The organism is Scytonema sp. HK-05 (genome assembly GCF_963872035.1).
Lineage (GTDB): Bacteria > Cyanobacteriota > Cyanobacteriia > Cyanobacteriales > Nostocaceae > Kalymmatonema.
This window is the reverse complement of the sequence record NZ_CAWMYC010000001.1, coordinates 1-115,343: the sequence shown is the minus strand read 5'-3', so window position 1 is coordinate 115,343 and position 115,343 is coordinate 1. Positions and strand designations below refer to the sequence as shown.

Here is a 115,343-nt window from a genome sequence, read left to right as displayed (position 1 = left end):
GTATAAGGGGAACTGGCTCAGATGCAGCGACGTAAGAAAAATGATTATTGGCTAAGCTATCTTTTGCCAGGTCTTCATTGTCACTTTTGGGCGATCGCATTAAGGGAGCACCACTAGGCCAACGTCCAACAAGCAGTGTAGCGAAGCGTTCGGGGGATATATCGCTGAAAGGTGGTTTTTGCGAGAGTTCTGCTGCTTTAGTACGAACAAAGTTCCAGAAAGCTGGAACATCCTGACGCAACCGCCGCACAACCAAGTAAGAACCGTTCATCGCCCAAGCAGGGCAGGGTGTCGCTGGATCTTGGGGATCAATTGGCTCGTTGTCCTTTTGCCGCTTGTAGCCCAAGACAAATTGACCTGGCCAAACTAAAGGTTGACCAGGCTTAGCGAAGCGCTGAGATAGTTGATCTTGGGGATCAAGTAGTCGTGGGGTCAGGAAATCTTCTACTGAGTTGGAAACTAACCCCCGGATACCAGGGTGAGAAATTCCATCTTTGAATCCAAAATGCTCATGCCCTGGTTTGTCAGGTCGAGTCATGCCCTGCTGTTCGTAGATAATCTCTAGAGCACTTTTACCATCAACTTCGCCTGTAGGTTTCGCTAAAGCTTGAATATCTGCCTTGATGCGATTTAGTTCTGTATTGAGAGTACTGATATCGTCACTGGCAACTATGAGCAGAATGTCTGGGTATTTCTCTGGATTGTTGCCTCCTACCACCCAGTTGTTAGGATGCCCATCTGAGCTAATATCAGCTGGATCATCAAGCAATCCTGCTCGGCGGGGCATTCCTATCTTAAAGGGAGTATCTTGAAATTTATTTGCCTCCTCTTGTGATGTGAGTTTTTTGATTCCCTCGCTGGTGAAAGCGATGTTGATCCAAGTGGCTATCATCCCTCTTGGATCTTCCCCCCTGCGAGCACGCAAGGCACGAAACATTCTGTTAAATGCAAGCACTTCTGCAACACTAGCAATCGAGGGGATGATGGTGCGTAGCCAAGTTTTGGTGATATCTCGGTCGTGAATCTTAAGAAACAGGAAAGTTTGGAAGTCCTTGTTAAAGCCTGCCAGAATGTTTCCCTGAATATCGTTAACTGCAAGTACCTCTTCCTGCAGTGGTTGTGCCATAAATTATGTTCTCCTTTTTCAACCGACAAATGTAAAGATGGTGTGTTAGGTTTGTCGCTAACACACCCATCAACCATCTCAAAGAAGGTATATTCCAGCCATCACGCTTCACTGGCTACTTAAGAGCGATCGCTTCTTCAGGTTCTGGCGTTGCATCAGAAGGAGACAGACGCGTAGCTAATGGAGCGATTGCACCGAGAGCAGAGAATTGAAGGTTTGCCCCCTCGCACCCAAGGGGTTGATTCTGAATCTCACCCTTACGGCAAGCAATACCAGTGAGTTTCACCCTGATATGGTCTGCAATTTGTCCCCCGAACTCGATGGGTTCTCCACCAATCAGAATGTCGCTCACAGTGAATCCCTCTTCTGATGGAACCTCATAGACTGCACGCAGAATCCTGCCTGTGGAGCCGCGTAAAATCCGCCAGTAGCCAGGGTCAACAGGAGTGACTCCATCTGGCTTTGTCCAACCACTTGTATCTAAACTGTCTATATAAAGTCCAACTGGATTGGCAAGGGTAATCGAGTGTCCATCCCGTGCCAATGAATTGACAATTGCTCCAATGGTGGGATCGCTAGCTCTACCAGGTGCGCCAAAGCGGGCACAACGAATCAGTTCATCAGCGTCTGTCAATAGGCGTCCATTTTTCTGGCGCAAAATCGTAGCAAAGGCGGCAATGTTGATCTCAGCACTCAAGGTGTTATTGCCCTGATTCAGATGCATCGCTCCATGTGTTGTATTCCACTTATTGAGGGAGTTATACTGACCGTTTTCAAACAGGTCATCCAGCTCCACTTCAGGACTAATGTACTTTCTGTAAAGCTCAAGAAGCTTTTGCTTATCTCCTGTTGCACCCGCTGTTTTAGGACCGTTATAGCCGATGGGGTAACCATGCGCTAGTGCTTCCCAATATTCAGGACCTTCACAGGTAAAGGTGACGCGGACAATCTTACCTTGCTCACGGGTGACGTGCCATTCTAAGTATTCGTCCTGTGGACGCTCACCTCCAGGGAGAAGCGTGTCAGCTTCCTCCCAAGCCGCGCGATCGTCTCCTGGGTGCTTTCGTGAAATCAGTTTTGGAAACCCAACCCAGCTAATCTCTGCTTGTGCGAAAGGCTCAGTAGTTTCTGTTTGTGTGGGATTGTAAAATTGGCTCTTACCAGTGTTTACAACCGACTCTATAAACTGAATATTATCATCGAAGGTATTCGTAATGAACTCACTCCAAGCTTCTAGCTGCTTGGGAATTGAGTTAAAGTCATCAATATTGGCAGGGGGGTCAAAGCGTTCTAACTTCATAAAATTAAATACTTTTTTCTAAGTGTGTTCACGTACTGCTTCTGCTTGATACCACTCTATTCCGGAAATGCCCAAGCCTTTTTTTGGAAGATAATAAAACTTAGCCATTGACAGAATTGTGATTATGCATATGTACCTTTAGCTGTTGAGTGGACGAAAGTTAAGCTCTTTAAGGCAACTTTTCTACATTCTTAATAAATGAGAGCCAAATCTACTTATGCACCTAGTAGTTCGCCAACCCAAAAATGACGGGTAAGTGTAGTTTGTTGTTGGCGCTGTCTTGCCTGCGGCACGCAAGAGCGGCGAACGCTAAAGCGCTCACTACAAACCTAGCTGTGATAGATTACTAGGGGTAAAGAATGCACAAACAAAGCCCACTTCCAGGACATCAAGTTTTTTCGCTCATCAGATGAGCGCACAACCTGCGGCTTGACGCGCATGGTGTTAATTGATATAACAGCCTATTTGTAAACTGGGTAAGTCCTAGAAAAAATTAAATTCCTGATTGTTGAGGATTTGAATATTCGCGGCATGACAGCACGGTATAAGGTAAAGAAGTGTGAGAATTTCAATCAAGTTTCACAGAACTCGTACTTCATGCTAATGCAGGACAGGCAAGAGTTAATTTCACAAGTGGTAGTGACCGCACAGCAGATGCGTGATATTGAAGCGCGTATATTTGCAGCAGGAATGCCTGTAGCGGCTTTGATGGAAAAAGTGGCAGGACTCATTGCCCGTCGCATTCAGGATATCTACCCCCTTTTTTGGGGACAAGAGGGACAAGGTGACAAACGGAAAGCTTCCTTATCCTCCTCATTTCTTTCCCTGAAACAATGGGGATTTCGCGTAGGAATTCTCGTTGGTCCTGGTCATAATGGCGGTGATGCTTTGGTAGTAGCCCGAGAATTGCATTTTCGGGGCTATGAAGTTTTAATATATTGCCCTTTCTCTAAGCTTAAGGAATTAACTTCGCAGCACTTGCAGTATGCCAAGAGTTTGGGTTTACCGTGTTATGAGGCAATTGAGCCACTGCAAGATTGTGATTTGTTGATTGATGGGTTGTTTGGATTTGGCTTAGAAAGAACGCTCACAGATCCAGTTGCAACGGCTATCAATCAGCTCAATGAATGGAATAAACCAATTATTAGTATTGATTTGCCTTCGGGGTTGCACACAGATACAGGTGAGGTGTTGGGAACTGCGGTGCGTGCTACGCACACCTTATGCTTGGGTTTGTGGAAGCTTGGTTTATTGCAAGACCATGCTCTTGATTATGTCGGCAAAGCTGAGTTAGTTGATTTTGATATTCCCTTGGCTGATATACAGGCTGTACTAGGGAATTCACCAAGTATTAAACGTATCACAAAAACAACTGCACTCTCCACTCTGCCTCTACCTCGTCCGTTAGTTACCCACAAGTACAAGGAAGGACATTTACTGCTGATTTGTGGTTCGCGTCGCTATTCCGGAGGAGCAATATTAACCGGGTTGGGCGCGCGAGCAAGTGGTGTAGGAATGCTTTCCATTGCTGTGCCAGAATCACTGAAATCGATAATGGTGGCACAGTTGCCTGAAGCGCTGATTATCGGGTGTCCAGAAACAGATTCTGGGGCGATCGCCCAACTGCAACTTCCACCAAAAACAGATCTGAGTTCATTTAGTGCGATCGCCTGCGGTCCCGGTTTAACACAAGACGCCAGCCCGATTTTACAACAAGTGTTAGATAGCACCAACCCCTTAGTTCTGGATGCTGATGGTTTGAATATCCTAGCTCAAATGGGAACTATACCCACGTTACAAAAAAGACAAGGACAAACAGTACTTACCCCTCACACTGGTGAATTCAAACGGTTGTTTCCTGATATTCCTGATGCCAACAAGGACAGGGTAAAAGCAACGCGGGATGCTGCGGCGCAAAGTGGCGCAGTGGTGTTATTGAAAGGGGCAAGGACTGTTATTGCCAACTCCCAAGGTACCGTTTGGATTAATCCCGAAAGTACCCCAGCTTTGGCGCGTGGTGGTAGTGGAGATGTATTAACTGGGCTTATGGGTGGATTGTTGGCGCAAGCTTCTTCTAAAAAGATATCTGTAGAGGAAATTGTAGCTACTGCTGCTTGGTGGCACTCTCAAGCGGCGATTTTAGCGGCACAAGAGCGGACAGAGTTAGGAGTAGATGCACATACTTTGACAAATTATCTCATAGCTGTCTTATAGCCTGAATCCGCGCTTTATAAAAGCGCGGATTCAGGCTCAAGGCACGAATAAGTTACCTTTTTTAATCATTGAAAGTCCTGTAAATGAAGGCTTACATTTTTTAAAACAGGTAAGTTATTTCTGCGAATTAAAAATACTAAAAGAGTGTTTGTGTCAAGCCCATTTCTCAAAATCCTTAATTTTTTACTGGTTTGAGTTGATGACATACGCCTTCTCTAGGCAAAGCTTTAATTTCTCTGCCAGCACCCGTACATTGGGTTCATCGAGGAGGGAAATGTGAGAGCCGGGAAGATGATGAACATCTATTCCTCCAGCGACTAAGGAGCCCCAACCAAATAGCGGATCGTACTGCATACCTACACCGGTGTCGCGATTCTTATCGTCAGTCCGCAAAAGCGTCATTTGACCGGGATACAGTTGGAAGATATATTGGCTTTGAGCTTGGTCATTAGCGCCTATAATGTCTAAGTGCTTGTCACCCTCAGGGAACCGCTCCGATTCCAACAAACGCTTGTATTTCTCTCGGATCTGGTATGTCCCCCACTCACGCCAGCCCACAAGCTTTCGCTGAAGGTAGGCAGGTCCTTGTTGTCTAAAATTATTTATGTGCTCGAAAATTCGCATCAAGAAGGGCGATCGCTTCTCAGAACCTGGAACACAGGTATCAATCATAGCTAGAATAGCAACTTTTTCACCTTGCGAGTGAAGTTGCTGAGCTATCTCCAAGGCAACTATACCCCCAAACGAGTATCCTCCTATATAATAAGGACCATTGCGTTGAATGATTTGCATTGCTTGTATGTAATGGGCTGCCATGTCCTCAACCCGGGTTAAGGGAGGCTGTTTTCCATCTAGTCCTCGTGGTTGTAGCCCATAAATTGGTTGCTCTGGTCCCAAAAGCATAGCCAAGGGGCGGTAACACAGGATTTCTCCACCGAGGGGATGGACTAAGAATAAAGGTCGCTTGGAACCTTTGGGTTGAATTTTTACTAAGGATGACCAAGCATCTATTGATGTGTCCTCCCCAAGCGCCCCTCTCAAGACGTGATGATCAGTTGCTTTTTCTTCTGTAGAACGGAGCATCTGGGCAAGAGTTTCCACTGTACCTGAAGTGAAGAGTGTGGCTAGGGGAAGTTTTTTGCCGAATTTCTGCTCAATTTGCGCGAATAAATGTACGGCGATCAAGGAATGTCCCCCTATGTCAAAGAAGTTATCTTTGACGCCAATGGGTTGGAGCTGTAAAACTTCTTCCCAAATCTGCGAAAGCTTTTGTTCTAACTCATCGCGGGGAGCAACAAAAGTTGCTTCCTGATCTGATGCTAAGTCAGGTGCTGGAAGAGTGTTGCGGTTGACTTTGCCGGTAGGAGTAAGGGGCAGGGCTGACAACAACACGAAAGCTGAAGGGATCATGTACTCAGGTAGCTTTTCTCTAAGGAAGCGACGCAAGTCACTTATGATGGGTGCTGGTTCTTGATTGGGAACAACATAAGCTACTAAGCGTTTATCGCCCCTGACGTCTTCACGGGCAATGACTACAGTCTGGAGTACAAATGGGTGTTGGCTCAGGACAGCCTCTATCTCTCCCAATTCTATGCGGAAACCCCGTATTTGTACTTGGTAGTCGCTGCGTCCGATAAACTCAATGTTACCATCTTGCAGATAACGTGCTAAGTCCCCAGTCTTGTACAGGCGTGCCCCCTCTTCCTGGCTAAAGGGGTTGGGGATAAATTTCTCAGCAGTCAATTCTGGGCGGTTAAGGTAGCCTCCCGCCGGTCCTCCACCGCCAATGTGCAGTTCTCCAACCACACCAATGGGGACTGGTTGCAGATGCGAGTCAAGTAGATAAATTTGCGTATTCGCGATTGGGCGACCAAGAGGGACGATTTTTACCCGCTCATCCTGTTGGGCAGGAATGGGATAGACTGCAACAGTCCCAGAGGTTTCTGTTTGACCATACATATTGATTAATTGTGCGCCATGCTGGAAACCAAACGTCCACTGCGGGGGAATATCAGACAGCAGTGGTTCGCCCGTAGTCACAATCAAGCGCAATTTATTGTCTAATAGGGCTTGTCTCGTCTGTTGTTCTAAGCCACCTAGTGTGTGAATGCAGTTGCGCCAGTAGGAGGGGATGGTATCAACAACGGTGACATCGTATTTTTTAATTCCGGCAAACAGTGCTCTCGGGTCTTTTCTCTGTTCGGAAGTCGCAATTTTGACAGTAGCACCAGCAGCCAGAGGTACCATTAACTGCCTAACGGAAGATGAGAAAGCGATCGATGCTGTGTGCATATATACATCTTCTGCTGTGATACCGAGCGCTCGTCCCATTGCCTGCGCGTAGTGACACAAATTAGCGTGTGTAACTTGGACCGCCTTGGGCTTTCCGGTTGAGCCAGAGGTGTAAATCACGTAAGCTAAGTTGGCAGCTGTTGCCGTCTGGTTTAAGTTTTCTTCTGAGTGCTGGGTAATTGAATGCCAATCTCTATCGAAGCAAACGACTTGCGCTGTATGTTCGGGTAGTTCTGTTATCAGAAACTCCTGAGTCAACAACACCAAAGGTTGAGAGTTTTGCAACATGAACGCCAAGCGCTCTTTGGGATACGTTGGGTCTAAAGGCACGTAAGCTCCACCCGCTTTGAGAATCCCCAACAGTCCCACAACCATCTCTAGGGAGCGTTCCACAAAAATGCCAACTAGTACCTCTGGACCAACTCCCAAAGTCTTCAGGTAGTGCGCGAATTGATTAGCAAGGGCGTTCAACTCCTGGTAAGTGAGTTGCTGCTCTTCATACATCAGCGCCACAGCGTCCGGAGTGCGTACCAGTTGTTCAAACAACTCATGGATACACTTATCCTGGGGATAGTCGGCATCAGTATCATTCCACTCATACAGTAACTGGTGATGCTCGGCTGCTGTTAGCAGTGGCAATTCGCTAATGTGCTGTTCTGGGTTAGCAACAATCCCTTCGAGCAATGTCTGGAAATGCCCACTCATCCGGCTTATAGTGCAAGCATCAAACAGATCAGTGTTGTATTCCCACAACCCCTGCAGTCCCTGTTCTGTTTCCGAGATTGACAGTGTCAAATCAAACCTGGAGGTAACGTTATCCCAATCGTAGGGAGTTAAGGTCAGCCCTGGTAACTCGAATGTTTGTGGCGGTGTATTCTGCAAGACAAACATCACCTGGAACAGGGGGTGATAGGAGAGCGATCGCTCTGGTTGCAGTTCATCTATCAACTTGTCAATCGGTAAATCCTGGTAGGCGTAGGCGGACATTGCCACATTTCGCACCCTTTGCAACAATTCCCGAAAACTGGGGTTGCCTGCCATATCAGTACGTAGTACCAGGGTATTGACAAAAAATCCAATCAGATATTCTAGCTCAGACAAATTTCGACCTGCTATTGGAGAACCGACCAAAATGTCTTGTTGTCCAGTATATCGGTACAGTTGCGTCTGGAAGGCGGCTAGCAAGGTCATGTACAGTGTCACACCCTCTTGCTGTGACAGTTTAGACAGCGCTTGCGATAAACTTTCGCTTATGACAAAGGATTGCTTTGCACCCTGGTAAGTCTGCACTGGTGGGCGTGGTCTATCAGCAGGCAATTCCAATACTGGATTTGCACCCACCAGCTGCTGTTTCCAATATTTGAGTTGGTTTTCTAGTACCTCCCCAGAGAGCCATTGACGTTGCCAAACCGCAAAATCCGTATACTGGATGGGTTGTTCGGGTAGAGGATTCGGCTTTGCGTTCAAAAACGCTTGGTAGAGGGTTGCCAGCTGCTCAAATAAAATGCTCATCGACCAGCGATCACCGGCGATGTGATGCATGACCAACAGCAGGATGTGCTCTTGAGGCGACAGCACCAATAAGCTCCCGCGTAGCATCAAATCTGATGTTAAATTGAAGGGGCGTTGCGCCTCATGTTGTAAGGTCTGTTGTATTTGGGTGGTGCGTTGGTTTGGCGGACAATCCTTCAGGTCAATCACCTGTAGTTCGAGTGACCGAGGCTCACTAATTACCTGCACTCCTTTGCCATCGGGTGCAAGAAAGTTGGTTCGCAATGCTTCGTGGTGCGCAACAATGGCATCCAGAGACTGCTGTAGTACCGCCACATTCAAGTTGCCTTGCAACTGCAAAGTCTTAGTAATGTGATATGGTGAATTATTAGTATCCAACTGTGCTAAAAACCACAGTCGCTGCTGGGCAAAAGATAGGGGAGCAGATTCAGTCCTAATTTTTTTGGGAATAGTATGCTGTCTTTTGACATCAGCACTTTTGTTTTGAAGTTCTAGCTCTGGTAGTTCTCTTTTGATTGGTGAAACAGGGGCAATCTTTTTGCTGGTATCATCCATATATTCTCATCCTTGATTGCTATTACCTAGTCAACAGAACATAGCCACCCCTACATACATTTTTCCAGTCTTCAGCACCCAAGTATGCTAGTCAGAAAAGTTACTTTCACTACAGTGAAATGCTTTCTTTAATTCTCCTGACTGCCATAGGATAGCTCATGCCAAGTGATTGGCATTTCTATTGAATTGGTCATACGTGAGTGTTTCCGTCTTACTTTTGACGGCAATTAAGTTGGGATAGTTGTTGACTTGTTGTTCAAAACGACTGGTGATTGATTACTCAAGATCTTCTTTTTTGAATTCGATGAACCCGATGGGCAGACTCACAGAACGATTGTAAGTAGCCTGTCGTTGCCAAGAAAGCTCAGGGGTGGTATTCAAGGATTGTTCATTGATATCCCGAGAATCCTGAGTAATTCTTTTAGCTCGCTCTACAAGCGTAGCTGTTTAAATTAAAAAAGACAAAACACAATTTTAATTAACATCTATACAACCAATTGCTTCAGATTGAAGCCAAGAAAATAGAATTTTCTGTTAATTGCAAGAAGTTATTTTGCATGGTTACTGGTTTCTAATTATAATCCTACGATTATAAAATATGTTTGAGTTGACTAAACTGCCGCGATAATTCTAAATGCCTTCAATGTGGATTTAGTTTAGAAACGTAGAGCCACTGTCCGTTTTTGTTATTCTCTATCATACTTTGCCTTTTACAAGGTATTTTATCTTGTAACTACAAAATACTTTGTAACTGGTTTTTATGTAGATTATTTTAAAACTTATTAACTAAGCTGATTGCTATAAATTAGTACTTTTTATAAAATCTTTATCTTATCTTTAAAAAGATATATAGCGATTGTTAGTTACATAAAAGACACGCATACGCTAAGTGGAACGGCAGCAACGAGCAACACAGGCGGAGTTGTTGTTACAAAAACGTCAACAGGTTGAACAGTTGGCAGCTTATTTGCGTTCCATTGGCGCTTACCCTGCCTTTCTAGATAGAGATATAAACATAGTATAAAATCCCCCATGTCCTCAGATAATTTAGGTCTTGGGGGATTTTTGCTAAAATTGTTGTTTGGCTTTGATCACGTTATACCATATACCAAAATATGGCTCGAAAAAGTATCAAGTTGAAGCTATCCGACAAACATGAAAGTTAAGTTGCTTGAGGTATAGTTTGTGCTTGATTTTGTGCTTGATGCTGATCAGTTTGTCCGTTTTGTTGTCCGCTGATAGCTTGATTGCTTTGTCCACCGAGATTAATTGAGACTACTCTGTTTCTTTCTTCCTCAGCTTTAGGCAGAGTTAGGCACAGTACGCCGTTGTTAAATTCAGCTTGAACTTTATCGTTTTGAATCCGAGATGGCAAAGGAATAACGCGTTGGAATCTGCCATAGCGAAATTCCGAACGTCTCATACCTTTGTCTTCTTGCTTAGTCTCAGATTTACGTTCATCAGTGATAGCAACCGCTTCGGCGGTAACTTTTACATCTAAGTCTTTGGCTTCAATCCCAGGAACTTCGATTTTGAGCTTAATTTCTTCGGGAGTTTCGTGAATTTCTGCTGCTGGTATAAAAGAAGAACCAGCGATTTCCGTCTCGCCATCGCCACTAGTCGTCATGCGATCAAACAGGCGATTCATCTCGCGTTGCAATAGCGAAATTTCGCGGAAAGGATCGCCCCGGAAAGGATCGAAACGCATGATTGCCATATTTCCTACCTCCGATATATCTCTAATGCAAGATTTACAATCCTCTTGTTTTAACTTCAAGCTATCAAAGGCAAAAAATTTGCTCCTCAACCAACTGGATGAGTTTTTGTTTGTAATAAAATGTATATCCAATTACAAAAGTTTTGGAGTTATTTGTTACGTTTTACTAATAGTTATTACCTTAATTAGATAGTTTCTTCCTACATACATCCTCATCCAATCAGGGGAAATTACCCTGATTCTTTTGATAGAGGTAGCAAATGCATCCACTTGTCAAGATGTAAATGACCTTTAGAGGTGGGTCAACACCCCTGCCTAAAGACTAGGGGCGATCATCGCCTCAAACCTAAGCGGATTAGTTGACCCGACTCAGTACTTCGTGTACTACGTTAACGGTAAGCGTTTAAGTTCCTACCTACGGATGCTAACGCCCGTCTGTAGCTCTAGAAATCAAGGATTAAACAGGCTTAGAGGGTTAAGCCAGTGTCTTTGATATAGTACCGACCGTTAACAAAGTCTCGGCTAACTTTACTCCCTTCGGGGAAGGCTCAACGGAGCAAAACATTATGCGTACAGGGTGAAAGAGTTGAGATGGTGAGCCAGTACTGAAGGAGGGTCTCCCTCCTTGGAGGTACATGGCGAACCCGTAAGGGTAATTGTCCCATCTAAAGTACATTACAAAAGTACACCAAATCAAGTAACCCCAAGGCGGGAATGGTTCACAAAATGCAAAGCCGTCCTATAAGGACGGGGTTTCTACCCAAATTTTCGATGAAAATGGCTAAAGTCAATCCAATCCAACTGCAAAAACATCTGAAAGGTGTTGACTATCCAGCTAGTAAAGAACAATTGATTCAACACGCGCAAAAGCAAGGCGCTGACGATAATGCTATTTCAGCGTTGCAACAAATACCAGATCAGGAGTACGAGACTCCAACTGATGTCAGCGCCGCTGTAGGCGACATTGAGTAGGATACTACGTCAAACTCGCTGGGAATAATATACCGCACAGATATAAGTCACCCCTAGAGTGAAAGTTTAGGGGTGATTTGCTTTAAGCTATTTAAAAGTTACATGAACGTTGGCATTCTTGCCAGTGTGGTTGCAGTCTCGACCGTGACCACAATGCAGCGATAAATATAAAAAATAGAGCGGTAGGGCATTCCGTTCTTAAAACTAAGAGCCTCCGCGCGCAATAGCCGGATTGTCTTGGAAGCCTACACGAGCGTCCGAAGGACGAGTGTAGGAGCTTCTTTATTATCTTGTTTTGCGCGAGTGATATTACCCAAACTGAGCAAAGACAGCATGATATCATCTTTTGACTGTAATTTCTGAGCAATGCCTAAACTTTGCTTTACCGTTCTACTCTCCCATCGCCTAGTGCGCAGATGCTTAAGTAAGTTTTTAAACTGTGCGTGTGGACTTTGCAAGGCTCAGTATCTCCTTGCGACACCTGGAGTATGATACTAACTCAATCACCGAATCATTGCAATCGCTACTTTTGGCGTTGGTTGGTTCAAAGGTATGTAGGCGTACATAGCGGTTCTGGTGTTGAGTGCAATACATCAAGAAATAAAAACCACAGATGGACACAGATGGACACAGATAAATAATTACTTCATCCAAACCAGAAGCGCTATATCCCTCAGCAACGGTTATGACTCGACTTGGTAATCTCCAGATTTCCCGCCAGTTTTACTAACCAACCTAATCGATTCAATTTGAATCGACTTTTCCAAAGCTTTCGCCATATCGTACAACGTCAGGGCGGCAACAGAAACAGCGGTTAAGGCTTCCATTTCGACTCCAGTTTCAGCTTTGGTTCTGACTGTTGCTTGGATGTGATAACCAGGTAATTCTGGATCAGGTGTTACCTGTACTTCGATTTTTTGCAACGGTAAAGGATGACACAGAGGAATCAAAGAAGCTGTTTGTTTGGCTGCCATAATCCCAGCTATTCTTGCAGTTGCCAATACATCGCCTTTGGGAGCATTCCCTGCTTGAATGGCAGCGAGGGTTTCGCTTAGCATCCTGACTCTGGCTGCGGCTACTGCTTGGCGAACGGTGGGGGCTTTACCAGACACATCAACCATCTGAGCTTGACCCTGATTATCCAGATGGCTCAAGTTAGCAGATAAAATTTCAGAATTTTCTTGCATCTTTTGGAAAGAGTATGCTAATATTAAATTCTTGTAAGGGTGTGTAGCTCAGTGGACTAGAGCACGTGGCTACGGACCACGGTGTCGGGGGTTCGAATCCCTCCTCGCCCGTTATTGTAGAGACGCAAATTTTTGCGTCTCTACAATTTTAAGTATTTAGGTATCTTTCAAGGCATAAGCATCTTGACCTCGACCGAGAGCAAAGCGCAGTGAACTGGGTAAGTCTTTGCTGGACAGGGTCAGGAAGATGAGAATGCCTAAAAATGTTAAAAGGGCGCATAGACCAAACATATTTCTATAGCCAATATATTCGGCAACAGAACCAAAAGCTGGAGCTGCGATCGCAATCCCAACATCCATTCCCATCAGACATATAGCAAATATCTGCCCCCGTTCATAAGGCTGCGCGCGGTCTACCATCATAGCTGCAATCATGGGAATCAAAGTGCCAGAAGCAGCCCCCTCAATCATTGCTGCAAACAAGAAAGCTGTGGGACTATTGGCTAGCCACAAAATTGACATTGACAGGGTGTAAAAAACTAGACTGAGGGTAATAAACAAACCACGACCGAGGCGATCGCTTGCCTTTCCAGTGAATATTCGTATACCAAAGCTGGCAACTGCTCCTGCTGTATAAAACAAGCCTGGATTCAAATTTACCCCAGTTGATTTGATGAACAACGGGATAAAGGTGTGTAAAGCACCAAAAGCCAAACCAACGATCAACATGATTATGGCTGGAGTTCTCACCCTGGGGCTGCTCACAATTTGCCAAAATTGACTGTTTTTGGTGTCACCTTGTTGTTGTATTGCTACTGGTGGGTTAACGATTGCCAAGATTCCCAAAAAGGCAACAAAAGCCAATTCAGCGGTGATCAGAAATAAAATCTGGTCACCAATCCCAGCTTGCAAATATCCGCCTAAAGCTGGTCCAATTGCGACCCCAATTGGATTGACCAAACTCATGTTACCAATGATTTCACCCCGCTTTTCCACAGGAGCGATGTCCGCCACCAACGCATTGAAACCAGTAGTAAAAGCAGCGATACTGATGCCATGAAAGGCACGCAGTAGTATCAGCAGGGGAATAGATTTGATCGACAAGTAGCCAAGGGGTGCGATCGCAGCCACCAGCGTACCGATAAGCAACACAATTTTGCGACCCCGCCGATCCGCCAAGCGTCCCAACAAAGGGCGAAATAACAACAGTCCGATGGCAAAGCTGCCTAGCACAATCCCAATTTGCTGCTTTGTTGCCCCCACAGACTCAATATATAGTGGTAGCGTTGGCAGTAACGAAGCCAAGCTAGACCAGAATAATAAACCTGCCGCAAATAAAACCAGCAGGTTGTTCCGCAATTGGGTATCTATTGTGCGAGACATGTTCACAGCAGATGCAAGTTAATGTTAGCTTTGTTTAACCTTTTACCAGTAAATACAATTAAATACAATGATGGCTCTTTCTAAAATGATACCTAACTCAGTGGATTTAGAGGCATATTTGTGAAAAATAGTAAAAGATATTACTAAAACCTCTATGTACTGTAGTGTGAGAAACCGTTGTGTAACAGAGCAGTTGTATTTGATTTGTGAACTTGACTTGTGAACAACGAACCACAGAGGACACAGAGGAAAGAAACTCAGAAAATTTGACAACTCAATTAGGATTGCTATGTACGACCCTTAATGAACAGTTGAGGGTTAGATGTAGCATTTGTTATTTTCCTGGCGCTGGTAGCCCTATTTCAGGATGTTCCGGTAAATACCACTTGTGGGCGATCGCCGCTAGTTGATCTAACACTACGATTAGGTCTTGTGCTTTTTCGGTTAAACCGTAAGTCACTTGAGGTGGGATTGTTGGCTCATAATCGCGATAAATTATTTCTGCCTCCTCAAGCATTCGTAATCTCTCAGTGAGAACTTTTGACGAAATACCTTCTATCTGGCGTTTTAGCGCACCAAAGCGCGTGGGTCCTTGCTGGCGCAAAATCCAAAGAATGTAGAACGTCCAAGGTCCACCTAGTAGGTTTAATAACGTGCCCACAGGGCAACTGGCAGGTTCTTTAAACAGAGTCATAGTTTCTTGGTAGTGTCGTGGTTACTTGAAAGTACCTACTTTACATTTTTAACTAGTAACTTATAGTAACTAATAGAAGGATACAAGTCCTACACCTTGCTTTGTTGCCTGCAACATACCCTGATATTCTCGGTTAGAAGCTTGTGAGCCAAGGGAATCATAAGCTAAACACTGAATATCCAAAGCATTAAGATTTACCAAAAAATAAGCAAATTCACTAAAAACTCCACAGCGACAAGCTGAAGGAGTGGTTCGATTGCGCGTTGATCAGCACTGTTATGCCAGAGCGTGAAATTTACACAACTAGGAGTTCAAGACATGAAATTCGTAAAAAATTTGTCAATCGCTATTGTCAGTGCTGGATTCATGGTTTTGGCAGCCGCTGCTCAAGCCAAGTCGGTAAACTTAGAATATGATCGTAGTGTTGGCAGCCCTGGCACCGAACCTGGACAGATTCTTCTACCCCAAGGCATAGATGTGCAGGCAGGAACCGGGTATATTTTTATCAGTGATTCTGCTAACAATCGTGTTTCAGTATTCGACCAAAACAGTAACTTTGTTAAAACCATTGGCAGCTTAGGCACCGGAGCAGGACAGTTCAATGGGACAGCGGATCTTGCATTCGACAAGCTGACTGGGAACCTTTATGTGGATGATGTTTACAACAGTGAAATTGATGTTTTCGATGCTGATGGAAACTATCTGAAATCCTTTGGCTCATTTGGTCCTCAACTTGAGGGTAGACCGTTCTATGGACCAGGAGGCGTCGCATTCGATGCGGCAGGAAATTTTTACGTCGCAGATTATACTGCTGATGCTATCAAGGTATACGATAGAGACGGGAACCTGATCAAAACAATTGGTAGCTCTGGCACTGGATCGGGACAGTTTCAGGGACCGTCGGGTTTATCAATCTCTGAAAAATCTGGAAATATCTACGTAACCGATCAACTCAACAACCGCTTTCAAGTCTTAGATCCTCAAGGTAATCCTCTGTTGGTCGTTGGCGGCGAAGCGGGTAACGGACGCGGGCAGTTAAATGGACCAGTTGCGATAGAGGTGGACGACGAAGAGAATATCTATGTGGGTGACACTCTCAACAACCGTATCCAGGTATTCGATAAAAACGGTAATTATCTGACTGAATTTGGTACAAGTGTTCCCAACGCCCAGCCAGAACCGCTTGCACCAGGAGCATCGTTACCCGAACCAGGGCAGTTTAATTGGACTGTGGGCGCACACTACAATGATGGGAAACTTTATGTGAGTGACTTCTACAACAGTCGTGTCCAAGTGTTGAACGTCAAAGGCAGAACCTCAGTGCCTGAACCTACATCAGTGTTAGGTTTAGGGTTGTTCGGACTTGGGGTTGCTGTTCAATTACGGAAAAGGCAGCAAAAGGCAGCAGTGAGTTTAGATGAACTTGACAAGACTGCTGTTTAATGCTTTTTTAAACAGCAAGTTGACATTAGACCTCTTGCGCGAATCAAATTATAGCGGTTCTTAATTGAATTTATTTCAGTTCTAATTTTCTTGTGGGACAGGTGTCCTCACCTGTCCTCTAGATTAGGGCGGGCAAGATGCCACACGTGTCAACTTAAGGTGAAAACCAGTATAGAACAAGCTTTTAGAGATTGCCTCGTTCCCAGCCTCAGGCTGGGAATGCCTACTGGGAGGCTCTGCCGCAATTAAGGGAGGCAGAGCCGCTTCAAGGGCATTTCCTGCTTAGACCTGGAAACGAGATTTTAACGAGATTTTACGAGGGTTTTGGCTTAAGTTGACACCAATGGCAAGATGCCCACCCCACAAGAGCTATATTGCATACAACACCAGAACCGCTATATACTTAGCGCTATTCGTACAAGAAGTCTATTAGTTTACACTTTTTGTGACCACCTCACGGACACGATAAATAGGACGTCCTTGAGACTCATGGTAAGTACGCATTAGCAACTCAGCCAACAAACCGAAGCAAAACAGTTGCACTCCAGTGACTAGCAAAAGAACCGCCAAAATCAGCAGAGGGCGATCGCCAATATCTTCATGAAAAGCAAATTTGACAAAAGTCAACTAATTCCGCGAGATTCCCCATCCCTTTACAGGGTGGGTGAGGTTGCTAGGGAAAAGTTACTGGGTGGATGCCCCTAACTTTTCCAATCTCTTCTCCAATGAACGAACAAACTCTCTGAATACATCAGTCTGTGTTCTACCTGTTAGTTCACAGTACTTATGTACAATCTCCTTTTCTTGTTCAGTTATCCGAAAGTTCATCATTTCTTTACGTACAGCCATTATTATCTCCTGGTTATTGTGTAGCTATGTGCTATACAATATAGCAAAGGAGGTGATTGATTTGGCTGTTCAAACAATAACTGTCAGGAATAAGTTGATTTTGCAAAACAGCCAGCAACACGATGCAATTAACAAGACGCTCAAACAATTCGCTTTTGCTTGTAACCAGATGCTTGCAGTTGCCAAAGCCGAGAATTGCTGGAATCCTGCCAAGCTCCAAAAGCTAACCTATTACGACATTAGAGCAATCACGCAGCTGAAAGCTAACCACGTTTGCAATGCTGTGCGTCGTGTCGTTAATGCTAAATCATCTACAGGCAAGGTAAAGGAATTTAGAGCAACTAGCATTGCTTTGGATGTTCGCACCTTCATTTACAAAGACGGCTCTGTGGGCATCACACTAGTAGATAAGCGCCACTGGTTTGAGTGGAAGTTGTCCTATGAGCAAAAGAAGTTGCTAGAGGGTAAACATAATCGCTTTGCAACGTTGTCTCGTACCCGCAGTGGTCAGTACTTTCTGAATGTTGCTGTAGAGGTTGATTGTGATAAACGTTATGTCTCGAAGAACAAAGCCATTGGTGTTGACCTTGGTAGACGCGCTATTGCGGCAATTTCCACTGGCGAATCTTGGGATGGCGAGCAGTTAAACAAGACGCGTGATAGATACGCTAAAGTTAGAGCAAATGTTCAGTCCCGGCGCTCTCGGTCTGGTCGCAGACTGCTTAGAAGGCTAAGTGGACGTGAACGACGCTTTCAGCAGTGGGTAAACCACAACATTTCTAAATCGATTGTCGGCATTGCCAAAAAGGACAGTGCAATCATCAGTATGGAGAACTTGACCAATATCAGGCAGTCTTTGAATGCTAAGCCTCGTAACAGACAGGAACGTAGACGATCTAATAATTGGGCGTTCTATCAGCTACGGCTTTTCATTCAGTACAAAGCCAATATTGCTGGTATTCCAGTTGTGTTTGTACCACCAGCCTATACAAGCCAAGTTTGCAGCCACTGTCTACGTATCCATCCTGATCCTGCAAAGTCTTTTCGCAATGAAAAGCGCTTTGTGTGTGGGTATTGTGGCGCTGACTGCGATGCTGACTACAATGCTGCGCGAAACATCGCAGCGTACGGGGTGACTATAAACTCGCCCGAAGCACCAAAATTATCCTGTGGACTTGTTCCGCAGTTTGTTTTAGGGGCAAAACCCCACCAAGAGCCTTCAGGCAGGGTGGGGTAGTTTATGTAAATTCCAATCGCCCCACCTGAAGCCATCGCAATCAACCCCCACAGCCCAAAAACATGATCGGGCGTGTGAGGCACGGATATTTATGTAATTAGAGCAAAAAATATGTCATAACAATTACCTTTTACCTAAAAGATTGGCAGCTTAGTGTTATATTAATTGCAGTATATTCAGAGAATATCCGTAAAGACAGTTGTGAGGGTGTATGGATAGCAAAAAGTATCCAAATGCTTTGTAGTGAAAGACTAATCAATGTCTTTTACCGTCAAACTAACCTATATCAAATCAAACAATGTCTGATAAAATTTACCCACCCCACCCACAGGAAGCTGATACTTTACTGGCTGGTTTACTCGAAGAAGTAAAAACATGGGAAGGCACACTGGCTGGTGGTACAAAACTTGGTGTAGGTGCAGCAGCCGTTGAGAGTTTGGTTCAAACAAAAGTTGAGTTTGGCAACCCTAGGAATCATTTAATTTTACTTACGGAAGAAATCTTTAAAGACATTGGGGTTGAGTTAAACAGTATTTATCGACAACAGATGCGTGACGCGTATGACTTCTATTACATGACCGTCACAGTTGATTTACGTCCCAAACCAGGCGCTAGGTTTTCGCGGTTGTGCTGTGAGCTTGTCTTCAGTTCCGAAGGTGAGAATGAGCCAATTGTTGAGAAAATTTTCCCAAACAGCAAATGGCGATCTGTGATGAAGTTGGGAGTTGGCATGAATTTGGGTCTCAACGGAAACCTTGATTGGAGTGTGGGAATTGATGCGTCTCAAGTAGCGGAAATTGCTGACCTTCCTGGCAATCTCAAGGCTAATGTAGCTAGTAACAACGAGCTTAAAGCATTCATTGTTGTATCTGACTATGCTTATGAAGTCGGTGGGTTTGAAATTCTTGCTCAAGGTGAAGGTAATTCCACTTGTTACTGGCGCATTGAAGAGCCAGACATCCAGAAAATGGCGACAGTAAAATTTGCCATTGTTTTCAAAGTTTCTAAGGGGACAGAATCGATTAATCTGCGTGGTATTGCCTGGGCTGAACCGAATAAAAACTGGCTTATTTCTAAGATCCGTAATGTGTTTAGCAAGTTGTCAGATAGCTGGAAAAACCGATTACAGTCTGAGGATGAGGCTGCTAGTAAGCTTGCTGAACTGACGGCTTCTGAAGTATGGACATTGGACTTGCCCAAGGCAACCATAAAATCATAGAACTTTTGTTGTAACTCTACAGTGGTGTATTTAAAGAGGAGCGCTGCTACCGAAGGACTAATTAGTTTGGTTTCATAAAGCAGTAATCTATGAACAAAGAATACTACACCTATCGCATTCGTGTTGCTAACTATAACTATGTGCAGGTTGAAAAGTGGGATGACCGAAATCAACCCCTTGATCAACCCACCGGAAAGTTTCGTTTCCATGAGAAGCTGACACAAGAAATCAAAGAACTCCTCCAAATCACCCGTAACGATGAACTAAATGACTACAACCAGTCACGATTGCTGGGAGAAGCTTTGTTTGATGTGCTGTTTGACGATAATCTGATCTACGATTTTGTCGATTTTTACGAAGAAGTTGTTGGTGTTAAACAGCACCTACTACGGGTAGAACTGGATATTGATGAGCGCAGGATGCCAGAAGTAGCAGCTTTGCCCTGGGAATTTATGCGTTTACCCGAAAGGATTAATGAAGGCACGATTTGGCTAGGGACTAACCCCAATGTGGCCTTCTCCCGTCATCAAAGGCAACGGACTCAAGCACAACCAATTCAGCTAAACAACAATGAAAAGCTTAGGATTGCCTTAGTTGTATCTGCACCTAAAGGTTTAGGCAAGGTTGAGTATAAGCCAGTACAGACGGCTTTGGAGGAACTAGCTGCTAAACAACCACAACGGATTGAGTTGTTACCAGTAGTTAATCAAGCTAACCGTGAAAAGGTTGATGCTGTCTTGGCTAAAAAACCACACGTTTTTCACTTGATTGGGCATGGTCGTTTGAAGGATGAAAACAAGCAGGAAGTAGGGCAAATTGCCTTTGTAGACGAAATCACCAAGGAGGCAGACTGGATTGATGCAGAAATCTTCGGCGAACTCTTCACCCGATATCGCCCAGGAGTTGTAATATTGCAGGCATGTGAAGGGGCAATGCAGTCTGAGTCACAAGCTTTTGTTAGCGTTGCTTCTAAAGTGGTTCAGCAAAAAATTCCGGTTGTTGTGGCAATGCAGTATGAAGTTACCAACTTTACAGCCAGTTGCTTCGCCGATTCCTTCTATGAAAAACTAGCGCAAGGCGAGCCGGTGGATATAGCGGTACAGGAAGGTCGGCGAACAATTGGCAATAATTCAACGGAATATCGGACACGTGATTTTGCCACGCCTGTCATCTTTATGCAAGTGCGAGATGGTCACTTGCAACCGCCTTTGCCAGATCTAAATTTTGTGGGGCGTGAAGAAGCGATCGCCCACCTCAAAACTTGTGTCAGCCAAGGAGCAAAAGTCATTGTTATTGAGGCTGCTGGCGGTGTTGGTAAAACAATTTTAGCAGAACAATATCTCCAAACTCAAGAGTTTGACTTGGTGCTACGACTTGATGTGGCAAAGGAGACTCAGAAAATTGCTCCAGTAGAACGTGAGATTGGGCGTTGGCTGCAGGAATACTTTGATGAAAAGCAAGTGTTGGAATTTGACAGTGCCTTGAATAAACTCAGGAAAAAGCTCGAAGACCGTAGTAAAAAGATTGGGATACTGATTGATAACCTCGAACCAGCACTAGATAAAAGTGGTAAGTTTATCCAGCCTCATCGTGGCTATTTAGAGTTATTGCGGGTTTTGGCTGGTTCATTAGTACAGTCATTAACACTGATTACCAGCCGCGAGCGTCTGCATGAATCTGAAGTCACTGTTCAGAATTATTCCTTAAAAGGTTTATCTTTTGAGACATGGCAGCAAGTTTTTAACAGTCGCCAGATTTTTCCAACCAATTCCCCCAATCTAGCCACTATGCACAAAGTGTACGGGGGTAATGCAAAAGCAATGCGAATACTCAGTGGTGCTATCCAAAATGATTATGCAGGAAATTTAGAGAAGTATTGGCAAGATAATCAGAGGGATTTGTTAATTGAAAGAGATTTAAGAGATTTAGTTACCAGTCAGTTTAACCGTCTGGAACAACACCACTCTCAAGCTTTTAAACTCCTCTGTCGTTTGGGATGTTATCATTATCAAGATATCGCCACAGTTCCACTTGAGGGGCTTTTGTGTTTGCTTTGGGATGTGCCAGAATCAGAACGTCAGCAAGTGGTTTCTTCCTTGCATGACCGTTTTTTAGTAGAGTTAGTAGAGTTAAACGATAAAAATAGTGAGTACTCTCTGCATCCAGTAATTCGGGAAGAAGCAATCCAACGGAAGAACAGTGAAAATTGGGAGTATGTTAATCTCAGAGCAGGTGAATTTTATCGTAATTCTGCAGAAAATCTTAATAACAATCCAGGTGAGTTTTATCGTAATCATGCAGAAAATCTTAACAACAATTTTCCGAATAGCACCCAAGCAGTAAAAACCCAAGCAGTAAAATATGCTTTTGAAGCAATTGAACATTTTTTAGAAGCTCAGGAGTTTGAAAAATGCTATCAAAGTTTACTGTATATCTTAGAAGCAGAAAATAATCTGGAAAATTTACGCTGTTCTGAAAACTTATGGTCATATACAAACCAAATAATTGAAGTATCTAAAAAGCTGGCAGAGAAGTTAACTGGATTAACTAAAGCCATTACTTTAATACCACTAGGAGTCCTCTATCCTGAAATTGGTAAAAACTACCAAGCTATTAAAGTAAGTCATGAAATTATAGCGATTATAAACGGAATCAAAGAAGATTATAGAATTCCTACAAAAATCAATAAAAAACCTCATGCTAAAAGGAAAATAGCTACAAAAATAATGTCTGCGATTAGGCAGATATTTCATCTCTTAGCTAGAGCAGGAAAGGTGATTTTGAAAAGAGGCAAGTTTACAAATACTAGAAACTTGTATAAAAAATCTAAGGAAAATGATGAGAGGCTTATATTTGCTGAAATATCAGCTTACTTAGTTTCTGGTAGAGCCAATAAATTTATTGGTAATTTTTCAGAAGCTTTGAAAGCCTGCGAAAAAGCAAGTAAAGTTGCACAAGATGCTAGGGGGTCAGTAGATTCACCTAAACTTAATTATTGGAGAGCTTTAGCATTATATGAACTTGGAACAGTGCATTTAGAACAAGCTAGAACAAAAGAATCATTGGCTTGCTCTATTGAAGCAGGAAAAGCTGAAGCAGGAAAAGCATTACGTTGCATCGGAGCTTCTGCATTTTTGGCAACTAACATCACACATACCGTCACACAAATTCCGGAAGAAATTTATAACTTTTTAAACACTCCAATAGAGGAAGTGCCAAATCGTTTAAAAAGCATTATTGACAATAGTGTTATCGAATCAAAAAACAGAGACAAGGATTATACAAAAAAATTTCGTATTTTACATAATATTGGTAGATGTCTAAATTCGATGGAGAAATATTTATTTGCCGAAATAGTACTCAACAAAGCTCTCAAGATTTTAGAAGACAGACCAGATAATCTTAATAGAGTATGGTCGTACCTAGAACTTGCCTCATGCTACTCAGCTAGAGACAAAATTAAGGCACAAGAGTATTATAATAAGGCGCTAGAACTTTTAGATGAAGTACCAACTCTTTGTAAAGCTTTTACTTTGAGTGAATACGGTGATTTCATCTATCAGCAGGGATTATATAGAGAAGCAGTAGAGAAATATCAGCAACTAGAAATATGTCTGAAAGACACAGAGTTTGAATATCTGAAAGCGCGTAACTATTACAGCATTTGCATGACTTATTTAGAGTTGTCACCGGATGAAAGAGACGCAATAATTTCTTTAGAGCAAATAAGAGATTATTTAGAAGAATGTAAAAATATATCTGAGAAATTACAATTAAACTACTTAGTTACAAAAGTAAGCGAACTAAAAAGAAAAATTAAGGAACAAATTTTAAAATAATTTTTGAAAAAATATGACATTTTTTCAAAAAATAGTTTAACTTTTCATCTAGCGTTCATCACTAAAACTGCTCCCTTCGTCAGCCAGGGGAAGCAGGGGAAGCACAAGAGGAAAAACGCCCCTTGCACGCCTTAGCTACCTCTCCCTGCCTGTCCTGTCTCAATAGGTATTTTTTGAGGATAAAGGGGGTAATCCTTAATCGCTAGTTCCCACTCCTTTTTTTCCAACTATCTCACGCACGCGATAAATAGGGCGTCCTTGAGACTCATGGTAAGTACGCATCAGCAACTCTGCCAACAAACCAAAGCAAAAGAGTTGCACTCCAGTTACTAGTAACAGAACTGCTAAAATCAGCAGAGGGCGATTGCCAATATCCTCACCAAAAGCAAATTTGACAAAAGTCAAATAAATTCCTATCAGCCCACCCGAAACTATGGAAAACAACCCTAACAGCCCAAAAACGTGCATCGGGCGCGTGAGGAACTTTTTCATAAAGGAAATGGTTAACAAATCCATCAACACACGGAACGTCCGCCCCAACCCATACTTACTACGACCAAAGCGACGGGCGTGGTGACGCACGGGCATTTCCGTAATTCTTGCGCCTTCAATGTAAGCCAAAGCAGGAATGAATCGGTGCAATTCCCCATAAAGGTTCATATCTGCCACCAGTTCTGTGCGATAGGCTTTCAGTGAACAACCATAGTCATGGATTTTCACCCCAGTCATGCGCTGAATTAGCCAGTTGGCAATTTTGGAAGGGAGTAATCGATCCAAAGCAGCATCTTGTCGGTTTTTCCGCCAACCACTGACCAAATCGTAGCCTTCCTCCAGCTTTGCCAACAGCATAGGTATATCTGCTGGATCATTCTGGAGATCGGCATCCAAAGTGACGATCGCTTTACCCAGGGCATAGTAAAACCCAGCAGCCATCGCCGCAGTTTGACCGTAGTTGCGACGCAGAATCACCGCTTTTAAATCATTGCGGATTTCCGCTTGTTCTTTAAGAAAGCGCGGCGAACCATCTGTGGAACCATCATCCACACAGATGATTTCATAACTTAAGTCAGTAGCAGATAATGTGGATGCGATCGCCTCGAGCAAATGAGGCAAACTTTCCACTTCATTATGCACCGGCACCACGACCGAAACATCCGGGACAACCAATGATATCGCCTCATTTTGTCCAGCAAGCCCATTAGAAACCAGTCCACTCCTCATATTCCTCTTTTATCCTCAGCGTTGTTGAGGTTCGTAACTCTTGACCACTCTTCCAGCACCGCGCAGTTGCTGGTAATATGACTGACTGATCTCATCTTCTTGTTCCGAAAGAGAGTCAATGGCAATCCCATTACGCCCTTTATCTTTCCCGGAACTATGGATGTAGCAGCCATTCCCTAAATAGAGTCCCACATGAGTTGCTTTTTGGAAACCAAAGAACACGAGATCACCTGGTTGTAATTCTGTAATAGCAATAGGTTGGGTGAAAGCTTCCTGCTGATAGGCATCTCTGGGTATGCGAAGATCTACCGAAGCGAACGCTGCTTGCATCAATCCCGAACAATCGTAATTTGGTCCTACCGTACCACCCCAAAGGTAATAATTTGGCTGTTGCATAGCTTTTTGGGTAAACGCTATCACCTTTGGCAATCGTTTTTTAATCTCAGATTCAGAAAATGTTTTCGCTTTATAAGGTACAGTGCATGGTTGTAACAAACTCAAATCTGAAAGCGACAGCCATCCTGGATAGTCATCTTCACACAAACACACCTGTAGAGACGCGTCATGGCACGTCTCTACATCCTGATAGTTTGATGTCACCCACAAATGTCGCCCAGTTGCAGCTTGAGTTGCCAGTCGCTGACAACTGGGAGAATCATATATGTTGAGGTCAGCTAGGCACTGGTACTCACCCGATTTGAAATTTTGTATTTTGAATTCTAGATTAGAGGACATCCTTGAACAACAATGAATTTCTTCAATAAAGACGAACAACTTGAAAATCTTGGTAATGGCATTTTAGAAGCAACTTGGGCAGCATTTCCAACTTTAGCCCGCAACCAAATTGCTTTGACTTGGATTGTCTACGATCCCCCTGTACTAGTAAACACGGGTGGCGCTTTAACTCCAGATGCTTTTTGGAACCACCCAGTCCGTGGTTTCGCTTACCGTGGAGTGGAACGAATTTATCCCGCGAGTGTGGTGAAACTGTTTTACTTAGTAGCGGTTAATGAGTGGCTGCAGAAAGGCATGATTTCCACTTCAAAGGAGTTGGAAAGAGCCATGCGCGATATGATTGTTGATTCCAGCAATGATGCGACGAGTTTAGTTATAGATATTCTCAGTGGAACCACTTCGGGACCAGAATTATCACCAGGACCATTTGAAACGTGGAAGCAGCAGCGCAATATCGTTAACCGCTATTACCAGTCTCTGGGTTGGTCGGATATGGAAACGATAAATGTCTGCCAAAAAACTTGGTGTGATGGACCTTATGGACGCGAACGGGCTTTTGTGGGAGAGTTGCTAGATAACCGCAATATGCTGACGACAAATGCTACCGCCAGGTTGCTACACAGTATTGTTGGTGGTGTGGCGGTGTCGAGTGGGCGATCGCAAGCGATGATGACTTTGATGAAACGCAGTCTTCAGCCCAATGATTTGCCAAAAGATGTTGAAGAAGACCAAGTGACAGGCTTTTTGGGTGGTGCGCTTCCCCAAGAAGCACAAATTTGGTCAAAGGCTGGTTGGACGAGTCAAGTTCGGCATGACGCTGCGTATATAGAAATACCGGATCAGCGTCCCTATCTTCTAGTTGTATTCACTGACGGGAAAGCCAATGCAAAAAACCGCGCTATTTTGCCCTTCGTCTCGCAGGTGGTTGCTGAAGCGGTTGGAAGTTTAGGTTAGTTGCTTGATCATCATATGAACGGGGAGCTGGCATGAGTCGCTCCTCGACCACAAAGCTACTAAGTTAGGATACGAAGTCCCCGAAGATATAGGCTTGGTGAGATTAACTCCTGTTATTTTTCAAATAAGGAACTAAATTTGATGCTAAAGTAATCGCGGTATCAGTAAATCTTTAACCAAGAATATCCAGAGTAAAGTATTCAATTCTGCTTACAAAGTAAATCTACTCAACTAAGTCAACCGTCATCATGAAAATAATTGACCCCTCTAGTGAAGTCAGTAGTACCGGGGCGAAGTCGTCTTGCTACCGTCTCGGTTTAGTCATGGAACAAAAACTTGGTCATATCACACACACCCAAAATCTTGAGCGGTGGCTGAGGGATGATAAGAGCATTCAACCGACTTGGTTGAAGGTGCCTGGTGACGCGGATGATTTTTGGCAGAAAGTCCCTACTATCACCTTAAAAGATAGTGGACGAGCATGGAATTTGGTGAGCGCTGCACTGCGAGAGCAGAATTTTGACTGCTTGTATTATCACACACAAGCGGCAACTCTATTAAGTTTGGGTATTATACAACGTATTCCGACAATCATCTCCCTTGATGCCACTCCAATTAATTTTAGTAGTGTTGCAGAAGTCTACAGGGAGCAGCCGTTACACACTAAGCTATTTGGCAAGCTGAAGTTTGAATGGTTTCGCAGAATATTTGAGAGTGCAGCAGCTCTTGTGACGTTCTCTCATTGGGCAAAGAACAGCTTAGTTAATGACTACGGTATTGCACCGGATAAAGTTACAGTCATTCCTCCTGGCGTAGATCTTTCTTACTGGCATCCAACGGTAAAACCAGCAGCAAAAGATGGTGTGTTGCGGTTGTTGTTTGTGGGAGGAGATTTTGTACGTAAGGGTGGTGAGGTGCTACTAAAAGCCTTCCAGTCAGGATTAAGCGATCGCTGTACATTGGATATTGTCACCAAAGATGAGATCCCTGAGTTAGCTGGTTCTTCTGTGCGGGTACACAAGGGTCTGACGCCTAACAGCCCACAGCTACGACAACTTTATACCGAAGCCGACCTGTTCGTATTTCCGACATTCGGTGACTGCACTCCAATAGTAGTCATGGAGGCGATGGCATCCGGTTTGCCAGTTCTGGCGACGGATGTGGGTGCGTTAGCGGAGCAAGTGGAAAATGGTACAAATGGATTTCTAGTTCCGCCTGACGATCCTAGCGCCATTGTAGAAGCTGTTAGTACTTTGGTAAATAACCCTCAACGCCTCCTTGCTATGGGAGTTGCTAGTCGCACAAAAGCAGAAAAATTTTTTAACGGCGAACATAATTACAAAGCTTTGATAGCTTTAATGAAGCAATGTGCACAGCAGTATTGAGCCACTCCCCCAACTTCTAGTTGGGGGATTCTGGCTAGGAATTCGGATTAACTTTTCGCCCGGACTCCGCACAGACAGCTATCTGGTTAGTCTTTCCTAGCTTATCGGAGAACCGCTCTGGGGCAATCAACCCACTTTCGGACGAGCCTAATTGTTCGCGGTTTAAAGACTCTTGCCACGCCTCCAATAGGAGCGACTCCGCCCCACGATACCCGTCACGGGCATCTTGCAATGACAGTTTATCGTCGTGATTAACATATCTACTCAAATATGCACTAAACAAATCGCGATGCATTTTAATACCCGTTGCATCATGATGAACTCGTTCAGACAGAGATTTTTTAACACGACTACCATCTAAATGAGTTTGAGATAGTGCCGTCTTTTGAGTAGAAAAGGTAATGAATTGACCGCCAGTTTTTTCAACTTTGCGTTGCAACTCAGATTGGACAAATCCCGGAGACTTGGCAGAAATAGCTTTTCCATAACGCTTCTGCCAACCCTTTACAGATACTTTTTCAGTCTTAATGACGTTACCATGCTGCAAAATTTCGTTAACTGTTTTGCGGTTTTGGGATTTAGCGTAAGCAGATTTCTTACGTTGTAACTCACGTTTCTTTTGAGCAGCTTTTTTATAATTTTTAGAACGTTTCCATTCTCGCTTACCCTTTTTGACCTTACCTTTTTTCTTAACAGTACGATGCCCTTTCTTGATTTCAAAATCTCTTTCGTAATTGTCTGGATTATTGACCCGTTGGGAACGCTGCATCTTTCTTTGCAACGCAGCAATCTCATAATCATACGTAGGAACTTTTTCTGCAAAAGGTAATAATCCTGCCTTATTATCTCCAACAAAGGCAATATTGGATATATTTAAATCCAGACCAATTAAAGCATTACTAATGTAGTTTTTCTCTTTTTGGTAAGGTAGACCTTCATTGATAAGTTGTGCGTACCAACGACGTTTACCGTTTAGTTCCCTCCATAATATGCGAACATACTTAACAGGAGATTGCAGCCCATGCATAATTACAGGGTTGTTCTCATCAATAATTGGGCGTCAGTTGAGACTTCCCCAAACTAATTGTTCATTCTTCCAGCGTAATCCTTGCTTATTGGTCTTACCCTCGACAGAACGGAAACGACTCGACACTTTGAATCGAACTTTTTTTGCTCGTCCAAATATGACTCGTTCAGATGCCTTAAATGCTCTTTTAGCAATCGTCTGTTGAGTGTTGGAATCAATCTTGTCAGCAATCCATTTTGATGAATTGGCAACAATTGTTGCATAAGCTTGAAGGTCGTAATCAGAATATCTGTAAGCTTGACGTGCTGCACTAAACGCCTCAACACGCTCTTTTTTGTTAGCTCTTGGTATTTTCTTTGCAGTTTTAAATAACTCGGAATTACGTACTAACTCCATCCTGACCATCGCTTCATTCAAGCAAGCATTGTACAGTTGTCTGGATGCTTCAAATCTCGACAACAACTCTTTTTCTTGAGCACTGTCTACTATCAATGGAATCTCTGTAATGAAAGATGGAGTCTTTTTCCGAGCCATTTAAAATCACCTCCTGTTTTGTTTATCTTAATTTATAAGAATATAATTGTGAACCCAATGGGAGACAAAAATGAAGAACAAGAGATTAAATTGTAGAATAACCGATAGAAGATACTATAAATTACTCTTATTGTCTACAGAATTAGATAGAACTATAAGTAGCATGGTCGATGAATGGATAGATTCATTGCCAGAACCAAAATCAAAATGTCACGGCGAATAAATTCGCACGTGTCGCCTTTGGGCCCCGATATAAATAACGTATGAGCATCAATTCATTTAATTTCTTGACGCTCATACTTCGGGGCGTGACCTCGCATCCCGCCTATTTTAGGTGTGGTTGATTTGGATAGACCAGACAGCAGAAAAATCTGGGGAATATGCAGCTAGCGTACCCCCTTGTTCAAAAAAATTGCTTGCTCATACGTTAGTGGGATGGTTTGTGAGTTATCAATTATGAATTAGGAATTTGATTGAATGCGGCGTCTTTGAGCAGATCCTACGATTTTTAAAGCCATGGACTCTATTTGATGGTAAAGCGATCGCGGCATGAGCCAGAGAAAATAGGCAGCCGCTAAGGTGATCAGCGTACGGCGTGGTTCTTCCAGTAGGATGCCCCAGTAGGTAGATAGAGCTCGATGGGTGAACTCAATAGCTGTTGTACCGTCTTTCAAAGTGACTGCTCTTCGGGCTAAATGCCGCAGTTGATAAGCCATAGCTATCTTTTCCAACTCAGGCATTGATTTTGAAGGTACGTAAGCGTGTGCTTTTTCCAGCATCCTTTCCCAGGACTTTAACTTTTTCATCAGTTGGGCTGAAAATCCCTGAGAATTGACTCGATACAGTGTCAAGGGTTCAGGAATACCCTCAATCAGCCATTTGGTTTTCATCGCAATCCGCAGCCAACATTCCACATCTTCCGAAGGGTGCAGTTGCCGATCATCATCAAAATAAAAGTTTTCTACGGCTCCATAAAGATTATCTTGGAATGCAATATCTTCCAGCGTTTCCCGCCGAATGACTGGTACCGAACCATTCCCAATTGGGGTACGACAAAGCAAATCAAGCGGCGTAATTTCCTTGAGCTTGGTGATCTGATAAATACCTAAAGGTTCCCCTAATTCATCGATAAAAGCAGAACGACAAAAACTCACCCCTACAGCTGGTGAGTTTTCCAAATGTTCAATATGTTTTGCTAGCTTTTCTGGTGCCCATAAGTCATCTGCATCTAAGAAAGCCAAATATTCTCCCTGAGCATGACGGATACCAGTATTTCGTGCAGCAGCTACCCCCCGGTTTTCCTGGCTAATAATTCTAATTCTGTTATCTGTAAATTGTTGACAAATTTCTATACTTTTATCTGGAGAGCCATCATCAATGATGAGCAACTCAAAATTTTTGTAAGTTTGAGCAAGAACTGATTGTACAGTAGCAGCTATATATTTCTCAACTTTGTAAACTGGAATGATAACAGAAATTTTCATAACAAAACCCTATGTCTTTTCAATTCTAGGGAAAACATGACGTGTAGTCCACAATGTAAAAAGAGGCAAGAAGATCAGGTGGACTAATAAGACAGATGTTGCTACCCCAATAATTTGCCCATGAACTCCTATCAAGATTGCAATTGTAAATATTACAGTAAATATAATATTCCAGCGCAGGTCTAGGTAAGGTTTACCAACAGCTACTAGCAACTGGGATGCTGCATCTGCAAAAGGTCGTGGAATTGCCGATAAACAAATCAGTATCACAACTGGTATCGCAGGTATCCACTTGTGACCAAAAACAATTGGTACGTAAAAATGAGCAAAACTAGCTTGAAGGAGAACAAAAGGAACAATGGTAATACTAATTGTTTTTAGACTGCTGAAGTAGGTTCTCTTGAATTCAGACGGTTGGGAACGAACGGCACACAAATGAGGTAAAATTGCTGAATTAATAGCATTGATAAAACTTAAACTAATTCCTAATCCCGCATTAAAACCAAAGAAATATATTCCTAATTCTTTAATTCCTACAAAGCGACCAACTAGTAAATAATCCAAGTTGTTCCTTAATGTTCTTAATAACGAAACACCAAGAATATTTTTCCCAAAATGTAGAATGTTACTCCAATTTTTCGTGGTAAATCCTGATCCTAGCCGCCAAGTATGACCCTTGTAGTACACTAAAGCGTCTACAGGTGCTATTAAAACTGCGGGCAAGACGAATGCCCATACACCCATACCCATAACAGCCAATACTGCAGATAGTATACTAGTACTAATATTTAGACTGGTGTCAGTGATAGCTATAATTTTTAAACGGTTTTCTCTTTGTATCAGAGTTTTTTGGACAACGGATATAGGCCAAATTAAATAAGCAACTCCTGATACAATAATAGGCAAAATAATATCATTAGTTTTATAGAACCAAGCAATAGGGAAAGCAGCAAGGCTCTGAAGAACAAACAAACTGCAAAAAACTACCCAGTTTAACCAATAAGCTGAGTTACATGTAGCGTCTAATTCTTCTTCTTCAGCCTGAATAATTTTTGCGCCTATACCTATATCAGAAAATGTCATTGAGAACTCACGAACTGTCATCACAATTGCTCCCAGACCGTAGTCCTGGGAGGTTAAATACCGCGCACCGATGACGACTAATCCCAAACGCAAGACTCTGTAGATTATCTCTGAGATACTCAGCCAGCCAACATTGCGGATGAATTGGCTGGAGAGTTTTTTCTTAATAACAGTTATCACGGGATTAATGGCTCTCACGACTATTCTTTTAAAGAACAAAGAGTAACATTTTCGTCACTGTTTGCTACTATAGCAGTCCTCAATGATTTCTGAGAATCTCTCTTTTTGCTCTTTTTGCTCTTTTTACTTTTCGTGGTTCGTACCCAAATTTTGACGAATGAATTAGGATTGCTGTAGCTACCGTTCAATGGTATCAGCTACTATACCTAATAGTGAAGCCCGAGCAGCTTTTAATTCTTCCAACGCTTGTTGCAAGCAAGGACGAACTGTTTTACCAAGTCCTGCAACCATCAAAACTGCATCTACACGGTTTGCTAGGATGCTTGTGTCTAAAAGTCCCATGATATGTGGTGCATCATAGATAACCAAATCATAGTTTGTATGGGTTCGTTCGACAAAATTCTCCATTCTTTGAGAAGAAAATAGTTTTGTAGGATTTTCTGGCGTCTCACCAGCAGTCACGACAAAAAGATTTTCTTCTCTAAACGCTTGTGCAACAACCTCACTAAAATCTATACCTTGGGAAAGCACCTCGCTCAGTCCTTTAGTATTGACTAAACCGATTGCATAATGTATCTGGGGATGACGTAAATTGGCGTCTACCAATAGCACTTTCTGACCTGCTTGAGCAGCTATCTTTGCTAAATTCGCTGCTACTGTAGACTTACCATCTCCACTTGTCGCTGATGTGACTACTATTGAGCGGATAGAAGCCTCAGACTTGAGACAGTTTATCCTGTTATAAAGAGAGCAAAAAGCTTCTGTAAAAGCAGTTGTTTTATACTCCTGAGTTTTTGCTTTTACAGTTGGCAAAAATCGATTTTTGCCTTTTTGATGTGCAGAAGCTAATTCTTTATCAGTTTTAGAAATCGGGTGTTTGACTTCTTTGTGATAAGGAATAACCCCAAGAATTGGCATTTTGGTGGCACGTTTCGTTTCCTCAGGATCATGAAAAACGTTTTGCCAATTCTCGAGCATGAAAGCAGCTAGAGTTCCTAAGAGTAAACCTGCAACTGTTCCCAAGGCAATGTTGCGCTCAGTATTCAATCCTAGTGGTACGAGTTCACCCATTTTGTTTCGTGGAAGTGTCGCTGGCATAATCACTTCCCAGGGGACATCCTGTTGAGCAGCGTCTACCCGCAGTGCTTCTTGCTTGGCTAAAAGCTGGTTGAGGGTATCGGTAGAAACTTGCAACTCCCTTTGCAAATTGGCGTACTGACGTGAAAGGGCTGGATATTGCTGAATTTGTTGATTAACCTCTAGTGTTGCTTTGTTATTAGCTTGCAGGCTGGTTTCTAAGAGTTGAATTTGGTTACCGCTATCAGCTAGTTGTTTGATCAGCTCACGCCGAACTGAGTTTTGATAAACTCCTACTTGGGAATTAGGCGCGGTAGGGGAAGCGTTGCTTCCTAATGCCAGTTTTGCTTCTTGCTGGACTAAAGGTAGCAGTTTCTGTCGTTGTTCGCGCAAATTCACCATTATTGGGTTGTTTTCAGTCACACGAGCTGACTCTATGGCAATTTTTGTTTCTATCTCTCGTAGACGAGTAAGTGTTTGCTGATACTGCGGTGATTCACTCAAAGCTGATGCTGCGATCGCTGTATTTTCTGACATTGCCAACTGCTTTTGCAAAGAAGCAGAAAGTGACTTCAACTCAGCCAGCCTTCGCTCAGTTTCTATGCGCTGTGCTTTGAGTTGATCAACTCTGTTGAGCAGTTGTTGCCCTTGAAGTTCAGGATTGAACATACTGTGCTTCTGTTGAAACACTTGCATTTGTCCTTGAAGTGTATTCACCCGCAGCCGCACTTTAGGAATCTGCTGCTCAACGAATTTTATTCCCTGGCGTAAGTTCGTCTGCTGCTGTTCTTTACTGTAGTTTTGATATGCTTCTGATACCCGATCCAAGACATACTCGATTTTTTTCGGATCGGATTCTCGATAGCTAACCTCTATGACTCTTGATAGCTCCTTACCTTTGCCTAGGCGGTTGATATGTAGCGTACCTACTTGCTCAGGAGACACTTTGCCAGACGCACCACTGGCAACAAGTTGGTCATAATTAATTTCTGGATACCGATTTTTCAGGTCTTTAATAACTGGATTTATCAGCTTTGGGCTCTTCAAAACCTCGACCAAAGCCTGATAATCCAATTCTGTTTTATTGTATTTGGTAATATCGTTGACATTTTGCTTCAGGGTTTCGGATAGTAAAACCAGTAACTCACTATCGGCACTTTTTAGAGGTTCAACTAATATCTGAAACTTGCCTTCATATTTTGGAGTTCGAGTTGCGGAGAAAGCAACAGCCAGCGTAGTGAGAATAACTGTTGTACTAGCAATCAAACCTATCCGACGACGTAAAACAGAGAAAATCTGATTTAAACCCGTACCTTCTTCTTCGCTTTCTGGTCTTCTCCAGAACAAAGACGGTTCTCTCAATACAGCGTTGGGATTTCTCAGTTGCTGCAAGCTTTGTTCCTTAGTTGGCATCTGTTTCCCATTCAAATCTGTTGAATACATGATTGTGTCAATCTATTTCCTAGATGCTGATTTTTGCCAACTTGGCATAAAAATAATCGGGATAACTATCTGTATATAGTGTTGCGTTTGCTAGAACGTACGGTGTTTTAAGGATAGTACAGCTAATACCCTGGAAAATGCGGTTATAGAGGCTGTTATAAACTCTCTACCCGAATTTTCTATAGGTTATGTTAGTTCTACTTCGGCAAAGGACTTCCTGCTTCAGGGAAGAATCATACCAGATTTTTGCTAACTTTCGATACCCCCAACATATCTTGCTACGCATATCATACGTTCTTCTTTACAGAAAATTCATAAAAATAATCTTACTAATGAAGGTTGAGTAAAGTCACAAATTAGGGGAAAATACAAAATTCTTTCTTTGGGCATATCCGTGTGAGATATTAGATGGGATAATCTTTCTACGGTAGGTTTTTTTTAGATCCTAAATTGAATTCAAGAAGTACTTTTTCTGCCCCAAGAATTTTCTTTGTACAACGGTTAGCTATTGGAATGAATATAGAGTTGTCATGCATAGACTATCAAGGATAACCGAAAAGGTTTTTGTTGTATTTACTCTTTTTATTTCTACAACAGCCTTGATACCTATTCTTTTAGAAAAGGAAGATGATGCGGCTATAAGCCAAGACCCGTACACTCCAATCCTTTTTCTCGGAATCTACATAGTCACACTCCTCCTGATTATTCAAAGGAGGAAGAGTTTTGTGCGCATTGCACAGAAGAACATTTGGATCTGGCTACTCGTGGGAATTGTCATCGCATCAGTATTATGGTCAGTCGCACCGGACATTACACAGAGGCGTAGCTTCCTTCTGTTAGGGACAACCCTGTTTGGGGTATACCTAGCTATGCGCTACACCTTGAGAGAACAACTACAGTTATTAGCTTGGGTATGCGGCATAGTCATAATACTGAGCATTTTGTTTGCCATAGCACTACCATCTTATGGTTTGATGACCTTTCAGGAAGGAGGTGCTCACGCGGGAGCTTGGCGAGGTGTCATAACGCATAAAAACACCTTCGGTCGCTTGATGAACTTAAGTGCGGTAGTCTTTCTATTACTCGCCATTAGCAAACCTATCGTTCACCGTAAACACCGTTGGGTTCTGTGGGCTGGTTTTGTTCTATCAGCAGCTTTAATCCTACTTTCAACTTCAAAAACAGCCCTAGTTGTTTTTCTGACCATGATGCTGCTTTTGCCATTATACAGGGCTTTGCGAGGTAAATATACCAAAGTAGTCCCTTTTATCATTGCTATGGTACTTGTGGGAGGAAGTACGTCTACATTACTGATAGATAATTTGCCAGTTATAGCAACTGCATTGGGTAAGGATTTGACTCTTACAGGACGCACAGATATATGGGAAGCTATGCTCGAAATCATCTCGGAACGTCCCTTATTTGGCTATGGATTTAATGCCTTTTGGCTAGACTGGGATAGTGAAGTCACAGCTTACGTTTGGAAGCGGCTTGAGTGGGAATGCCCTAACGCTCATAATGGCTTGATGGATTTGTTCGCGGAATTGGGTCTGTCAGGATTAATAGTCTTTTTCATAAGCTATGTGAGCGCTTGCATACGAGGAGTCATTTGGTTACGGATGACTAGAACACCAGAGGGGGTATGGCCATTAATGTATTTGTCCTTTTTATTGATGTACAACATCACAGAAAGCTCTCTTTTATCAACTAACAGCATCTTTTGGATATTATATGTATCAATAATTTTTTCAATGGCATTTGAGTGTGAACAAGCAAAACTCTACAGATCTGCTGGTTCTTATGTATACGAAGAATGGATTGAGGGAGAAGCATCGAATCAACAAAATTTTGAGTTGAGGTGAGAGGATGTTAATTTCTGTGTGCGTGGCAACTTATCAACGTCCTGAAGGATTAAAACGCTTGCTCGATGGACTCAATCAACTCACTTTTAGTAAGTGTGAAACTCCAAATTTGGAGGTGATTATTGTTGATAATAACTCAACTGGTTCTGCGAGTTCAGTTTACTATGAGAAAGTGAACGATTTCAAATGGTCGCTGAAATACTGCATTGAACCGATTCGTGGTATTTCCTACGCTCGAAATAGGGCGATCGCCTCTGTGAGCAAAGAAGCAAACTTTGTCGCTTTCATAGACGATGACGAGGTTCCCGAACCATCTTGGCTGGATGAGCTTTTATTTGTTCTGCAAAAGTATAATGCAGATGTCGTAACTGGACCTGTTTTACCCCACTTTGTTGACCAAGATGTCCCGGATTGGGTTGTCAAAGGGAAGTTCTTTGAGCCGAACCGTTACCCTACAGGTGCTCTGCGCCATGTTGCGTTTACCAACAATGCCCTTGTCCGCTTTGAGGTTTTGAGCAAAATAGATAAAATTTTTGACGAACGTTTCGCTCTCACTGGTGGAGAAGATTCCCACCTTTTCATGCGCCTCTACCATATGGGGTATAAAATTGTGTGGGCAGACGATGCTTTGGTTCATGAATGGATACCTAAAAATCGCACTAACATAAAATGGGTTTTGCGACGGGGTTATCGCACTTGGAGTACCCACAGCTTTTGTGAAAAAGAGTTTGAGCCTTCAATTCAAGTGCAAACCGTACGTATGGCAAAGGGGAGTGGACTGATTCTTTACGGAATCTTCCTTTTGCTACTATCGATTATTTGGAGCCGTCATATGTTTATCAAAGCTCTGCTACAAATCTGTAGGGGAGCAGGCACTTTTTCAGGTTTACTTGGAAGGCAGTACCAAGAGTACAAAACTATTGACAGTGTTTAATGTTTAATATCTAGCTTTAATCGCTTCAGAATGAAAAGTCCTAGAAATGAGAGATATGAATAACCATTCCCCTGTGACTCTACAAATCAGTTTAGCACCTACTGATTTGCCTCATGCCATTCATATTTTGCCCCATCAGCTTCGGCAGTTGGCAGGACAGGTTGATGAAGTTTTACTGACCTTGGATCTGCATCGTAGCCGGGGACGTTTTTCTGAGGGGTGGAATGAAAGGCTCCCCAAGCTGCGCCAACTCATTGATGAGTATCGTGCCAAATACTCTAACGTATATTTGCAAGAAGTAGATTACTCTCCTGAAGTGATGGCTCAGGTTGGCTCTATGTTTTTTAACACAAAGTCAGTCCCAACTAAAGACTGTCGGGGTGGTCCGTTTTATTCATATTTTTTTGGATTATATGCTGCCAAACATAACTATGTCTTCCATATAGATTCTGATCTGATGTTTGGTGGTGGTTCTTGTACTTGGGTTGCTGAGGCAACTGAGCTGTTAACTCAACGGAGTGACATCTTAATTTGCAGTCCACTACCTGGAGCGCCAACTTCTGATGGTCAATTAAAGTCCCAGACTGCCGAAAGAGAGCCATTAAATTCTTTAGCCTATAGATTTTCCAATTTCAGTTCACGGCTATTTCTCATAGACAAGCAACGTTTTACTTCAAAAATTAAACAGCTATACTTAAAAGCTCCTTCTGGACGCAATCTCCTCAAAGCTTGGATTGAGAAGAATCCACCTTACGAATTGCCGGAAATCCTTTTTACCCAGGCAATGAAAAGACACTCAATGTTGCGTATTGACTTTTTGGGTCAAGAACCTGGACTATGGTCTATTCATCCTCCTTACCGGTCAAAACTGTTCTATGATAAACTTCCCGAAATCATTGAGCAAGTTGAGTCTGGCAATATTCCTGAAGCTCAGCGTGGAGATTACGATGTCAATGACAGTTTAGTAGATTGGACAGAGGTTCGCATAGCTTTACAAGAAAAATACTGGTGGAGGAGATTGAGAAATAAAGTTTTTCAAAATTCGCCCTTCCCTAGGACTGATAAGAAATTTAGCTGAGATACTATGCGCCGCCTAAGGGGGTTGAAATGAAAACATTTGACTTTGCCATTATTACTCCGAGTTATGCTCCAGACTTTGAACGATGCCGGCTATTGTCCTGGAGCATTAATCAGTTTGTATCACCTGCTGTAACCCATTACATCATAGTAGACCGTCGAGATTTACCGCTTTTCCGTCAGCTACAGGGATCGCACACAGAAATTATTACTGTAGAATCCGTACTACCTTGGTGGATTCAACGCATTCCTTTTTTAAAAAATGGCTGGCTGAGTCTCAAAACTCTTCCCGTTCGCAACTGGCTGATCCAGCAAATTGTCAAAATCGCAGTCGCTCAATACATTGATGCAGATGTTTTGGTGTTCGTTGATTCCGATACGGCATTTGTACGCCCTTTCAACCTACAAAGCTTTATCCGTGAAGGTAAAGTCCGGCTTTTTCGAGAACCGGCGTATCATGTGGAAGCACATTTTCGGGGGCATGAAACTGCGAATAAGCTTTTAGGCATATCTGATATAGACTACCCAGCACCAGGTTACATTGGCAATGTGATTACTTGGAGACGTGACAATGTTTTCAAGTTGTATCAGAAACTTGAGAGTACTTCTGGAAGAGGGTGGATTGAAACTTTAGCAAATTCATGGCATCTTTCTGAGTACATACTGTACGGTGTCTTTGTTGACCATTTTTTACAGGAGCAGTCGGGGCATTATTACGATGCACAAAAGATTTCCCATGACTACTGGACTCCCCAACCCATGTCAGATGAGCAGTTACAAAACTTTTTTGCCACAATTCCTCCTGAATATGTAGCTGTCATGATATCGGCTAAAGCAGGCATACCTGCTGAGCGATATCAATCTCTTGTGAAGTCAATAGCTGAAGGTAATGAGCATTTCACCGAAGTCAACAGGTTGAACTGAGAGTAAAGTTTTAACTATGGCTAAAATTTTCTGGCAGTTGAGATGGAATAACCTGTGGTCTCGAGCTTTACGAAGATTTCTCAAATATACAACAGTAGGCTGGGCGGTAGTATTGCTTTACACACTTTTTAGCTGCTCTTTACCGCAGTTCAATCAGCATTTTGACATCTCTACAACTGAAGCTGCTACTACTATTGTCCCCCCTTTATCTACTCGCGGTTCTCGGATTGTTGATGCTAAAGGTCGCGTGGTTCTGTTGCGTGGCGTCAACTGGTTTGGTATAGAACTAAAAGAGCATGTTCCTCATGGATTGTGGGTTAGAGATTACAAAGATATGCTCGCTCAGATGAAAAGTTTGGGCTATAACGTCATCCGCTTGCCATATTCCGTACAAGCACTGCGTTCTCGTAATATGAGTGGTGTTAACTACTACATTGGTGCAAATAAAGATTTACGTGGCAAGACTCCAATAGAGGTTATGGACATAGTTATTCAGGAGGCGCAGCGTCAGGGGTTGTTTATTCTTTTAGACAGTCACCGCCTCATCGACGAGCGCGAATCGGAATTGTGGTATGGTGAGGGCTTTACCGAGAAGGACTGGATAGACACTTGGGTTCTTTTGGCAAAGCGCTATAAAAACCAAAGCAACGTTATCGGAGCGGATCTCAAGAACGAACCTCATGGTCGTGCTACTTGGGGAACAGGTAACTTCGCAACTGACTGGCGGCTTGCTGCAGAACGAGCTGGAAACAAAATTCTCAGTGTGAACCGTAATTGGCTGATAGTGGTGGAGGGAATAGAGAAACCTATGCCAGGGGACAAATTGTCAACCCACTGGTGGGGTGGGAATCTAGAGGGCGTCCGCAGATATCCGGTGCGTCTGAAGGTGCCCAGAAAGCTCGTATACTCTCCTCATGAGTACAGCGGTACTTTTCAGTCGTGGTTTTCAGAACGTACATTTCCCAAAAACTTATATCAACGTTGGGAACTCGGATTTCACTATATTGCGACTCAAGGTATTGCCCCGATTTGGATTGGTGAATTTGGTGGAAATCAAGTAGATACCAAATCTAAAGAGGGGATTTGGCAGCGGGAGTTAGTTGATTACATTGATAAGAAAAAGCTTAGCTTTACCTACTGGTGCTGGAATCCCAACAGTGAAGGTACTGGAGGCATTCTGCTAGATGACTGGAAAAGTATCAATACTGACAAGCAGAAACTTTTGAGTAAGGTGCTGCGTTGACGACTAAGCGAACGGCAGCAACAATAATGAATTGTATTTTTTTTGACAAGTTTTTAGATTAACATCTATTATGTATCCCACATTAGGCTGAAATTTGGCGTTGCTGAATCAAATAATGATGCTAATAAGTGTAAATTGTTTCTCTCGCTGCGTAAAACCCTAACTAACCTCGGATAAGTTTACAAGGGTTCAAATCAGAGTCGTCCTATTTCATACTTCAATTCTGCAACGCTTAAAATTGTATTATGTCTCAAATAACTCGAGAAAATTCCTTCTCCAAAGGTTTATATCTTCGTTCAAATAAAAAACCACGTATTTTAGTGGTATCCATGCGGGGCTTGCACTTAGAAGCCTATCGCTCTGCTGAATATGAATTTGAAGATGCTATTTTTAATTTTGACTATGCTGATATACTCACTCCTGAGTTAGCTTCTGGTGTAGTCAGTACACTCAATAAAAAGCTGACAAACTATACAGCAAGAGCTCTAGGCAAAAGTAAACTTCTCTCTTTAGGTTGCATACCCTCCATTGTAGATAGAGAGTACGATTTATTATTTTTTATCTGCCAACGCTTTTGGGATTTCGCTTGTATCAATTCGATTAAAGGATGGCAAGAAAAATGCCGTAAATCTGTTTTATGGATAGATGAAATCTGGGCAAAAGAGATTGGCGAACATAAAAATAGACTTTATTTTGAACTTGTGAAAGATTTTGATTATATTTTTACAACACAAAGTTCTAGCACTGAGGCTATTGCTAATTGTGTTCAGCGTCCTTGTTATTCTTTACCTTATGCTGTCGATACTATAAAATTTTGCCCTTACTTACAGCCACCTCAACGCTCTATAGATATTTATAGTATTGGTCGCCGTTCACCGATAGTACACAAAGCTTTACTGGAATTGGTGGAACAGAAAGGTTTTTTATATCTGTTTGACTCTCTGAAAGGTTTACAAATGATGGATTATAAGGAGCATCGAACCTTATATAGTAATTTAATTAAGAGAAGTCGTTACTTTATCGCTAATAAGGCAAAATTTGACACTATACATGAAACAGGTGGTCAGGAGGAGTTAGGCTCTCGCTTTTTTGAGGGAGCAGCAGGGGGAGCTGTCATGATTGGGACTCCTCCAGTTTGTGAAGCTTATAAAACTTATTTTAACTGGTCTGATGCAGTGATTGAAATTCCTTATGATGCTGCTAATGTAGGCGATATCATAACTGAACTTGATGCACAACCCGATCGCCTCAATAGAATCCGTAAAGATAATGTGATTAACTCTCTACTACGTCACGACTGGGTATACCGTTGGGAAAAAATTTTAGAGAAAGTCGGACTTGATAGCACACCAGAAATGTTATCTCGAAAGGCTGACTTAGGAAAATTAGCTGACATGGTAAACAGTTAATATTAAAGCTGTAGGATGCGTCACCGAGTATGACGCATCCTACATATTTCAGATGCGTTATACCCGTGACGCATCTTACTTATTTCAGTACCTAGAATCTGTCAGCAATTTGCCAAATCGGGTTGCTGTTCTTGTGTTCCTTGGTTATATATAGGTTGAGTTTTTGTTTCAAAATTAGTACTAAAAAAGGAAGATCATCTACCAAGTATCTTTTCCATAATCTTTTTGGTTCACATACAATTCTAAACAACCACTCTAAGCCAACTTCGCTCATCCATTTTGGAGCTCTTTTCAAATTTCCTGCTTCAAAATCAATGGTGGCACCCAGTGCCATGAATATCTTTATATGCGGTAACAGGCTCTTGTACTTGTATAGCCACTTTTCTTGCTTCGGGGCACCAACTCCTATCACTAAGACAGTGGCACCAGAATTATTAATCATATTCACTATGTTCTGACACTCTTCTTCGTCTTTCTCAAATCCAAAAGGCGGAGAATATGAGGCAACAATAATATTTCTGCCTATTTTCCTATTGATTTCATTTTGAGCTTTACTGGCAACTCCTTTACCTGCGCCCAAAAGAAAGATTTTGATGTCTTCATTACGCCTGTGATAATTATAGAAAGCAGGAAACAAGTCAGAACCTGCAATCTTTTCTTTGATTGGCGTTCCTAAAAATTTAGACGCATAAATCAGTATTTGGCTATCACAAACCTTATAATCGCTAATACTGTACGCCTGCAAAAAATCCGGGTCTTTTTGTAGTTTAATCAGATGGTCAACATTCGGCGTAAATACTACCCCAGATTCCAATTTATCTAAAAATTCTGCCTTCGACCAATTGTCAATTTCCAGGTTCAGAATTTTAACTTTGTTCATGGCTTGCACGCTTTAACTTATATCTAACTTTCGGTTGATTTACAGAACAGTAGACAGGAAAACGAAGAGCATATTGATAGTTCATTACCACCCTGATTTCACTATTTTCATCCTATTAATGTACAGCACCTATTCCGCAGCAAATGAACAGTTTTAAAACTAACTTAAATGGAAATTATAAACTTTTAAAAGATTTGGCATCGCCCTAGAGCACTGCGCACCGCGCGCTCGCTCGTTAAGCGGTTTGGCAAAGCTTTATCGCCTCCGCTGCGCTTTGCGCTATCAAGATATTTTTTGACCACCAGAGAATCAAAATACTTAATCAAACTGAACTTTTATATAGCCGATACAATATTTGAGAGCCAAGTCTCTAAGGGAGGAGTTTGCTCTTGCTCTTGATTTTATACACGTATTAACGGCTTGTTTAAGCGGAATTCTCCAGTGCAATGCCTACAAATTGAATGACTAAGTGATAACTTATCATGGAAATATGAAGAATAATAGTCACTTTACGAATTTTTCATGAAAAGGTATAGGTTATTCAGTACATATACAGTCACTATCAGTCTAAAATTTATTGATATTACAGATTTTGACTTCATTTTGGATACTGCTTAGTCATATATGAAAATTGTGTAAAGCCATCATGAAGAGTTTAATGTGCTTTTTCGCACATTAAACTACGATAAATTTTTCTAGATAATTACCGTATAGGTTATATATGCTGTGCGCTTAAAGACTTTTGCGCACGGCGCTTTTACCAAACTCAGTCGTTAGAGCCAATCGGATAAAGAGCTAAAACACAGTACAGCCAAGCTTTCTACAATACCCAGTCAACTAGATTTTTAGCTTGTGCAAACTAAAGTTGAAGCGTAGAGTTTGCCTTGATTGCTTTAAATTCTTGTTGGCTATGGTCGTAGCAACATAGCATTTATTGCCAGATTCGCCTATCTCCTAGCATATAGATATTTTTGTCATCTGTCAAACTAAGTATATATTTTTTTAATTTATTATTTGAAAATTTTCGTGAGTTTAGTCAAATTGAGGATGTAGGAATTGATTTTTTAATGTTAAATGGTGAATATTGCCAAAAGTAGGCTAAAAGCCAGAGAAAGCGTGATTTATTGAGTGAGGCAATATTTTTTGAGGAGTGAATTATGAATACTATTATTTCTCGCAAGAATGTATTTGTGTTGCTGAGTGTATCAGCTATGGCGGTTCTGGGAAACAGCTTATCTGCTAGTGCGCAAACGGTAGATACCAAAAGCACTCAGCAGTTAACCGAGTCTTCCGGAACTGAAGCGTCTTTTAATCAGGTAAGTGTTGAAGTAGAAAATTTCTACCCACAAGCCTTTACTCCGACTCCGGTAGAATTCACTGTCGCAGAAGATAATTCAGCGCCAGTGTCAAGTATAAACCAGTCGCAACAACTGTCAACTAGCACGCACCAGCAAACTGCCAAGAGTGTGGTAAAGCCTGTTCCTGGGACAACAGCAACTTCATCTGCGGCACTTCTTGCAGATCCCCAAAATGCCCAGAATGATGAAGCCCCAAAACCATCTGCTTCTAAGGTGGCACAATCCGATATCAATATCGATCCAGGCAGAACAACCCGTGGTGGCTCAAGTTATATCGGAATAGCAGGAAATATCGGTCTGGGTGGTGACTCTGCTCTAGGCGACGCTAATTTTATGGTTATCAGTAAAATCGGGTTGACAAATGCTATATCGGTGCGTCCAGCGGCAGTGATCGGAGGCGATCCTGTTATTCTACTTCCGGTCACTTATGACTTTTCATTTAACCAGTTATCAGACCCGTTTGCTGAACCGTTACCTATTGCTCCTTACATTGGAGGTGGCGCAGCTATTAATACAGGTGATGGTACTGAAGCCGCTTTCCTACTAACTGGTGGAATCGATGTGCCTATAACGCCTCAATTTACGGCAACAGCAGCTGTAAATGCGGCATTTTTTGACGATACCGACATCGGTTTGTCGATAGGAGTTGGTTACAACTTTGGCAGTTTGTTTGGTGGCTCGTAAAAGGTTTGGCTCGTAAAAGGACATTAAGTAGAGACGTGTCCAGGCGAGCCAGCGCCCTTTGGAGGGTCTCCCTCGTGCCGGCTCTGGCGTCGCGTCTCTACACTTAACTTTTATTTCGTTGGGCTAACTTTGTCAATCGTCTTGATTTTGCCGTCGTCCCCAACTTCCCACACATCGTAGATGCCGATGACATCACCGTTCTCGTCAACATCTACGTTGCCACTGGCTCCTTGGTAGTTAATATCTTTACCTTCTTTGAGTAACTTTAGTCCCTCACAAACATCAGTCACTTCTGTCCCAGGGGCATTGGCAACTTCACGAATTTTGCTGGCTATGGCAACACCTGTATTTTCTTTGGCGGCTTGTGCTGCTAGCACTAGTAAGGCGCTGGCGTCCCAACCTTGAGGAGCAAATTCTCCTGGTGGAGATCCTCTTTTGGACTGCCAAAGTTTTGTAAGTGCCTCTAATGCTTTGCCGTTGGAACCCGGTACTGTGCCGATAACTCCAGAAACGATATATTTACCGTCATTGGTTTTGCCAACTTGTCCAGGAAACTCATTTGACTTCATGCCATCTGTCAGCATGACTTGTACCCCTTGCAGCAAACCTTGTTGGTAAGCTGCTTTTAAGAGCAAACTACCTGTTTCTACATAAAAAACGCCAAGGACTGCATCAGGCTTACCAGCAAAAGCAGCAGATGCTTCAGTTTCAAATGTGGTTGCTTTCGGATCGTAGCGGATGGGATTGTTTTTATTAACAACGGTTCCCCCCAATTTTTCAAAAGCTTGGACAAATGCTTTTTCAAAACCTACACCATAATCGTTGTTAATGACGACGGTGGAAACTCTTTTATAACCTCTTTTATTAGCGAGTGCGGCTAAAGCTGGTCCCTGATAACTATCAGGTGGAACAGTACGTGCCCAAAAGCCATTATATTTACCTTGTTTCGCCTGTTCGGTAAATACAGGGCTAGTACTACCTGGAGAAACTAACATAACTTTATTTTGGGCAGCAATTGAAACAGCAGCAGTAGTAACGCTGCTGGCAAAAGAGCCAACGACACCAGCAACCCTATCGACAGTTGCGAGTTTGGTCATACCAGCAGCACCGCCTTTGGGATCAGTTTGGTCGTCTACCGCTACAAGAGTCACAGGTTGACCGTTGACGCCGCCGCAAGCGTTAACAGTTTCCACAAGGAAGGGGATTGATGGTATAATCTGCTGTCCGATGGAAGCCAGATCCCCAGTTGCTGGTAGTAGGGAACCAATTTTCAACCCATTGCCACCGCCACTGGTCGCTGTTGTCGTTGAGCCTGCGGGGGTGGCACTCCCTGCATTACCATTACCAGCTGCATTATTTGGGGCAGTGTTGTCACAAGCGGCTGCCAGGAAGCCAACTGCCAGGGTAGCCAAAGCTAGACCCAAAGCAGTATTTATCTTTTGCATATATTGACTTTTACTCCTCTTTTTTTTAGCAGCCTAAAAGTAAAATTCAAATTTGATGATGAATTAAATTCTTTTATGGCTCCAGAAAATAAATAATAACATCCCCCTAGAGGAGTAAAAATGTTTCTCTAATCTACCCCTACAGCGTTATTTTGGTTTTTTCTGCTTTGTTAACGGAGAAGGAGGGATTCGAACCCTCGGTACAGCCTTACGAACTGTACAACGGATTAGCAATCCGCCGCTTTCGACCACTCAGCCACCTCTCCAAGGTCATGGTTAATAATAGTATCAAACTCTAAGTTTGAATGTCAATACCTATGTGTCGCTTGTCATTTGTCATTTGTCATTTATCGGGACAAATGACAAAATGACCACTTCTTTATAGCACTTGTGCCCGCAACCATGCTACTGGCAAAGTGCCTAATTTTTGCAATTTGGGCACGTAGGCACGCTGATTGAACACATCATAATCGTTGCGTTCAATAACTTTAAGAATTCGACTGTAATGCATTAGAGCCGCCCATACAGGCAATCGTGCATCGGCAGACAGGTGACTTATTCCCTTTTCAGCCTTGGCGTAAAACTGGCGCGTGCGTGCTATTTGGAAGCGCATCAGCGCCCGCCAGCGCTCATCCACCACTCCTTTTAACAAGTCTTGCTCAGTGTAGTTAAACCGTGCCAAGTCTTCTTGAGGAATGTAGATCCGCCCCCGTCTTGCATCCTCGCCCACATCCCGGAGGATATTGGTGAGTTGACTGGCAATTCCTAAAGCAATTGCTTCTTCTGTAGGAATGTAGGGCTGTTTGTTCTGGTTCCAGGGAGTAGAGTTTTGGGAGGTCTCTACCCCCATGACTGCTGTTGACATCAAGCCTACAGTGCCAGCGACGCGGTAACAGTAGAGGTATAACTCGTTAAAGGTTTGGTAGCGACTGCGGTATAAATCCATGCGCTGACCGTCAATCATATCCCGAAAGGGCTGGATATCCATCGGGTTTTGGTGGAGGGTATCCACCAATGCAACATCGAAACTGTCTACTGGGCGTCCCGCAAAAATGGATTCCAGTTGCAGCTCCCATATATCCAGAGTTTCTGGTGTGGTCATGGTAGCCACAGGACCATCCACCAGTTCATCTGTACGGCGACACCAAGCATAAATTGCCCAAATATGCTGGCGCTTTGCCTTGCTCATCAGCAGTGTGGCAAGGTAAAAAGTCTTGGCATACTTTGCTGTGAGATGGCGACAAAGTTGATATGACTCGTCTACAGAGACCAACGTTTTCATGCATGGGGGAGAATCAGGCAGTTGCAGCATTCGTTGCAGGCTGAAGGGTTTGCGTTTGCAGGCTTTTTGAATTTGCCACCGGATGTGCTTCAGCGATTGCCCTTTGGGCAGTGGGCTTTGCCCAATCGCGTAGCGCGTTCTACCGCCCAAACGCCTCAAGAGGCGTTTGCCTGGTTCCTTCGGAACTAGGCAGGGGTTGTCCTTCAGAAAACCCCTCGGCAGTATTACGGACGATCGCCTGCGCTGTCAGCTTACCAGAAAGTACGGCACCTTCCATACTCCCTAAGTAACGTTGCATGGTGTAACTCCCTGCCAGGTAGAAGTTAGCAACTGGAGTCACTTGTGAGGGACGGTACTGTTGACGACCAGGCGTTGCTGTGTAAACTGAGCGCGGCGTCTTAACGACATGATATTTTAGCAACTTTGCTGGATTGTCTCCCCCAAAATGGTCGGGAAACAGCTTTTCGAGTTCCGCAAGAGTTGCCTGCAAAATCTCTTGTTCAGATTTGGCAATCCAATCTTTTGCGGGAGCTAGGACTAGTTCCAGCATTGAGCAGTCGGGGTTGGCGTATCCACGGCAAGTGTTGCTCATATCGGCATAAACGCTGAGCAGGGGCGATCGCGAAAATAACAGGTTATCAATATCTGTAAGTTTACGGTCAAACCACAACTGCAAGTTTATCACTGGCACACCCTCTAAACCTTCCAATTTTTGGAAAAATTCTATTTTTTTCCAGGGTGCGGGTAGTAAAACCTTCATTACGTCTACTGACATTGCCGAGACGTACAAATCCGCAGTTTCTATATAATCTTCGCCATTTAAACCTCTAATCACAAAATGCTTCACCGTGCCATCCTCATTCAGCACGATTTCTTTCAGGGGCGCATTCAACTTCACTTCACCACCGCGTTCGGTAATGTAATCCACTATCGGCTGGCATAGCCGTTCTGTCGGGGAACCGTCCAGAAAAGCCATTTTCGAGCCGTTCTTCTCTTGAAGAAAGCGATTTAGAGCCGTCAGAAGGATTGTTGCCGAAATTTTATCAGGATCTATGAAATTCAGCGCCTTGGACATGGCGATAAAAACTTCTTTTTCTACTCGTGGAGGAATGTTTTGCTTTTTCATCCATTCGGACCAAGAGTACTTGTCCATCTTTTCTACGTACCTTTGCCCCAGAATCATCGCTGGTATCAAGCCGATACCAAAGCGAATCTTCTCTGGCCATGTGAGCATATCGTTATTCCGTAGAATAGCTGCTATACCATTCCAAGGCGCTGGCAAATTTGGAAAATCAAAGCGACTATAAGTCCCTGGATTATTGGGCTGGTTGAAGATCAGCGAGTGTTCTTTCCACTGCAATCTGTCTTCAATGCCCAGTTCCTTCACCAGCTGCAACATGTTGGGGTATGCCCCAAAGAAGATGTGCAAACCAGTTTCATACCAGTCGCCGTCTTTGTCTTTCCACGCTGCTACCAAACCCCCCAGGACGTCTCGGCTTTCTAAGACAATAGGAGTGTGACCTGCATCGGTGAGATATTTGGCACAAGAAAGCCCTGCTAAACCCGCTCCGGCGATCGCTACTCGCATTTAACCTTACTGCTCTTCAAGATTTCTTAATCGTTTTATCGTTTTCATTATACTTTGCAATCCGTTACATTTAGCATATTCCTAAGCGATCGCTTTTTCAGGAGTGCATGCTTTGGATTTTAGAATTAAGTTGAACTCAGACAAAACACTCAACAGACACCGGAGGTTGATTTGAGTCGTCGGCAGAGCAATAAGTATAAATTCTCTCCTTGCAATCACCCTTTCTTGTGTTTTTTGTTTGAGTCAGTTGCTAAAAGGCGAGAAGCCCAAAGGGCAGTGCCCAGAGCGCGATCGCATTTTGTCCTTTGTTTGATGAAGAAGCTGTAGGGCGGAGCCGGCGGTGTTCCGACTTTCTTACACCCGTTGTCTCGCCATCTGGCAAAAAATTTAAGAGTGTATGAGCTTTGCATCTTGCTGTTTGTCAGTAAAAGCATCAGCCAACAAAGCTACTTAAAAAAATTCTATTTCTTGAACTGCTTAATTAAAGATCATGTTTGATACAGATACACTTACAGCATTCCTGCTATAAAGGTCAGTAACTAATTCTTATACCAGAACCCTGTGTCTCAATATTTTTAAAGTCATCCTGAAACCTTTAGAGGAAATATGTAAGAGAAGTTAAGGAAGCGCGAATACACTTGGTGGAAATTATATCATTTATAGTATTAGACTTGATATTATATCAAAACATGGAACTCACAAATCTTTCTTAATCTTTTGTAACAAAAAACAACGTTATTTGTATTCCGGAAATTCTCCTGTTATATAATATTGTAAAAAAATATATTAAAGAGGATATTAAAGCTGTGCGTGATGATTTACAAGGATTAGAGATTAGTCAAAAAGAACTGCAAAAATTGACTAATTTACCTGTTAACGATGAACTTATAATTCTTACTGACCCTATTAAAAGATTGCTGATTCGATTTATAAAACAAGCCAAAGGGCCGGAGGGGGCAACCGCTGTATTTATTGGAGTTGCTATAGTAGTTTTTAGTTATATTACGTTTGATCTGATTATCAAACTATTTGCCAACTGGATAACTATCCCTTCCTGGATAGTATTAATAATCTGTAGTTTATCTATCGGAACTAGTACACAAGTTTTATTATATTTTTTATGGAAACAAAGAATTAGCACTGTCAAAAAAAATATTACACATTCGCTGAAAATTCTCCTAAATGATGTTGATAGGTATAATGCCGTTATCAAAGCAATAGATATCAATGACCAAATAGAAGCGGCAGGTAATCCTGGAGTGAGTTTAAAGGAAAGAAAGAAAGTGCTAGAAGCACTCAAACTGACAAGAAATGATTTAGTTCGGGCATTAAAAACCGAAAGAATTTTAAGAGAGAATAAGAAGTTTATTGTGAGTAGAGCAGAATTGTTTATTAATAATTTAGCAACCTTAACAGCAATGCAAGTGAGCGAACAGGCTACTGAACACGGGCGGTTGCTAAATGAAGCATTGCAAATTGCATTGGACGTGCAACAAGAAATGAGAAGTTTACAGAGTCAGGGCTAGAAGCAATATAGCAGGTTTCAGCTACAAATTGCTGGGTATTGTTTTAAACTTATCCAGTGAACCTAGTGAATAATCTTCTAACTTGAAATCAGCAAATGGTTTTTTCTCTAACCTATCCCTGAGCGCTTCATCCAGAATGACGCCTTCTGATTGTTTCCTCACGCCAATAATAATAATGCTTCTTTGGTATGCTGTTAAATCCTGATTTACCTGACAGTCACTCCGCCGAAATTGACCTAGATTCAATAAGCGATATCCTTTGACGCTGGGAGTATTGCTAAATATTTTTTTCCCTAAAAGTTGTATTTGCTTAGAACGCTCAAAAGCCCTACGTTCTTCGGCTTCCACAGCACCCTCACAAGAAGCTGTTCCCACAGAGATAATCTCGGTTGGCTTTTCCATTATCCTGTGTATCCCTTCTTGTTCCAGATTTGACCTTAAGGCATCAATATTAATAATTTGGTCGTTATATTTGACTTGAAAATCGCTGCCCAAAAGCCATTTATATTCTACCGAAAGAACAGCTATGTTAAATTGAGCTATCCTGCCTTGACTGTCTCTTCCTTCCTCATAGGGAAAGTAATCTATCTTACCTTTTCTTTGGGGAGCTTGCCCATAATTTGGAATGGAAGCAAATTGTGGTGTTCTCGTCGCTAAAGCTACGACACCAAGAAATCCTAAAACCACCAGCAGCGCCGCAAACAGGGAAAGTAAAGGCACTTTTTCTGGCTGTTTTTGTTGTGGCGCTAATCCAGGTTGTGGCGGTAAAGTTGTAGTATTTGGCGGTGGCAATTGTTGTGTATTTAAACTTCCCACAACATTTACAGTTGCAACGGTACTTCCACGCAGTTGCTGTTCAATCTCTGCTAGGCGTCGCAAAATTTCTTGGGCGTTGGCGGGGCGCTGACTCACTTCCCGCGCCATCAGCCAATCAATAAAATTTAACAGTAACGGTGAGACGTAAGTGGCATGATTGCGCCAGTCCAACATATTGTGGTAAGCATCGTATAAATCCAAGGGATGGTGTCCCGTCAGCAAAAATACAAAGGTGCGTCCCAAGGCAAAAAAATCTGATTGCCCTACAGCTAGACCATTCATTTGTTCTGGGGCAGTGTAGCCAGATGACATAATTGCCGTGATACCGCGTGCACCACTGCTCACTTTGGCTAAGTACGTTCTTGTGACTTCCCTTGCGGTGCCAAAATCAATTAACACCAACTGCCCATCAGCTCTAATCATAATGTTAGATGGCTTGATATCTCGGTGCAGGTACTGCTTACCATGCACGAGACGCAAAATCTCTGCCAGTTGTTTCAACCAGGCGATGGCTTGGTCTTGGGAAATGGGTCTATTCTGCTGCTGCTTTAGCCACGCCTCTAAGTTAGGACCCTCAATTTTCTCCATTGCAATGCAATGCAACACCAAACCCATTCTGGTCTGATACTGGAAGTAACTATCCTCATTGGGAATACCAGGATGATCCAACTGTCCCAATACAGCAGCCTCTTTTTGAAAGAGTTCTACTGCTTTCGCGTCGCTTGATAGTTCTTCTTTAAGAACCTTGACGATTTTGGGTGTGTCCTGTTCATAAGCCTCATAGACTTTGCCAAAGCCAGTTTTATCACTGAGAAGGCGCATCACACGATAGCGCCCAAGTAATTCCAGCTGGGAACCACAACTTTGACAAAAACGGTTTTCATCATTATCTGGGTGGTTTGGTTGCCGGCAGGTAGGGTTTATGCACAAGCTCATGACTGGCAATGAATATGGTAGTGAGCGCAAATTATCTATCTAATGATAGTTGCAAAGATACTAAAGTTGCATAATTCTCCTTCCCCGGCTCTGCCAAAGAATGACAGGCGGGAGGTGCCTGCAATGGACGTAAAATGAGAGGCGGAGCCTCTGTGAAAGCATTCCCAGGTGGAACCTGGGAACGAGAGGAAACGCTCTCCCCATCACCCCATCACCCTCTATGCTCCTGCAAAAAAGTTTTTACAGTTTGGTTAAAAGCTTCCGGCTGCGTTAAAAATGCCCAATGATTGCCGGGAACTTGACAAATTCGTAAATTTTTCAGATAGGTTTTGTAAGGCTGGAGTTGCCAATCTTTGCGATTAAGTCCTTTTTCTGGCTGTACGAAGAGGGTAGGGATTTGAATGGGGATTGTAAAACCGGGAACTTGCATCACTTCCTCAAAAATTCCGTCACGGGCTGCGATGGTAAATTTACTACCCCAACTTCCATCGGGTTTTTGTTCAATACCTGCTTGAAAGACTTGTTGTTGTAAGCCACTCCATCCTTGGAATTGGTTTAACTGACGCGCTTGCTGTTCTGCTTCTTCGTAACTAGCAAATGGTCCCATGCCTTTAAGAAAAGACAAAAATTGGTATAAAAAAGGAAATGTTACCTTTAGGAAGCTCGGTATTTTCCAAATAAAAATGGGATCGATTAGAACCATACTGCGTAAACGCTGTGGATGAAGCCTTGCCCAAATAACAGCTAGTTTACCTGTCCAAGAGTGAGCCACAATATGAGCAGACGACCATCCCAGGCTATCCATCAGTGCTTCTAAGTCGGCGATCGCACTCTCAAAACTATAATCCCTCTCAGGCTTACTACTCTCACCATGACCGCGCATATCTGGTGCAATTATATGATAATCTGACGCTAGGTCATCTCCTAAGCTAGACCAAACCAAGGCGTGGTCGGCTAAACCGTGTAACAGTAGTAAAGGCTCTTGACCTTGGTTCCACTCTAAATAAGAAAGTTGGATATCAGGCTTCGATAAGGTTTGACGTACAGGCATCATAGCAGATTCACTTGATGAGATAAGTCGTCTCGTTTAAATGGTAATGCGAAGCAATGGGACGATTTGAATAGTTTCCCACATGAGAGCGTTTGTTTCCGGCGGGTACTTTCTATGCCAGGATATTCGTATCGTCATTCATACTGGTGATCGCTGGCAGTGACTGTCAATGTATATGGTGTTAAATCATGTGCGCTTAATTGCCCATAATCTCGTAACAGCAGTAAACACCCTTCTTTATGGGCATGATGCCAGATATGTCAAAAGCCAGGGCAATGACTATCTTAAGTTACACACAGATGAGCAATTAACTCTATTTTGATTCTGATACCCCGTCCGCTTACGGCGGGGTAGTTCATTTTAAAGTAATAAAAAAAAGCAGCATCTATCAAAAAAAAAGACAATATTTATTGAAACCAAAAATGAAATGATACTTTCTGGTGTTGTGACTAAATGAAAACGCTTAATTACCCAGTCACACAGGTGACCCAGATTAAAGAGGCAACAGGCAACAGGCAACAGGCAACAGGGTCTTTGAAACGGGGATTTAAACCCCGCTTCAAACAGAGCTGCTTGTCAGCCGGGGTCTCTAACTCCCATTTGAAAAGCGGAACGCTCAACTGTTCCCCGTTAAGCGTTCCCTATTCCCTTCTTTGATGAAATCATTATCTAGACGGCAATTACTGCAAGTCGGAGCGCTCGCGGGTGGTTCTTTGCTGCTACCGCTCGCACTTCAATACCGCAGTTCTGCTCAAAATGCTCGCAGTCCGCAGAAAGATTATCAACAGATGGGTGTAGACCATATTGTTCGCGAACACTTTTCATTAACTTGATCTTTGAATTATTCGGTTCTGATACTTCCTCCACCCCTCAATAATCGCTATCAAAATGTTAACGAGCGGATTATCAACCGCTTCTTTAAATGCTTCCTTGGCGACCGAGAAGGGGGAGATGGAAGTATGCACCTTAGGGTATCCATCAACAGCGGTCAGTTGGTAATGGGGAGGGATGGAAGGAGTACTATAAATCAAAAATTAAAACAGCTAAAACGCCTCCACAAATTACGCACTAGAGGCGTTTTCAAGCTATCTAATTCACCTTTGTGGAGCTACTTCTAACTCATTTAAAATGTTTTTTTCCATTTCTTCACGAATCTTTGTAAAGCCAGAATTGGGATAAGGTAAACCTTTTTTAGTTTCTGATTCAATTACTCTGTAGTATGAATTTTGCCTTACTTCCGGCGTTTGAAACGCACTCAATGTTGCTGGAATTAGGTATCGAGGAATAGCTTGATTCCCAGCATCTTGACTCATTAAAATCCATTCGTGAGTTTGAGGTGCATTCATATATGCTACAAACTTTGCGGCAGCTTCTTGACAGGCTTTGTTGCAATCATTACGTAAAACAAAAGCGTCAACAAATAAGATGGGATTTTTTCTTTGTCCCAGTGGGATGGAACTTATTTTTACATCTTTAGTGTTAACTCCCTCTTTCAATATAAAATTTAGCCTTTCCGAATATCCAAAAAATGTATCTACTTTACCATCAGCAAAATTTTTGGCACTCAAATTAGCATCATTATAAGTTCCATCTAAGCATGGATTTTTTCCGTTGGTTACACATTCTTTAGAGAATTTATTAAATGACTGCATGACAACTTTATCAGGATTGGACGTCGATATAGCCGAGGCAATTTCATCTAAACCATATGTATCAGCCCATGCGTCTAGATAAAGCGTAGGTAAATCCCAACCTGTCAAATTTCCTGCTACATTTGGTGTCTTTGGATTTACTTGATCGAGAGCGGGAAGAAGCTCAGTAATTGATTTTGCTTTTACAACTGACTTGTCGCGAGAAAAGATAAAGTTACCACAAAGCCAATGTGGAATACCATATACTTGATTATTGAGAGTTACACCTCTTTTACCTGCTGGATGCCAATCAGATTGGGTTGATGGAGCATTCCACGCTTGAATTAGATTTAATTCTACAAGGTCACCCAATAGCAAAGTGTCTATTTCTACAAGATGGTAGCCATTATTCGATGGAGATTCAGTTAGCCATGTCTTTAAAGTATCTAGCTCATAAAAACCATCGTCCTTAATAGGTTTTAGAACCAAATCAATGTCAGGGTTTTTCCCCTCGAATTCTGTCTCAATTCTTTGAAGCAGTTCTCTGTATTTATCGTTAGCCGCATCAGGAATATATGGGTATAATGCAACACGTAAAATATTTTTGCTAAGACTTTTTTGCGCTTTTCCATTATTTGGAAATGAAGCAATACTTAAACATGAAAGTAATATGGTCGAGAAAAGGCTTAAAGTTAACCAAGTACTCTTTTGGAAAAATTTCATTTTTAACCTCTAATCTATACTAAACAAATTAGATAAATATCATGATTCATAGCCTGTTTTCAACATGTATCCAAATTTCTTTATGAAGATGCAAACTTTTTAATATAACTTTTCACAAGAACTAAAATGATTGAATCAATAACCATAGACCTGCATCAGAGTGATTACCAGTCAAATAGTGGTAGTCAGTAGTGATTGGATGTAGTAGTAAGTGAGTGTATTCTAATTATGTTTGTCAAGAATATACCTCGTTGAGACGCATTTAGTTTTATATAAATGCAAGTAAAAGTAACTTATGCAGTTTTAAGAAACCCCATCACTTCATTTTCCCAGTACCCCTACTCCCGAGTACCCCTACTCCCGAGTACCCCCTCCACCGTCCGCTACATTTTTCCAAGACTTAACCGGACAACCTTGGCATGCATAGGCGGGTTTATTTGTCAACAAGTACGATTAATTGAGAATCACCGCCTTTTTTGCCCCCACCACAGATATCTGTGAGTGCTTCAAGAGTACTCGTGGGGGAAGGAAGTCCTGTTTTGTCATGGTTTCACCCAACCCATAGCTCACCTTGGCATGCATAGGCGGGTTAACTTGGAAATTCGCAACACTAATTGAGAAAAAACCGCCTATGCATCCCTCTCCTAAAGTTCTGTACGGCGCTTCATGAGTACTCGGCAGAGTTGGTTGTCCGGTTTTGTCATGGTTTCACCCAACTGACATCACGCCCTCAGCATTCTGGGGTGTCGGTATCTTGAGTACGGCGATCGCTGCAATCAAGGGCGATTTTACATTATAAAAATAATATGAGAATTCGTAAAAAACGTAACGCTCTGCGCCAATCTCTTGCAGTATTCCGGTACAGTGGACGGGCTGTAAGCTTGGTGTGGACTACTAGCCACTTTCTAACCATTATCCTTGCCACTTTAACTTTAGTGGCAGGTCTTTTACCAGCTGCTGTAGCTTACCTTGGTAAGTTAATTGTCGATGCTGTTGTTGCTGCTTCTCAAATTAATGCATATAACAACGATTTTGTCAATAGTTATCGCCCTTTGATGTATGTGGGATTCGAGGCGATCGCCGTAGCCGCTCTTGCAGGTAGTCAGCGAGGACTTTCTGTTTGCCAGTCCTTATTACGGATGCTACTTGGTCAACGAGTAAATGTTCTCATCCTAGAAAAGGCGCTGACACTTGATCTCACCCAATTTGAGGACTCGGAATTCTACGACAAATTGACAAATGCACGGCGAGAAGCATCGATTCGTCCCCTGTCTCTAGTAACCCGCACCTTTGGCTTAGTGCAAAGCGCCTTATCACTTGTGACTTACGGCGTTTTGCTGGTGAAATTCTCCATTTGGGCAGTGCTGATGCTGATCATAGCAGCTATGCCCGCATTCTTTGCCGAAACGAAATTTGCGGGAGAAGCCTTTCGCCTCTTTAGCTGGCGTGCGCCGGAAAGCCGTCAGCAGCATTACTTGGAAACCTTGCTTGCTAGAGAAGACTTTGCCAAGGAAGTGAAACTCTACCAATTAGGGGAAATGCTGCTAGGACGTTACCACAACGTCTTTAATAGACTCTACGGTGAAGACCGCGAGTTGACACTGCGGCGGGGACTGTCGGGTTATTTGCTGAGTTTGTTGAGTACCGTAGCCTTTTACCTGGCATACGCTTGGATTGTGCTGGAGACGGTAGCGGGTAGAATTTCCCTAGGGGACATGACGATGTATCTTACCGTGTTCCGCCAAGGACAATCTACATTTTCCGGTGCCTTGACTTCCATCGGTGGAATGTACGAGGATAACCTATATCTTTCCAACCTCTACGAGTTCTTAGAAGAGGAAGTGCCAAAACCAAAAGGTAAAGCGACCAAAGGTTTAAAACCCAAAGACGGAATTCGTTTTGAAAACGTATCATTCACTTATCCAGGAAGTTCGCAACCTGCATTGAAAAACATTTCGCTACACCTAAAACCGGGAGAGAAATTAGCCATTGTGGGTGAAAATGGTTCTGGTAAAACTACGCTTATTAAGCTTTTGACTCGACTTTACACCCCAGACACCGGACGTATTCTACTAGATGGTTTAGACTTGCAACAATGGGATGTAGATGTGCTGCGGCAACGCATCGGCGTGATTTTCCAGAACTTTGTCCGCTACCAGTTCACCGTTGGTGAGAATATCGGCGTGGGAGATGTGGAACGCATGGAAGACAAAGCCCGATGGCAAACTGCGGCTGAAAAAGGCATGGCGCTTCCTTTTATTGAACATTTGCCTGAAAACTTTCAAACTCAGCTTGGTAAATGGTTCAAGGGGGGACAGGAACTTTCTGGAGGTCAGTGGCAGAAAATTGCTCTTGCCCGTGCTTTTATGCGAACGAATGCAGATATTCTGGTTTTAGATGAACCAACATCAGCAATGGACGCCCAAGCAGAGTTTGACATTTTCAATCATTTTCGCGCCCTGACCAAAAATCAGATGGTCTTCTTAATATCTCACCGCTTTTCTACAGTGCGGATGGCTGACAAAATTGTCGTTATCGAAGCTGGGGAAGTTGTGGAACAGGGAACTCATCAGGACTTGTTGCAAGCAGGAGGGCGTTATGCAACTCTGTTTTCGTTGCAAGCAGCGGGATATCAGTAGTGTAGGGGAAGATGGGGTGATGTTTCAAGTAGGGGCACAGCATTGCTGTGCCCCTACAAACGACCTGTAGTTATATTGAGTGTTGACTAAAATTTGGGACTATCTGCTATGAAATGGATATTTGACCCACCAATTCCTGTGAAAATCCAAAAAATGAAGGAACGGGTACGGTGGCGACATCCGAGTGTTGTCCAACGTAGGATTGACCAAACCAGCATGGTTATACATGATGACAACTCGGATAATCCAGAATTCTCGTTTATAGTTATAGGTGATAGTGGCACCACGGAACATCACGGACATCACCCCCAACGGCGAATTGCTGAATTGATGCTTGGTCACCGTGAGGAGTGCCGTTTTGTGCTTCACACGGGCGATGTGATTTATGTGGTAGGTTCTCATGAGTATTACCCAACCAACTTTATTGAACCTTACCGCGAGTTTCTTGTCGGTGGCGAAAACCCCAAACGCATTTCCTATGATGGCATGGTGTTTAACCTGCCAATTCTACCAGTCCTTGGTAATCATGATTACTATGATGTGCCGTTGATGTATCGGTTGCTTGCCGGAAGCACACTATTACTGCGTCGTTTCTTCCGCTACAAAGATATAGAAATTGGCTGGCATGGATCTTACCAAGGCGACGCCTATGCACGGGCATTTCTTGATTATATAACGGCGCTCGCCCCTGATGAATTAGAACATCACCTAGACAACAATTACACCGCCAAAACTGACACAGGGCGGTGTTTGCGTTATGAACCCGGACGTTTCACCCGTTTACCCAACCGCTACTACACTTTCCGTTACGGCGGAATTGACTTTTTCGCCCTCGACTCGAATACTTTTAACGCACCATTACCACTTCCAGCCACGAAAGAAGGAGAAGCCGAACGCCGTGAATTGGTTCATCGTCAGCATGAGATAGAACAAGAGGAGATGCAAATTCTCGAAGCTTGCTCTCACCTCAACCCGGATGTTCCCGAACAAGCCGAACAACTTGATGCCCTCAAAGCTAAGTTATACCAAATCGACGAGATAAAAATCGACATTGAAAAACAATTAGAATCCCATAAAGGGTCATCTGTAGATTTTGAACAACTTAACTGGCTCAAACAAAGACTCATTCAATCTTGGAATAGTGAAGAAGTACGCGGACGTATTCTTTATTTTCATCATCCTCCTTACGTCACAGAAAAAACTAAATGGCGTCAAGCGCAAACCTTAGCAGTTCGTCGCCGTTTACGTTGGGTTTTTGATGAAGTCGCAGACACTCTTGGTTCCTTAACTAAAGGGCGTCCGATAGTCGATTTGATTTTAAATGGTCACGCACACTGTCTAGAACATCTCCGGACTGTGGACACTGGACACGCTGACTCTTTCATCAACTGCATTATCTCTGGTGGTAGCGGTCATTACCCCCGGCGTCAGCGAAAGGAGGGGTCAGAATTGATGGAGACTTTTGAGGACAGTAGAGACAATCATACCCGTAAAGTTGCGGAGTCACTGTTATTTGTTGGTCGCAATGGTTACGATGAGCAAAAGCGACTACCGTATTCATTTGTACGAATTGATGTCAAAGATGGTAATCCACCCAAGTTTATTGTTAGACCGTATGTAGCTGAACGCTTTCAGGGAGAGTGGAGCGATCGCCAACTTGAACCGTTTGTCATTTGAATGTTGAGGTATAACCTAGATCCCACACCGTTGTCGTATCATATTGCAAAAGCTGAGGGCAACCAAAGGGCGATGGCATAGATTATCCCGTAGGGGCGATCGCACTACTTAGATCGGCATTTGTGGTCCAGATGTGTCTTCATTTTGTCTGTAACAATGCGTTTAATAATTACCCCCGCCTTTGGCGTCCCCCCAAGGCATCGGGGGGACTACAGGGGGGTCGAATTAAGCTCAACTTCATAGAGAATTGGTATGAGTTCCATCTGTGTCCATCTGTGTCCATCTGTGGTTCATTATTCTTTTTTTTGGAATGAATGCAAGAAGTCTATTCTTCGTATATCATTTTTTTAGTCATGCCACCGTCAATTACAAAATTCTGCCCAGTAATAAATTCTGCGGCATGAGAAATTAAATACTCAATCATAAAAGCGACATCCTCGGGTTTCCCAACTCGACCTACTGGATGCTGAAGATGGTCAATTTCTGTTAATTCTGCCTCCTTTCTTAAGGAAGACTTACGCCATTTACTAACATCAATCCATCCCGGACTAATACAATTGACTCGAATGTCTGGTCCAAGACTAATAGCTAAAGCATGGGTAAGAGCAACAATCCCTCCTTTTGAAGCGGCGTAGGCTTCTGTATTTTTCTCTGATTGAAACGCACGAGTTGAGGCAATGTTAATAATCGTTCCCTTCGATTGACGTAAGTAGGGAATGGCATACTTAGACAACAAAAAACAGCCTGTTAAATTAATTTGTATAACTTTTTGCCAATCTTCTAATGATAAATCTTCAACAGGAGCATTGTTTGGGTTAGAAATACCAGCATTGTTAATCAATCCATCAATGCGTTGAAATTTCTCAATCGTGGTTTCAATACACTGCTGTGCAGAGTTTTGGATGGAAACATTTGTTTCAATAAATAACAAAGATTCTTCAAACCGATGAAATTCTTGCAGGCATTCTTTTCCTGCTTCACTATCAATATCTGCTATCACAACTCGACTACCACAAGAAAGTAAATGCTGGCTAATACATTTGCCAATACCTTGTGCGCCACCCGTGACTATTATAGTTTTGTCCATAAATATATAGCGCTTCTCGTTTGAATGAAGTAATTATTTATCTCTGTCCATCTGTGGTTCTCCTAACTTGATGTATTGCACTCAACCCCCGAACCGCTATAATTTTGGTTCTTTCAACGTCCGATGTCGATTCCTGTTTTTTGCTGAGGATTGCACCCAACCATAACAGTGTTAACCTCGTTACCCAAGCAAAACTTGACAACTTACCGCGCTACCTTGTTAAGAAACTTCCAACTAAAAAAATCTCCAATTTGTAGTGATGCACCGAAATAATGGTGGGTTACGGCGCACTTTAGTTACCATGTAAAACTTCAGCTGTCATGCGCCTAACCCACCCTACATAATGGATAATTTATTTTTTGGTACTCCCTAAGCGCATCTCTGTTTTGTCTGTCTCCCGATCTTAAGTCATCAACTTGTAGCTGAGATAACATTCCACGAGTTTGTAACTTATGGAGGACTAACAAGCCTACAAGGACTTATTAAAATCAGTCTAATGCTAAATGGAACCATTTATGCGTATTCATCATCTCAATTGCGGCTGTATGTGTCCGATTGGTGGACCGCTCTTCGATGGCTTTAGTCGCGGTCCAACAGCTCGCCTTGTCTGCCACTGCTTGCTCATTGAGACGAATCAGGGACTCGTTCTCATCGATACCGGCTTTGGTCAGCGCGATATCAAGGCACCCGACTCGCGCCTCAGCCCGTTCTTCATTTATTTGAATGGCATCCAGTTTGAACAAAAATACACGGCGATCGCTCAGATCGAACAGCTCGGCTTTTCTGCGCGTGACGTGCGCCATATCGTGCTGACGCACCTCGATTTCGATCATGCCGGTGGTTTAGAGGATTTTCCCGAGGCGACTGTACACGTAATGCTGTCTGAGATTGAGGCTGCGAAGGATCGGCAGGGCTTTATCGGATCGCGGCGCTATCGTCCAGGACAGTGGGACGAGGTCAAAAACTGGAAGTACTATTCGGCTGGAGGCGAACCTTGGTTCGGCTTTGAGGCTGTACGCGATCTCGAAGGACTACCACCAGAGATTCTCCTCATCCCGCTCGCAGGTCACACGCGGGGTCATGCCGGCATCGCCATCGAAACGCCGGAGGGTTGGCTCTTACATGCAGGCGACGCCTACTTTTACCGACACGAGATGGGGTCTACCAAACCGCGCTGCACACCCGGTCTGCGTGCCTACCAATGGATGATGGAAGTGGATCGCAAGGCTCGACTGTACAATCAAGAGCGGCTACGCGGGTTATCGCTTGACCGCAGTAAGGGCGTACGCCTCTTCTGTAGTCATGATGCGATCGAGTTCAAAGCGTTCACCGACCAGTAAGCGCGGGATGTGGTCAAAACCTGTTGATGAAGGAATGGACAAGGTAGACTTGGGGGTTTGGGAGGATTAAGTCTTATTTGTGTCGCTCTGTATACGCTGGGTTAAACCGACCCCGGCGTCTACATCTGTGGTTTCATGTAAGAGAAATAATTCTTGCAAAAGCTTTCATGAAACCTAAACCAAAATATCATTTTTTCCCTTTCACCGTAATTATCCTACTGATACTATGCTGCTACTTGCTGGTTGACCCAATGAGTACGGCGATCGCCTCTTCCCCATCTGCTACTGTTTACCAACAGCGGCTGATCCACAGCCCAGATGGTATTGGTAAATTTTACATGGGTCGAGAGATAGCCAAAGTCATGGGGCATACAGGAGCTCTTTGGCTGGAACGACCAAGCCGAGAGGCTGAAGAACAGCCAAGTAAGGTGGTGAACGCCCTTAACCTCAAACCTAACGATGTTGTGGCAGATATTGGTGCTGGGACAGGCTACATGAGCTTTCGCATTGCTCCCCTCCTCACAAAAGGAAAAGTGTTGGCTGTGGATATTCAGCCAGAAATGTTGGATATTATTGAGTTTTTGAAAAAAGAAAACAATATCACCAACGTTGAGCCTATTTTGGCAACCTTGACAAACCCCAATCTACCACCCGAAAGCGTTAACCTAGCTTTGATGGTGGATGCTTATCACGAATTTGAGAACCCACGAGAGGTGATGCAAGGGATTTTTCGGGCACTCAAACCAGGTGGTAAAGTAGCGCTGGTTGAGTACCGGGGTGAAAATCCCTTTATTATGATTAAACGATTGCACAAGATGAGTCAAAGACAAGCACAAAAAGAAATGCAAGCGGTTGGTTTAGTTTGGCGTGAAACCAAAAACTTGTTACCACAGCAGCATTTGATGGTTTTTGAGAAACCTCAGGCACAATAGCATAAAATTCACCTATTGCAACCGCAGCTTATACCTCATACGGATATTACAGACTATTATCTGCGTTTAATGCTTTGTGCATCTGCAGTTAAAATCCGTTTTCATAGTTAAGAATTAGGTGGAATAAGGCTAGCAGTTTTGGTGTCACTATCCCAAACTATCCAGCCGAATTGATTATCTAAATCAGTCGCATTATTTGTGACTTTAAAATTAATCTTTTCACCGTTTCTAGTTTCAACAGCGAAGTCGGCATTTTGAGCATATATCACCTTAAAACCTCTGTCTCGCAGGCAATACATCGCCCAAGCTTTTAATGATTGCTTGTATGGTTCGTGTGGAATTGGTGGCTTTTTAATCGCCTCTTCGATCACTTGAAATGTTTTTAGATCAGCCATTGGTTATCTTACCCTCCTTCCCCTACCTTATGGATCACAACGAATTTCAATCATAAAGCCATCGGGGTCGTAGAAGTACACACCTCTACCAGTGGGACGGGTGACTGGTCCGTGGGCGATCGCTATTTGATTTTCTCTTATAACTTCGACGGCTTGCTCAAACAACTCAGGAGCAATGTCAAACGCCAAGTGATATGCTCTGGTAAAAGTACGTTCTGGGTTTGGGTCTGGCGGTGGTAAGTCTGGTTCCCAAAATAAATCGAGAATTGTGCCATCTGGGGTGACAAAGTTAGCAACTTTCCCCTGTGCTACTAAGTCCACAAGGGTTGCGGGAACTTCATCACCAGTAAGTTCGTGCAAACCTAGAATAGTACTGTAGAAGTGCCGAGAGGCTTGCATATCGTGGACGTTGAGGGCTATGTGATGCACTCGTCGCAGGTCGCCCAGACTCAGGGCACTTTTTAGGGATTGGGTACTTGGTAGCATGGCGGAACTCAATTGACTGACTGAGGTAGAAGCTACACTTAATGATATAAAAAGCTGGCTCTATTAACTAGCTACTATACCTATGTGGTTACTCAAGTTTATCAATATTCTGCTTGTCATTGAAATTGCGGACTCTAGCCTTCTGTATGACCAGCAAGTGAAATTACCCCTGTACTCTAGAGGGGTAATTTATAATTATTAGATATTCAATGTAAGAGAAAATCAACAAGAAGCTAATAGCACGCTTTCTCAAGAGTTCTATGCAAATTTATTTATATATTAAAGCTAATTATTTATAAAATTTAAACAATAGCTTTTTTGCCTATCTACTACTTATTTTACTTATTTTTTAACCTTTTTCCTTATGTTTTATACTAAGAGAAAGGGATAAAAGCAATACTTTATTTTAATTTATACCAACAGTAAAGTACCAAGTAGAACTGCAAAAATACAATCAAAAAAACTTATTATTACGTTAAGTTAGGTATATGAAAAAATCAAATAGGCAGGGGAAATACGCATAATTATCTACGCCTTTGAATTATAACTTGAGACAGACTCTGCCATTTAATATGTATATCCTTAGAGCGGTTAACTTATTATTTTTAATCGTTAAATTGGCGAGTGAAAACAATTTATATCAAATAAGCGTCAAACCTTTTTGATTTAAGGAGACGATTGGCATGGTTGAGAGCAGGCAGGGTTCAGATAGGCAGAGTGTAAACGCTAACAGCATAACCACAGATCAAACTTATGGTGGTTCAGCAGGCACAAGCACAGATGCAGGGGTGTCGAGAATCGAAGACGCCAACCGCATTATAATCGGTCAACCGGGTGCAGGTTCAGCAGGCACAACCACAGGTACAGGGGTGTCTGGAAGCAGTATAAGCACAGGTCAACCTTATGCAGGTTCAGCAAGCACAACCACAGGTACAGGGGTGTCTGGAAGCAGTATAAGCACAGGTCAACCTTATGCAGGTTCAGCAAGCACAACCACAGGTACAGGGGTGTCTGGAAGCAGTATAAGCACAGGTCAACCTTATGCAGGTTCAGCAAGCACAACCGCAGGTGCAGGGGTGCCTGGAAGCAGTATAAGCACAGGTCAACCTTATGCTGGTTCAGCAGGCGCAAACGTGGGTGCTGGGGCATCTGCAGGTGCAAATGCTTCTTCTGGGGGTCAAGCTGGTGCTCAAGCAGCAAACGGAGGCATCAATCCTCTAGTCACTAGAGCGCTAATAGGCGGACTCATTGGTGGTACTTTGGGATCATTAGCTGCTGCGTTTGCTGGTCAAAGAATAGCTAAGGGCTTTAACGTTGCTGCAAAAGGTATAGGAGAAGCTGCAAAGACAATAGGTGGCGGTCTTAGCCAAACAGGGAAAGGTTTAGGCGAAGCGGCAAAGAGTATCGCTGAGGGTGCTACCCAAGCTGTTGTAGGTGGTACAGTGGACACGGCAAAGGGTGTCGCTGATGTAACTAAGCAAGCCGCACAAGGTGCATTGGACGTAGCACAGAATACAGCGCAGGGTGTTGCTGATGTAACTAAGCAAGCCGTAGCAGGTACAGTAGACGCAGTACAGAGTACAGCCCAGGGTGTGGCTGATGTAGCGCAGCAAGCCGTAGCAGGTACAGCAGACGCAGTACAGTATACAGCGCAGGGTGTTAGCCAAGCTGTACAAGGTGTCGCACAAGGTACAGCGGACGCAGTACAGTATACAGCGCAGGGTGTTAGCCAAGCTGTACAAGGTGCAGCACAAGGTACAGCGGACGCAGTACAGTATACAGCGCAGGGTGTTAGCCAAGCTGTACAAGGTGCAGCACAAGGTACAGCGGACGCAGTACAGTATACAGCGCAGGGTGTTAGCCAAGCTGTACAAGGTGCAGCGGACACAGCAAAAGACACAGCAAACCGTGCCGCTGAGGGAACTAAGCAAGCCGCACAAGGTACAGCGGACGCAGTACAGAATACAGCCCAGGATTTTAACCAATCTGTACAAAGTGCAGCACAGAATGCTCAGCCATCTGAAAATCAGGGCTATCAATATCAAGGCTGGATAGGTGCAAGCAACCAGCAGAGCAACAATAATGAAGTCGAGATGGATCGTACGCCGACGATCTACATTTCAGCACCAGATCCGATAGAGGGGCTTGACGACAATCCAGTCACGCCTGTAGTTGATCCAATATCTATTGACGCTGGGTCAGTAGATGCTGATGAAAAAGACCCGCTTGAGGAAGAAATTGCTCGGTTTACCGATTACAACAGATAGGAATCTGACATTGCAAAGGTCATCAATAAAACCTAGACACTGTAAAGACGGTAGCCTCTTTTAAATAAAGGTAGTCCTATAGGACTACCTGCAAACATAACAAGCTCGCAAGTTATACGATATAGTTTTTTGGCTTAGACCCAGCCAAATTAAGGAAAAAGGTCTAAGTGTCGCAGCCAAGTGTCGTGTAACCAGATGCGAATGAACCAGTTTTGGCACAAAGGAAACGATTATTATGCATGCGAACCAGCAGCTTTTGGATCAACCTCAAGGAAATATTGATTTAGCTACAGATCAACCTGATGCTTATCAAGTAGGTCAACAGACAAGTAATGGGTTATCTAAAGTAGCGATTGGAGCGCTCATTGGTGCTACGTTAGGCGCAATAGCTGGGGCTTTAGCTATTGAAGGTACAGCCCAAAAGGTTAACCAAACTGTAAAAAATGTAGGGGACAAGGTAAAGAATACAGCCCAAAATTTTAACCAAAATGTACAAAGTGTAGGGGACGCAATAAATACAATAGCTGTGGGTGTTAACGACACCACAAAAGATGTAGGGCAAACCGTCAGAGGTTCAGCTTTGGGCGTTAACGAGACTGTAAACAATACAGTGACTGCTGTTAAGACTACAGCGGTGGGCGTTACCGACACGGTAAACAATACAATGGACATCGTCAAGGGTGCAGCACAAGGTGTTAGCAACTCTGTTACAAATACAATGGACGTAGCCAAGAGTGTAATTCAGCATGACACCCCATCTGGTACTCAGAGCGTTAACGTACCTAACGTACCTAACGTACCTAATGACCAGACGTCTTACATGTTAGTCCCAGTAGAAAACCAGAAGTGAGTTCTTGAGCGAACTATCCCCATCTACTGAATTTTAATTCTTGTAAAGGGTGCAGCAAAACAGAAATGTCTGGCAGTTTAGGGCGATTATTAGCGTAGGGTGGGCAATTTCCACCCTACCGATTTATTTTATCTATCTTTTGGCAGTTATTAATTGCTCATTGGCAGCAATGTAGGAGGATATACCTCTTTAGGTTGGTTGTAGTCTTACTGATGATTGATAAATTAATCATAAATAACTAGCTGCTTCAGTTAGGCGTTATGCTGTCTTGGTATAAAGGAGACGATTAATTACGATGGGTAATTACAAGCAGCCTATTGATAAGCATGACCAAAAGGCTGAGCGCATTAGGGAGCTACCTAGAGCGGATCGAGGAGGTACAGGCATAGGTGGTGGGTTAGTTGGAGCAGCGATTGGTGGTTTACTCGGTCGCAAACTTGGAGGAATTTCTGGTACTGTAGTGGGCGCAGTAGCTGGCGCTTTGGTTGGTAAGGGTACAGCTCAGCGTGTTAACCGTACTGTAGAAAGTGTAGTGGACGCCGCTAGGAGTGTAGCTGAAGGTGTTAACCACTCTGTAGTAGGTGTAGGAAATGCATTAAAAGATACAATTGACGAAACCAGACCCTCTGTAGTCAGTGTAGTGGATGCAGTTAAAAATACAGTTGATGAGGTCAAGCCCTCTGTCGTCAGTGCAGCCAAAAGTGTAGCTGAAGGTCTTAACTACAGTGTGAACAGTGTAACCAATCTTGGAGATGCATTAAAAGATACAATTGACCAGGTCAAGCCTTCTGTCATCGGTGTAGTAGACGCTGCAAAAGGTACAGTTGAGGAGGTTAAGCCATCTGTTGTCGGTGTAGTAGATATATTGAAAGATACGGTTGAGCAGGTCAAGCCATCTGTTGTCGGTGCAGCAAAGACTGTAGCTGAGGTTGTAAATAACTCTGTCAACGGTGTCGGCGATACATTAAAAGATACAAATCAACAGAACAATCCCTCCGTTATAGGTGAAGAGGACGCGACAAAAGCCACACTTGAGGCTGTAAACCACACTATCAATGATGTAGGAAATGCATTAAAAGATACAATTGAACAGGTCAAGCCTTCTGTAATTGGTGTAGTGGACGCCGCCAAAGGTACAGTTGAGGAGGTTAAGCCATCTGTTGTCGGTGTAGTAGATGTTTTGAAAGAGACGGTTGACCAGGTCAAGCCATCTGTTGTCGGTGCAGCAAAGACTGTAGCTGAGGCTGTAAACAATGTCAACGGTGTAGCTGATACATTAAAAGATACAAAGCAACAGAACAATCCTTCCGTTATAGGTGAAGAGGGCGGGACAAAAGCCACACCTGAGGCTGTAAACGACACTATAAAAGATACAATAAACCAGGTCAAGCAATCTGTAATTGGTGTGGAGGAAACCGGCAAAGATACAGATGAGGAAGTTAAGCTGTCTGGTAATCACAACAACAAGATAGACGAACCGCTGGTTACGGATCATCTGCCGAGGTCAAGCAACGAGCATCCTCTTAGTGATGATTTTATATCGTCTCATTGCCCACAATACGAAGACCCCACGCCGCCTGCGGTACTCCTTCCCGCACCACCTCCTCCCACTCCTTTGCTAGTAACACACACAAGAGAAGATTTTTTGAGCGAGGAGTTGGAGGTGGAGTTTCATGAAAATAGTAAGTTATCAGATGAAACTGATACTGAACCTGATATTAGTGAACAGGTTGAGCAAAATTTAAATGATTTACAACAGCCTCATAGTTTTCAAGAAATAGACATAAAAGAGCTTAAGAGTTTTCAAGAAACAGACATAAAAGAGGTTGAGTATAAAGATATTCAACAGGAAAAAGAATTTCAGCACAGTCAACAAGAAACAACTCAACAGGTTAGCCAACCAACTATTCAACCACAGACTGAAAAAATTCAAAAAGCTACTGGAATTATTGTAGGCTCAGTTATTTTAACTTTGATTGGTGTAACATTTGGATTGAGTCAAAAAGAAAACTCGTTAGTCATAAAAAAATCATCAGCATTTTCTCAGATACCTTCAACACCGGAAAGAACTCCAGAAAAAACTCCAGAAAGAAATGCGGAAACAATGACTAATGGTTGGATTTTTATAGGTAATATTAATAAAGCCTCAGATTCAGAATTGGCTGGAAAACCTCTCATCAAAAATTCCCAGTCTACTGATTCACCAGTTGTTCCATCTGTAGGAGCAATAGTCACTGTAAATGTTGAACCAGGGGTAACATTGAGGGACAATAGACCAGAAGCACCTAACTTTAGTTCTCAAGAACAAAAAGCTTTAGCTGTTCTTAAGCCTCAAGAGAAAGTGAAGATTCTTAAAGTAGAGTTGATCAAACCTCCCACTACCACTCAGTCATCAACAAAAGTTTGGGCAAAAGTCTATAGATGTGGTAGTGCTTGCTTGTAATGTCATGTATGTTTGATTATTCTTTAGATTTTCACAGTATTGATTTTCGACAGCATCCTGAACTGTATCGCGTAGGTAAGGGCGAACAGGGAGTGCTTTTGGTAGAACCGTACAAATCAGAAATTCTTCAATACTGGCGGTTTAAAACTCCGGAGATTGCGAGAGAGTCTAGCGAAAAAATCTACCAAATATTTTTGACGTATTTGGAAGAGGATGATTTTGTTGGTGCGGATATGGCGCGGAAGTTTTTACAGATGGGGTACACGCGCTCGCGCCGCTATGCTAATCATAAAAGTGGTAGAAAGTACAAAACTAATCCTCAAAAAGAATCTTCTCAAGAAGCCCAGATTCAAGCGAGAAAAGATATTTTACCCAATGAAGTAGATCCAGTGAAAGCGCAATCAGCAGCAATTTTTAAACAGAAGTGGATACAAGCAAAGACACATGAGAAATATCTGCACCTTTTAGCAAAGCATAAACAAATGTACGAGCGTTAACAAACAGGGTAACGAAGCCACTCGTTTTTTACCTTGTCTCCCTCGTCCTAACAAACGCGTGGTAGGTTTGAACACAAGCCCGTACGACCAGGGAGATTTTCTTTGTATCAGGCGTTTCGTGAAATGGTATGAATTTTTAAAGGGGTACCAAGAGGCTTTCCCGCTAATTCACCCTCAATTCTTTTCTCAGTACGTTCTGTCGCTTGATAGCTAATGTACCGAGGTTTAGGTAGATCTTTAACCTCATTAGTCATCGGTTTAGAACTAACTGGGTCTTTTTTTTCGGTATAATCAACTAGCTCGTGGTTGTCTTCCACTTGCTTGAGTTTATACTCATTTTGTTGCAAAAGTCTTTGAGTGATGACCAGGGTAAAGATAAGCAGCATAAGCTGTATCTGCCAAGGTGCTAAGACCAAACTTAGGACTATACAGACTAGTGCAAATACCCCCACAAGATACCCTATTTCATCGCTACTCTTTTTGAAGATGTAGCCACCAATTAAACCTGTGAAAAGTGGAATCAGAAAAAACAAAGCCATGATTTTTCACCTCTGAACTCTAAGCAGAAGCGTTTATATGTGCATATTAGGACTATTGTTGGTAGCAACTGTATTCAGTTTTACACCCTACGTTGTTTTAGCCATAACATGTGCTACCTCTAACAACAGCATATAAAGACAAGATTCCGAAATCCTCTGTTAAACTAGCTTAACACTTTCTAGTTGCGCTGTTTAATCTATCTAACGTATTACCTTAAAAAGTAGCGTTTTCAACTGAGACACCCGATGCTGAACATTCCTCAATTACTGGCTACTGAACTCAACCTTAAACCTTATCAGGTGCAAAACGCGCTAGAACTTTTGGCGGAGGGCGCGACAATTCCCTTTATTGCACGATATCGCAAAGAGCGTACAGGCGAGATGAATGAAGTCCAGTTGCGCGAAATTGAAGATAGGTATAATTACTTAAAGGAGTTAGAAGAAAGGAAATCGGTGATTTTGAATGGCATAGCAGAACAAGGTAAACTCACCGATGAACTCAAACAAAAAATTGAATCGTGTTTACTAAAAACCGAACTTGAGGATTTATATCTCCCCTACCGTCCGAAACGCCGCACCCGCGCCACCACTGCTAGAGAAAAGGGACTCGAACCACTTGCAGAGTTCATCAAGTCGTTAAACGTCAAAAATGGTGCTTCGGCGTCCTTGGATGCAGAAGCGGCGAAGTATATCTCCCAGGAAAAGGGAGTCAAAACAGCAGAAGAAGCGCTTAAAGGAGCTTCTGATATCCTAGCGGAAGAAGTTGCGGAAAAAGCAGAACTGCGTGCATATCTGCGGGATTACTTGCTGGAGGAAGGAGTTTTTGTCTCCCGCATCAAAAATGATCATCCGGAAGGGACAACCAAGTTTGAGATGTACCGCAATTATCAGATGCGGGTGAGAAACATTGCACCTCACAATCTGTTGGCGTTGTGTCGCGGTGAAGCAGAGGAAGTGTTGAGTTTTGAAATTTCCTTCGATGAGGATGTGGTGCTTTCCTACCTGGAGTCTAACGAAATTAAAACGAAAGTCCGCGCCATTCGTGATTTTTATCAAGCGATGCTGAAGGATGCATTTAACCGCTTGATGAAAGTTTCTATCATGACTGAAGTGATTTCACAGAAGAAAACTCAAGCAGATATTGAGTCTATCAAGACGTTTGAAGCGAATTTGCGCGAGTTGCTGCTGTCTGCACCAGCAGGGATGAAACCGACGCTGGCTATAGATCCAGGGTTTAGAACTGGGTGCAAAGTTGCTGTACTCGATCAAACGGGGAAATTTTTGGAATATCAGGCGGTATTTCCCCATCAAGCAGCTGAACAACGCCAAAAAGCTGCACAAACTGTCAAAAATTTAATTGAGAAGTACAAGATTGAGTTAATCGCCATTGGTAACGGTACAGCTTCCCGCGAAACAGATGAGTTTGTCTTACAAGTGCTGCAAACAATCGAACGCAAACCGACTAAAGTCATGGTGAATGAGTCGGGTGCTTCTATATATTCTGCAAGCAAAGTTGCCCTAGAAGAGTTTCCCGATTTAGATGTTACCGTGCGCGGTGCTATTAGTATAGGTCGCCGCTTACAAGATCCACTTGCGGAACTTGTAAAAATTGATCCCAAGTCTATTGGCGTGGGACAATATCAGCACGATGTGGATCAGAAGTTGTTGAAAAAGAAGTTGGATGAAACTGTTGAAAGCTGTGTGAACTACGTTGGCGTAGACTTGAATACCGCTTCCAAGGAACTTCTCACCTTTGTTTCTGGTATTACCTCAAGCGTTGCCAATAACATTGTCGCTTATCGTAACCAGCACGGCGCGTTTAAAAATCGCCGGGAACTGAAGAAAGTCGCGAAATTGGGACCAAAAGCATTTGAACAAGCGGCGGGTTTCTTACGCATTCGCGGTAGTGACAACCCACTGGATAATACTGCAGTACACCCAGAGAGTTATCAGGTGGTGGAGGCGATCGCATCCGATTTGGGCGTACCATTAACTCAAATCACTCAAATTGGCGAAAAGCTGAAAAAAACTAATCTCAACAAATATGTCACCGACACCGTAGGCGAACCAACGCTACGCGACATCCTTAGCGAATTAGAAAAGCCAGGAAGAGATCCACGCGCTGAGTTTAAGTATGCCACTTTTAAAGAGGGAATTAAGGAAATCTCTGACCTGAAAGAAGGGATGGAATTAGAAGGTATCGTTACGAATGTTGCCAACTTTGGCGCTTTCGTTGATATTGGTGTGCATCAAGATGGTTTGGTGCATATCTCTCAACTTGCTGATAGATTTGTTGACGACCCAAAGAAAATCGTCAAGGTGGGACAAGTTGTGAAAGTGCGAGTGCTGGAAGTCAATGAGAAATTGAAGCGGATTAGTTTGTCGATGAAATCAGTTAAGCAGTAGATTCCTTGGTGCCAAAATGTAGAGACGCGCCATGGCGCGTCTCCAGGGGCTTTGTTATAAACTGTTGTAAGCGTAGCTGATGGACTCTCATACAAAAGTCAATTTTTGTAAAAATGAAACCACAGATGGACACAGATGGACACAGATGAATTATCTGTGTGTATCTGTGTCCATCCGTAGTTCTAAATACTCAATACAGGCTTTTGTAAGAAGTCTATTCATTTAAATCTCTTTTCAAACACAGCCAATGGCAGTTTATCAAGTTCGACTCATAAATTCCGAAATTGGATTGGATCGCACCATTGAAGTCCCAGATGACCAGTATATTCTTGATATCGCCCAAGAAGCTGGTATCCGTTTACCATCTGGATGCAAACAAGGGGAATGTTCTGCCTGTGTTGCTAAGATAATCAGTGGGGAAATTGACCAAAGTGAGCAAAAGTTTCTGCGTCCAAATGAAGTAGAGGCTGGCTACACTATTACCTGTGTTGCTTATCCTTTGTCGGATTGCACTTTAGAAACTCATCAAGAACAAGTCTTGTATAAATCATCGCTTTACTTTCAAGCAAATACTGCACTATCAGAATAGTTATACAGGACATTTATAGAGCTAAGTATAAAATAATTATAGGGTGCCGCAGTTTTGGTTAACGCACCCGAAAAATTTAAGATTTTCTTTATAAATTAGCGATCGCTAAACTCTTAACTTTAATTTATAACACCATACTGTTAACTATTTTAAGATACTAGCCAAATGGCATAACAAGAAATCTGCCTTGTTAGAGAGGTTAAGATGCAGTACATCATTTGAAGATAGGGGAAGGAGTTTAAAAACACATTCTCTGGGTTTTAGGAAAAAACAATGATTGGAGCATTTGTCACCGCTATAGCAACAGCTTTAAGCTTGCTAATTGTGGATTTAGTTGTTCCTGGTGTTAACATTGATAATTTCCCAGCAGCTATGATCGCTGCTTTGGCTATTGGTTTTATCAATGGTTCAGTTAAGCCAGTTCTGTCGGTTCTTTCTTTGCCACTTAATTTCCTGAGCTTAGGAGCATTTTCACTCATTGTCAACGGCATCTGTTTCTCTTTAGCAGCATTTTTTGTTCCTGGGTTCCAAGTTCACGGATTAATTGGTTTTATTCTCGGTCCTGTTGTTCTTTCTTTTGCTAGCACTTTCATTAACAAATACTTTGCTGAAAGAAATCTGGCTTTACCTAGCACTCAAGATGCAAAGAACAAAGCAGAACTGCCATCAAGCTAAATATCACCAGTTACCAGTAGAGACTAAAGTATTCTTGTCTCTACTCTACGCCGAAATAAGATAACTCCTGTGGAGGAGTTATTGATTCGGTTAATTAAAGAAAATGAAAGTGAAAACAATTTAAGAAAGTAGCAGCAATCCCATGAAATTACTTCGTTTTCTTCTTGGTTTAGTCGTACCTCCTTTAGGGGTTTTCCTAACAGTCGGTGTTGGTCCTACTCTGTTGATTAACGTTTTACTTACGCTTCTTGGTTGGCTTCCCGGTAGTATTCATGCAATTTGGGTCATTGCTAAGTACGAAGAGAAACTGGACAGAGGGGGAGAAATATACTAACAAGAATGCACTATTGGTAGTCATCTTCCTTGAAATTGCAACAAAAGACGCTAAAAAACTGTAGAGACGCGGCATTCATGTCGCGTCTCTACTTTAGATTATGTAAAAATTAGGGTAGGCATTTGCCTACCCTGTCGCTGGTAGTCTACCTATTTTTTAACAGGTTCTTTATCTTTCAACCTGTCAGCCGCTGCATGGAGTAACTCCCTTAATATTTGTTTGATCTGACGCTCTTTTTTAGCGATCGCCGTACCTGCTTCACCAAGTTTTTCGTCTATCTGTGAACTTTTTTGTTGCACTTGTGTAACGACGGCTTCCGCTTGTGGACGCGCTTGGTTAAACCAGTTTTTAGCTTCGTCTAAATATCCTTGAACTTCCTCAGAACGTCCGCCATAACGTGCTGCTAAATTAGCTTGTACGATGGCTAGCTGTGCTCGCAGTTGAGCATAGCGTTTCTTTAACAATTCTGCTTCCTCACTATTTTTGAGCCCATTGATAGCCGAATCAATAGCGGTTTTTGCACTAGCAGATTTTTCTTGACTTGTGTCTTGAATTTCTGTTAAAATTCCTTCAACTTCTTGCTGAATTTTTTCTTCCTGTTCATCTAATTGGGCTTGTAGCTGCTTAACCTCTGCTTGAGTTTTCGCAATCGCTTCATGTCTTTTACTATTAACTGCTTCCAGCGCTCCCTCAATGGATGCCGTCACTTCTTCTTTCACGTCACTACCTTTTTCTTGTAAGTTTTCAATAACGGTAGAGACAGCATCTTTAACAAGGGTGCGAAGTTCAGTAGAACCTTCTTTAAACTCAGAAACAACCTGAGAAAGTGCAGATTTTACAATTTCTCGAACACGTTCGGCTCTGACTTGTCCGGTTTGTTTTGCTTGTTGCAGGTCGTTTTTTATTTGCTCTTTGATATTATTAGTCATCTTCAATGCTCTTTGAGATTTAACTTATAGAAATTTATTGAGAGTATGTCTCTCCTTTATCGTGACGCAATATTTTATAAGGCGGTACATCCTTTAGGTAGAATAGGTAGAAAACAACTAGCTAGCTAAAGGAAAGGCAGCTGCTAGTATCCAACCAAACAATAACGCGCTACCAATGGCATAAGTCCAAGGTTCTTCAAATAAGCTGGCAGCAAATGAGAAAATCGCCATAATTAAGGGAAACAATGGCAGTAAAAGGTAAATGAAGCCGAGTTCAGGCAACAAGTAAAGCACCAAAATAAAACCCCCTACCAAAATCACACTTTGCCCTAGCCACCACAAAATTCGTCGTCCAACTCCAACGCCTTGTTGTGCGACTCCAGATGCCAAAAACCAAGGAAAACAAGCGAGTGACATCAGGGGAAACAACTGAAAACGCGCTGGAATGAGCCACCACTGCAACCACACCACCTGCGCCATTGCACCAAAGGCAACCCACAATACTACAAATAATGCTACACCTAGTCCGACAGTTCGTAGTGTAGGACGCGGTAAGCGAGACATGACAGCCAGCCAAACGAAACCCGCAACTCCGAACCAAATGCTGACTGCGCCGCCTACCAGCAAACCACCTAAACTGTTAATATCGCCACCACGACTCAACAATGCGAGTACACCGCTTGCAACAAAAGGTGCAGCCAGTAAACCTGTCCAACTTCTCAACTGATGCACATTCAGCTTATCTAGGGTGGAAAAGAACCCCACCCCTAACCCCTCCCCGCTTGCGGGGAGGGGACCAGTCAACGGCGGGGTGGGGTGCAAAACGGGCGCAACTGCACCAAGTAAAGCCAGCCATGCTAGCAAGTGCAGGAAATACCAAATCATCCGATAGTCAACATAGTTACTGCTGCGTTGCACTCCAAACGTGGCATCAAGCCAGTTTTTGGCGGCTTGCTGACTAGGATTGCGAAACAGAATGGTGATGTGTTCAGCGTTGGGAATAACGACAAGCGATCGCCCCCTTCCAGCAGCCAAATCTTTATTTTCTCCTCCCGCCGTCAAGAGCAAGCGCTGTGCATTGGCAACAAACCGACCTTCCCAACTTCCAGCTTGTAATTGGAGATTACGCGGGGCTCTTGGCGTGACATTCGCACCCGTGGGCGAAACGGCAACAGTTGCAGCAAAACGGTTGACATTCTGAATACCCGCCGACATTACCGCACCACTCCCCATAGAATGCCCCAGCAACGCCAAGCGCGACGAATCTACCTCTGGTTGTTCGACAAGGGCTGCATAAGCAACATTTAGGTTTTGCTGGAGTGAACCGCCCTCCAGTGGTTTGGCGTTCGCCCCATGACTGTTAAAATCCCACAGCATCACAGCATAACCTGAGTGTGCCAAAACGTGGGCGTAACCCAACATCAACTGCTTGGAACCCGCATAACCATGAGCCACGAGGACACCCGGTATCTTCTCGGCGTTGCGTGGCGCAACGTACAGCATGGGCACCCCTTCACGCTTAAGGCTACGCACTACTAAGCCAGTCCGCGCTGTAATAACACCCCACCAAGAAAAGGCAATCAGCAACAGTGCGGCGATCGCCAATAATAAACGCTTGCGATTCATCTAAGTCGTAATTTTGCAGACACTGTAGATGATAATCAACAGATAGACGATCCAAATTCTACCTAGCAAAGGAGATTTAGCTATGTATAGCAATCCTAAATGATAAGCCCTAAGCCTACGGCACACTTCGTGAAGCGCGTTAGCTCCTCCGTTAGGAGGCACGGGCACGCGACGCGTATGCCTGCGGCACGCTCAGCGCTTACGTGAAATCCTCTATTCTCTTTTTTCTTGGCGTTCTTGGTGTCTTGGCGGTTGGTTATTTTCATAAATCAAATAGAACTGCTATAGCTTGTAAATATTACTTGTTAACAGATACCTAAAAATAGAAATTTTCAACCCAAAAATACAATTTTATCTAATATTGAAATGCATATAAAATTGAAAAAGCTACTCACAATTATCTTACTGACATTCATTGTCTTAAATCTAAACTTCATTGCCCCAGCATTAGCCGCCGATACAGCTAATGGCGAAAAAATATTTAGCGTTCAATGTGCTGGTTGTCATATTAACGGTAGCAATATTGTTAGGCGAGGCAAGAACTTAAAATTAAAAGCACTCAAAAAATATCAAATGGATTCCATTGAGGCAATTTCCTCGATTGTTGCTAATGGCAAAAGCAACATGTCAGCCTACAAAGACCGCCTGAGCGAACAAGAAATACAAGATGTATCTGCTTATGTTTTAGAGCAAGCTCAAAAAGGCTGGCGTTAGTTAGAATATTTGTCCATAAAACTACGAACTGTTCTACGAACGATGACAACAATTACTGCTCAACCGATATGGACCGTACCTGGACCTCGCCCTTTCCCAATTCTGGGACGCCCTGCTATGATCTGGCGCTTTGCCAGAGACTCGATAGGAGTATCGCGTTCTCTGTTTCAAACCTATGGTCCAGTCGTCTCCCTGACAGCAGGCGGGGGCACTAATTTCTACTCGCCACTTCCCAATTGTCCTGGCACAGTGTTGACCTACGGTCCGGAATATGTTCGTCAAGTGACCAGCCAGCACGAGATTTACTACAAGTATCCCTTGTCCGGGAGGTTGTACAGCAAGCGGGATGATTCAAAGCGCACAGAACCGCTCAAGCACTTTGGCGCGGGGCTATTTGGTGTCAACAGTCTAACTCACCGCCAGCACCGCCAGCTTTTGATGCCTGCCTTTCATAAACAGCGAATCGATTCCTACCGCGACGATATTGTTACTATGACCCAATCGGTCCTGGAGCAATTGCCGATTAATCAGCCAACTGACATTGCTGAGGTGATGCGACTCCTCACCCTGCGCGTAGCCACCAAGACCCTGTTCGGCAGTGATATTGGTGAGGAGGGGGGTAGAACCACCAAGATTTTACAAAAAGCTTTCACTTTAGAGGGTAGTGTTGGGGTTGCTCTGTTCCCCTTTGACTTACCAGGGCTACCCTACCATCACTTACTTAATTTAATGGCGCAACTGGATGACGAAATGCGCGTCCTCATTCAGCGTAAACAAGCGAGTGGCACTGATGATGGGGACGTAGTCTCAATGTTAATCCAAGCACGGGATGCCGAGAGTGGCGTGGCGCTGACTGAGGACGAACTGCTCGGACACGTGGGTGCAATCTTTGCGGCGGGGCATGAAACCAGTGCCAATGCCCTCACGTGGACGTTATTTCTGCTTTCACAACATCCAGAGGTAGCCGCCGACTTGCTTGATGAACTCCAGAGCGTGTTGCAGGGAGAAGCACCAACTGTTGAGCAGTTGCAGCAGTTACCGTTGTTGGAACGAGTCATTAAAGAGAGTATGCGGGTGTTGGCTCCTGTACCCTGGAACGGGCGTGTTACCTCGCAACCTACTGAACTCGGAGGTTACGCCTTGCCAGCCGGAACCGAGGTTTTCGTCAACATTTACCAGACCCATCATATGCCCGAAGTTTATCCAGAGCCAGAGAGATTTAACCCCAAGCGCTGGGAGGGGTTTGAACCTACGATGTTTGAATACAACCCCTTTAGTGCTGGGTCACGCATCTGTATCGGAGCTGGCTTTGCGATGCTGACCATTAAGATTGTAGTGGCAATGCTCCTACAAAAATACCGCCTGCAATACCTTTGGCAGCAAAGAGTTGAACGCTGCGGTTTTATTGTCATGACTCCCAAGCACGGGATGCCGATGATGGTTCACAAGCAAGACCGCCAGTTTGCTCAGGGAGTGGGTGGTGTGCGGGGGAATGTGCGCGAGATGGTGCATTTGCCAGCATGAATCAGCCAGCGCACTCGGCGATAGATTATACTCTCAAACAAGACCTAAAGTTTTTGTCGTTCATTTGTTGTTTAATAGTTGGAGGACGGCATTCCTCCCCTGCCATGTTTGACCCATGAAAGGGAGATTGTGCCGTAATTTGTGATGAACCTACCCGCATCAAGCCGTCTACAATTCACACCTGATTTAAACATTTCTCGCATCTTAAACGGAATGTGGCAAGTCTCTGGCGCGCACGGACGCATTAACCCACAAGCAGCCATTCCAGCCATGTTCAAATATGTGGATGCAGGCTTTACGACTTGGGATTTAGCAGACCATTATGGACCAGCAGAAGATTTTATTGGTGAGTTTCGCCGTCAGTTAATTGCGACTCGTGGCAAAGAGGCTTTATCTAACATTCAAGCCTTTACGAAATGGGTACCGCGTCCTGCTAGGATGACCAGAAAATTGGTTGAGGAAAACATTAATATCTCGCTCAGAAGGATGGGTGTAGAATCATTAGATTTGATGCAATTTCACTGGTGGGAATACAGAGATAAAAATTACCTTGATGCCCTCAAGTATATGGCAGAACTGCAAAGTGAGGGGAAAATTAAGCATTTAGCTTTGACTAACTTTGATACAGAACATTTGCAAATTATCACCGAAGCAGGCATCAAAATAGTTTCCAACCAAGTGCAATTTTCTCTTGTTGACCGCCGTCCTGAAGTTAATATGATTCCGTTTTGTCAACAGCATGATATAAAACTTTTCACATATGGCACAATTTGCGGTGGTTTGTTATCAGAAAAGTACTTGGGTAAACCGGAGCCGCGAGGATTTGACCTGACCACCGCTAGCTTGAAAAAATACAAAAATATGATAGATGGTTGGGGTGGTTGGAGACTCTTTCAAGAATTACTTTCTACCCTTAAACAAATAGCCGATAAATACAGCGTTAGTATCTCTAATGTCGCAGTACGTTATATTTTGGATAAGCCAACTGTCGCAGGTGTGATTGTTGGTGCAAGGCTTGGCGTATCCGAACACGTAGAAGACACTGCCAAAGTGTTTAACTTCACACTGGATGCTGAGGATTTAAATCAAATAAATGCCGTGTCTAGCAAGTCACGAGATTTGTATCAGTTAATCGGCGACTGCGGCGACGAATATCGGCGATGAACCTCCCTGCTCAAACATTCAATAAACAAGAGTGCAAAAGTCAATCTTTTTGAAAATAAAACCACAGATTAACCTTGCCCTCTCGCGAAGCGTAGACGCCCGCAGGGCAGCTTCCCGCAGGGTAGGGACAGATGCACACAGATAAATAGCTAGTGTTAATCTGTGTGCATCTGTGGTTCTAATTAATCATACTTTTGCAAGAAGTCTACTGTGTATTACCTTCTGCTGCGCTGTTCTTGTCGCGGCGTCCCAGCAGGGTGCGAACAGCAGTCATAACTTCCGGCACTGCAAGCACTATGGACGCGAACGAGCAAAGCGTTGCCACCTGGCAGTACTCACAAAACGCTTTGTTCTCGCTCCACTCCTCACGAGCTAGCTCGGCGGAGGTGACCCCATCGATCAGGAGCTTGACGCCCATTGCAATTGGTAACAGCGGATTACGCCGTGCGCGGTCTATACCACCAGCTGAAGCTAGCCAAGCAGTGAGGGCGTAATTAACCACCATAATCGGTCCATCAGGTGAGTTGAATCGGCTGTAAGCGTAGTTAGATGCGTCAACGCGGTCTGCGTCGAAGGGTCCTGGCGGATCTGGTAAGTGATCAACGATCCCGGTTTGGTAGAGTGAGACGAGTTGTCCCATCGAACCGCCAAGCATAGACAAGCCGATAATCCATCGCCGACGGGTCATATCGGGGCTTTTTCCTTGACGCAGTTCCTGACTTAGTTGTGTTGGCTCCATAAAGCGCAATCCTCTGTAACGTTTGCGTTGACGCTCACATCAGCCATGTACCGGGCGTTGCACCGACAACGGATAAAATACGCAGTATGCATCCAATTCGGCGATGACAGCACCTTGCACTTCAGCAGATAGATTGCTTACCATTTTCGGGAATCACTTTGATGCGTACCACTTACGCAGGAGATAGTTCGTTCAGCAGTGTTTATCAAATAGTGAATATTTAGAAAGACTCCACAGACGGATTTATAGAGGCAGGTTTTGAAATGTCTTCTCAAGACTGTGAATTTATTTTTTGTATTTGTAATAGTTGTAATAACTCATACTTTTGTGCCCGTTGATAACTAGACCTAAGACGTTACTTCGGTTTATTTTCAGGCTATCTAGAGCTTCTTTCAGTACCGAGCGGTCTGTTTTGTGCATCCTAGTTACAAGCACAATACCATCAGTGGAAGGTGCCAGCAAGCTAGCATCAGCAAGACCAACCAAGGGAGGCGTATCATAAATTACCAAATCAAATGCTTTTTGGAAATCTGCCATTAATTGCTTCATTTTTTGTGACGATAGCAACTTTGCAGGGTCAGGTGGAATCGGTCCTGTTGTGATGACAGAGAACTTGCTTACAGAAGGTAGTTGTCGGATCACCGTCTCCACTGGCATATTTCCAGAAATGACACTACTCAATCCCCACAAGTTATTTATATTTGTTAGTGTGTGAATCCGGGGGCGGCGCAGATCGGCATCCACCAGTAGTACTCGTTGTCCCATAGTAGAAGCTATCTGTGCTAAATGGAATGCAACTGTTGATTTACCATCTCCAGCCCCAGCAGAACTAATGACTAGAGAGCGAATCGGTTGATCAGAACTGAGTAGTTGAATATTGGTATGAAGTACCCGTAAAGCTTCCAAAAATTTCAGCGATTCATACTGGTTGTAGTCTTGATTAAGTGTATCCGGATGCTCAACAACTTCAGATGACCCAGAACTGTCCTGAGAACGCAAATTTGCCAATTTTGTGCGATTTCTATCTGCGATAGTGCCGTTTTGAATTTTTGGGAGTTGCTTTTCAAATGGAATCGTGGCTAGCAGGGGTAGTTTAAGCTTGTCCTTAAAAGCATCAACCGTATGGTAAGTATTGTCAAGCTTTTCAAGGAGTAAGGCACTACCTATTCCCAAGAGCGTACTAGCAACCAATCCCAACATCAAATTACGTTGAGTGTTGGGAGACACAGGAACTTCTGGCTGAACTGGGGCTTGAACTAACTGCCAAGGAATTTGTGTCTGAGCTGCCTGAATTTGCAAAGTTTCACGCGTAGCAAGAAAACGATTTAGGCTCTCAGTGGCTATCTGTAAGTTGCGCTGTAATTCTGTGTATTGTCGTGCCAAAACTGGCAGTTGCTCCACTTTTTTCTGAAGTTTCTTTTCGGCTAGAGCAAGTGTTTGGCTTTGCGATTCTAAATTCTGAATTTCATTTGCCACTTGAGCAACTTTTATAGACCAAACTCGCTGCGCCTCCTGATGTAGCAAGGGCAATAGCCTTTGCCGCTTTTCTCGCAATACTTCGATGGGTACACTATTTTCTTGGAATCGAGTTAATTCAAAAGCTGTCTGAGCTTCTAGTTGGCGAATGTTAGTGATTAACTGCTGATAGACAGGAGCATCGCTCAGTGCTGTTTTAGCTCCCTCTGCTCCCTGTATGCTAGCGAAATAAGTGCGAGCGATCGCTAATTGCTGATTAATAGCTAGCCGTTGCCCAGATAAACTCTGAACAAGCCCTGCAATTTGCTCTGCTTGACCTTGCGGGTCGATAAAGTCGTAGTTTTGTCGGAACTTTTGCACTTGTTGTTGGATCTGATCAACCCGATTCTGTAGGGATGGCAGTTGTTTTTCTACAAATTGAATTCCTTGACGCAAATTTGTTTGTCTATTTTCTAAGCTGTACTTTAAGTAAGCTTGAGCTAGTGTATCTAGTACGACTTTAATCTTAACTGGATCATTACTTTGGTAGCGAACTTCTATAATTTTTGTTTCGCCTAAACGAGTAATAATCAGAGAGTTTACAAGAGAATAATAGTTAATTTCAGGATAAGAAAGTTGCAACTGCTTAACAATACTTGTCATCAGTTCAGGACTCCTGAGAACCTGAATTTGAGTTTCGTAATCCAAACCGGACTTGTCAAATTTGCGCTCTATACCAGAGGCGAGTTTCGGCACATTACTGTCATCACTATTGACAGGTTCCGCTAAAATCTGGAATTTAGCTAGATATTCTGGTTTTTGTTTCAGCGTTACACCTACAACACCAGCCATGACTGCTGTCATGACCACTGCAATCACTAGCGCTCGTCGCTTGACAACACTTAGGATTTGGAACAAATCCCAATCATCCCCTTGTCCTTCTGAAAAGGGCAAAGGTTGAGTTTGAAGTACTTGAGGTAGATAGCTTCTATTCCCGTTATTCCCATTGAGAGATGAGGTTTTCACGAGAGAAATCTCCATTATGTGTTCTTGCTGGGTAAGAATCTAGGCTGGATTTGTGTAACAGCTTGAAATCAGCAAATTTTGACTAGAACAGGAATAGCAACTGAAGTAAAAGTTTGAAGCTTGTACACCAGTTAATATTTTGTTCCTTGCCTAGATTCAAGGCTAAAGCCATCTTTTTTTGCACAATCCTAACCCTGGCTCTAGTCTTTAAGCTTCGGTAAATGCACGTATCTATACAATGAAAAAGTAAAGTGAAATCAGTAAAATTGACTAAGCTCTTCACAAACATTGTAATATTACCTAAATCAGAGCACTTGTTACAAAATCTTTATACCCAAAAGTTCTAAAAAATTTATTCATGATGTTAATTATTCCGATTTTTTTGGGCAGCCTAATACCAGTGATCGGATCAGCGATTTCGCCAGGAGTATACTACGCGTGGAATACAACCACAGGCTTAAGCAGTTAGTTCAAAGCCACCACGAAGACTTACAAGTTGGAAATTACGAATTTTTTAAAGTTGGGCAGTTCATTAAGTTGTCTGTGATTACACAGTTTTTCCCCCCAGATTACGCTGCTACAGGACAGTTAATTGATGAACTAGTCAGACATTTAGAGCAACAAGGGGTAGACGTTGAGGTATTTACAGGTCAACCAGGCTACGCTTTTGCGACTCCTTGTGCTCCAACTGTTGAACAGTCTGGTGGGGTGCGAATTAAGCGATCGCGCACAAGCCAACTTTGCCGTGATCGGATTCGCGGTAAAGCTATCAATGGTATTCTGTTCACCTTGCGTGCTGCACTCTATCTGGTGAATGCTGCCCGTCATCGTAACGTCGTTTTATTGACCACGGCTCCGCCATTTCTGCCAATTTTGGGTTATCTGGCTCACGTCTTATTCGGGCTGAGTTACGTTTGCATACTCTATGACCTTTATCCAGATATTGCGATCGCTCTTGACGTGATACCAAAACACCACTGGTTGGCTAAATTCTGGAAGGCTCTGAATAAACAGATTTTGCGAAAAGCCAAGGGTATTGTGGTTCTCAGTCCAGCTATGAAGCTACAGGTGGCGGCGAGTTGTCCGGAGGTTGCTGATAAGACTTCTGTGATTCATAGTTGGGCAGATGCTAAATCGATTGTGCCGATTGCCAAAGAAGATAACTGGTTTGCCCATCAGTACAATCTCGTAAATAAATTTACAGTCATGTACTCAGGCAACATGGGTCGCTGCCATGATACACATACAATATTGAATGCTGCCAAGTACTTACAAAAAGAGGCTATTCAGTTTGTCTGTATAGGCGGCGGAACTAAGCGCGAAGAACTGATTGAGCAAGTCAATCAATTAGGGCTTCAAAACTTTCTGTTTCTTCCATATCAAGAAAGATATGTGCTACCTTATTCCCTAACAGCCTGTGATTTATCGCTAGTGAGTGTGGATGCAGGTATGGAAAGTCTAGTTGCTCCCAGCAAACTTTATCCGGCTTTAGCAACTGGACGACCAGTAGCAGTCATTTGTCCAAATCATTCATACTTGAGGCAACTGATTGCAGATGCAAACTGTGGTGACACGTTTGAGAATGCAGACAGTTACGAACTGGCGGAGTTTATTTCGCGGCTGAGTCGCGATCAGCGTTTAGCAGAGCGTATGGGTAACTCTGCTCGTCAATATTTGCAGTCCTATTTCACACCTGAGGTTATATCTAGGCAATATTTTGATGTATTGCGGCGGGCTATATCATAGGGTTGTTAGTCTTGCTACAGCATCGCACTTCATACAGCGATTTTCTGTAAGGTGGGCATTGCTCACCAATATCTCAAATGTCCATCATATATACTTTTGTCGGGAATGCCCACCCTACGATTTGTGGTCTAGTGATTTGAAACGTGCTGTAAAGTGCGTAAGAACTCGTCAAGCGCAAAACATACTTTTTGAAATTAAATATTTCAATCAAAATTGAGGAGTTGGGCTTCGATGGTCTTGTTGATCTCAGTCCCTCCCACCTAACCTTCTTGTTTACTTGTTAATACGGGAGGTCGAATTGCACAGAAGGTGTGACCGAAATCGGAAACGTACAAAACGACGAGCTATTTATTGCCCAGTACATGGGTGCTATCTTGACAGTGTCAGTCAAAAGTATCCGTTGTTTGCAGATAGTGCTGGGCAACTTCAGCAACGAGGGATAGGACGAAAAGACGCCTTAATTTTAATAGCCAGTAAAACTGCAATACCCCTTAATGGTGAATGGTTAGAAGCTTTTTGGTGCAACCAGTGCCAAGAGAAAAAGTGGTATCACGTCCGCAAGCTAGAAAATATCTATAATTTGTCTGTCGCACCACCAGAACTTTGGCAGCAAGCAATGGGAGTGATTCATGTCCAAGGAAACCCTTCCGTGGGAGAGTTTACTCTCAGGCATGCAAGGATGGTTGGATGCCTGAACTACCAGGATTTTATCTTTGTTGGCTAAGCCAGTTATGAGTTATCAAAACACTACCGTCAAGCAAGAGTTCATCATTGAAGCCGGACGCACCGAACAACAATACTGGAAAGACTTATGGCGCTACCGGGAATTATTCTATTTTCTGGCGTGGCGAGACATTCTTGTACGTTACAAGCAGACGGCAATTGGAATGGCTTGGGCGCTGATTCGTCCGTTTTTGACAATGGTGGTGTTCTCAATCGTGTTTGGGCAGTTGGCAAAGTTGCCTTCGCAGGGTGTTCCCTACCCAATTTTGGTATTTACAGCAATGTTACCCTGGCAATTTTTTGCTAATTCCCTGTCTGAATGTAGTAATAGTCTGATCACCAATGCCAACCTGATTTCCAAAGTCTATTTTCCTCGCTTGATTGTACCGACAAGTGCAGTCGTCGTCAGCTTTGTAGATTTTTTGATTTCAGGGATGATTTTACTGGGGTTGATGGCGTGGTACAACTTTGTCCCTACCTGGCGCATTTTGACACTGCCATTATTTATTGGGGTTGCCTTTGCTGCTTCGATAGGAGTAGGACTGTGGTTGGCTTCTTTAAATGTTCAGTACCGGGATTTCCGCTACATTGTGCCGTTTATTGTACAGTTCGGTCTGTATATTTCGCCAGTAGGCTTCAGCAGCAGCGTTGTTCCAGAAAAGTGGCGCTTGCTTTACTCCTTAAACCCGATAGTAGGGGTGATTGATGGCTTCCGTTGGGCGATTTTAGGAGGAGACTCTTATTTGTATCTACCAGGCTTCGTTCTGTCTTTAGGACTGGTCGCCTTACTCTTCTTCAGTGGAATTTGGTATTTCCGCAAGATGGAACGCAAGTTTGCTGATGTGATTTAGGAACTCGCTTAGATGGGTAAATTCAATACAAATCCAGGTAGCGATCTATCGCATTAGTTTTGATTGGTTTATGTATCATCAAAACCCTGTACGAACGCTCGGAACCGAAAGTTCTACAACTTGGCAAAATTAATGACATGAATCAGTAGTCACCTTATTAACCAAGCACAATAACAACAAATAAAAGCCAATAGTAAATGTCTGACACTGTTATCCGAGTTGAAAATTTAGGCAAGAAATACACTCTTGATCACCAGCAGCAAGAGCGGTATACAGCGCTACGAGATGTAATTACTAATACCGCAAAATCTCTGCTGACAAAGCTCAATCCTGTAACTCAAAACTCGAAAAACCGAGCTAAGAATTTTTCTGAGGAGTTTTGGGCATTGAAAGATGTGTCATTTGAGATTAAGCAGGGCGATAGAGTTGGCATTATTGGTCGTAATGGTGCAGGGAAATCCACACTACTGAAGATTCTCAGCCGAATTACAGAACCAACCACAGGACAAATTCGCATTAAGGGTCGAGTTGCCAGTTTATTGGAAGTGGGAACAGGGTTTCATCCAGAGTTGACAGGTAGAGAAAATATCTATCTCAACGGTGCAATTTTGGGGATGAGCAAGGCAGAGATTAAGAAGAAATTTGATGAAATCGTTGCCTTTGCGGAGGTGGAGAAGTTTTTAGATACCCCAGTCAAGCGGTATTCATCAGGAATGTATGTTCGTTTGGCGTTTGCGGTGGCGGCGCATTTAGAGCCAGAAATTTTGATTGTAGATGAAGTGCTGGCAGTAGGAGATGCTCAGTTTCAGAAGAAGTGTTTAGGAAAGATGGAGGAGGTAGGAAAAGAAGGAAGAACGGTTTTATTTGTCAGTCACAATATGGGAGTTGTTCAAACGCTCTGTACGCGTGGAATTTTATTAAGATACGGAACTGTTGTCTCTGACGAAACTGCATATGAAGCAGTCAGTACTTATCTGCAAACTCTTGAAAAATCTGGTTCACAAAACCTTTTAGAAAGAACAGAGCGAAAAGGAAAAGGAGAAATACGTCTTAGTAAAGTCGAGGTTTTTAGTAGTGCAGACTGGACATCGACAACTATAGCAACAGGACGCCCTGCTTATTTCGTCTTTCATGTGACTAAACCACGACCAGGAATGTCATGCATTTTTACTCTCTATGATCAGTACGGGCAGCCAGTGACAAACTTTAATAGTTCTGTCCGTAGCTATCAAGATACTGGCAACCTAGACACAAGTACGAAGTTAGTTTGCGAAATTGATGAGATATTGTTGATTGCTGGCATATACAGAATGAACGTTGCAATTATGAGCAATGGTGAACTACAAGACCATATTGAGGGAGCTTTTAGCTTAGAGGTGGAGGAAGGACCACTCAGAGGACGTCCAGTCATACCAAGCGGATATGGCAGCATTGTTATGCCACATCGGTGGAGTTCACCTGTAGCTGTACCACATTAAGAGAAATATATTGCTGCCACATCGATATCTTTAACTGAATTGTTGACCATAGCAAAACCTCGCAGAAACTCATTATTTACTAATCTAAAAAACCATGAAAATTTGCCTACTTGATCCAGGAATTGAAAACAATCTTGGGGCTCCAAGCTCAAATTTAGGAGATTTAATTATACAGGATGCTGTTGAAAGAGAATTAGATAAAATTTTTGGGATAAAAAATATTACTAAATTTTCAACTCATAGTGCTTTAACAAAACAAGAAATTGAGTTTATTCGTAATGAGTGTTTATTAATCATTGTTGGTGGAACAAATTTGCTTTCATCTAAAATGAATGAATATAGACAGTGGAAAATAGGAATTAAAACAGCATTCCAATTAAAGAAGACTATCCTTTTAGGAGTAGGTTGGTGGCAGTATCAAGATTCTCCAAATTTATATACACGAATTCTTTTACAGACGACTCTATCTAGAAAAGGCATACACTCTGTAAGAGATAGCTATACTAGGGACAAACTTCCGCAAATGGGTATCAAAAATGTCTTAAACACTGGCTGTCCAACTATGTGGCCGTTGGCGGAAATGCACCCTGGACATTTTCCTATTGCTAAATCAGACAATGTACTATTAATGCTGACTGACTATAACAAAAATGTTGAATTAGATAAAAAGTTACTAAAATTATTGTTCTCTAAATATGAAAGAGTCTATTTCTGGCCTCAAGGAAGGTATGACGCAGAATATATATCTGAGCTTAAATCTGCTCTAAATATTCCAGTCATTATACTAGAGGAGTCTCTAGTAGCATTGGATCAGTTTATTAATTCTGGAATCTCTTTTGATTACGTTGGTACCAGACTTCATGGTGGAATAAGGTGTCTTTGCTCTAAGAAGAGGTCTTTAATCTTAGAAATAGATAACCGTGCCAAAGAAATAGCTCGTGATACTCAACTACCAACAATAGACAGAGCAAATTTGGAATATATTAGTCAATGGATTGATGGAAGCTCATCTCCTAAAATAAGGCTAGATTTAACTGCAATCGATAAGTGGAAAAGTCAGTTTTCTCATTTAAGAAAGATAGATAGTCATGTGGAGCATTGTTTGGCAATTCATTAAAAAACGAAACTGGATGACACAGTTTGTAAACCCGAATTCATGTTGATAGAAGCTATCAAGCCAGCACAATGAACGTTTTACATATCAACCAATCTGATATTTCTGGTGGAGCAGCGATCGCCGGCTATCGACTGCATGAAGGTTTGCTGGCTCAAGGCGTTGACTCTCGGTTATTAGTAGGTCAAGTCGAAACCAGTAGCGATCGCGTAGCCTTATTGCAGCGCAATAAACGGATTGAAAAACCGCTCTGGAGTGTAAGTTGGCGTCTTGGCTTTAACTACCTCAACCATATCAATAGCTTTGATATTCCGAAACACAGTTTCTACAAGAATGCAGATATTCTTAACTTTCACAATCTGCATAATGATTACTTCAATTACCTGGCAATTCCAGCATTAACTGAAAACAAACCAGCAGTTTTTACACTTCACGATATGTGGAGTTTTACAGGTCACTGCGCCTATAGCTATGACTGCGATCGCTGGAAAACTGGCTGCGGTCAGTGTCCCTATCCAGAGGCGTACCCCGCTGTTCCTAAAGACAACACTCGTCTGGAGTGGAAGCTGAAAAATTGGGTTTACAGCAAAGCCAATTTAACAATTGTGACACTCAGTCAATGGCTGACTCAACAAGTTAAACAAAGTATTCTTAACCGCTTCCCCATTCATTACATTCCTAATGGGATTGACACAGAAGCATATCAACCTCTTGACCCTGAACAGTGCCGTTCTTTGCTTAGTATTCCAGTAGGCAAAAAGGTTTTGATGTTTGGAGCGGAAAGTCTAACAAATACTCGCAAGGGAGGTGATTTACTACTGAAAGCGTTGCAAAACTTACCCCCATCCCTGAAGGCTGAAACTATGCTTTTAACTATAGGGCGTGGTGGTGAGGCAATTTCTGAGGCAGTGGGGATGACTACCGTAAATCTTGGTTACGTGAGTGGCGATCGCCTAAAATCTATCGCTTATTCTGCTGCTGACTTGTGTATTTTTCCGACTCGCGCCGATAATCTCCCCTTGGTGCTACAAGAGAGCATGGCATGTGGCACTCCAATGGTTTCGTTCAAAATTGGAGGCGTTCCTGATTTAGTCCGTCCAGATGTCACTGGCTACTTAGCTACACCAGAGGATGCTGATGATTTTTGTCATGGGATTATGCAGTTGTTGGAGGATGATAATTTGCGCGATCGCATGAGTCAAAATTGTCGGGCGATCGCTCTTGCTGAATACCCTATAGAACTGCAGGCACAGCGATATATCGAACTCTATCATCAGGTATTGAACAGACAAAGCAGGAGCGAGCAGAAAGTGTCTGCCTAGTAATCTACCACACCAATTTTGAAGGCTTGTAGTGAGGGCTTCAGCCCTTTCCAAAGCACTTTAGTGCTTACTACAAACTCATCAAAATTGCCTTGACAAACTACTAAGAGGATTGTTTTTTTACCCTTAGTCTTCATCAACGTTCTTCAAGTTCTGACTTCAACAACTAAAAAACGTATATAAAAAGTACTCAACATTTAACAAGTTCACCTATTATGCCACTCATCACTAGAACACTCACCTTAGCTGACTTACCCTCACCCCCACCTGGTAAAACTGGTTGGCCCTGGACAGAACAAACTCCTCCCTTATCGCAGCGGATACCTGGTGATTTTGAGTATCCTCGCATCAGCATTGTGACGCCGAATTACAACTATGGTCACTTCCTTGAGGAAACTATCCGTTCAGTGCTGCTTCAAGGTTATCCGAATTTGGAATACATCATTATTGATGCCGGCTCAACTGATAATTCACTCGAAATTATCGAAAAGTATGCACAATGGCTTGCCTACTATGTCAGCGAGAAGGATAGGGGACAGTCAGATGCGATAAACAAAGGTTTTCATAAAGCGACAGGAAAGATTTACGCTTGGCTTAACTCTGATGATATTTTTTGTCCAAACACTCTCCAGGAAGTAGGGCGATTTTGGCGTGACAATCCTTATTGTCATTTCCTTACTGGAGATGGATATTTGATGAATGCTAACGAAGAAGGCTTAGAAAGTTGGAGATATTACGTCAAGGGAGAAAAATATTCATTTCAAGATTTACTTCAATATCATCATGAAAAATATTTACCGCAACCTTCTGTCTTTTTTAGCCAAGATGTTTTCCATCAATTACATGGCTTAGATCTTTCATTATCATACACAATGGACTTAGATTTTTGGCTGCGTACAAGAATGATATACCCGCTTCACTATATACCAAAGTGTTTCTCAGAAATGAGACATCATGATCATGCTAAGACTTGTAAGGATAATGTCATTGCTATGGCAGAAGCCAGGAATGTCCTGAAAAAATATTATCAACATCTTAACCCATTTACCAGGCTTAAAAATAAATTCAGCTTGAGAGTTTTTTATGCTTCAGCTATGCTAAAACATGGAAGATTTGAATATTCAAATGGAAATAGGTTGGAAGCAATAAAATGGTTGATGAAAGCAGTCTTTTTTTGCCCTACCATTATTTGCTTGGCTAGGACTTGGAAATTCATCATTAAACTTATGCTTCCCGAAGAAATGATTAGAGAATTCTTTCTAAGACAAGAAAATTATCAGAGTTAATGCTCAAAGTTGGTGTCGTCGGTGTGGTGTGTCCAAATATCACTGACTACTGGGCGACACTAGAAGATGCTAATGATTTTTGTAATGGGATTGTATTGATGGGTTTCGCTAAGCAATGTTAGGAGGTGAGTCAAGGCTATATGTTCTAAACTTTGCGCTTTCTCTGGCTCTGGCTGTAGTGCTGTTGGCAAGTGGAATCTTGTACTTCCGCAAAATGGAGCGTACTTTTGCAGATGTGATTTAAGTGAATAGCAAATGTCTGATACTGTCATCCGAGTTGAAAATTTAGGCAAAAAATACATTATTGGTCACCAGCAGCAAGAACGCTACACCGCACTACGGGATGTCATTACCAATGGTGCAAAGTCTTTGTTGACAACTCTCAATCCTCTAACTCAAAACTCAAAAAATCAAGCTAAGAACTTTCGTGAAGAGTTTTGGGCGCTCAAGGATGTGTCGTTTGAGATTAAACAGGGCGATAGAGTTGGCATTATCGGGCGTAATGGTGCAGGGAAATCAACATTACTAAAAATTCTTAGTAGAATTACAGAACCAACCACAGGACAAATCGGCATTAAGGGTCGAGTTGCGAGTTTGTTAGAAGTGGGAACAGGGTTTCATCCAGAGTTGACAGGTAGAGAAAATATCTATCTCAATGGTGCAATTCTGGGGATGAGTAAGGCGGAGATTAAGAAGAAATTTGATGAAATTGTTGATTTTGCAGAAGTAGAAAAGTTTTTAGATACGCCAGTGAAGCGCTATTCATCAGGTATGTATGTGCGGTTGGCGTTTGCGGTCGCTGCTCACTTGGAGCCAGAGATTTTGATTGTAGATGAAGTGCTAGCAGTAGGGGATGCCCAGTTTCAAAACAAATGTCTTGGAAAGATCGAGGAGGTGGGGAAGGACGGAAGGACGGTTTTGTTTGTCAGTCATAATATGGCAACTATCAATAGCCTGTGTGAGAAAGTGATTTGGTTGTCTAATGGTAGTGTAAGGATGGAAGGAAGAACAGAACAGATAACCAATCAGTATTTAATTCAAGGTTCTGACCGTTCTGGAGAAGTCGTTATCAGCCATGATAGTTCCAAGAAAATTTTCTGGTTTCAGCGTCTATCTTTACTTGATTGTAAAGGTAACATAACATCAGTTTTTGACGTAAAAAAACCAATTATTATTCAGCTAGAATATTATGCCAGTCAGTCAATAGATTTAGAGATTGCTTTAGATATACGTAGCTCTTCAGGTGTTATAATATTCTCCCTACTCCGGTCAGTATCTATCAACAGTGAATTAACAGCAGGTAATCATATCGCGCAAATCGAACTTCCCGCTTTATTTCTGGTTCCAAGAATGTACAGTATCGATATTGCAGCATATAAAGAGCATACTGGTTTTTTTTCTTACCATCAATCCATAGCCGTTTTTGAAATTGAGGAAACAGGAACTTATCTAGCTAGATATCAAGGTTCAGACTGTGGTTTTTTCTTTGTAAATTTTCCTTGGCAAGAGAGGAATTCTTTGGAATGTTAAAGTTTTTCTGAAAAGGTAGTTTAAAAATAACTTTAGTTATGCTTGATTTTGTAGTTGTCGATAATTGTGTATACTTTTTGAATAAAACTGATGAAATTGAAGAAAATGATAGAACAAATTCTCCATCATAATCAGTTGCTTGCTTTGATTATTTCTCAAAAATTTGACAAACCAGGGATACACTTCTTCACTCCGAACGAACTTTCCCAACAGTTGGCATATATGCATCACCCAACAGGAAAAATCATTCAACCCCATGTTCACAACCCTGTAATCCGTGAAGTGCAATATACGCAAGAGGTTCTATTCATAAGAAAGGGTAAACTGCGTGTAGACTTTTACAACAACCAACAGGATTACCTGGAAAGTCGAATTTTAGAAGGTGGTGATGTCATCCTTTTAGTGACCGGGGGTCATGGCTTTGAGGTGCTGGAAGAAATCGAGATGATTGAAGTCAAGCAAGGACCCTATGTGGGTGAGCAGGACAAAACCCGGTTTACTGGCATCACCGCAGAGCAAGCGAAGATAGTTGAGTTGAGTAAACTATGAACCCGATTCCAGTGAATGAGCCACTGCTAGACGGCAACGAGAAGAGATACTTGTTTGAGTGTATTGAAACTGGTTGGATTTCTTCGGAAGGTCAGTTCGTTAAGCAATTTGAAGAACAGCTTGCTGCCCGTGTAGGACGTAAATATGGCATTGCTGTTAGCAACGGTTCTGTTGCTCTTGATGTCGCAGTTGCAGCATTAGGAATTGGCTCTGGGGATGAAGTGATTCTCCCAACATTTACAATTATTTCTTGTGCGGCTGCAATTGTCCGTGTTGGGGCTGTGCCAGTTGTAGTGGACTGTGATGCTCAAACCTGGAATATGGATGTTAGCCAAATTGAGGCAAAAATTACATCCAGAACTAAAGCTATTATGGTTGTCCACACCTACGGACTACCTGTAGATATGGAACCAGTGCTAACCCTGGCTGGCAAGTACGGACTACACATTATCGAAGACGCAGCTGAAATGCACGGTCAAACTTATAAAGGTAGCCCCTGTGGAAGCTTTGGTACTATCAGTACCTTTAGCTTCTACCCCAACAAACACATCACAACGGGTGAAGGGGGAATGCTGGTTACTAATGATGAAAAGCTGGCAGAGCATTGTCGTAGTTTACGCAATTTGTGCTTTCAGCCTCAAAAACGCTTTATCCATAAAGAATTGGGCTGGAACTTTCGGATGACTAATTTGCAAGCTGCTCTTGGGGTTGCACAGTTAGAACGATTAGAGGAATTTGTGGCTCGCAAACATCACATGGGGCAACGATACACAGAACTTTTAGCTGACATCCCCAGCTTAGAGTTACCAATTCCAAAAACTGACTATGCCGAGAATATTTATTGGGTGTATGGGTTGGTGTTGAAGGATGAAGTTCCCTTTGACGCTGAAGAAGCGATGCGTCGTTTAGCTAAGTATAAAATTGGGACTCGTCCTTTTTTCTGGCCTATGCACGAGCAGCCCGTATTACAAAAAATGGGCTTGTTTGATGGCGTGTCTTACCCTGTTGCAGAAAGAATAGCCCGTCGTGGTTTTTATATTCCTAGCGGGATGGCACTAACAGATGAGCAAATCTGCCGAGTAGCACAAGTCGTCGCGGAGGTATTCAAATGAGGAGAATGATTAAGGCAATTCCCTTTGCAAAGAAAACATATGGGTATTTTCAGAAATTAGAATATCAGCGTCGATTTGCAGGAGACTGCTACGGTTGTTTTCAAGGAGTTTTTGATACCTTTGAACAAGCTATTCAATCAGCACCGAAAACTAAACCTATTGGTTATGACAATGATGAACTAGCTCAAGAATATAAGGAGATGGCAGAGTTAGGAGATTGGGAACACAGCAAACGTACAATCGCTTGTTATGATTATCCAGTCTTATTCTGGCTAAACTCTATCTTCACAGATCATCCTGTAAATACTATTTTTGACTTTGGTGGAAATGTAGGAATTCACTTTTATACGTATAAAAAATACGTTATTTTTGAGAAAGTGAAATGGATTGTTTGTGAGTTGCCAGAAATAGTTAAGGCTGGTGAGGAACTAGCCAAAAAACGTCAAGAGAAAGATTTATTATTTACTACATCTTTTACAAATGCTAGTCATACAGATATATTAATAGCTTCTGGTTCTGTTCAATATATTGATAATTTTTCTAAAGAAATAGAACAACTGCCGAAAAAACCTACACACATTCTCATTAATCGCTTACCTATATATAGTGGCAAACAATTTGTGACTTTACAAAACGGTGGCAAGGTTTTCTATCCTCAATATGTATTCAATAAAACAGAATTTATAGAGAGCTTTAATGATGTTGGCTATAAATTGATTGATATTTGGGAAGATAAGGTAGATCGCTGCTTCATTCCCTTTTACCCAAAAAACTCAGTCTCTTGTTATCACGGTATTTATTTCAAGTTAACGTCTTGATGACTATGAATGTATTTGGCAACTACGCCCGCTATTACGATTTGCTCTATCGCGATAAGGACTACGTGGGAGAAGCACAATTCATTCATCGGTTAATTCAAACCTATGCACCGGATGCAGAGAATATCCTGGAACTAGGTTGCGGTACGGGGAACCACGCAGTTCTACTAGCAAAGGAGCGATACCAAATTCATGGGGTGGATTTTAGCTATCAAATGTTGCAAAAAGCAAGCGATCGCCTTTCCCAATTCCCTACAGAACTAGCATCAAGATTAGAGTTTTCCCAAGGGGATATCCGAACAGTTCGGCTGGACAAGCAATATGATGCTGTCATCTCGCTTTTTCACGTGATTAGCTATCAGACTACCAATGAGGATTTACAGGCTGCATTTGCCACAGTCAAAGCTCATCTCAAGCCTGGTGGTGTATTCATTTTCGACTGCTGGTATGGATCTGCGGTTTTGAGCGATCGCCCCACGGTTCGTATCAAGCGCTTGGAGGATGACGAAATTAGCGTCACTAGGATTGCTGAGCCAGTTATGCATCCGAATGACAATCTCGTGGATGTTAACTATCAAGTCTTTATCAAAGATAAAAACACTGGTGCAGTTGAGGAACTTCAGGAAACTCATCAGATGCGTTATCTGTTTAAGCCCGAAGTAGATTTGCTGGTAACACCACAGTTTGAGTCTCTTGAATGTCGTGAGTGGATGAGCGAGCAAAAGCCAGGCTTCAGCACTTGGAGTGTTTATTTTGTAGTTCGTGCATAAAAAGACGTAAAAATCATGAACAAGTCCTGTTCTATATTTTTCTACGAAGGTTATGTTGATGTTGCACCAACAATTATTAATCTGGCAAAGTCTCTCAGTAATTGTGGTTATTGTGTCACTATCTATGCTAAAGAAAACGAATGTTCTAAACCACGAGAAATAGGTAAACAAATAGAGATAGTTTACTTCAAAAACGCATCTCATTTTTATATATTATGTATTTTAATGAAAACTCTCAATCAAATCAGGTTAAGCTCTCTAGTTACAGTTATAGAAACCGTTTTATTTTTATTTCAATGCTTATTTCATATATTATTTAATTATACAAAAATAAAAAATGATATTAGTATAGGTATTGATACATATGGTTCTATCACAGCTTTAATAAAATCTTTATTAACAAGACAAAAATTTATTTATCTTTCTTTAGAATTGACTCATCCAAAACACTTTAGGAGGTTTTCTAAAGTTATCAAAGTACTTGAGGGTTTAGCATATAGGAACTCAGAAGGCATAATTGTCCAGGATCGAGATAGATTTGAAACTCTTTGCAACTACAATAACTATCAGCATCCGAAAGTATTCTATTTACCAAACGCAGCAAGTACATCTGATTCCGTAATTCAATTAGAAACATCTGAGAATTATTTTAGAAAGATGTTTCATTTGAGTATTGAAGATTTTCCATATATTATTATTCAAGCTGGCATGATTAGCGATTTGATGTTATCACAATTATTGGCTCAAGCTTTTGCACCTATTAAAGGATGTGCTCTGATATTTCATGAAAGAGTTAAGAGAGAAATAGATGATCCCTACATACGGAGATTACAAGAGATTAACTCAACCAACCTATTTTTCTCACTATCTCCATTACCTTATGAACAAATTGATAAAATCTATGCCTCTGCAACCATAGGCTTGGCTTTCTACACAGATATTGATAATAATTTTTCTCAAATTGCAATGGCATCTGGGAAATTATCCCATTACTTGAAGCATGGTAAACCTGTATTAGTGAACAATTTGGAATCTCTATCAAGATTAGTGGATAAATACCAAATTGGTGTGGTAATACAAGAACCATCAAATTCTTTGGAAATGGAACTAGCTATCCAAAAAATTATGGATAACTATGAATTTTACAGCAAAAATTCAAAGATTTGCTTCGAGGAAGAGTTCGACTTTGCCAAGAAAGTTCAGCCTGTATTATCTTTGATGGCGGATTTGTAATTTTTATTATGCAGTTGTTGAAAGATGAGAGATTGCGCGCAGTGCAGCCCCTAAAGGGCGATCAATTCTTGTGGGGTAGGCATTCTGCCTGCCCAAAAAATTTAAGGGACGGGCAAGATGCCCATCCCACACAAACACAAAATTCATCCTGCAAAAACACAAAATTCATCCTGCAAATATGCAACGCCTAATTTTATTGTCCTATATATAAACACAGATGCTAACTAGAAATACTGCTCTCACTCTCAAAGATCTACCGCCTCCACCACCTGGAAAATCAGGCTGGCCTTGGACGGAGCAAAATGAGCCACTACCTGAACGGATGCCTGATGGTTCAGATTGGCCTCGCATGAGCATTGTGACACCTAGCTATAACTATGGACTATTTATTGAAGAAACCATTCGCTCAGTGCTGCTACAAGGCTATCCCAATCTGGAATACATTATTATTGATGGTGGTTCTACTGATAACACTGTTGAGATTGTACAGAAATACGAACAGTATTTAACCTACTGGGTGAGCGAACCAGATAAGGGGCAAACTGATGCTATTAATAAAGGATATCAATACTGCACTGGAGATTTATTTGTATGGCTTAATGCAGATGATGCATATATTAATCACAGATGTTTAAGTAACGTTGCAGAGATTTATAGACAGGGGTATCAGCTTATTGTTGGTGAATGCTTTAATGTTAATGAAAATGAGCAAGAAATAATCATTACTAAAAATTTTAATGGCTATTCACAGCCTCAGGATTTTGACCAATACCTCAAATTTTGGTCTTTTGTTGCTCTACCTCAGCCTGCCGTATTTGTTGCAAAGCAACTAAGTGATTCAGCTTTTCCTTTAAATAAGAATCTTTACGGCACTATGGATTATCAGCTTTTTCTCAGAGTTCTTAGTCAAAAACCAAAAGCAATTTGGGTTAAGCAGACGTGGGTAAAATTTAAGTATCATGGTCAAAATAAAACACTACAACATAATCCTGATACTTATTCAGAACTCTATCAAGTTGCTTTGTCTGAAGCTAAAAGAGTATACACTTTTAGAAAGCGGATTTTCTTCCAAATTGCAGCAACAGACTACATACATCTTCAGTCCCTTATTTACAACAAAAGTCAATTCAAATTCTTGGCTGTTTTGAAGAGTTTATTATTTAGACCTACTTTAGTTGGTTGGTATCTTTTTTGGGCAATTCTCATCAAGGCTGGTGTAGGCGAAGAAAGATACTTAGCTATCAAGAATTTTTTAAAATTTTAAAAGTTATATTTCATACTTACTTATAGAGGGTTTGACGTGAGCAATTCTTCTATTTTATCTGTCGGATGTGGCAAACGCAAGAGTGAGATTGGAGTTGTTCGACTCGACATTTGTCAAGATATAAATCCTGACATTGTCTGGGATTTGAATAATTTACCGTATCCATTTGAGGATTCGATTTTTTCCAAAATCGAATGCTTCGATGTCATTGAACATTTACAGGATATTCCAAGAACATTAGAAGAATTTCACAGAATTTTGAAACCTAATGGATTACTACAGATAACTACTCCTCATTTCTCCTGTGCAAATTCATTTGTAGACCCTACTCACAAATGGCATCTTAGTTATTTTTCCTTTGATTACTTTTGTGAGGCTCATAAATTATCTTACTATTCAAAGGCTAAATACCGTATGAAAGCACGTCATATTCAATTTCAAGGAAATAGATTGAATCGTTCTATTTTAAGTAGGCTTGCTAATAAATCACCAGAATTATATGAACAAAGATGGGCTTGGCTTTTCCCAGCATGGTATCTTTACTTTGAATTAGAAGTTATTAAATAAGTTAGCTAATTTAAAATAATGAAAGTTGTTCACATCACTCCCACCTACTTTGATTCCTCTTCCATCATTGGTGGTGGTGAACGTTACCCGACAGAGTTAGCTAGCTGGATGGCAAAAAAGGTAGATACTACTTTTGTAAGCTTTGGCTGTGAACGAAAATCCTACCACTTGAACCGGCTTAAAATTGAAGTTTATCCAGTGAAGCACTTTATTGATGGTAGCAAAGTGAACCCCATAAACTTTGGATATTTAGGTTCAATGTTGAAGGCTAATATTGTTCACATCCATAATATCAACACAGTTGTTTCTGATATAGGCTGTCTGACATCATTTTTGCTAGGCAAGCGTGTTTTTGTTACAGACCACGGTGGAGGTGGAAGCTTGGTTCTTAACCAAAAGCTGCCTATCTTTAGATTTTATCAACGGGCGATCGCTCAGTCACGCTTTTGTCTCAAGTTGATACCATCTGAACTACAAAAGAAATCTGTTTTGATTAAAGGTGGGATTGATACTGATAAATTTTGTCCAGATCCTTCTTTAGGAAAACACAATAAGTTACTATACGTTGGTCGCATTTTGCCTCACAAGGGAATTAACTACCTTATTGAAGCCTTCCGTTTGCTTAATCGCCCAGACTACCAACTTACTATTGTTGGCAGAATCTACAACGAAGCATTCTACCAAGACCTGAAACAGATGGCGGATGGTTTAGTGGTTGAGTTTGTTCATAATGCCGATGAGCAGCGGCTGTTATACGAATACCGCACAGCGAAAGTGACCATTTTGCCTTCAGTTCAGACGACTTGCTATGGAGATTACACCCCAGTTCCAGAACTGATGGGGTTTACTCTGCTGGAATCCCAAGCTTGTGGTACACCTGTTGTCTGTACTAATGCAGGAGCAATGCATGAGTTTGTTGATCATGGTCGTACTGGGTTTGTTGTTAAGCAGAATTCTGGGGAGGCGATCGCTACTGGTTTACGCCAATTAATAAGCTTATCTCCATCAGAATATTCAGAATACCAAACTCGTTGCCGTGAGTGGGTAACACCTCTAAGTTGGTTAACGGTAGTCGAAAAACATTTAGATCTTTACAAAAGCGCTGGGTAATTCACCGCTAATTTTTCTAAAAGGAGCGTTCATTGCGGTCACTTCGCATACTTATAGCTACACATTCCCCACTCTCTGCTGAATTTGGTGCTGGTCAGATGGCAATCAATTTAGCAGAAGCACTTCGGGAGCAGGGACACAATGTGACTCTGTGGTCTCCTCATCCCATGCATACTAGCTATACAAAATGGTGGCAAGGTCTTCAAAATATTCAACTCATGCGGTCAAAGCTAGATGCGTTTATCGAGACTCAGGAACCCTTCGATGTCATTGATAGCTTTGCTGTACTGCTTACCAAACGGGTTGCTCAATCAGCTTTGGTAGTGGCTCGTAGCGTTCAGCCTGAGATTTTGTACACGGCATCTAACTTAAACAATCCACAACAAAGGGGTCTAAAAAATATAGTCCTCGTACCATTCAGTTATTTGTTTGCAATAGCATACATATTTCTACTCCTCCAAGGATGGAGAAGGGCAAACTACATTCTTTGCCTGGGTAGCTTGGAACTTGAATGGATGAAGAAATGGTTCCCGTGGTGGAGGGGTAAATTAATCTCTTACGTCAATGCACTCTCAAAAGTTGATCAAGCAGAACTAGCTCAGATCCGTTTAAATCGAAAAAAGTATGAGGAACAAGATATTCGATTTCTTTGGATGGGTCGTTGGGTTACTCATAAAGGAATTACTGAAGTTGTAGACTTTATAGTGAAACGGGCAGTTTCACATCCGCAAGACACTTTTACAATTGCTGGATGCGGTCCTAGTGCTGAGAAAGATTGTCCTGCTGAACTCATTCAATCAGGCAGGCTAAAAATCTTGCCGTCATTTGAGAGGAGCCAGCTTTACTCTTTGCTTGCTAATCACGATGTCGGTTTATTTACCAGTCAGGTTGAAGGTTGGGGACTTGTGTTAAATGAGATGCTTGAATCTGGAATGCCAGTTTTTGCAAGACCAGCTGGTGGAGTCACAGATTTACAGTCTGTATTTCAGGACCAGATCAGACCATTTCCCCCATCATTGCAACCAATGACTAAAACCTTGATTAGCCCTAAAACTCCACAAGATTACTACAAGATCTTTAGTTGGGAGAAGATAGCTGAGACTTACATAAATTCAATCAGGACTTACGCAAAATGATGAAGAAACGAACCGCAAAGGACGCAAAGGACACGAATAAATAAGAGTTTCAGAGAATTCTTGCGTAAGTCCTATCAATATTAAGTTGCTTGTAAAATTAAGTTCTCTAATAAGTTGAGATGTTACTTACTTGTATTGTTCCTCGCCTACCTCCTGCAATTGATGGTGTAGGAGATTATGCCCTCAATCTAGCTCGACAACTACGTCAAGATTTTGGCATTCAGATGCATTTTGTGATTACTGATCCCAACTGGACTGGGGCAACAGGTATTGAGGAATTCCCTCTCAGTCATCTGAGTGAGAATTCAGTAGAGAGTTTGTTATCTGTGTTGCCGAATAACTCAACTCAGGTTCTACTTCACTACGTCGGCTATGGTTATGCCAAGCGAGGTTGTCCTTTTTGGTTAGTAAATGCCTTGGAACGTTGGCGAACTGCTAGAACCAATCGAGGACTAGTGACTATGTTTCATGAAATTTACGCTGGTGGGCGACCACCTTGGACGAGTGCTTTCTGGCTATCGTCTGTGCAAAAGAGTCTGGCTGCTCGCTTAGCTAGATTGAGCGATCGCTGTCTCACTAGCAAACAACTCTACGCCGAAATTCTTCATAAATTAAGTCCAGGTAAGCACAAAGAAATTCCTGCTATGCCTGTTTTTTCTTCCATCACTGAACCGCAACAAGTACCACCGTTAGCAAAACGTCAGCGACATCTGGTTGTATTTGGAGGGAGTAGCAACAGACTGCAAGTTTATAGAAACTCCTCAGCAATGCTGAGCCGTAGTTGTGAACTATTAGGAATTGAGAAAATCTTGGATATTGGTCCACCAGTAGATTTAAGTTTGTCATCTTTTAAGAGTGTAGCCATCGTAGAGATGGGAAAACAGCCTGCGGCTAAAATCAGCGAGATTTTATTAAATTCCCAGGTAGGCTTTTTGAACTACAATCCAGATTATTTAGCCAAATCAGGCATCTTTGCTGCTTACTGTGCTCATGGATTGTTAACTGTCAGCGCTCACCGTAGCACCTTGCCAATAGATGGGATAGAACCAGAAAAGCATTACTGGCTAAGCGACGAGCAAACAGCAGAGTGTAAAAGTGGGGCAGAGTTACAGGCGATCGCTGATAATGCATATGCCTGGTATCAAACCCATAATTTATCAGTACAAGCCAGAATTTTTGCCAGCTACCTTTGAGCAGATATTAACCAACAAAGAGTTAGGTTATATAATTAATTTTTTATGAAAATTTTGATTTATTCTCCCTCATTCTATCCCAAAATTGGTGGAATAGAAACCATAATTTCAACTCTTGCTCACGAGTTTACTTATCAGGGACACGAGGTAAAGGTAGTTTCTCAAACTCCAGCATCTGATGCCATTTCTTTTCCTTTTGAAATCATCCGATGCCCCAAACCAAATCAGCTATTGAAATTAACCCATTGGTGTAATATTTATTTACAAGCCTGTGTTAGTTTAAAGGGACTTTGGTCTTTACTCCTAGTACCTCGACCCCTGGTCTTAACTCATCACACTTGGTATCGTCGGGTTGATGGGCGTATGGGTTGGCAAGATTATCTCAAGCGCTTTATGACTCGTTGTGCAACTAATATTTCGGCGAGTCATACTTTAGCTGAAGCGATACCAACACCCTCTACTATCATTTCCAATTCTTATCGAGAAGACATCTTCTATGAAATGCCAGAGGTTACGCGTGACAAAGAACTTGTTTTTTTGGGACGCTTAGTTTCTGATAAAGGAGCCAACTTGCTATTAGATTCAATGGCTCATCTGAAATCTATGGAACTTACCCCCAAATTGACCATTATTGGTAGTGGAGCCGAAGAATCTAGATTACGTCAACAAGCTCAAGACTTAGAAATTTCCCATCAAGTGAATTTTGCTGGAGTGAAAGTTGAGCATGAGTTAGCCAGATTGTTAAATGCTCACCAAATTATGGTGGTTCCGTCTCTATGGAATGAACCTTTTGGCATTGTTGCTTTAGAAGGTATTGCCTGTGGTTGCGTTGTTGTTGGTTCAGAGGGTGGAGGGTTAAAGGACGCAATTGGTCCTTGCGGTGTGACATTTCCTAACAGTAATGTTGAACGGTTGACTCAGACTTTATTTGACTTACTGACCTATCCCGAAAAACTAACAATTTATAGACAAAAGGCAGAATGGCATTTAGCTCGCCACACTAGTAAAGCCGTTGCCAAAGCATATCTTGAGGTTTTAGAGGGAGTAATTCAATGACGCTGCTGATTGCTTTGGTTGCTATAGTGGCTCTTGTTTTGCTCTCATGCCTAAATTGGCAACTTACTGTTAAAGTAGCACTTGTAGTTGTCATTTTTGAAGGTGTACTGCGAAAGTGGGTGCTACCACAAGCAAGTGACTTGATTTACTTTCTCAAAGACTTTGTTTTGCTTGGGGCATATATCAGGTATTACCTCAGTTCAGAACTGAAATCTCCTTTTGAACGAAATAGTTTAACTATTGTCTTGCTAATGGCAATTGGTTGGACTGTCTTCCAAGCCTTTAATCCAAGCTTAGGCTCACTTGTTATTGGTTTTTTTGGGCTTAAAGCTTATTTCTTTTACATTCCCTTGATGTGGATGCTACCCGCTTTATTTCAGTCTCAGGAGGAACTGTACAAATTTTTACGCAGTTATCTGTTATTAGCTATTCCAGTCTGTCTCCTAGCTGTAGCTCAATTCTTTAGTCCTCCCTCCAGCTTAATTAACGTATACGCAGGTGGGGAAGAGGCAAATGCAACAGTTGCTAATGCAGTTCGAGTCACAGGTACGTTCTCCTATATTGTTGGTTATTCAACTTATCTAACCACTTGTTTTAGTTTTCTAATTCCAATGCTGACCCTGCCGCAAACCCGAATATGGCGGTGGCTTACATTTGTTGAAGCTTTATTAGTCGTTGGGACTTCCTTTATGACAGGTGCCCGTGCCTTAGTTTTGTATGAAGTTTTGTTCGTAGTGGGATATGCCAGTGTCCTGGTTCTCACGCAACCCTCGATAGCTGCCCGGGCAACAAAGCAAGTCATACTACCAATTGTCTTAATCTCCGCGTTGGTACCCATATTCTTCAGCAATGCAATAGATACATTTACCTCCCGTGCAACCACTGCCTCAGATTCTCATATGTTTCTTGAGCGTGCTTTCTCTGCTTTTGGGGAACCTGGGCAAGTCATGCAATTAAAGGGCTTTGATGGCTACGGAACTGGAGCAACACATCAGGCAGTTTCTGCTCTGCGTAAAGCTCTCAACCTACCCTTAGGTGAAGCACCTCCACTTTCTGAAGGAGAAATGGGGAGGATTGTTTTAGAGCTAGGACCGTTAGGCTTTGTATTTTGGTATGGGGTACGCCTACTTCTCATTTTTTCTATTTGGCGTGTTTTTTTGAAATTAAAAACACCCTTCCTGCGTCAATTAGCTCTTGCTACCTTGCTATTACACTTAATTAACATCACGAGTCAAGTTGTCTTTAACAATACCTTAGGAATTTACTACTGGTTCTTCAGCGGTTTTATCTTTTTACTTCCAACATTGGAATATCGCCAGTTTTTATCCTACCAACAGTATGTCTACCCCTCGCATTTCCCTAGTTCATCAAATTAATCCTTCATTTGCCAAAAACGCTGCCCTAGCATTGGCAGAAGCTAATTTGTTGCAAGAAGTCATTACCCCTATTGTGTATGACCCAAAAGCACCTGTATGGCATTACTTGAATCTGCTGCCCAAAAAGCTTAAATCAGCAATAACAGATGAGATGAGTAGACGAAGTTGGGTTTCTCCTAATGGTGTACGGATTCAAACTTACCCGTGGCGAGAAATAATTCGCATATTCTTATCTCGAACAAGGCTAGCGCCTCGTTTGGGTTTAAGCTATTCACGGCTAGTGGACTGGGTATACGTTTCCCTGGATCGCCAAGTTGCCAAACACCACCTGCAAGGCTTGGATGCAATCTATTGTTATGAAGATTTAGCAGCGACTACCTTTGAAGCGGCTAAACAGCAAGGCATTCTCTGCTTATATGACTTGCCCATTCCGTTCTATCGGACGACTCATAATATTATGAGTCAAGAAGCCGAACGCTTTCCTGAATTAGCTCCAGCAATTGAATCAATTCGTGAGCCAGCTTGGAAAATTGAGCGTAAGGAACAAGAGGTTCAACTGGCAGATCACATCTTTGTCGCTTCCTCCTTCACAAAAAAGTCACTGTTAGAAATTGGTGTAGAACCAGAGAAAGTGAGCGTCATTCCCTACGGTGCTCCTGTAGACTATTTCCAACCACAACCTAAACCTGATGATTGCTTCCGTGTTTTATTTGTAGGTCGTGTCTCTCCTCGCAAAGGCGTTCAGTATCTATTGCAAGCTTGGCAAGAATTGCGCTTATATAAAGCAGAGTTAGTATTAGTTGGAGCAAACCTGTTCCCCACAAATTGGCTAGAGCAGTACAAGGATATTTGCCGCCATGTTCCTTCCACTCCTCATTTCCTACTCAATCAGTACTACAGCAGTGCTAGCGTTTTTGTTTTCCCTTCCTTAGTTGAAGGTTTTGCTCTTGTGCTTTTGGAAGCAATGTCTTGTGGCATTCCTGTGATTACTACACCTCATACAGCCGGACTTGATATTATCACCGACTCTGTAGAGGGATTTATCATTCCGATCCGGGACGTGGAAGCGCTCAAGGAAAAATTAGAGTGGTGTTATTCCCATCCTTTAGAGTTAGCAGAAATGGGAGGGGCTGCCCGCCGCAAAGCCGAACAACTGAATTGGGGTTTATATCGACAGCAACTAGCCAGCCGAACCCAGGAAATACTAGCATCTCGTAATTATCCAATTAACGACAACACTTTAAGCTGTGCAAATCAAAGATATGCAAAAGCTTGATACTCCAACTCGTTTTCACATCTGGTGCCCTGAGATTTTTGGGTTTAAGGGTGGTATCCAAGTTTATTCAGCCTTTTTCTTACAGGCTCTACAAAGCCTTTACCCTCTAGCTCAGTATGATGTCTTCCTCAAACATGATGTTCAGCCTACACCAAACATTCCCTGTTTACCTAAGACTCGGTTCTACTTTAGTGGAACATCGGTATTAAAAATCCGCACGGCTATGTTTGCTACCGAAATTATCAGTAAAGGTCTTCAACAGCGGCCAGATTTAATAATTACTACTCACTTAAATTTTAGCGTTGCTGCTTACTGGCTTAAACGTCTCGTTGGTATTCCCTACTGGACTGTCGCCCACGGTATAGAAGCTTGGGATATAAAAAGCGCTGCCATCAAAACTGCTCTACATCATGCAGACCTGATTCTAGCTGTCAGCAACTACACGCGCGCTCGCCTGCTCAAAGAACAAAACCTCGACCCCAAAAAAGTCACTCTCTTACCCAACACATTTGAGCCAAGTCGCTTTCAACCCACACCAAAACCTGGCTATTTATTAAAGCAACATGGACTGAAACCGGAACAACTAGTAATATTGACTGTGGCACGGTTAGCAAAGGGCGATCGCTACAAGGGATATGACAAAATTCTGCTAGCTATTCCGCAAATCCGCGAGGTTATTCCAGATATTCACTACATCATTGTCGGTAAAGGAAATGATAGATCCAGAATTGAGCAGCTTATTGCACAACTGGGACTGCAAGGCTACGTTACCCTCGCTGGATTTGTGCCTGACGAGCAGCTTTGTGATTACTACAACCTCTGCGATGTTTTTGCCATGCCTAGTAAAAAGGAAGGGTTTGGCATCGTCTACTTAGAAGCATTAGCTTGTGGCAAACCCGTCTTAGCGGGCAACCAAGATGGGGCGATTGATGCTCTTTGTCATGGTGAACTGGGCGCACTAGTTAATCCTGATGATGTCGGAGAAATTACTCAAACACTGATTAAAATTTTACATTATGCTTATCCAAAGCCTTTAATGTACCAGCCTGAAGCTTTGCGTCTTAAAGTAATTGATAACTTTGGTTTTGAGCGTTTTCAACAAATTCTTGCTAGCCATTTGGATAAGCATTTGCACCCGATGAAAAGGAGCTAATTTTTATGTGTGGCATAGCGGGGATTCTCACAGTTAATGAATATCAGGATGTATTGGAAACAATAATTCAGCGGATGCAGACGGCAATACGACACCGTGGTCCTGATGGTTCGGGTATTTATATTTCATCTGAGAAACAAGTAGCTCTTGCCCACACTCGTCTGGCAATCCTCGACTTAAGCCCCAGTGGACATCAGCCTATGTCTACTGCTGACGGGCGGTATTGGATTACCTTTAACGGTGAGATTTATAATTTTCAACAACTGCGAAGCAATCTCTTAGCCCAAGGAGAACAGTTTCATTCGCAAACTGACACAGAAGTTATCCTCAAGCTTTACCAAAAAATGGGTTTTAACTGTGTCGATCATTTACGAGGGATGTTTGCGTTTGCTCTTTGGGACGACTGGGAAAAAACTTGTTTCTTGGCTCGTGATCCTCTAGGAATTAAGCCCCTATACTACTGGAAATCTGGTTCAACCTTAGTTTTTGCCTCGGAACTCCGAGCTATTCTTGCCTCCGGTCTACCTGCTGTGAACATGAGCAGGTCAGGGTTATACGGTTATCTGATTAGTGGTTCAGTTCCAGAACCGTACACCTTAATTGAAGGTGTTCATTGTCTAGCGGCTGGTCATTGGCTACATTGGCAACCTAGTGGCGTGTCAATAAAGCAATACTGGCAAATCAGCTTTGCTCCTACAACAATTTCACCACAAGAAGCGAAAGAAAAAGTTCGGGAAGCTTTGGTTGACTCAATTCAACATCATTTCGTTAGTGATGTGCCTGTAGGAATTTTTCTCAGTGGTGGTATCGACTCAACAATCATTCTCGCTTTAGCGAAAAAGACCCAGAACAAACAATTACGTACTTACTCTGTAGCCTTTGAAGAAACGGAGTGGAATGAAGGGGAAATTGCCAAGAAAATTGCGAAAGAGTTTGGTGCAGAACATACAGAATATAAAGTGACAGCATCATCGGCTAAACAGCTATTACCTAAATTCTTAGAAGCCATTGATCAACCGAGTATTGATGGCTTTAATACTTTTTGTGTATCAAAGGTTACTCGTCAAAGCGATACTAAAGTTGTACTCTCTGGACTTGGTGGAGACGAGCTGTTTGGTGGATACCACTCCTTTAAGAAAATTCCCCAGATGGTGGCATGGGGTAAGCAGATGCAAGCAATTCCTCTGGTTGCGACTGGTGTGGGTGTGGGGTTGGCACGTTGGGGAACATCATCAAAAATGAAGCGTTTAGGTGATTTCCTACAACAAACGCCCACCTCAGCAGCTGCTTATCGTAGCTTCCGAGGAATTTTTTCTCACACAGAAGCTTGTGCGATTGCCTTTGGCACTGGGCTTTGCCCAATCGCCTATCAATACCTCCCAGATAAATTTTTACCAACTAACTATGCCATCATCTCAAATTATCACGGGCAGACTCCCACTTTAGAAGATGAAGTCAGCTTTTTAGAATTGAGTTGCTATATGCGTAATCAGTTATTGCGAGATAGCGATGTCATGAGTATGTCTTGGGGACTAGAAGTACGTGTTCCTCTGGTTGATCGCGCCTTACTTGAAGCAGTTGCATCTGTTCCTAGTCATATTCGTTTAGCTTCTGGAAAACAATTGTTGATTGCAGCCGTCCCTGAGTTACCTAAGTGGGTTATTAACCGTCCCAAACGAGGCTTTGCCTTTCCCTTTAAGCAGTGGATGACAGGTGAATTGCGTGACGACTTCAGCAATGTGGATATTCCGAACAATATACCCCTCAAACCCTGGTACCGTCGTTGGAGTTTGACAATTCTCAAATACTGGTGGGAGCGAGTTTCAAAATGAAAATCCTTCATGTCATTCCCTCTATTGCTGCAGTTCGGGGTGGTCCAAGTCAAGCCGTGATACAAATGGTCAAGGCACTGCGAGACAGCGACGTAAAAGCTGAAATTGCTACCACAAACGATAATGGACCCAATCTGCTGGATGTTCCTCTTGGGCAATGCACCGAGTATCAACAGGTTCCAGTTTGGTTCTTCCCGCGCTTCTCTCCTTACTTTCACGCCCTACGTGAGTTTGCTTTCTCTAGTCAGTTCAGTAGTTGGCTATGGCAGGTAATTCACCAGTACGACTTGCTGCACGTTCATGGCATTTTTTCCTACCCATCTACTGTTGCAATGGCGATCGCCCGTCGCAAACAAGTTCCTTACATCGTTCGTCCCTTAGGACAGCTATGTCGATGGTCCGTGCAGCAAAGCGCTTGCAAAAAACAAATTTATCTCCAACTTATAGAAAAAGCTAATCTCAATCACGCTCAAGCACTTCATCTCACCTCAGAACAAGAACAGCAAGAAGTTTCCCGCTTAAGTGTAGACACCCCAAGCTTTATCTTACCCCACGGTCTGTTTATCCCTCCCACAATTCCTGATGCTCGTCAGCGTCTGCGGCAATACCTCAATGTTCCAGCAGATGAACCCATTATCTTGTTTTTATCTCGCCTGCATCCTAAAAAAGGTTTGGATTACCTAATTCCAGCGCTAGGAAAACTTACCAATTATCGCTTCACCTTTGTTATAGCAGGTACTGGGTCGCCAGAATACGAAAGCGAAGTAGAGTCGTTTTTAGTGTCTCATGGCATTCGTCATTGCACCCACTTTACCGGATTTGTCAAAGGAGAAATTAAGAATGTATTGATGCAGGGAGCAGACTTATTTGCTTTGACTTCCTATTCAGAAAACTTTGGCATAGCAGTCCTAGAAGCGCTTGCTGTCGGTCTTCCTGTTGTTATCACTCCTGGCGTTGCTCTAGCTGATTTCGTAGAGGAGCAACGCCTCGGCTATGTTGCAGAACTCGATGTAGCTGCGATTGCATTTTTCCTTAAGCAAGCTTTAGAAGATTCTCAACAAACAAACAGTATGGGCGATCGCGCCCGTCAACTGGTTTCTAAACGTTATACCTGGAGCAACGTAGCTAGTAATCTAATTGACATTTACACCAACATTACCAACACAAAACCAGTCGTTTACCTGTAATAGGGAAGATAGAATTTATCACAACAGAAATAACATCAAAGTTAGCAGATAGTGAACAAAGTTACTTATTCTTTCTATACTGATGTTAGAAAAAATTACACCTTTATTACTCACATACAACGAAGCACCCAACATTGAACGTACTCTCCAACGTCTCTCTTGGGCAAATAGGATTGTCGTCATTGATAGCTTTAGTAATGATGAAACACTGAAAATTTTACAGGACTATTCCCAAGTAGAGGTTTTTCACAGAAAATTTGACTCATTCGCAAATCAATGTAATTACGGGTTATCAAAGATTGAATCTACATGGGTGCTTTCCCTGGATGCAGACTATGTTCTCTCTGAGGAATTGATTTTTGAAATCAACAATTTACCAGAGAAGCTTGAAGTGGATAGCTATATTATTCGATTTAAATACTGTGTCTTTGGTAAACCGCTGCGTGGCACTTTGCTACCACCACGTAAAGTATTATATAAACGAGAAAAAGCAATCTATAAGAATGATGGACATGCCCATCGCGTTAGTGTTGAGGGAACATCCAGCCTACTTTCCGCCTATATCTATCATGATGACCGTAAACCTCTAAACCGCTGGCTTTGGGCGCAGGATCGCTACATGGTGATTGAAGTCAACAAGCTCACACAGATTCCTGATAGTGAACTTGGTTTGAGCGATCGCATTCGCAAGCAAAAAATCTTAGCTCCCTTCATCATCCTGTTCTACTGCCTTATCGTCAAAGGTGGTATCCTCGATGGTTGGCATGGCTGGTATTACGCATTTGAGCGTGTCTTGGCAGAAATTCTTTTATCTATTCGCTTAATTGAATATGAAAAACTAGAGCAGCAAGAACCGTAAAATAATGAAAATACCAGCTAAATATTGGATACCTATATTTATAGCTGCTGCCTTCGTAAGTTTGGCATATTTCAAAGTGACGCTGTAATTCTGCAAATCGGTACCCATGATTTGACACAGCCTACTAACACTAGTGCTGCACTCAGACGTAATCCAAACTACGCAGTTCGACCTTCTCTATTAGCGAGTGAAGAACTTATAACAAACTATACATTAGCTTTCTTAGTGAATCTATCAGTGAAACGGTTGCATCGTCAGCTCAAAAGATATTGGATTTTTGCTGTAGCAGGTTTTATCCTCATGCTGCTGTTGCTGATTCCAATTCGACTCGCGATCGCCCACTACCAAGCGCCTCATCCCCAAGCAATTCTGACTCTAGGCGGCGGTATAGACCGGGAACAGTTTACCGCTCAATTTGCCCAAACTCATCCCTCTCTAGAAATTTGGGTTTCTTCTGGTATTTCCCCCAACAATGCTCGTGAGATTTTCGGCGCTGCTGGTATCTCAGACCAACGAGTCCACCTCGACTACCACGCCATTGATACTGTCACTAACTTCACCTCCCTTGTACAAGACTTCAAAAGCCAGAATCTTCAGCATCTCTACCTCATAACCTCCGACTTTCATATGCCCAGAGCCAAAGCAATAGCTACCATCGTCCTTGGCAGTCAGGGTATCACCTTCACCCCTATCTCTATTCCCTCAAACGAACCCACAGAGTCCTTGGTCGAAATCTTACGCGATAGCTGTCGCGCTATCCTTTGGGTTTTCACAGGTCGAACCGGAGCCAGCCTGAGTCCTCGTGTTGCTCACTCATATAAATGCGTTTAGATAACTACAGTCTCGGTACTTACACCCCAGGGGCTCCTTTGTGGAAACAGCTGTTGTGGTACTTTGTTGGATCACCCTTAGTACAGACCTATTTGCTTCCCATGTCAGCTTTCAAAGTTTGGATAATCCGCTTATTTGGGGCAAAAATCGGTCAAGGTGTGCGTATCAAACCTGGAGTCCGGGTGAAGTTTCCCTGGCGACTGACAGTAGGGGACTATGTTTGGATTGGTGAAGATGCGTGGCTAGACAACATTGCCCCGATCACTATCGAAAGTCATGTCTGTTTGTCTCAAGGTGTCTACCTCTGCACAGGAAACCATAACTGGGTTCATCCTGATTTTAAACTCATACCTGCGCCAATTCATATTCAACAAAGCAGTTGGATTGCAGCTAAGTCGGTGATTGGTCCTGGAGTCACCGTAGGATGGGGAGCAGTGCTGACATTAGGTGGAGTCACTGGGCGTTCTTTAGAACCGATGACGATATATGCAGGCAATCCTGCTCAACCTGTTAAGAAAAGGAAACTGTAGTGGTCATAAAAATCTGCTTCAAACGGTAGTTTTTCATGGACTTTTGCAGGATATTTATTCATCCTTAGCCTAAATACAACTCTTCTTTCTTATTGTTTAACCAAATACTGATTGGTTCAGAAAATTGTGACCACTGAGGTGATGTAGAAAAAAGTTTAATGATACGATTTAATCCTATTTCTTTAGAGCATCCTAGTTGTTCAATAAGCTTATTTACTAAATTATGCTGGTCTCCAGCATTAATAATATCATAAGCCATATTCCTAATTTCTTCATTTTCGCAATCAGTTTGTTCTGCTAAGTTATGAATAGACTTGAAGATAAATTGTTCAGGACGCATACCTTGAGGCAGATTGAATTGTGACAAACTATCTAACACTAGTTGTCTTAAACTTTTTATTTCTGAACCATGTCCAGTCACAACTCGTTCAATTTGCTTATTCTTATCTTGAACAGTAACATATTCATCTCCGTCTAACACGAATAATGCATTGTTTAGTGATTGCTTAGAAAGAGCAAGCCCTCCAGAAACAGTAAATACATTTATCGCTGCACCGTATTTATTAATTACTACGTCTCTAGATATTCCAAGTGAGTTAGCAATATGACTAACGATTGCCTGTGCTAGGTCATCTTCAACATATACTTCAATCGATTTAACCTGATTACCAGTCATGCGGCGAGTAATATCTGGAGTTGTATTTGGGATGCAAACGGTTTGTATTCCTGTTTGATGAAGATGTCTAAGCTGCACTTTATCTTTCAGGTAAAAGAGTTCTGTATTATGAGAAGTAAATATTACTTGATGGCACTTCTCCTTAGCCCTTTCATACAGAACCTCAATCAACCTTGTAAGAGCCTGAGGGTGCATTAATAAATCTATCTCATCTATTAAAATTAAACTAGAGTTAGTGGGCGCTCTAAAAACAGCGTCAAGAATTGTAAATACTCGTTGTTCCCCTGCTCCCATTGTTAGAGGATGTCTGAAAAGTTTTTGATAGGTGTTGATAATTACGCAAGAAGTTTCTCGCATCAGACGAATCATCGCAATGTAAACAAACGTTTCTGTCGTTTCAG

At 42.5% G+C, this 115,343-nt stretch carries 90 protein-coding genes, 2 tRNA genes and 3 pseudogenes (1 of these 95 running past the window's edge); 62 read left to right on the top strand and 33 right to left on the bottom strand.

Annotated elements, in window-relative coordinates:
• Both AACT52_RS00490 and AACT52_RS00485 read right to left on the bottom strand, forming a co-directional pair.
• Window positions 1-1,126, bottom strand: partial view of a Dyp-type peroxidase gene (locus AACT52_RS00490; protein WP_073626192.1) — the 5' portion only. 524 nt of this gene lie to the left of the window's left edge; 1,126 of the gene's 1,650 nt are visible here — the first part of the coding sequence; it begins with the start codon at window positions 1,124-1,126; its stop codon lies off the left edge, out of view.
• A 115-nt stretch (window positions 1,127-1,241) separates the two neighbouring features.
• Window positions 1,242-2,426 carry a hypothetical protein gene (locus tag AACT52_RS00485; protein WP_073626190.1) on the bottom strand — a complete coding sequence of 395 codons (1,185 nt, stop codon included), beginning with the start codon at window positions 2,424-2,426 and terminating at the stop codon, window positions 1,242-1,244.
• Window positions 2,427-3,029: 603 nt separating this feature from the next.
• Here AACT52_RS00485 and AACT52_RS00480 point away from each other — a divergent pair.
• Window positions 3,030-4,640: a bifunctional ADP-dependent NAD(P)H-hydrate dehydratase/NAD(P)H-hydrate epimerase gene (locus AACT52_RS00480; RefSeq protein ID WP_073626188.1), complete on the top strand. Its 1,611-nt coding sequence runs from the start codon at window positions 3,030-3,032 to the stop codon at window positions 4,638-4,640.
• 183 nt (window positions 4,641-4,823) lie between these two features.
• On the opposite strand, the gene AACT52_RS00475 is transcribed toward AACT52_RS00480, so the two are convergent.
• Together AACT52_RS00475 and AACT52_RS00470 are read right to left on the bottom strand one after the other, a co-directional pair.
• Window positions 4,824-8,999, bottom strand: coding sequence for a non-ribosomal peptide synthetase (locus AACT52_RS00475; protein ID WP_073626186.1), 4,176 nt, complete (start codon window positions 8,997-8,999; stop codon window positions 4,824-4,826).
• 1,162 nt (window positions 9,000-10,161) lie between these two features.
• Complete coding sequence (locus tag AACT52_RS00470; protein ID WP_073626184.1) at window positions 10,162-10,716, bottom strand: Hsp20/alpha crystallin family protein; 555 nt, start codon at window positions 10,714-10,716, stop codon at window positions 10,162-10,164.
• Between the two features lie 777 nt (window positions 10,717-11,493).
• Between AACT52_RS00470 and AACT52_RS00465 the strand changes: the two genes are divergently transcribed.
• Entirely contained in the window at window positions 11,494-11,688 is a 195-nt protein-coding gene (locus AACT52_RS00465; RefSeq protein ID WP_073626393.1) for a DUF2795 domain-containing protein, read from the top strand.
• Window positions 11,689-11,783: 95 nt separating this feature from the next.
• Window positions 11,784-11,940, top strand: a pseudogene (locus tag AACT52_RS00460) (zinc ribbon domain-containing protein); the annotation flags it as partial.
• 431 nt (window positions 11,941-12,371) lie between these two features.
• Here AACT52_RS00460 and moaC read toward each other — a convergent pair.
• Window positions 12,372-12,875, bottom strand: a complete 504-nt coding sequence (gene moaC, locus AACT52_RS00450; RefSeq protein ID WP_073626183.1) for a cyclic pyranopterin monophosphate synthase MoaC — start codon at window positions 12,873-12,875, stop codon at window positions 12,372-12,374.
• 37 nt (window positions 12,876-12,912) lie between these two features.
• Between moaC and AACT52_RS00445 the strand changes: the two genes are divergently transcribed.
• Window positions 12,913-12,986: transfer RNA gene (locus tag AACT52_RS00445), tRNA-Arg, on the top strand.
• A 45-nt stretch (window positions 12,987-13,031) separates the two neighbouring features.
• Here AACT52_RS00445 and AACT52_RS00440 read toward each other — a convergent pair.
• Together AACT52_RS00440 and AACT52_RS00435 are read right to left on the bottom strand one after the other, a co-directional pair.
• Complete coding sequence (locus tag AACT52_RS00440) at window positions 13,032-14,258, bottom strand: MFS transporter (protein ID WP_096549383.1); 1,227 nt, start codon at window positions 14,256-14,258, stop codon at window positions 13,032-13,034.
• A 334-nt stretch (window positions 14,259-14,592) separates the two neighbouring features.
• Window positions 14,593-14,952, bottom strand: a complete 360-nt coding sequence (locus AACT52_RS00435; protein ID WP_073626179.1) for a winged helix-turn-helix transcriptional regulator — start codon at window positions 14,950-14,952, stop codon at window positions 14,593-14,595.
• 318 nt (window positions 14,953-15,270) lie between these two features.
• Between AACT52_RS00435 and scyF the strand changes: the two genes are divergently transcribed.
• Window positions 15,271-16,395: a scytonemin biosynthesis PEP-CTERM protein ScyF gene (scyF, locus tag AACT52_RS00430; RefSeq protein WP_073626178.1), complete on the top strand. Its 1,125-nt coding sequence runs from the start codon at window positions 15,271-15,273 to the stop codon at window positions 16,393-16,395.
• Between the two features lie 429 nt (window positions 16,396-16,824).
• Here scyF and AACT52_RS00425 read toward each other — a convergent pair.
• Both AACT52_RS00425 and AACT52_RS00420 read right to left on the bottom strand, forming a co-directional pair.
• Window positions 16,825-17,022, bottom strand: a pseudogene (locus tag AACT52_RS00425) (glycosyltransferase); the annotation flags it as partial.
• Between the two features lie 57 nt (window positions 17,023-17,079).
• Entirely contained in the window at window positions 17,080-17,244 is a 165-nt protein-coding gene (locus AACT52_RS00420; protein WP_198940779.1) for a hypothetical protein, read from the bottom strand.
• 61 nt (window positions 17,245-17,305) lie between these two features.
• Between AACT52_RS00420 and AACT52_RS00415 the strand changes: the two genes are divergently transcribed.
• The 3 genes from AACT52_RS00415 (at window position 17,306) to AACT52_RS00405 (ending at window position 23,539) form a co-directional block, all read left to right on the top strand.
• Window positions 17,306-18,481: an RNA-guided endonuclease InsQ/TnpB family protein gene (locus AACT52_RS00415; protein ID WP_073626391.1), complete on the top strand. Its 1,176-nt coding sequence runs from the start codon at window positions 17,306-17,308 to the stop codon at window positions 18,479-18,481.
• Window positions 18,482-18,779: 298 nt separating this feature from the next.
• Entirely contained in the window at window positions 18,780-19,700 is a 921-nt protein-coding gene (locus AACT52_RS00410; protein WP_073626176.1) for a hypothetical protein, read from the top strand.
• A gap of 419 nt (window positions 19,701-20,119) precedes the next feature.
• Window positions 20,120-23,539 carry a CHAT domain-containing protein gene (locus AACT52_RS00405; protein ID WP_337251550.1) on the top strand — a complete coding sequence of 1,140 codons (3,420 nt, stop codon included), beginning with the start codon at window positions 20,120-20,122 and terminating at the stop codon, window positions 23,537-23,539.
• Window positions 23,540-23,734: 195 nt separating this feature from the next.
• Here AACT52_RS00405 and AACT52_RS00400 read toward each other — a convergent pair whose 3' ends face one another.
• Both AACT52_RS00400 and AACT52_RS00395 read right to left on the bottom strand, forming a co-directional pair.
• The gene (locus AACT52_RS00400) at window positions 23,735-24,760 is read right to left on the bottom strand and encodes a glycosyltransferase family 2 protein (RefSeq protein WP_073626172.1); all 1,026 of its coding nucleotides are present in this window, start codon (window positions 24,758-24,760) and stop codon (window positions 23,735-23,737) included.
• Between the two features lie 15 nt (window positions 24,761-24,775).
• Window positions 24,776-25,495, bottom strand: a complete 720-nt coding sequence (locus AACT52_RS00395) for a C40 family peptidase (RefSeq protein ID WP_073626170.1) — start codon at window positions 25,493-25,495, stop codon at window positions 24,776-24,778.
• A gap of 12 nt (window positions 25,496-25,507) precedes the next feature.
• On the opposite strand from AACT52_RS00395, the gene AACT52_RS00390 reads away from it, so the two are divergent.
• Window positions 25,508-26,449: a serine hydrolase gene (locus AACT52_RS00390; RefSeq protein ID WP_073626168.1), complete on the top strand. Its 942-nt coding sequence runs from the start codon at window positions 25,508-25,510 to the stop codon at window positions 26,447-26,449.
• A gap of 248 nt (window positions 26,450-26,697) precedes the next feature.
• Window positions 26,698-27,834, top strand: coding sequence for a glycosyltransferase family 4 protein (locus tag AACT52_RS00385; protein ID WP_083629948.1), 1,137 nt, complete (start codon window positions 26,698-26,700; stop codon window positions 27,832-27,834).
• 34 nt (window positions 27,835-27,868) lie between these two features.
• Here AACT52_RS00385 and AACT52_RS00380 read toward each other — a convergent pair whose 3' ends face one another.
• The 5 genes from AACT52_RS00380 to AACT52_RS00360 form a co-directional block, all read right to left on the bottom strand.
• Window positions 27,869-28,861, bottom strand: a complete 993-nt coding sequence (locus AACT52_RS00380) for a hypothetical protein (RefSeq protein WP_233153750.1) — start codon at window positions 28,859-28,861, stop codon at window positions 27,869-27,871.
• A gap of 33 nt (window positions 28,862-28,894) precedes the next feature.
• Window positions 28,895-29,395, bottom strand: coding sequence for a hypothetical protein (locus AACT52_RS00375; protein WP_233153749.1), 501 nt, complete (start codon window positions 29,393-29,395; stop codon window positions 28,895-28,897).
• 461 nt (window positions 29,396-29,856) lie between these two features.
• Entirely contained in the window at window positions 29,857-30,879 is a 1,023-nt protein-coding gene (locus AACT52_RS00370) for a glycosyltransferase family 2 protein (protein WP_073626166.1), read from the bottom strand.
• Window positions 30,880-30,888: 9 nt separating this feature from the next.
• Complete coding sequence (locus AACT52_RS00365) at window positions 30,889-32,160, bottom strand: lipopolysaccharide biosynthesis protein (protein WP_073626164.1); 1,272 nt, start codon at window positions 32,158-32,160, stop codon at window positions 30,889-30,891.
• Window positions 32,161-32,319: 159 nt separating this feature from the next.
• Window positions 32,320-34,662: a GumC family protein gene (locus tag AACT52_RS00360; RefSeq protein WP_233153748.1), complete on the bottom strand. Its 2,343-nt coding sequence runs from the start codon at window positions 34,660-34,662 to the stop codon at window positions 32,320-32,322.
• 725 nt (window positions 34,663-35,387) lie between these two features.
• Between AACT52_RS00360 and AACT52_RS00355 the strand changes: the two genes are divergently transcribed.
• The 6 genes from AACT52_RS00355 (at window position 35,388) to AACT52_RS00330 (ending at window position 42,111) form a co-directional block, all read left to right on the top strand.
• A complete protein-coding gene (locus AACT52_RS00355; RefSeq protein WP_233153747.1) occupies window positions 35,388-36,524 on the top strand; it encodes an O-antigen ligase family protein in 1,137 nt (378 codons plus the stop codon).
• 4 nt (window positions 36,525-36,528) lie between these two features.
• Window positions 36,529-37,458, top strand: a complete 930-nt coding sequence (locus tag AACT52_RS00350) for a glycosyltransferase family 2 protein (RefSeq protein ID WP_073626160.1) — start codon at window positions 36,529-36,531, stop codon at window positions 37,456-37,458.
• Between the two features lie 55 nt (window positions 37,459-37,513).
• Complete coding sequence (locus AACT52_RS00345) at window positions 37,514-38,536, top strand: hypothetical protein (RefSeq protein WP_073626158.1); 1,023 nt, start codon at window positions 37,514-37,516, stop codon at window positions 38,534-38,536.
• Between the two features lie 29 nt (window positions 38,537-38,565).
• Entirely contained in the window at window positions 38,566-39,459 is an 894-nt protein-coding gene (locus AACT52_RS00340) for a DUF6492 family protein (RefSeq protein ID WP_073626156.1), read from the top strand.
• Window positions 39,460-39,475: 16 nt separating this feature from the next.
• Window positions 39,476-40,702, top strand: a complete 1,227-nt coding sequence (locus AACT52_RS00335) for a glycoside hydrolase family 5 protein (protein ID WP_073626154.1) — start codon at window positions 39,476-39,478, stop codon at window positions 40,700-40,702.
• A 245-nt stretch (window positions 40,703-40,947) separates the two neighbouring features.
• Complete coding sequence (locus tag AACT52_RS00330; protein ID WP_073626152.1) at window positions 40,948-42,111, top strand: glycosyltransferase family protein; 1,164 nt, start codon at window positions 40,948-40,950, stop codon at window positions 42,109-42,111.
• A gap of 91 nt (window positions 42,112-42,202) precedes the next feature.
• Here the strand turns inward: AACT52_RS00330 and AACT52_RS00325 are convergent, their stop codons facing one another.
• On the bottom strand, window positions 42,203-42,991 hold the full coding sequence (locus AACT52_RS00325; protein WP_073626150.1) for a WecB/TagA/CpsF family glycosyltransferase: 789 nt from the start codon (window positions 42,989-42,991) through the stop codon (window positions 42,203-42,205).
• 1,157 nt (window positions 42,992-44,148) lie between these two features.
• On the opposite strand from AACT52_RS00325, the gene AACT52_RS00320 reads away from it, so the two are divergent.
• Window positions 44,149-45,033: a hypothetical protein gene (locus AACT52_RS00320; protein WP_073626148.1), complete on the top strand. Its 885-nt coding sequence runs from the start codon at window positions 44,149-44,151 to the stop codon at window positions 45,031-45,033.
• Between the two features lie 110 nt (window positions 45,034-45,143).
• On the opposite strand, the gene AACT52_RS00315 is transcribed toward AACT52_RS00320, so the two are convergent.
• From AACT52_RS00315 to pds, 4 genes are all read right to left on the bottom strand, one after another.
• Window positions 45,144-46,478, bottom strand: a complete 1,335-nt coding sequence (locus AACT52_RS00315) for an ABC transporter substrate-binding protein (RefSeq protein WP_073626146.1) — start codon at window positions 46,476-46,478, stop codon at window positions 45,144-45,146.
• Window positions 46,479-46,652: 174 nt separating this feature from the next.
• Window positions 46,653-46,744, bottom strand: a tRNA-Ser gene (locus AACT52_RS00310).
• A 113-nt stretch (window positions 46,745-46,857) separates the two neighbouring features.
• Window positions 46,858-47,790: a 15-cis-phytoene synthase CrtB gene (gene crtB / locus AACT52_RS00305; RefSeq protein WP_073626385.1), complete on the bottom strand. Its 933-nt coding sequence runs from the start codon at window positions 47,788-47,790 to the stop codon at window positions 46,858-46,860.
• 109 nt (window positions 47,791-47,899) lie between these two features.
• Window positions 47,900-49,348 carry a 15-cis-phytoene desaturase gene (gene pds / locus AACT52_RS00300; protein ID WP_073626144.1) on the bottom strand — a complete coding sequence of 483 codons (1,449 nt, stop codon included), beginning with the start codon at window positions 49,346-49,348 and terminating at the stop codon, window positions 47,900-47,902.
• 806 nt (window positions 49,349-50,154) lie between these two features.
• On the opposite strand from pds, the gene AACT52_RS00295 reads away from it, so the two are divergent.
• Window positions 50,155-50,874 (top strand): hypothetical protein, encoded by a 720-nt coding sequence (locus AACT52_RS00295; protein ID WP_073626143.1) that lies wholly within the window; start codon window positions 50,155-50,157, stop codon window positions 50,872-50,874.
• A 21-nt stretch (window positions 50,875-50,895) separates the two neighbouring features.
• Here the strand turns inward: AACT52_RS00295 and AACT52_RS00290 are convergent, their stop codons facing one another.
• Both AACT52_RS00290 and AACT52_RS00285 read right to left on the bottom strand, forming a co-directional pair.
• A complete protein-coding gene (locus AACT52_RS00290) occupies window positions 50,896-52,626 on the bottom strand; it encodes a serine/threonine-protein kinase (protein WP_073626141.1) in 1,731 nt (576 codons plus the stop codon).
• 211 nt (window positions 52,627-52,837) lie between these two features.
• Entirely contained in the window at window positions 52,838-53,677 is an 840-nt protein-coding gene (locus tag AACT52_RS00285) for an alpha/beta fold hydrolase (RefSeq protein ID WP_073626140.1), read from the bottom strand.
• A gap of 656 nt (window positions 53,678-54,333) precedes the next feature.
• On the opposite strand from AACT52_RS00285, the gene AACT52_RS00280 reads away from it, so the two are divergent.
• Entirely contained in the window at window positions 54,334-54,510 is a 177-nt protein-coding gene (locus tag AACT52_RS00280; RefSeq protein WP_158054465.1) for a hypothetical protein, read from the top strand.
• Between the two features lie 261 nt (window positions 54,511-54,771).
• Here the strand turns inward: AACT52_RS00280 and AACT52_RS00275 are convergent, their stop codons facing one another.
• Window positions 54,772-56,031, bottom strand: coding sequence for an extracellular solute-binding protein (locus AACT52_RS00275; RefSeq protein ID WP_073626138.1), 1,260 nt, complete (start codon window positions 56,029-56,031; stop codon window positions 54,772-54,774).
• A gap of 806 nt (window positions 56,032-56,837) precedes the next feature.
• Between AACT52_RS00275 and AACT52_RS00270 the strand changes: the two genes are divergently transcribed.
• A complete protein-coding gene (locus AACT52_RS00270; RefSeq protein ID WP_073626136.1) occupies window positions 56,838-58,670 on the top strand; it encodes an ABC transporter ATP-binding protein in 1,833 nt (610 codons plus the stop codon).
• A 108-nt stretch (window positions 58,671-58,778) separates the two neighbouring features.
• Window positions 58,779-60,347 (top strand): metallophosphoesterase family protein, encoded by a 1,569-nt coding sequence (locus AACT52_RS00265; RefSeq protein ID WP_073626134.1) that lies wholly within the window; start codon window positions 58,779-58,781, stop codon window positions 60,345-60,347.
• A 325-nt stretch (window positions 60,348-60,672) separates the two neighbouring features.
• Here the strand turns inward: AACT52_RS00265 and AACT52_RS00260 are convergent, their stop codons facing one another.
• Complete coding sequence (locus tag AACT52_RS00260) at window positions 60,673-61,434, bottom strand: glucose 1-dehydrogenase (protein WP_073626132.1); 762 nt, start codon at window positions 61,432-61,434, stop codon at window positions 60,673-60,675.
• A gap of 515 nt (window positions 61,435-61,949) precedes the next feature.
• Between AACT52_RS00260 and AACT52_RS00255 the strand changes: the two genes are divergently transcribed.
• Window positions 61,950-62,774, top strand: a complete 825-nt coding sequence (locus AACT52_RS00255; RefSeq protein ID WP_073626383.1) for an MBL fold metallo-hydrolase — start codon at window positions 61,950-61,952, stop codon at window positions 62,772-62,774.
• Between the two features lie 167 nt (window positions 62,775-62,941).
• Entirely contained in the window at window positions 62,942-63,706 is a 765-nt protein-coding gene (locus tag AACT52_RS00250; RefSeq protein ID WP_073626130.1) for a class I SAM-dependent methyltransferase, read from the top strand.
• A 107-nt stretch (window positions 63,707-63,813) separates the two neighbouring features.
• Here AACT52_RS00250 and AACT52_RS00245 read toward each other — a convergent pair whose 3' ends face one another.
• A complete protein-coding gene (locus AACT52_RS00245; protein ID WP_073626128.1) occupies window positions 63,814-64,101 on the bottom strand; it encodes a hypothetical protein in 288 nt (95 codons plus the stop codon).
• A 27-nt stretch (window positions 64,102-64,128) separates the two neighbouring features.
• Complete coding sequence (locus tag AACT52_RS00240) at window positions 64,129-64,587, bottom strand: VOC family protein (RefSeq protein WP_073626126.1); 459 nt, start codon at window positions 64,585-64,587, stop codon at window positions 64,129-64,131.
• A gap of 683 nt (window positions 64,588-65,270) precedes the next feature.
• Between AACT52_RS00240 and AACT52_RS00230 the strand changes: the two genes are divergently transcribed.
• The 4 genes from AACT52_RS00230 to AACT52_RS00215 all read left to right on the top strand — a co-directional run bounded on the left by AACT52_RS00230 (window position 65,271) and on the right by AACT52_RS00215 (window position 70,644).
• On the top strand, window positions 65,271-66,854 hold the full coding sequence (locus AACT52_RS00230) for a hypothetical protein (RefSeq protein ID WP_073626124.1): 1,584 nt from the start codon (window positions 65,271-65,273) through the stop codon (window positions 66,852-66,854).
• A 235-nt stretch (window positions 66,855-67,089) separates the two neighbouring features.
• Window positions 67,090-67,704, top strand: coding sequence for a hypothetical protein (locus AACT52_RS00225; RefSeq protein WP_073626122.1), 615 nt, complete (start codon window positions 67,090-67,092; stop codon window positions 67,702-67,704).
• Window positions 67,705-67,999: 295 nt separating this feature from the next.
• Window positions 68,000-70,147, top strand: a complete 2,148-nt coding sequence (locus tag AACT52_RS00220) for a phage tail protein (RefSeq protein ID WP_073626120.1) — start codon at window positions 68,000-68,002, stop codon at window positions 70,145-70,147.
• 8 nt (window positions 70,148-70,155) lie between these two features.
• Entirely contained in the window at window positions 70,156-70,644 is a 489-nt protein-coding gene (locus AACT52_RS00215) for a DUF4385 domain-containing protein (RefSeq protein WP_073626118.1), read from the top strand.
• A gap of 107 nt (window positions 70,645-70,751) precedes the next feature.
• On the opposite strand, the gene AACT52_RS00210 is transcribed toward AACT52_RS00215, so the two are convergent.
• Window positions 70,752-71,183, bottom strand: a complete 432-nt coding sequence (locus tag AACT52_RS00210; RefSeq protein WP_073626117.1) for a hypothetical protein — start codon at window positions 71,181-71,183, stop codon at window positions 70,752-70,754.
• Between the two features lie 246 nt (window positions 71,184-71,429).
• Between AACT52_RS00210 and AACT52_RS00205 the strand changes: the two genes are divergently transcribed.
• The 4 genes from AACT52_RS00205 to AACT52_RS00190 all read left to right on the top strand — a co-directional run bounded on the left by AACT52_RS00205 (window position 71,430) and on the right by AACT52_RS00190 (window position 75,187).
• Window positions 71,430-73,589: a Tex family protein gene (locus AACT52_RS00205; RefSeq protein WP_073626115.1), complete on the top strand. Its 2,160-nt coding sequence runs from the start codon at window positions 71,430-71,432 to the stop codon at window positions 73,587-73,589.
• Window positions 73,590-73,836: 247 nt separating this feature from the next.
• On the top strand, window positions 73,837-74,178 hold the full coding sequence (locus AACT52_RS00200) for a 2Fe-2S iron-sulfur cluster-binding protein (RefSeq protein ID WP_073626113.1): 342 nt from the start codon (window positions 73,837-73,839) through the stop codon (window positions 74,176-74,178).
• A 273-nt stretch (window positions 74,179-74,451) separates the two neighbouring features.
• Window positions 74,452-74,853, top strand: a complete 402-nt coding sequence (locus AACT52_RS00195; RefSeq protein WP_073626111.1) for a phage holin family protein — start codon at window positions 74,452-74,454, stop codon at window positions 74,851-74,853.
• Window positions 74,854-74,995: 142 nt separating this feature from the next.
• On the top strand, window positions 74,996-75,187 hold the full coding sequence (locus AACT52_RS00190) for a YqaE/Pmp3 family membrane protein (protein ID WP_073626109.1): 192 nt from the start codon (window positions 74,996-74,998) through the stop codon (window positions 75,185-75,187).
• Between the two features lie 149 nt (window positions 75,188-75,336).
• Here AACT52_RS00190 and AACT52_RS00185 read toward each other — a convergent pair whose 3' ends face one another.
• Both AACT52_RS00185 and AACT52_RS00180 read right to left on the bottom strand, forming a co-directional pair.
• Window positions 75,337-76,116, bottom strand: a complete 780-nt coding sequence (locus AACT52_RS00185) for a histidine kinase (protein WP_073626107.1) — start codon at window positions 76,114-76,116, stop codon at window positions 75,337-75,339.
• A 117-nt stretch (window positions 76,117-76,233) separates the two neighbouring features.
• The gene (locus AACT52_RS00180; protein WP_073626105.1) at window positions 76,234-77,742 is read right to left on the bottom strand and encodes a serine aminopeptidase domain-containing protein; all 1,509 of its coding nucleotides are present in this window, start codon (window positions 77,740-77,742) and stop codon (window positions 76,234-76,236) included.
• A gap of 366 nt (window positions 77,743-78,108) precedes the next feature.
• On the opposite strand from AACT52_RS00180, the gene petJ reads away from it, so the two are divergent.
• The 3 genes from petJ to AACT52_RS00165 all read left to right on the top strand — a co-directional run bounded on the left by petJ (window position 78,109) and on the right by AACT52_RS00165 (window position 81,144).
• Window positions 78,109-78,456: a cytochrome c6 PetJ gene (gene petJ, locus AACT52_RS00175; protein ID WP_073626103.1), complete on the top strand. Its 348-nt coding sequence runs from the start codon at window positions 78,109-78,111 to the stop codon at window positions 78,454-78,456.
• A 42-nt stretch (window positions 78,457-78,498) separates the two neighbouring features.
• Window positions 78,499-79,980, top strand: coding sequence for a cytochrome P450 (locus AACT52_RS00170; RefSeq protein ID WP_073626101.1), 1,482 nt, complete (start codon window positions 78,499-78,501; stop codon window positions 79,978-79,980).
• Between the two features lie 144 nt (window positions 79,981-80,124).
• Complete coding sequence (locus AACT52_RS00165) at window positions 80,125-81,144, top strand: aldo/keto reductase (protein WP_073626099.1); 1,020 nt, start codon at window positions 80,125-80,127, stop codon at window positions 81,142-81,144.
• A gap of 205 nt (window positions 81,145-81,349) precedes the next feature.
• On the opposite strand, the gene AACT52_RS00160 is transcribed toward AACT52_RS00165, so the two are convergent.
• Both AACT52_RS00160 and AACT52_RS00155 read right to left on the bottom strand, forming a co-directional pair.
• On the bottom strand, window positions 81,350-81,883 hold the full coding sequence (locus AACT52_RS00160; RefSeq protein WP_073626097.1) for a vitamin K epoxide reductase family protein: 534 nt from the start codon (window positions 81,881-81,883) through the stop codon (window positions 81,350-81,352).
• Window positions 81,884-82,168: 285 nt separating this feature from the next.
• Entirely contained in the window at window positions 82,169-84,379 is a 2,211-nt protein-coding gene (locus AACT52_RS00155; RefSeq protein ID WP_073626096.1) for a GumC family protein, read from the bottom strand.
• Window positions 84,380-84,802: 423 nt separating this feature from the next.
• Between AACT52_RS00155 and AACT52_RS00150 the strand changes: the two genes are divergently transcribed.
• From AACT52_RS00150 to AACT52_RS00010, 28 genes and pseudogenes are all read left to right on the top strand, one after another.
• Entirely contained in the window at window positions 84,803-86,110 is a 1,308-nt protein-coding gene (locus tag AACT52_RS00150) for a glycosyltransferase family 4 protein (protein ID WP_073626092.1), read from the top strand.
• Window positions 86,111-86,408: 298 nt separating this feature from the next.
• Window positions 86,409-86,834: a hypothetical protein gene (locus AACT52_RS00145; protein ID WP_073626090.1), complete on the top strand. Its 426-nt coding sequence runs from the start codon at window positions 86,409-86,411 to the stop codon at window positions 86,832-86,834.
• Window positions 86,835-86,841: 7 nt separating this feature from the next.
• Window positions 86,842-87,684 (top strand): ABC transporter permease, encoded by an 843-nt coding sequence (locus tag AACT52_RS00140; RefSeq protein ID WP_073626088.1) that lies wholly within the window; start codon window positions 86,842-86,844, stop codon window positions 87,682-87,684.
• Window positions 87,685-87,881: 197 nt separating this feature from the next.
• A complete protein-coding gene (locus AACT52_RS00135) occupies window positions 87,882-89,162 on the top strand; it encodes an ABC transporter ATP-binding protein (protein WP_073626086.1) in 1,281 nt (426 codons plus the stop codon).
• A 94-nt stretch (window positions 89,163-89,256) separates the two neighbouring features.
• Entirely contained in the window at window positions 89,257-90,279 is a 1,023-nt protein-coding gene (locus AACT52_RS00130; protein WP_073626084.1) for a polysaccharide pyruvyl transferase family protein, read from the top strand.
• A gap of 68 nt (window positions 90,280-90,347) precedes the next feature.
• Complete coding sequence (locus tag AACT52_RS00125) at window positions 90,348-91,598, top strand: glycosyltransferase family 4 protein (RefSeq protein ID WP_073626082.1); 1,251 nt, start codon at window positions 90,348-90,350, stop codon at window positions 91,596-91,598.
• A gap of 215 nt (window positions 91,599-91,813) precedes the next feature.
• Complete coding sequence (locus tag AACT52_RS00120; RefSeq protein WP_073626080.1) at window positions 91,814-92,884, top strand: glycosyltransferase family 2 protein; 1,071 nt, start codon at window positions 91,814-91,816, stop codon at window positions 92,882-92,884.
• 94 nt (window positions 92,885-92,978) lie between these two features.
• A pseudogene (locus AACT52_RS00110) lies at window positions 92,979-93,128 on the top strand (ABC transporter permease); the annotation flags it as partial.
• An 11-nt stretch (window positions 93,129-93,139) separates the two neighbouring features.
• The gene (locus AACT52_RS00105; protein ID WP_073626078.1) at window positions 93,140-94,414 is read left to right on the top strand and encodes an ABC transporter ATP-binding protein; all 1,275 of its coding nucleotides are present in this window, start codon (window positions 93,140-93,142) and stop codon (window positions 94,412-94,414) included.
• A 90-nt stretch (window positions 94,415-94,504) separates the two neighbouring features.
• Window positions 94,505-94,963, top strand: a complete 459-nt coding sequence (locus AACT52_RS00100; protein WP_073626076.1) for a hypothetical protein — start codon at window positions 94,505-94,507, stop codon at window positions 94,961-94,963.
• Window positions 94,960-96,075: a DegT/DnrJ/EryC1/StrS family aminotransferase gene (locus AACT52_RS00095; protein WP_073626074.1), complete on the top strand. Its 1,116-nt coding sequence runs from the start codon at window positions 94,960-94,962 to the stop codon at window positions 96,073-96,075. Before AACT52_RS00100 ends, AACT52_RS00095 begins: the two co-directional genes overlap by 4 nt.
• Before the next feature lie 5 nt (window positions 96,076-96,080).
• A complete protein-coding gene (locus AACT52_RS00090; RefSeq protein WP_073626072.1) occupies window positions 96,081-96,893 on the top strand; it encodes a methyltransferase, TIGR04325 family in 813 nt (270 codons plus the stop codon).
• Window positions 96,893-97,663: a class I SAM-dependent DNA methyltransferase gene (locus tag AACT52_RS00085; RefSeq protein WP_233153746.1), complete on the top strand. Its 771-nt coding sequence runs from the start codon at window positions 96,893-96,895 to the stop codon at window positions 97,661-97,663. The genes AACT52_RS00090 and AACT52_RS00085 overlap by 1 nt, the downstream gene beginning before the upstream one ends.
• 15 nt (window positions 97,664-97,678) lie before the next feature.
• Window positions 97,679-98,896: a hypothetical protein gene (locus AACT52_RS00080; RefSeq protein WP_073626070.1), complete on the top strand. Its 1,218-nt coding sequence runs from the start codon at window positions 97,679-97,681 to the stop codon at window positions 98,894-98,896.
• A gap of 217 nt (window positions 98,897-99,113) precedes the next feature.
• Entirely contained in the window at window positions 99,114-100,160 is a 1,047-nt protein-coding gene (locus tag AACT52_RS00075) for a glycosyltransferase family 2 protein (protein ID WP_073626068.1), read from the top strand.
• Window positions 100,161-100,196: 36 nt separating this feature from the next.
• The gene (locus AACT52_RS00070) at window positions 100,197-100,727 is read left to right on the top strand and encodes a class I SAM-dependent methyltransferase (protein WP_073626066.1); all 531 of its coding nucleotides are present in this window, start codon (window positions 100,197-100,199) and stop codon (window positions 100,725-100,727) included.
• Between the two features lie 18 nt (window positions 100,728-100,745).
• Complete coding sequence (locus AACT52_RS00065) at window positions 100,746-101,837, top strand: glycosyltransferase family 4 protein (RefSeq protein WP_073626064.1); 1,092 nt, start codon at window positions 100,746-100,748, stop codon at window positions 101,835-101,837.
• A 32-nt stretch (window positions 101,838-101,869) separates the two neighbouring features.
• Window positions 101,870-102,973, top strand: a complete 1,104-nt coding sequence (locus AACT52_RS00060) for a glycosyltransferase family 4 protein (RefSeq protein WP_073626062.1) — start codon at window positions 101,870-101,872, stop codon at window positions 102,971-102,973.
• Between the two features lie 119 nt (window positions 102,974-103,092).
• Complete coding sequence (locus AACT52_RS00055; protein WP_073626060.1) at window positions 103,093-104,166, top strand: hypothetical protein; 1,074 nt, start codon at window positions 103,093-103,095, stop codon at window positions 104,164-104,166.
• 45 nt (window positions 104,167-104,211) lie between these two features.
• Complete coding sequence (locus tag AACT52_RS00050) at window positions 104,212-105,222, top strand: glycosyltransferase family 4 protein (RefSeq protein WP_073626058.1); 1,011 nt, start codon at window positions 104,212-104,214, stop codon at window positions 105,220-105,222.
• Window positions 105,219-106,598, top strand: coding sequence for a hypothetical protein (locus tag AACT52_RS00045; protein WP_073626057.1), 1,380 nt, complete (start codon window positions 105,219-105,221; stop codon window positions 106,596-106,598). The genes AACT52_RS00050 and AACT52_RS00045 overlap by 4 nt, the downstream gene beginning before the upstream one ends.
• The gene (locus tag AACT52_RS00040) at window positions 106,561-107,874 is read left to right on the top strand and encodes a glycosyltransferase family 4 protein (RefSeq protein WP_073626055.1); all 1,314 of its coding nucleotides are present in this window, start codon (window positions 106,561-106,563) and stop codon (window positions 107,872-107,874) included. Before AACT52_RS00045 ends, AACT52_RS00040 begins: the two co-directional genes overlap by 38 nt.
• A complete protein-coding gene (locus AACT52_RS00035; RefSeq protein ID WP_073626053.1) occupies window positions 107,861-109,027 on the top strand; it encodes a glycosyltransferase in 1,167 nt (388 codons plus the stop codon). Before AACT52_RS00040 ends, AACT52_RS00035 begins: the two co-directional genes overlap by 14 nt.
• A gap of 5 nt (window positions 109,028-109,032) precedes the next feature.
• A complete protein-coding gene (gene asnB, locus AACT52_RS00030; RefSeq protein WP_073626051.1) occupies window positions 109,033-110,859 on the top strand; it encodes an asparagine synthase (glutamine-hydrolyzing) in 1,827 nt (608 codons plus the stop codon).
• Window positions 110,856-112,046, top strand: a complete 1,191-nt coding sequence (locus AACT52_RS00025) for a glycosyltransferase (RefSeq protein ID WP_073626049.1) — start codon at window positions 110,856-110,858, stop codon at window positions 112,044-112,046. Before asnB ends, AACT52_RS00025 begins: the two co-directional genes overlap by 4 nt.
• An 82-nt stretch (window positions 112,047-112,128) precedes the next feature.
• Window positions 112,129-112,905 carry a glycosyltransferase family 2 protein gene (locus tag AACT52_RS00020; protein WP_073626047.1) on the top strand — a complete coding sequence of 259 codons (777 nt, stop codon included), beginning with the start codon at window positions 112,129-112,131 and terminating at the stop codon, window positions 112,903-112,905.
• A gap of 237 nt (window positions 112,906-113,142) precedes the next feature.
• Window positions 113,143-113,736, top strand: a complete 594-nt coding sequence (locus tag AACT52_RS00015) for a YdcF family protein (RefSeq protein ID WP_073626380.1) — start codon at window positions 113,143-113,145, stop codon at window positions 113,734-113,736.
• Entirely contained in the window at window positions 113,727-114,266 is a 540-nt protein-coding gene (locus AACT52_RS00010; RefSeq protein ID WP_073626046.1) for a WcaF family extracellular polysaccharide biosynthesis acetyltransferase, read from the top strand. Before AACT52_RS00015 ends, AACT52_RS00010 begins: the two co-directional genes overlap by 10 nt.
• Before the next feature lie 64 nt (window positions 114,267-114,330).
• Here the strand turns inward: AACT52_RS00010 and AACT52_RS00005 are convergent.
• Window positions 114,331-115,343: AAA family ATPase (locus tag AACT52_RS00005; protein WP_143172684.1), on the bottom strand; the 1,013-nt coding region annotated here is incomplete at its 5' end.

Coding starts and splice junctions, on each gene's coding strand:
- AACT52_RS00485 (WP_073626190.1), bottom strand. CDS start 2,426: ATGAAGTTAGAACGCTTTGACCCCCCTGCCAATATTGATGACTTTAAC.
- AACT52_RS00480 (WP_073626188.1), top strand. CDS start 3,030: ATGCAGGACAGGCAAGAGTTAATTTCACAAGTGGTAGTGACCGCACAG.
- AACT52_RS00475 (WP_073626186.1), bottom strand. CDS start 8,999: ATGGATGATACCAGCAAAAAGATTGCCCCTGTTTCACCAATCAAAAGA.
- AACT52_RS00470 (WP_073626184.1), bottom strand. CDS start 10,716: ATGGCAATCATGCGTTTCGATCCTTTCCGGGGCGATCCTTTCCGCGAA.
- AACT52_RS00465 (WP_073626393.1), top strand. CDS start 11,494: ATGGCTAAAGTCAATCCAATCCAACTGCAAAAACATCTGAAAGGTGTT.
- moaC (WP_073626183.1), bottom strand. CDS start 12,875: ATGCAAGAAAATTCTGAAATTTTATCTGCTAACTTGAGCCATCTGGAT.
- AACT52_RS00440 (WP_096549383.1), bottom strand. CDS start 14,258: ATGTCTCGCACAATAGATACCCAATTGCGGAACAACCTGCTGGTTTTA.
- AACT52_RS00435 (WP_073626179.1), bottom strand. CDS start 14,952: ATGACTCTGTTTAAAGAACCTGCCAGTTGCCCTGTGGGCACGTTATTA.
- scyF (WP_073626178.1), top strand. CDS start 15,271: ATGAAATTCGTAAAAAATTTGTCAATCGCTATTGTCAGTGCTGGATTC.
- AACT52_RS00420 (WP_198940779.1), bottom strand. CDS start 17,244: ATGGCTGTACGTAAAGAAATGATGAACTTTCGGATAACTGAACAAGAA.
- AACT52_RS00410 (WP_073626176.1), top strand. CDS start 18,780: ATGTCTGATAAAATTTACCCACCCCACCCACAGGAAGCTGATACTTTA.
- AACT52_RS00405 (WP_337251550.1), top strand. CDS start 20,120: ATGCCAGAAGTAGCAGCTTTGCCCTGGGAATTTATGCGTTTACCCGAA.
- AACT52_RS00400 (WP_073626172.1), bottom strand. CDS start 24,760: ATGAGGAGTGGACTGGTTTCTAATGGGCTTGCTGGACAAAATGAGGCG.
- AACT52_RS00395 (WP_073626170.1), bottom strand. CDS start 25,495: ATGTCCTCTAATCTAGAATTCAAAATACAAAATTTCAAATCGGGTGAG.
- AACT52_RS00390 (WP_073626168.1), top strand. CDS start 25,508: ATGAATTTCTTCAATAAAGACGAACAACTTGAAAATCTTGGTAATGGC.
- AACT52_RS00385 (WP_083629948.1), top strand. CDS start 26,698: ATGAAAATAATTGACCCCTCTAGTGAAGTCAGTAGTACCGGGGCGAAG.
- AACT52_RS00380 (WP_233153750.1), bottom strand. CDS start 28,861: ATGCATGGGCTGCAATCTCCTGTTAAGTATGTTCGCATATTATGGAGG.
- AACT52_RS00375 (WP_233153749.1), bottom strand. CDS start 29,395: ATGGCTCGGAAAAAGACTCCATCTTTCATTACAGAGATTCCATTGATA.
- AACT52_RS00370 (WP_073626166.1), bottom strand. CDS start 30,879: ATGAAAATTTCTGTTATCATTCCAGTTTACAAAGTTGAGAAATATATA.
- AACT52_RS00360 (WP_233153748.1), bottom strand. CDS start 34,662: ATGTATTCAACAGATTTGAATGGGAAACAGATGCCAACTAAGGAACAA.
- AACT52_RS00350 (WP_073626160.1), top strand. CDS start 36,529: ATGTTAATTTCTGTGTGCGTGGCAACTTATCAACGTCCTGAAGGATTA.
- AACT52_RS00345 (WP_073626158.1), top strand. CDS start 37,514: ATGAATAACCATTCCCCTGTGACTCTACAAATCAGTTTAGCACCTACT.
- AACT52_RS00340 (WP_073626156.1), top strand. CDS start 38,566: ATGAAAACATTTGACTTTGCCATTATTACTCCGAGTTATGCTCCAGAC.
- AACT52_RS00335 (WP_073626154.1), top strand. CDS start 39,476: ATGGCTAAAATTTTCTGGCAGTTGAGATGGAATAACCTGTGGTCTCGA.
- AACT52_RS00330 (WP_073626152.1), top strand. CDS start 40,948: ATGTCTCAAATAACTCGAGAAAATTCCTTCTCCAAAGGTTTATATCTT.
- AACT52_RS00325 (WP_073626150.1), bottom strand. CDS start 42,991: ATGAACAAAGTTAAAATTCTGAACCTGGAAATTGACAATTGGTCGAAG.
- AACT52_RS00320 (WP_073626148.1), top strand. CDS start 44,149: ATGAATACTATTATTTCTCGCAAGAATGTATTTGTGTTGCTGAGTGTA.
- AACT52_RS00315 (WP_073626146.1), bottom strand. CDS start 46,478: ATGCAAAAGATAAATACTGCTTTGGGTCTAGCTTTGGCTACCCTGGCA.
- crtB (WP_073626385.1), bottom strand. CDS start 47,790: ATGCTGCAACTGCCTGATTCTCCCCCATGCATGAAAACGTTGGTCTCT.
- pds (WP_073626144.1), bottom strand. CDS start 49,348: ATGCGAGTAGCGATCGCCGGAGCGGGTTTAGCAGGGCTTTCTTGTGCC.
- AACT52_RS00290 (WP_073626141.1), bottom strand. CDS start 52,626: ATGAGCTTGTGCATAAACCCTACCTGCCGGCAACCAAACCACCCAGAT.
- AACT52_RS00285 (WP_073626140.1), bottom strand. CDS start 53,677: ATGCCTGTACGTCAAACCTTATCGAAGCCTGATATCCAACTTTCTTAT.
- AACT52_RS00280 (WP_158054465.1), top strand. CDS start 54,334: ATGAAATCATTATCTAGACGGCAATTACTGCAAGTCGGAGCGCTCGCG.
- AACT52_RS00275 (WP_073626138.1), bottom strand. CDS start 56,031: ATGAAATTTTTCCAAAAGAGTACTTGGTTAACTTTAAGCCTTTTCTCG.
- AACT52_RS00270 (WP_073626136.1), top strand. CDS start 56,838: ATGAGAATTCGTAAAAAACGTAACGCTCTGCGCCAATCTCTTGCAGTA.
- AACT52_RS00265 (WP_073626134.1), top strand. CDS start 58,779: ATGAAATGGATATTTGACCCACCAATTCCTGTGAAAATCCAAAAAATG.
- AACT52_RS00260 (WP_073626132.1), bottom strand. CDS start 61,434: ATGGACAAAACTATAATAGTCACGGGTGGCGCACAAGGTATTGGCAAA.
- AACT52_RS00255 (WP_073626383.1), top strand. CDS start 61,950: ATGCGTATTCATCATCTCAATTGCGGCTGTATGTGTCCGATTGGTGGA.
- AACT52_RS00250 (WP_073626130.1), top strand. CDS start 62,942: ATGAAACCTAAACCAAAATATCATTTTTTCCCTTTCACCGTAATTATC.
- AACT52_RS00245 (WP_073626128.1), bottom strand. CDS start 64,101: ATGGCTGATCTAAAAACATTTCAAGTGATCGAAGAGGCGATTAAAAAG.
- AACT52_RS00240 (WP_073626126.1), bottom strand. CDS start 64,587: ATGCTACCAAGTACCCAATCCCTAAAAAGTGCCCTGAGTCTGGGCGAC.
- AACT52_RS00230 (WP_073626124.1), top strand. CDS start 65,271: ATGGTTGAGAGCAGGCAGGGTTCAGATAGGCAGAGTGTAAACGCTAAC.
- AACT52_RS00225 (WP_073626122.1), top strand. CDS start 67,090: ATGCATGCGAACCAGCAGCTTTTGGATCAACCTCAAGGAAATATTGAT.
- AACT52_RS00220 (WP_073626120.1), top strand. CDS start 68,000: ATGGGTAATTACAAGCAGCCTATTGATAAGCATGACCAAAAGGCTGAG.
- AACT52_RS00215 (WP_073626118.1), top strand. CDS start 70,156: ATGTTTGATTATTCTTTAGATTTTCACAGTATTGATTTTCGACAGCAT.
- AACT52_RS00210 (WP_073626117.1), bottom strand. CDS start 71,183: ATGGCTTTGTTTTTTCTGATTCCACTTTTCACAGGTTTAATTGGTGGC.
- AACT52_RS00205 (WP_073626115.1), top strand. CDS start 71,430: ATGCTGAACATTCCTCAATTACTGGCTACTGAACTCAACCTTAAACCT.
- AACT52_RS00200 (WP_073626113.1), top strand. CDS start 73,837: ATGGCAGTTTATCAAGTTCGACTCATAAATTCCGAAATTGGATTGGAT.
- AACT52_RS00195 (WP_073626111.1), top strand. CDS start 74,452: ATGATTGGAGCATTTGTCACCGCTATAGCAACAGCTTTAAGCTTGCTA.
- AACT52_RS00190 (WP_073626109.1), top strand. CDS start 74,996: ATGAAATTACTTCGTTTTCTTCTTGGTTTAGTCGTACCTCCTTTAGGG.
- AACT52_RS00185 (WP_073626107.1), bottom strand. CDS start 76,116: ATGACTAATAATATCAAAGAGCAAATAAAAAACGACCTGCAACAAGCA.
- AACT52_RS00180 (WP_073626105.1), bottom strand. CDS start 77,742: ATGAATCGCAAGCGTTTATTATTGGCGATCGCCGCACTGTTGCTGATT.
- petJ (WP_073626103.1), top strand. CDS start 78,109: ATGCATATAAAATTGAAAAAGCTACTCACAATTATCTTACTGACATTC.
- AACT52_RS00170 (WP_073626101.1), top strand. CDS start 78,499: ATGACAACAATTACTGCTCAACCGATATGGACCGTACCTGGACCTCGC.
- AACT52_RS00165 (WP_073626099.1), top strand. CDS start 80,125: ATGAACCTACCCGCATCAAGCCGTCTACAATTCACACCTGATTTAAAC.
- AACT52_RS00160 (WP_073626097.1), bottom strand. CDS start 81,883: ATGGAGCCAACACAACTAAGTCAGGAACTGCGTCAAGGAAAAAGCCCC.
- AACT52_RS00155 (WP_073626096.1), bottom strand. CDS start 84,379: ATGGAGATTTCTCTCGTGAAAACCTCATCTCTCAATGGGAATAACGGG.
- AACT52_RS00140 (WP_073626088.1), top strand. CDS start 86,842: ATGAGTTATCAAAACACTACCGTCAAGCAAGAGTTCATCATTGAAGCC.
- AACT52_RS00135 (WP_073626086.1), top strand. CDS start 87,882: ATGTCTGACACTGTTATCCGAGTTGAAAATTTAGGCAAGAAATACACT.
- AACT52_RS00130 (WP_073626084.1), top strand. CDS start 89,257: ATGAAAATTTGCCTACTTGATCCAGGAATTGAAAACAATCTTGGGGCT.
- AACT52_RS00125 (WP_073626082.1), top strand. CDS start 90,348: ATGAACGTTTTACATATCAACCAATCTGATATTTCTGGTGGAGCAGCG.
- AACT52_RS00120 (WP_073626080.1), top strand. CDS start 91,814: ATGCCACTCATCACTAGAACACTCACCTTAGCTGACTTACCCTCACCC.
- AACT52_RS00105 (WP_073626078.1), top strand. CDS start 93,140: ATGTCTGATACTGTCATCCGAGTTGAAAATTTAGGCAAAAAATACATT.
- AACT52_RS00100 (WP_073626076.1), top strand. CDS start 94,505: ATGAAATTGAAGAAAATGATAGAACAAATTCTCCATCATAATCAGTTG.
- AACT52_RS00095 (WP_073626074.1), top strand. CDS start 94,960: ATGAACCCGATTCCAGTGAATGAGCCACTGCTAGACGGCAACGAGAAG.
- AACT52_RS00090 (WP_073626072.1), top strand. CDS start 96,081: ATGATTAAGGCAATTCCCTTTGCAAAGAAAACATATGGGTATTTTCAG.
- AACT52_RS00085 (WP_233153746.1), top strand. CDS start 96,893: ATGACTATGAATGTATTTGGCAACTACGCCCGCTATTACGATTTGCTC.
- AACT52_RS00080 (WP_073626070.1), top strand. CDS start 97,679: ATGAACAAGTCCTGTTCTATATTTTTCTACGAAGGTTATGTTGATGTT.
- AACT52_RS00075 (WP_073626068.1), top strand. CDS start 99,114: ATGCTAACTAGAAATACTGCTCTCACTCTCAAAGATCTACCGCCTCCA.
- AACT52_RS00065 (WP_073626064.1), top strand. CDS start 100,746: ATGAAAGTTGTTCACATCACTCCCACCTACTTTGATTCCTCTTCCATC.
- AACT52_RS00055 (WP_073626060.1), top strand. CDS start 103,093: ATGTTACTTACTTGTATTGTTCCTCGCCTACCTCCTGCAATTGATGGT.
- AACT52_RS00050 (WP_073626058.1), top strand. CDS start 104,212: ATGAAAATTTTGATTTATTCTCCCTCATTCTATCCCAAAATTGGTGGA.
- AACT52_RS00045 (WP_073626057.1), top strand. CDS start 105,219: ATGACGCTGCTGATTGCTTTGGTTGCTATAGTGGCTCTTGTTTTGCTC.
- AACT52_RS00040 (WP_073626055.1), top strand. CDS start 106,561: ATGTCTACCCCTCGCATTTCCCTAGTTCATCAAATTAATCCTTCATTT.
- AACT52_RS00035 (WP_073626053.1), top strand. CDS start 107,861: ATGCAAAAGCTTGATACTCCAACTCGTTTTCACATCTGGTGCCCTGAG.
- asnB (WP_073626051.1), top strand. CDS start 109,033: ATGTGTGGCATAGCGGGGATTCTCACAGTTAATGAATATCAGGATGTA.
- AACT52_RS00025 (WP_073626049.1), top strand. CDS start 110,856: ATGAAAATCCTTCATGTCATTCCCTCTATTGCTGCAGTTCGGGGTGGT.
- AACT52_RS00020 (WP_073626047.1), top strand. CDS start 112,129: ATGTTAGAAAAAATTACACCTTTATTACTCACATACAACGAAGCACCC.
- AACT52_RS00010 (WP_073626046.1), top strand. CDS start 113,727: ATGCGTTTAGATAACTACAGTCTCGGTACTTACACCCCAGGGGCTCCT.